Here is a 111,579-nt window from a genome sequence, read left to right as displayed (position 1 = left end):
CAGTGCGCGCGCTCGGCGTCGGTCATCGGCCGGCTGGTGTCGGTGTCGAAGTCGAACAGCACCATGACGACGTCCGCGCGGAGGGCGACCGCGTCGTCCTGCAGCAGCTCCTGGTGGACGGTGAGCGACCGGGTGCCCAGCCGGGTGACCGTGCTGCGCACGCACAGCCGCTCGCCCACCCGGTAGTACAGCTGCCGCAGGTAGTCGACCTCCAGCCGGGCCAGGATGACCCCGCGGTCGCCCTCGGCCATCGCCAGCCGGGCGTCCTCGATCAGGCTCAGCGCCCGCGCGTGGTTGACGTGGCCGAGGGAGTCCGGGTCCGACCAGCGCAGCTGGACGGTGTGCTCGTGCGCGCTCAGGGCAGGTCCGCGGTGTCCTCGGACCGCCGGTGGCCGCCCTGGGCGTCGTCCGGGTCGGGGTGCAGCGTCCGCTCCTCCGACTCGGCCAGGATCAGCTCGGCGGCCCGCTCCTCCAGGCCGGCATCCCGTTCCTCGGGCAGCACCGGGTTGGTCCGCGTCTCGACGTTGTGCCGGGTGACGTTGGCCCGCGCCTCGGGACTGGGCTCCTTGTGCGTCGTCACGTCAGAACCGCTGCTGCTCGGTGCCGATGCCCAGCGCCCGCGCGACGTCCTGCACGTTGGCGAACTGCTGGCCCGACGGCAGCCGGCGCAGGTCGGCCAGCACGCCATCGAGGGCGCCTGCCTCCTGGGCCCGGGCCACGAGGGTGTCCCGGTCGGCCGGCCAGACCTCCTTGCCGAGGGCCTCGGCGATGGCGGCGCGACGGTCGACGTCGCCGGAGGAGGTGCCGGCCGGCGTGCCCGGCTGGTGGGGATCGGTCATGTCGGTCACTGCGCCTTCGGGGTCGAGTCGTCGGTGTAGCGGAGGATCGCCGCCACGGGGATGTCGCCGGGCATCGCCGAGCGGGGGACGACGACCACGCCGGCGTCGCTGGCCACGGCCGCGGCGACCAGCGCCCGGTCGGCGGGCACGGACTGCGCGTCCTGGACGCCGAGGGCCTCCATGTCGCCCTGCCCGGTGCCGAGCAGCAGCGGGTCGGGGCCGACGACCAGCTCCTCGTCGTCCGGCCGGTCGGCGAGCACCAGTGTCTCGACCTGGCTCTTGCGCAGCGCCTCGACGACCGATGGCGTGCCGGTGACCGCCAGCCCGTGCGCGGCCGCGGACTGGATCTTCTCCACCGCGTCGGCCTCGTCGTGCGCCTCGTACTCGGCGACGAGCTCGGCGGCGCGCCGCTGGACCACCTCGCGGTCGGCGCCGGCCGCCCGGCCGCCCTCGTCGGTCGTCACGACCAGGTCGGCCCAGGTGCCCTTCGCCGTGTCGGTCAGGATCTGCCGGGCGCGGACGTCGCCGGCCACCAGCACGAAGCGCAGCGGCAGCCGCCGGGCCAGCGAGGAGAGCTCGTCGCCGACCAGGCCGGCGTTCTCCTCCCACTGGTTCTCGGCGGTGTGCATGTAGGTGTTGTGCGCCCACCCGCCGACCTTGACCTTCCGCATGTGGAAGGTCCGGCCCTCGACCTGCTGCTCGAGCTCGGGGTGCCCGGCCAGGGAGGCCACGGAGACGTCGGCGCCGGCCCGGTCGGTGATGACCACGGCGTGCGGGACGCGACCGGCCAGCTGGCGCAGGACGGGCAGCAGGTGCGGCTGCGCGGCCCACTCGACGACCGGGTCGCGCGGCACGTCGGCGAGCACCTCGTCGAGCACCACGGACCCGTCGGCGGCCACGACCACGGCGCGGCCGCGCAGGGTGCCGGCCTCCCCGCCCTCGTTGCCCTCGAGCAGCCGGTCCCGGACGGCCTGCACGACCGGCTCCGGCGCCCCCTGCCCCTCGAGCTGCTCGGTGATGGCGCGGACCTTCAGCTCCAGCTCGGTGTCGGCGTTCTCGGTGGTGTGCGTGACGTCGGCGCACACCGTGGCGTACGGCCCAGGGGCGGCGAACACCGGCGCCAGGAAGGACACGTCCATGGGGGTGGGAGCACTCCTCGATCGCGGTGGGCTCGTCGGCGCCGGACTCCCGGACGCCGGGTCTCCCCCGCCGCCTACCCACCGGCCGTGCCCTCACACCCGGTGTGATCCGGCGGGCCGGGGGTAGGTGGACCGGCCATGACCGAGCACGACCAACTGCCGCTGCCCGACTACGACCACCTCCCCGTGCAGGGGCTCGCGTCGCGGATCCGCACCCTCGACGCCGCCGGGCTGGAGACGCTGCTGGCGTACGAGCGGGCGCACGCCGACCGGCTGCAGGTGGTGACGATCATGGAGGCCCGGCTGGCGGACCTGCGCGACGGCGCCCAGCCCTCCGGCGGCGACCCGGCCACCCCGGCCGCGGACGACCCGGCGCAGGCAGCCGGCGGCTCGAAGGTGTCCGCGGCGACGTCGGGCCCGCCGGTCAACCCGCCGTCCCACGGCGACCCGACCAACCCCGCCCAGCCCCGCTCCACCGGCTGATCCGGGCCCACCCCCCGTCGCCCCGCACTGCCCGCGGCGTCCCATGCGGGGAGCCGGGCCGGCCGGCGGACAGGGTCGGGGCCCGCCGGCCGGTGGTGCTCAGTTCTGGGTGAGCACCACGTCCCCCTGGTCGCTCTCGCAGACGGTGCGGTCGGCGCCACTGCGGTCCACGGCCGTGCCGAGGACGGCGACCGGCCCGACGTCGACACCGCACACCTGGGCCGCGAGCTGGGCCGCCACCCCGATGCTGACCTCCTCGAGGACCGTCACGTCGCCCACGGCGACGTTGACCAGGCCGTCCTGCTGCTGTGCGGCGGCGGGGGTGGCAGCGGCCACCACGGCGGCGGCGGCGAAGACGGGGACGACGGCCTTGCGTGCCCATGTGTTCATCAGGGGGAGCCTCCTTGCTCGTGTGCCGGCCCGGCGCCTCTGGCCGGAGGGAGTACGGCACCGCACCCGTGAAGACGTCGCCCTCCCGGGCGGATGACGAGCCCGCCCGGGCGGACGACCGGCCCGGCCGGGTCCCTCCTCCCCGTTCCGGTCCGGTGTCGTCGCTGCCCGGACGGGGTCCCCGCGTCCCGGCGCGTCGGCGGGGCCGGCCGACGCGATCCCCGGCCTCCTCGTCATGCGGGGGAGGCGAGGGCGTCCAGGGAGCGGGGTCATCCGGGTCCCCGGGCGTACCGTCTCGCGGGTGGTGTCCGGCGAGCCGGTGGAGAGCGGGGCAGGCGACCGCGGATCTGCGGACGTCGCAGCGCTCATCCCGCTGGTCCGGCGGATCGTCGCGTCCCGCGTCCCCGATCCGGCGACCGCCGACGACCTGGTCCAGGAGACGCTGACCCGGGTCCTCGCCGCCGCCGGCCGCGTGGAGCCGGGGCTGCTGGAGCCCTACGCGATCGTGACGGCGCGCAACACGGTCGCCTCGATGTGGCGGGACCAGGACCGACAGCGACGGCACCAGCACCGCGTCGTCGACCTGCGGCCTCCGCAGGCGCCCGACGAGGACGTCCTCGCCCGCGAGGACCGCACCGCCGTCGCGGAGGCACTGACCCGGCTCTCCGACCGCGAGCGGACGACGCTGCTGGCCCACGAGGTGTCCGGTCAGGACACCCGGTCGCTGGCGGCCGAGCTCGGCTCCACCGCCGGTGCGGTGGCCGCCCAGCTCAACCGCACCCGCGCCCGGTTGCGGGTGGAGTACCTGCTCGTCTCCGAGCGGGCGGAGCCGCCCACGGAGCGCTGCCGTCCGGTGCTGCTCGCCATCTCCGGCGGCGACCGCCGTCGCCAACGGGAGGTCGACGCCGCCCGCCACATGCTGGAGTGCGACCTGTGCGCGCGACTCTCCGAGCCCCTCATGGGACGCGGGCGCTCCCGGGACGACGCGGTGCGCGTCGCCGTGCGCACCGATGCCGACGTCGTGGCCGCCCGGCAGGCCGCCCGGGAGGTGGCGACCCGGCTGGGGTTCTCCGCCACCGACGTCACGCTGATCGCCACGGCGGTGTCGGAGATGACCCGCAACATCGTGCGCTTCGCCGACTCCGGCGAGGTGGTCGTCGCGGAGCTGCAGGAGCCGAGGACGGGGATCTCCATCGTCGCCCGCGACGCGGGCCCCGGGATCCCGGACGTCGAACAGGCGCTGCAGGACGGCTACAGCACCTACCGGGGGCTTGGGCTGGGGCTGCCGGGCGCACGGCGGCTGATGGACGAGTTCGCGGTGGTCTCCGAGATCGGCCGCGGCACGACGGTGACGATGACGAGGTGGCGGGGAGAGGCATGACCAGGTACGAGGACCCGAGCGCGACCGTGGCTCCGACGGGCCCCCCGCGCGCCCTCGACGAGGAGGACCTCCTCCCGCAGCTGGTGGCGCACCTGCGGGAGCACCGCACCCGGCTCCGTCAGGAGTGGGTCGGCCGCATCCGGGAGGCGCACCTCCTGCAGGCGATGACCGCTCAGGAGATGTCCGCCGAGACCACGCTCGTCTACGACAACTACGTCGAGGTCCTGGAGACCGGCAGCGTGGAGGCACTGCAGCACTACGCCCGCGACCTCTCCGAGCGGATCATCCCGCGGGGCGTGGAGACCCACGAGGTCGTCGGCATCGTGCTCCTGCTGCGCGACGTCCTCGCCAGGTCGCTGTTCGAGAAGTACCAGCGCGACTTCGCGTTGCTCAACCGGGTGCTCGACGCCTACGAGCCGGCGGCCAACCGCATCGCCAACACCGTGGCCGTCTCCTTCGTGGAGGAGCGCGAGCGGGTCATCCGGCAGCAGCAGGACTCCATCCGCGAGCTGTCGACCCCGGTGCTGCCGGTCCGTGAGCGGCTGCTGATCCTGCCGATCATCGGGGTGCTCGACCGGGAGCGGGCCCGGCAGCTGACGGTGCAGCTGCTCAGCGGCATCCGGACCCACCGGGCCAAGGTCGTCGTCGTCGACATCACCGGCGTCCCGGACGTCGACGAGTCCGTCGCGAACCACCTGGTGCGGACGGTCGACGCCTCGCGGCTCATGGGTGCCAGCGTGATCATCACCGGGCTGTCCCCGGAGATCGCCCAGACGCTGGTCACCATCGGTGTCGACCTGTCGAAGATGAACACCATCGGCGACCTGCAGGGCGGCCTCGAGGAGGCCGAGCGGCTGCTGGGGTACGCGGTCTCCCGTGAGGACGGGAACGGTGGGCCGTGAACGACGGCCCGCGGCTGTTCTCGATCCTGCGGCAGGGCCCGTACCTGATCGCGTCCGTCCACACCGCCCTGGACGACTCCCAGCTGGTGCGCTTCCAGAACGACCTCGTGGAACGGATCGGCTCCGACCGGGCACGCGGGGTGGTCATCGACGTGGCCGCCCTCGACGTCCTGGACTCCTTCGCCTCCCGGACGCTGCGGGACATGGCCGAGATGGCCCGGCTGCGCGGGGCGGTGACCGTGATCGTCGGGATCCAACCGGACGTCGCGTTCGCCATGGTCCAGCTGGGCATGGACACCGGCCGGGTGGTCACCGCACTGGACCTGGAGGAGGGACTGGCGGAGCTGGACCGGGGCGCGCGTGACCCCACGGCGCAGCGGCCATGAGTGCGGAGGCCGACCTGCGCCGCAACTACCGCGCCGCGTTCCTGCGGTACCTGGCCCGCCCGGGGGAGTCCGCGCTCGCCGCCGGCTGGTCCCTGGGCCGCGGCACCCTGGGCACGGCGCTGAGCCTGCTGGACATCGTCCGCGTGCACCACGACCTGCTCCTCGAGGTGCTGCAGGACTGCCCTGCCGACGAGGTGCCCGAGGTGGCGCGGGCGGCGTCGGACTTCCTCGTCGAGGTCCTGGCCAGTCACGACATGGTCCGTCGTCCGCTGCACCCCTGACCGACGACGTCTCACTGCCCGCCGAAGGCCCCGGCGATGTCGAGGGCGGCCGGGCCGAGCAGCACGATGAACAGCGTCGGCAGGATGCACAGGATCAGCGGGAAGATCACCTTGACCGGGATCTGCATCGCCTTCTCCTCGGCCCGCTGCCGCCGCTTGAGCCGCATCTCGGCCGCCTGCGTGCGCAGCACGTCGGCGATCGAGACGCCGTACGCGTCGGCCTGCACGACCGCGCGGATGAACCGGCGCAGGTCCGGCACCGCGGTCCGGTCGGCCAGCGCCAGGTAGGCCTCCCGGCGGGGCTGGCCGACGGCGATGTCCTGCAGCGTGCGCACCAGCTCCTCGGCGAGCGGGCCGCGGCCGTTGCGCCCGGCACGGGCCATCGCGGCCTCGAAGCCGAGTCCGGCCTCCACCGCGATGGTCATCTGGTCGAGGGTGTCGGCCAGCTCCAGCGCGATCGCCTGCTGCCGCTCCTGCCCGCGGCTGTACAGCAGCAGCTCGGGCACGACGTGGGCCACGGCGGTGACGACGACGGCCATGACCACGGTCAGCGGGCCGGGCCGGGCCGAGACCACCAGCACGCCGAGCGCCGCGGCGACCAGCCCCAGCACCAGCTTGGCGGCGACCAGCCGGGGCAGCGGCCACTCGGCGGGGCGCCCGGCGGCGCCGGCCAGCCGGTTGAGCCGGGCCACGGTGCCGGCCGGGGTGAGCGCGCGGGCCAGCCGGGGCAGCAGCCGGGCCCGGGCCGGGACGGCGACGGCGCCGGGCAGGTCGAGGCCGCGGGTCAGGTTCTCCCGGGTCCGGGCGGCGGCGTCCTGCGGGTGGGCCAGCAGCGCCCAGCCCAGCAGCGGGACGGCGAGGGCGACGGCCAGCGCGGCCGCCAGCACGGGGGCGGGCAGCATCAGAACCGGATCCGCACCGTCGCGCGCAGCCACAGCCCGCCGACGGTGAGCAGCACGACGACGGCCGCGACCATGCCCCAGCCGACCGGGCTCTCGGTGAACCCGGACAGGTAGGCGGGGTTGCTCACCGCGAGGAACGCGACGATGCCGAACGGCAGGCTCATCAGCACGACCGCGGACAGCTTGCCCTCGGCCGACAGCGCCTTGACCTGCCGGCGGATGGCGTTGCGCTCGCGGATGGTGTGCCCGACGGTGTCCAGGACCTCGGCCAGGTTGCCGCCGACCTCGCGGTGGATGCCGATCGCCTGGGCGACCCAGCGGAAGTCGTCGCTGCCCATCCGCTCGGCGACCTCGTCCAGGGCGTCGCCGAGGTCGCGGCCCACCCGCGTCTCGTTGACGATGCGGGCGAACTCCTCCGACGTCGGCGCCGCGGCCTCCTGGGACACCGCGTCCACCGCGCGCAGCAGGCTGTGCCCGGCCCGCAGGCTGGAGGCCATCAGCTGCAGCGAGTCGTCGAGGGCGTCGGCGAAGGCGGCCTGCCGGCGCCCGGTGCGGAACCGGACCACCACCCGCGCGGCCAGCGGGACGGCGACGGCCAGCGGCACGGCCAGCAGCACCCCGCCGAGCAGCAGGCCGAGGACGCCGAGCACGACGGCGGCCAGGCCGGCCAGCAGCACGACGTCCGGCAGCGCCATGGCCACCCCGGCCCGCTCCAGGGCGGCGCTGCCGCGGGCCACCAGCCCGCGGCGGGCCAGCGCGCGCTCCACCGCGGCTCCGGCCGCGGCCGACGCGCCGGCCAGCGGCGACGCCGGCGGCGCGACGGTCGGGTCCAGGCGGGACAGCGGCACCCGGCGCGGACCGGCGGGCACGACGACGAGGGCGACCAGCAGCAGGGCGCCGGCGATGGCGAGCAGCCCGACGGCGAGCAGCATCACGCCCACCCGCGCCGCGCCGCCGGCGTCCCGAAGACCCGCGGGGAGACGGTGATGCCGAGCTCGGCGAAGCGGTCGGTGAACCGCGGCCGCACCCCGGTCGCCACCGGCGCGCCGAGGAAGCGGCCGGCGGCGTCCACCCCGGCGGAGTAGTCGAAGAGGAACGCGTCCTGCAGGGTGACCGTCTCGCCCTCCATGCCCTGCACCTCCGTCACGTGGGTGACCCGGCGGGTGCCGTCGCGCAGCCGGGTCAGCTGGACGACGACGTCGACGGCCGAGGCGATCTGCTCGCGGATGGCCCGCAGCGGCAGGTCCATGCCGGCCATCAGGACGAGGGTCTCCAGCCGAGCGATCGCGTCGCGCGGGGAGTTGGCGTGCACCGTGGACAGCGACCCGTCGTGGCCGGTGTTCATCGCCTGCAGCATGTCCAGCGACTCCCCGCCGCGGCACTCCCCGACCACGATGCGGTCGGGGCGCATCCGCAGCGAGTTGCGGACCAGGTCCCGGATGGTGACCGCGCCCCTGCCCTCGATGTTGGGCGGGCGGGACTCCAGCCGGACGACGTGGTCCTGCTGCAGCTGCAGCTCGACGGCGTCCTCGATGGTGACGATCCGCTCGCCGTCGGGGATGAACGAGGACAGCACGTTGAGCAGCGTCGTCTTCCCGGTGCCGGTGCCGCCGGAGACGATGATGTTCAGCCGGGCCTGCACGCAGGCGCGCAGCAGCTCGGCCATCTCCGGGCTCAGCGTGCCGAAGCCGATCAGGTCGTCGACGCCGAACGGGTCCTTGGCGAACTTGCGGATGGTCAGCGTGGAGCCGCTGAAGGCCAGCGGCGGGATGATCGCGTTGACCCGGGAGCCGTCGGCCAGCCGGGCGTCGACCAGCGGCGAGGACTCGTCGATCCGCCGTCCCACCCGGGAGACGATCCGGTCGATGACCCGGCGCAGGTGCTCCTCGGAGGTGAACCGGGCGGCGGTGCGCACCAGCCGGCCGCTCTGCTCGACGTACACGGCGTCCGGGCCGTTGCACATGATCTCGGTGACGCTCGGGTCGTCGAGCAGCCGCTGCAGCGGGCCGTAGCCGAGGACGTCGTCGGCGAGCTCCGCGGTCAGCCGGGCCCGCTCGTCGGCCGACAGCGGGACCTTCTCCTCCTCGACGACCTCGTCGAGCTCGCCGAGGACGACGGTGCGCAGCGCCTCCTCCGACAGCGACGGGTCGTTCATCCGGTTGCCCATGCGCTCGAACAGCGCCTTGGCGACGCGGTCCTTGAGCCGGGCGAGCGCGTCGGCCGGCGGGACGGCGGCCGCCGCGGGACGGGCCGCAGGCACCGGCCGGGGGGCGGGCAGGACCGCCGGGGCCTCCGGGGCCACGGGGCGGCCCTGCGCGGCGGCCAGCCGGGAGGAGAGGTTCACGAGGCCGCCCGGTGCTTGGCCCGGTAGCGGCCGGGCCGCACGATCGGGGTCGCGGAGAAGCGGGACACCAGCCGGCGCAGCTCCCGGGCCGCCGGGTCGCGGCGGCCGGACGCCAGGATCGGCACGCCCTGGTTGGTCGACGCCGGCACCGCCGCCGAGCGCGGCACCACGACGTCCACGCCGGTGCCGATGGCGGTCTCGACGTCGCGCACCGAGGGCCCGCCCTTGGCGTCGGCGAGGTTCATGACCACGTGCCGGCCGGCCGGGATCATGCACAGCTCGCGCAGCACGTCGAGCTCCTTGCGCAGCCCGCGCACGCCGGGGACGTCCATGCTGGTCACCATCACCACGTCGGTGGCCCGGTCCAGCGCGGCGAGGGTCTGCTCGGACAGGCCGGGCGCGGTGTCGACGACCACGTAGCGGAACTCCCGGGCCAGGGAGGCCAGCAGCCGGGTGACGTCGGCGGCGGTGACGGTGTCGCCGGCGGCCGGGGACTCCGCCCCGCAGACGGCGTAGAGGCCGCTGGGGTGCTGGGTGAGGAAGGTCTTGAGCACCATCGTGTCCTCGGCCGCGGGGCCGTGGGCGACGTCGGGCAGCGCGTACTCCGGCGTGAGGCCGAGCGCGGAGGCGACGTCGCCGAACTGCACGTCGAGGTCGACCAGCACCGTGGACTGGGGCGCGGCCGCGGTCAGCCCGACGGCCAGGTTGGCCGACACGGTCGTCTTGCCGACGCCGCCCTTCGGGGAGGCCACGGTGATGACCCGGCCGGTGTAGCGGGCGGTCTCCTCGACCGGCCGCAGCACCCGCCGCCGCCCGGCCGCGGTGGAGCCGGCGCGCTCCACGGCGGCGCGCAGCTCACCGACGTCGGCGGTGGGCGCCAGCAGGTCGCGGACGCCGGCCCGCATGGCCTCCTGCCACGTCTCCCGGGTCGGCTCGGCGAGCAGCACGACGCTGATGCCCGGGCACTGCACGTCCAGCCGCGCGGCCAGCCCGAACGCCTCCTGCGGCGGCGCCAGCGGGCCGATGAGCAGCACCTCGGGCAGCTCGCCGTCGACCAGCTGCTCGAACAGCCGGGCCGGGTCGGCGGGCAGCCGGCCCGGCGGCAGCACGTGCACGTCGCCGTCGGTCGCCTCCTCGACCCGCAGGACGAGGTCGTCGTCGGCTGCGCCGAGCACCACGTGGCTCATGAGAGGTCCTTCTCGTAGACGTTGCCGGGGGTGAGGACCTCGGTGCCACCGAGGTCGGTGCCGTCGGTCTCCAGGGAGAGCCAGACGGTGCCGTGCTCCATGCCGAAGACGACGGCCTCGGCCTGCTCGGCACGCAGCCCGAGGGTGACCAGCAGGCTGTCGGTCGGGGCCGCGCCGCCGGAGGAGGCGGTGTCGGCCGTGCCGGCGTCCGGTGCCGGCGCCGGGGCGCCCTGCACCTGGGTGACCAGCACGCCGTGCAGGACGGAGTGGGTGGTCCTCCCGTCGGCGAGGGAGACGTGCACGCCGACGGTGTCCCCGGCCGCCAGGCGGCCGCCGACGGCGCGCTGCGGCTCCAGCAGCAGGCTCACCTCGGCGGCGCCGTCCGGCGCGGCGACGGTGCCGGGCGCGGTGAGGTCCTCCGGCGCGGCGAAGCGGGCGGCCAGCAGCTGCTCGCCGGGCTGCAGGTCGGCGGTGGCGACCTGCCCGGCGAGGTCGCCGAGGTCGGTCACCCCGCCGGGGACGGCGGCCTTGGCCGGCACCTGCTCGGTGCGGACGAGGGCGGCCAGCTCCCCGGCGGGTGTCCCCTCGGCGACGGGCCGGTCGACGACCAGGACGTCCACGGTCTGCACCCCCGCCAGCGCGCGGGCGTCGGCGCCGCGGACGTAGGCCAGCAGCACCACGGTGCCGGCGGCGGTGAGCAGCAGCGCCGTGGTGGCGGCGAGCAGTCGGCGTCTCACGAGGGGCCCCTATCGGATCAGTCGGAGGACCCAGGCGCCCATCTGGGGGGCGCCGGCGTCGTAGTCGAAGGCATCGCCGAGGTCGACGAAGCGGGTGAAGTAGCCGGTCACGCACCGTGCGCTGCCGTCGCACGGCCTCGGCGAGGAGCTGAACTGGCCGCCGAGGTGGTAGCCGGTCAGCCGGAAGGCCGCGTAGCCGTAGACCCGGTACCAGGCGTTGCTGCCCGTGCCGCCGGAGTCGTCGAAGATCGGCAGCAGCACCGTGCGGTCGACCCAGGAGGCGAAGTCGGCGGCCGAGCACTCCGCCGGCGGCGTGTTGCCGGTCGAGGAGTAGGACCGTTCCGCGATCGCGCTGGAGGCGCGGCACTCCCCCTCGTCGCTGACGAGGTAGCCGAACCCGCCGGGCACGATGTTCTCCGACGGTCCGGTGCAGTCGGCGGTCTGCGAGGACTTGGTGAGGTAGACGGTGTGCTGCGTCGTGCTCGACGGCAGTCCACCACCGGTCTGCTGGGAGAACTCGCACCAGGAGAAGGCCAGCGGCAGCACGGCGGTGCCCCCGCTCGGCCCGCCCCAGGCCACCGTGGCGGTGGCCGAGACGGCGGTCGAGTCCTGGCCGATGACCGGGGCGAACCAGTGCTCCACCGGCGTGCTGCCGTCGACGGTGACCCGGTTCGGGTTCGTGGCCAGGACGGGCGGGGCGGCGGCCGCGTCGCCGAGGTTGGCGTCGACGAGCTCCTGCGCGGTCGCCTGCATGTCGCCGCAGGCGCCCTTGGCGCAGTCGGCCGCGACGGCCAGCGCCGCGGCGTCGGCCGCCGTCTGCAACCGGGCGCGCTCGGCGTAGAGGGCGCCGACGTCGACGGCGATCGCGGTGAACCCGAGCACCGGCACCATGAGCAGCGCGAGCAGCACCGCCGCCGCGCCGTGCTCGCCACCGCCCCGGGCGCGGTGGTGCGTCACCCGTTGCACCGCATGACCCCCGTCCCGGTCAGGTCGATCTCCGCGCCGAAGAAGCCGGTGAGGAAGGGCATCGGGTAGTCGACGGTCACCCGCACGTTCGCGGTGCCGGTCGCCGGGCAGGCGGCCGGGGCGACGGTGACCTGCGGGTCGGTGACCGCCGGGTCGAGCGTCGGGCTGGCCTCGCGGACGGCGGCGCGTGCCGCGGCCGGGTCGTTCTGCAGGGCCATGACGCGGGCTCCCTCGCGGGCGGCGGCGGACAGGGTGCCCTGCACCTGGAAGGCGTGGCCGAACTCGGCGATGCCGAGCACCAGGACGAGCAGCAGCGGCACGATGAACGCGAACTCGACGGCGCTGGCGCCGTGCTCGTCACGCAGCCTGGTGCGCACTCCCCCACCTCCTCGCGCAGTCGTCGTCGCCGGCATGGGGCGCGGCGCAGCGGCCCCGGGGGACGGGACCGCTGCGCCGTGGGTGGCCGAGGGTCAGAGACCGGTGAGGGTGGTGCCGATGTCGGTGAACAGGCCGGAGAGGGCGTCCTCCATGAGGACGACGGCGGTGATGATCGCGACGGCGATCAGGCCGACCATCAGGCCGTACTCGACGGCGGTCGCGCCCCTCTCCTCGCGCTTCAGACGCTCCCCGGCGAGGGCGTAGAGCGTGACGACGGTGGCCAGCGGGTGGGTGATCAGGTTCAGCACGGAGGACTCCCTGGAGGACGGTGCCGGCCGGTCAGGGTCGGGCGACCCGGCGTCGCGGCACTCCCCAGGGGTGTCGAGCGGCCGGTTCGCCGGCTTGAGCCCCACTCACCCGGACGACGGACGGCTGTCCCTCCCCCGGCTGACCGGCGTCCCCACCGGTCACCGGCTGCGACCGCGATCAGGGCAGCAGCAGCGGTACGGCGATCGCCAGGGCGGCACCGGCCAGCATGGCCGGGCCGAAGGGCAGCTCGCCGCGCAGCCCGATCCGCCGGGTGGCCAGCAGGACCAGCGCGACCAGGGCCTGGACGACGAAGCCGGTGAGCGCGCCGAGCACCACCGCCGCCCAGCCGAGCCAGCCCAGGTACAGGCCGAGGACGGCGGCCAGCTTGACGTCGCCCATGCCCAGTCCGCCCGGCGAGACCAGCGCCAGCGCCAGGTACGCCGTGCACAGGGCGCCCGCGCCGAGCACCGCCCGCAGCAGCGCGCCCCAGGAGCCGTCGGCCAGGGCGGGCAGGACCAGCAGCACCGTCCCCGCGGCGAGGCAGGGCAGCACCACGCGGTTGGGCAGCAGCCGGTGCTGCAGGTCCACGACCGCCAGCAGCACGCCCGCGACGGCGAGCAGCAGGAACGCCGGCAGCTCCCAGGAGAGGCCGAAGCGCAGCGCCGTACCGGCCGCCAGCAGCGCGGTCACGGCCTCGACCAGGGGCGGGCGGACGGCGACCGGCCCGGGTCCGAGCAGCCGGCGGACCCCGGTGCCCGCCGTCCAGGGGAAGCGGCCGGCCGCACGGTTGACCAGCCACCCGGCGACCGCACCGGCGACCAGGGCGAGGGCGGCGACCACGCGGCGACGATGACACGGCCCGGGCCGGGGGCGCGGGACCGCCACCGGGTCGGGGGACGGCGCGTACCGCCGTCCCCGCGGGCCTCAGCCCTCCCGCGCCGCCTGCACGGCCTGCTCGACCAGCGCGGTGGAGGCCGCCTCGTCGAGCGGGGCCGGTGCCGCCGCCTGGCTGGCCGGCTGACCGCCTGGCGGCCCGGCATCAGCGGCGTGGGGCGGCCCGCTCGGCGGCGCGCTCGTCCACGGGCGACGCCGCGGTGCCGGCCGGTCGCCCCGGCAGCCGGAGGCTGACCAGCAGGGCCAGCAGCGGCAGCGGGAGCAGCGCCGCCAGCGCCCACTCCAGGCCGTGCGCGTCGGCGAGCAGCCCGAACAGCGGCGTCGCGGCGCCACCGGCCGACACCGCCAGGCCCAGGGTGACGCCGGAGGCGGTGCCGACCCGGTTGGGCAGCAGTTCCTGCCCCAGCGTGGTCTGCACGGAGAACGGCAGGTAGAGCCCGACCCCCAGCAGCACGGCGGCGGCCACCGCCACCGGCCAGGAGGGGGCCGCGACCAGCAGGGCCAGGCCGGGGAGGGCCACGGCGTAGCCCAGCCGGATCGCGGGCACCCGCCCCCACCGGTCGGCCAGCCACCCGCCGGCCAGGGTGCCCACCGCACCCACGGCGAGGAACGTGGTCAGCGCCGCCGAGCCGGCCGCGGCGGACACGCCGAAGCGGTCGATGACGTGCAGCGCGACGAGCGAGGAGACGCCGAAGTAGAGGACCGAGCGGATCACGACCAGCCCGGTCAGCCAGCCGAACGACCGCCAGTCGTCGGCCCGCGGGGGGGCACCGCCGACGGCGCGGGCCGGGCGCGGGCGGGCGCGGGCCCGGCGGCCCAGCGCCAGCAGGACGGCGGCCGTGACCAGGGCGGGCAGCGCGAGCAGCGGCGTCCCGGCCACCCCGTAGGCCAGCAGCACGGGGGTGACCACCACCGGGCCGAGGGCAAGGCCGGCGTTGCCGCCGACGGCGAACCAGCTCATCCCCTGCGCGGAGGCGCCCGCCGCCGCGCGGGCCGCCCGGGCGGCGGCCGGGTGGTAGGCGGCCACGCCCAGACCGGACAGGGCCACCGCCGCCCAGGTCCACCAGTAGGCGTCGCCGATCCCGGCCAGCCCGATCCCGATCCCGGCGACCAGCAGCCCCGCCGGCGTCAGCCAGGGCAGCGGCCGCCGGTCGACCAGGACGCCGAAGGCCGGCTGCACCACCGACGACAGCACCGTGGCGGCCAGCGTGATGCCGGTCGCGGCCGCGTAGGAGTACCCCCGCTCGAGCACGAGGAAGGGCAGCAGCGCGGGCACCGCGCCCTGGTAGAGGTCGTCGACGACGTGGCTGGCGGTCAGCACGCCGAGCCCGCGACGGTCGACCACGCCCCGGCTGTCGCTCATCCGGGAACCGTGGCCGCCGCGCCCCGGCCCGTCAACCGGCCGGTCAGACCGCGGCGGGGACGGGCTCCTCGGCCTCGGTCAGCTGCCAGGGCCGGACGACGGTGACCAGCACGGTGATCGCCAGCAGCAGGGCGACGAGGATGACCGTGCCCATCGCCGCGGCGTCGTTGCCCAGCAGGCCGACCACCGGCGACACCGCCGCGCCGACGCCGAACTGGACCGCGCCGAGCAGCGCCGCGGCCGCGCCGGCGTTGTCGCCGTGCCGGGACAGCGCCAGCGCCGGCGCGTTGGGCAGCGCCAGGCCGGAGGCGAAGAGCATCGCCCACAGCGGGACGACGACGCCGGGCAGCCCGCCGGTGCCGGTGGCGGCCAGCGCGAGCAGCACCGCGCCGGACACCGCGCCACCGACCGTGCCGGCGACCAGCACCTGCGCCGGCGACCAGCGGCGCAGCGCCACCGGGTTGAGCTGGGTGGCCGCGATCAGCCAGACCGCACCGGCGCCGAACAGCAGCCCGAACTGCTGCTCGTCGAGGCCGAACTGCTCCTGGAAGACGAACGAGGACCCCGACACGTAGCTGAACAGCCCGGCCATGGTGAGCCCGGCGACCAGCACCAGGCCGACCAGCGTGCGGTCGCGCAGCAGCCACCGGTAGGTGCGCAGCGTCTCCCCGACACCGGCGCTGCTGCGGCGGGCGGGCGGCAGCGTCTCGCGCAGCGCGTACCAGCCGACAGCGAGCAGCAGCAGGCCGTACAGCGTGAGGACGGCGAAGATGCCGCGCCAGCTGGTGAACCGCAGCAGCTCCCCGCCGAGGGTGGGCGCCAGGACCGGCGCGGCACCCAGCACGAGGAACAGGCGGGACAGCATGGTGGCCGCCGCCCGGCCGGTGAACAGGTCGCGGACGACGGCCATGGCGACCACCGCCCCGGCCGCGGTGCCCACGCCCTGCAGGAACCGCAGCACGCCGAGGACCTCGATGCCGGGCGCGACGAGGATGAGCGCGGACGCCACCACGTAGAGGGCGGTGCCGGCCAGCAGCGGCGCCCGCCGGCCGAGCGCGTCGGACAGGGGGCCGAGCACCAGCTGGCCGAGCGCCAGGCCGACCAGGGTGCCGGTGAGGGTCAGCTGGACCAGCGCCGGCGTCGTCCCCAGCTCGGTGGCGATGGTCGGCAGCGCCGGCAGGTACATGTCGATGGTCAGCGGGCCGACGGCGACGAAGGCGCCGAGGACGAGGGCGAGCAGCGCCCGGCGGGGTGGGGCGGAGTCGACGGATGACGGGTGCGCCGCGGCGGCGGCGCGGTCCTGCAGGTCGGTCACGGTGGTCCTGTCGTCGTCCGGTCGGTGTGCGGGGCGGCCCACGCTGGCCGACGTGAGGGGCCAAGGCCGCCGGCCGCCCCCGCATTCCGGACGCCGCCGCCGTCCGCCTGCCGTCCACGGGGCCATCGGCGCCCGGGCGGCGACCGTGCGCCGCGGGCGGCCGATCGGCAAGGGCCCTTGCCGATCCAGCAAGAGCGCTCAGGTGCCGCAGAAGGTGCGGTACGGCCCGGAGCCGCCGGGGGCGGGCTCGGTGTACCGCTCGAGACCCGGCCGCTCCTCGAACGGGCGGGTCACCACCTCGACCAGCTGCTGCAGCGGGGCCAGGTCGCCCGCGGTCGCGGCGGTGAGCGCCTCCTCGACGAGGTGGTTGCGGGGGGTGTAGACGGGGTTGACCCGGTCCATGAGGTCGGCGTCCGGGCCCACGGCACGCCAGCGCTCCAGCCAGGCGTCGAGGGCGGCGAGGTCCATGACGAGCAGGCGGGCGGGCTCGGCGTCGCCGCGGGCGGCGGCGCCCAGGCGGCGCAGGAACGAGGTGAGGTCGACGCGGCTCTCCCGCATGAGGCCGAGCAGCTCCTGGACGAGCCCGTCGGCGACCTCGCCGTCCAGCCCCTCGGGCAGGCCGAGCTTGGCGCGCATCCCGGCCGACCAGGCGGCGTTGTAGGCGGTCGCGAACCCGCCCAGGGCCTCGACAGCGAGGGCGATCGCCCGCTCCTGGTCGTCGTCGAGCAGCGGGAGCAGCGTCTCGGCGAACCGCGCCAGGTTCCACTGCGCGACGACCGGCTGGTTGCCGTAGGCGTACCGCCCGCCGTGGTCGATGGAGCTGTAGACCGTGGCCGGGTCGAAGCCGTCGAGGAAGGCGCAGGGCCCGTAGTCGATGGTCTCGCCCGAGATGGTCGTGTTGTCGGTGTTCATGACGCCGTGCACGAAGCCGACCAGCATCCACTGCGCCACGAGCCCGCCCTGTGCGGCGACGACGGCCTCGAACAGCGCCAGGTACGGGTTGTCGGCGTCGGCGGCATGCGGGTGGTGCCGGGCGATGGCGTGGTCGGCCAGCCGGCGCAGCAGGTCGACGTCCCCGGTGGCGCGGGCGTACTGGAAGCTGCCCACCCGCAGGTGGCTGTCGGCGACCCGGGCGAGGACGGCGCCCGGCAGCAGGGTCTCGCGGCGGACCGGGCGGCCGGTCGCGACGACGGCGAGGGAGCGCGTGGTCGGGATGCCGAAGGCGTGCATCGCCTCGCTGATGACGTACTCGCGCAGCATCGGCCCGACCACGGCCAGCCCGTCGGCACCGCCGCGGGCGAACGGGGTGCGGCCGGAGCCCTTGAGGTGCAGGTCGCGCAGCCGGCCGGTGGCGTCGGTGAGCTCGCCGAGCAGCAGCGCCCGACCGTCGCCGAGGCGCGGCGAGTAGCCGCCGAACTGGTGGCCGGCGTAGGCCTGCGCGACCGGGTGGGCGCCCTCGGGGACGACGGTGCCGGTCAGCAGCCCGACGCCGTCGGGGGTGCGCAGCCAGCCCGCGTCGAGGCCGAGCTCGGCGGCCAGCGCCTCGTTGAGCACCAGCAGCTGCGGCCGCGGCGCCTCCTCGGCCTGCCATGAGACCGCCATCTCGGGCAGCTCGCGGGCGAAGCGGTCGTCGAGGTGGACCGTCGAGGCGGGGGCGACACTCACCCCGTTGTCAGCGCGTCGGCGGCCGCTGCTGTTCCCGATCACCCGGTCGGTGCACGCGGAGCTGGTCCGCCGGGCGTCCGCCAGTGACATGAGCCTGCGCGCCTACCTGCGACAGGTGCTGTCCGACCACGTGGCCGTGCCCTCGATGGACGCGTGGTTGCGACGCGTGCGCGACCTCGGCCCGGCCCACGCCGGTGGCCCGACCGGGCCCGAGCTGGTCGCCGCCGCGCGCGCTGAGGACGACGACCTCGTCTGGCGGCTTCTCTGCCGCCGAGCCGTTCCGCGGTGCCGTGGCGGCGCGGACGCCGTGGCGGCGCCGGCCCATCTGGACGCCGAGGTGCTCTCCGCGTTGGGCCGCCTCCACCGGGCCGGGCAGCTGACGCGGCCCGCCGAGCGCGTGGCGGCGCTGGCGTCGTTCCGGGCAAACCGCTGGCCGCTGCGGCCACTGCTGGCGCCGGCCTGGGCTGCCTGGCAGCCGGGCACGCGCGGTGCACGTCACCGCTCCCGCGGCGGCACCACCACGAGCGCGACGCCGAGGGCGGTGACGCCGATGCCGACGAAGGACAGCCCGCTCACCCGCTCGCCGAAGAGCAGGTACGCCTCGACCGCGGTGGCCACCGGGACGAGGTAGTAGAGGCTGGAGACGCCGGAGGCCGTGCCGCGGCGGAGCAGCAGGAGCAGCAGCAGGACGGCGCCGATCGACAGCACCAGCACCAGCCAGACGAACGCCGCGACGAACTCACCGGTCCACCGGATCGCCATGTCCTCGGTCGCCAGCGCGATCGCCAGCAGCACCGCCGCGGCCGCCGCGTACTGCACCGCCGTCCCCCAGACCAGCGGGATCCGGTCGCCGTGCCGCTTCTGGTACACGGTGCCGGCCGTCCCGGAGACGAGGGCCACCAGGCACGCGAGCACCCCGGCCACCGGCAGCGGCTGGGCCGGGCCGGCGGCGGCGATGCCCGGGCCGACGACCAGGACGACGCCGGCGACGCCGAGCGCCAGGCCCAGCCACTGCCGCCCGGTGGGCCGCTCCCCGAGCACCCGCGCGGCGAGGACGGCGGTGAGCACCGGCTGCAGGCTGACGACGACCGCCGACACGCCGGCGGGCACGCCCAGCGAGATGCCGTAGAAGACGCCGCCCAGGTACCCGCCGTGCAGCAGCAGCCCGACGACCGCGGCGTGGCCGTACTGCGGGCGGGCGGCCATGGCGGCCGAGCGCAGCGCGGCGGCGAGGACGCCGAGCAGCGCCGCGGCGACGCCCAGCCGCAGGGCCAGGAAGGTGAAGGGCTCGGCGTAGGGCAGCCCGTACTTGGCGCCGACGAAGCCGGTGCTCCACAGCAGGACGAACAGCGCCGGCCCACCCATCGTCTGGACCCGCGAGCTCGTCCCCGTCACCGGGCCAGTCTGTCGAAGCCGTGCTCGGGGCCCCACGCCGCCCGGCGGGCGACGGACGAGTCGGCCTGTACGCCGGGTTCTGTCCCCGGGTGCCTCGCGGCCTCCCGGTGGGCGGTCATCCATCTAGGCCTGCCGTTGCCGGCCGGCTCCAGCGGTCCACCCGCAGGCTCGGGCGGGCAGCCCTCGAACGCCTGCGCAGGACGGCGGTCGCCCGCCGTCCCTCTCGACCTTGCTCCGGGTGGGGTTTACCGAGCCGCGCCGGTCACCCGGCGCGCTGGTGGTCTCTTACACCACCGTTTCACCCTCACCGACCGCGCCGTCTGCACGGCGCCGCCGGCGGTCTGTTCTCTGTGGCACTGTCCCGCGGGTCGCCCCGGGTCGCCGTTAGCGACCACCCTGCCCTGTGGAGCCCGGACGTTCCTCGGCGGCGGGGTCTCCCCTGCCGACGCGACCGCCCAGCCGACTCGTCCGTCGTGCCCGGGAGTCTAGAGCGGCCTCCGCGACCCCGCCCACGGCCCGCCGGAGCCCGCACCCGTGGAGGTGCCGCGCCGGTCGACCGGCGGCCATGCTGGCCAGGGACGGCGGTGGCCTGTCGACCCGGTGACGACCTCACGAGCGGAGCGACGACGACCATGCGACGGTTCCGACTGAGCCACTACCTGAAGACCAGCCTGTGGCTCGTCCCCCTGCTCTGCGTCCTCGGCGCGATCGTCCTGTCCCTGACCCTGACCGCGGTCGACGACGGCAGCCTGGTCCCGCAGAGCGTCACCGGCGACGCGACGGCGGCACTGCAGATCCTCTACCTCATCGCGTTCGCGATGCTGACCCTGACCGGTCTGGTGCTGTCCCTGCTCGTGGTCGCCGTGCAGCTGGCGATGGGCACGTTCTCCCCGCGGATCGTGCGGCAGATCCTCCAGGACCGGCCCAGTCAGGCCGCGATCGGGCTCTTCGCCGGCACGTTCACGCACGCCCTGCTGTCCATGCGGCACGTCCGGACGACCCCCGAGGGCGGGACGGTGCCCGGCCTGGCCGTCGTCGTGGCCATCGTCCTGGTGCTGGGCTGCATCGGGACGCTGGTCTGGTACCTCAACCACATCGCGCAGTCGCTGCGGACCGCGGCGCTGGTCGGGTGGGTCGCCCGTGACACCGTCACGACGCTCGACCACGTCTACCCCGACCAGGGCACCGATCCGGACACGGGACCGGACCTCGTCCTCGCGCCACGGAGCGGGGTCGTCTTCGAGGTCGGTCACGACCGCCTGGTCGCCCAGGCCCGGGAGGCCGGCTGCTGCCTGGAGCTGCTGTGGGCGGTCGGCGACTTCGTGCCCACCGGGGCACCGCTGGTCCGCGTCGTCGGCGACCCGGCGGGGCTGTCGCCCAAGCGCGTGGCCGGTTCCGTCGTCCTCGGTCCCGAGCGCACGCTGAACCAGGACGTCGCCTACGGCATCAGGATGCTGGTCGACATCGCGGTGCGGTCGCTGTCGTCAGGACCGTTCGACGACCCGACGACCACCGTGCAGGCGATCGACCGGCTGCACGACATCCTGCGCCAGATCGCCCGCCGCCCGCTGCACTCCGGGCGGTACCGCGACGCGGCCGGGATGCTGCGTCTCGTGGCGCCCACCATGCAGTGGGAGGGCTTCGTCCGCCTGGCCTTCGACGAGCTCCGGCAGGCCGGGGCGGGCTCCCCGCAGGTCTCCCGGCGGCTGAGGTCGGCCTTGGACGACCTGCTGGCGGTCGCGCCGCCGGACCGCCGCCCGCCACTGGAGCGCCAGCTGGCACTGCTGGCGGAGCTGGCCGCCGCTGCGGCGCCGAGTGACGCCGACCGAGAGGCCGCCACCGTGCCCGACCCCTCCGGCATCGGCTCGGCCGCGGAACTGGTCACCGCTGGCGTCCCCTCGCCGGCAAGACCGCCGCGTCGGGCGACGGAGGGCCATCCCCGGTAGGGGGCTATCCCCAGTAGAGGCGGAAGCCGACCCGCCGGACGCCGTCCTCGGTGAGGGTCGACATGTCGACGACCTGCCGCGCCTGCTCCTCCACCGGGGCGTCGGACAGCAGCTCGAGGTAGCGGCGGTGCTCGGACAGCGACGCGACCGCGAGCTCGACCGCCGCGCCGACGTCCACCTGGTGCGGCGGGTCGGTCATCTCCCCGACGGCGATGTACTGCACGCCGCCCCACCGGGGCTCGGGGAGGTCGGGGAAGATCCACTCGTTGCCGGCGTCGGCGACGGCGTCGACCACGCTCTGGCCGAGCGCCCGGTGGTCGGCGGAGTTCACGTAGGCCGGCGAGACGCCCGGCGGGGTCCAGGTCGGGCCGAACCAGCCGGTGACGACCATGTCGGGGCGGTGCCGCCGGATGGCCGCGGCCAGGTCGCGCCGCAGCTCCGGCCCGGCCACCAGGACGCCGTCGCGGTGGTCGAGGAACTCGACCTCGGTGACCCCGACGACGGCGGCCGACCGCCGCTCCTCCTCCTCGCGCAGCGGCCCGGCCTCCGCCGGGGGGACGCCGGCCATCCCGGCCTCGCCGCGGGTGGCCAGCAGGTAGTGCACCTCCTTGCCGGCCGCGGTCCACACCGCGACGGCCGCGGCCAGGCCGTACTCGATGTCGTCGGGGTGGGCGGCCACGACGAGCGCGCGCTGCCAGTCGTCGGGCATGGGCAGAGGGGGCATGGCGGGCAGTCTGCTCCCGGGGGACCACGGGCGGCGAGGATGGGCCGCATGGTCGACGACACGGACCGCGCCCACCTGCGCCGGTGCATCGAGCTCGCCCGCGCCGCGCTGGACGCCGGGGACGAGCCGTTCGGGTCGGTGCTGGTGGACGCCGGCGGGCGGGTCCGCTTCGAGGACCACAACCACGTGGCCGGCGGCGACGCCACCCAGCACCCGGAGTTCGCCATCGCCCGCTGGGCCGCCGCCCACCTGGCCCCGGCCGAGCGGGCCGCCGCCACCGTCTACACCTCCGGGGAGCACTGCCCGATGTGCGCCGCCGCGCACGGCTGGGTCGGGCTCGGCCGGATCGTCTACGCCAGCTCCTCGGCCCAGCTCACCGCCTGGCTGGCCGACCTCGGCGTCCCCCCGGCGCCGGTGCGCCCGCTGCCGGTCACCGACGTCGCGCCCGGCGTGCCGGTCGAGGGGCCGGTGCCCGGGCTGGACGAGCAGGTGCACGAGCTGCACCGGCGGCACCGCGGCCGGGCGTGAGGGACCGCCCGGCCCCGACCGGTGTGTGCGCGCAGGCCCGGTTCCCGGCCGCGGACCGGGGCGTGGGCGCACCCGCTCAGCGGCGGTCGGCGGCCGCCAGCAGCACGGCGGCCAGCTCCTCCGGCGCGCTGACCATCGGGTCGTGCCCGGTGGCCAGCCCGACCACCTCCCAGCCGGGCTGGGAGCGCACCAGCCGGCGGGAGGGCTCGATCGTCGGCAGCGCCGGCGCGGTGCAGTCGACGTAGGTGCGCGGGCGGGCCGCCCACCGGCCGGCGTCGAAGTGCAGCGGCTCGGCGAAGGCGCCGGCCGGGTGCGGGGTCTGCCGCCGCTCCACCCACGCCGCGTCGTCCCCGGTCAGCCCGTAGGCCGCAGCCGGCGCCGGCGGGATGTGGCCGTGGGCGGTGATCAGCGCCTCCCGCTGGGCACGGGTGGCCTCCGGGACGGAGTCGGCCCAGCTGCGCCCGGGCAGGGGGACGACGGCGTCGAGGTACACCAGCCTGCCCACCTCGGAACCCAGCCGGTCGGCCGCCCCGGTGACCACCAGCCCGCCGTAGCTGTGCCCGACGAGGACGGCGTCCCGGCACTCCTGGGCGCGCACCGTGGCCACGACGTCCTCCACGTGCGTGCCCAGGCCGACCTCCGCGGACAGCTGGTGGGCCCGCTCTCCCACCCCGGTCAGCGGCACCGGGACGGCGACGTGCCCGGCGCGCCACAGCGCGGGCAGCACCCGCTGCCAGCACCAGGCGCCGTGCCAGGCGCCCGCGACGAGGACGACGGTGCTCACCGGCTCCTCGCCACGCCGAGGGCCACGCCGACCATCGGCGCCTGCAGCACCAGCCGGACGGCGGCGACCGTCAGCGGCACCGGACGCCGAGGCACCACCCGGAGGGTGTGCAGGTGCGCCGGGACGAAGGCGACCAGCAGCCCGGCCGCGGCCCAGCCCCCGGTCCGCCGCGTCGCGGGCACCGCCATGAGCGCGGCGGTGCCGATCTCGGCCACCCCGCTGGCGTACACCCAGGCGCGGGCCTCGCCCAGCTCCGGCGGGACGAGCCACTCGAAGGTCCGCGGCCGGAGCAGGTGCAGCACCCCCGACCCGCCGAGCGCCGCCGCCAGTCCCGTCGCCGTCCGCGTGAGCCGCACAGGGGCACCGTAGGCTCGCCGTCCGTGTCCGCCCTCGACCTGGCCATCGCGGCGGGCGTCGCCCTCCTCGCCGGTGCGATCAACTCCGTGGCCGGCGGCGGATCGCTGATCCTCTTCCCGACCCTCGTCGCCCTCGGGCTCGGCACCGTGGCGGCCAACGTCACGAACTCCGTCGCCCAGTGGCCGGGCTACCTCGGCGGGGTGGTCGGGTTCCGGCGGGAGTACGCCGGGCAGCGGAGCCGGCTGGTGCGCTTCGGCGTCGTGGCGCTGCTCGGCGGCGCCGCGGGCAGCGTGCTGCTGCTCACCACGCCCAGCGAGGCCTTCGACGTCGTCGTCCCGGTCCTCGTGCTGCTGGCCAGCCTGCTGCTCGCCGTCCAGCCGCTGCTCACCCGGCGGCTCCGGAAGGCCGAGGAGGGCGGCGCGCGGCACGACCCGGTGTGGCTGTACCTCGCGCTGTTCCTCGCCACCGTCTACGGCGGCTACTTCGGCGGCGCGCTCGGGGTGATCCTGGTCGGCATCCTCGGCGTGGGCCTGCACCGGCTCAAGCTGGCCAACGCGCTGAAGTCCGCACTGTCGGCGGTCACCGCCACCGTCAGTCTGGTCATCTTCGCGATCTTCGGCCCGGTGGACTGGCTGGTCGTCGCCGTCGCCGCCCCGGCCAGCCTGATCGGCGGCTTCCTCGGCGCCCGCATCGCCACCCGCATCCCGGTGACGCCGCTGCGGGTGTTCATCGTGGTCTTCGGCATCGCGGTCTCGGTGTACCTGTTCACCCGGATCTGAGGCGTCGGGCGGGGCGGGTGTGACGGACGGTCCCGACACGCCACCGGCACTCCCCCGCCGCCCCGGGCGGCGCTGCCTACCGTCGGCACATGGCTGCCTCCCCCAGCGACTGCCCGACCGGGCGGGTCCACCAGCTGCACCTCATCGCCGCGGCCCGCGTGGACGCGCTGCGCCCGACCTCGCCCCAGCAGGTGTCCGACATCGTCCGCGTCACGGTGGACGACGAGGTCGACACCAGCACCTTCCGGGCCATCGTCACCGACCTGTCCGGCGACGCCGCGCACTGATCCGGACGCGGCCCGGACCACCGTGACGCGGCTCCTCACTCCCCGCCGCGGCCGGGCTCGCCGATGGCGATCATCGCCTCCACCGCGCGGCGGGCGCGCGCGGCGGTCGCGGGGTCGACGTCCACCGCCCCCTGGCCGGTGCGCAGCGTCCGCAGCAGCTTGGCCGGGGTGATCATCTTCATGTAGCGGCAGGCGGCGCGGTCGTTCATCGCGATGAACTGCGTGCCGGCGTTCAGTGCCCGCAGCTGGTGCAGGATGCCGACCTCGGTGGCGACCAGCACCTGCGGCGCCCGGGTCGCCGCCGCCTGCTCGACCATGCCGCCGGTCGACAGCACCCGGGTGCGCTCGGCCGGCAGGTCGCCGTGGCTCACCAGGTCCAGCACCGAGGTGGTGCAGCCGCACTCGGGGTGTACCAGGATCTCGGCGTCCGGGTGGGCGGCCACCTGAGCGCGGACGTCGGAGGGGCTGATGCCGGCGTGCACGTGGCACTCCCCGGCCCACACGTGGATGTCCTGCCGCCCGGTCACCCGCCTGACGTGCGCGCCGAGGAACTGGTCGGGGCAGAACAGCACCTCGCGGTCCTCGGGGATCGACCGGATCACGTCGGCGGCGTTGGACGACGTGCAGCAGATGTCGGTCTCGGCCTTGACCGCCGCGGTGGTGTTGACGTAGCTGACGACGACCGCGCCGGGGTGCTCGGCCTTCCACTCGCGCAGCTGCCCGGCGGTGATGGAGTCGGCCAGCGAGCAGCCGGCGTCGTGGTCGGGCAGCAGCACGGTCTTGTCCGGGGAGAGGATCTTCGCCGTCTCGGCCATGAAGTGGACGCCGCAGAAGACGATCTCCCGGGCGTCGGTCTGGGCGGCGACCCGCGACAGGTACAGCGAGTCGCCGGTGACGTGCGCGACGTCCTGGATCTTGGGGACCTGGTAGTTGTGCGCCAGGATCACCGCGCCGCGCTGCTCGGCCAGCCGGCGGACCTCGGCCGCCCAGGCCTCGTACTCGGACGGTGAGAGCGTGCGCTCGTCGCCGCTGACGGCGGGGGTGGCGGGCGCGGTGCTGGCGGTCACGGGCTCTCCAGGTGTTGCGCGGGCGTCGTCGACGTCAACAGCGGGCAGCGGTGCGGGCTTCCCCGCACGCCGCTCAGCGGAGGTGGCCGGTGTCGTTGACCAGGCGGACGGAGGACCGCCCGTCGGTGGACCAGGCCACGGTGCTCAGCGACGCCGCCTCGAGGAACACCCGGTGCACGACCTCGTCGGGCACGTCGAGGCCCGCGGCCAGCAGCAGCTTGATCGGCGTCACGTGCGACACGACGAGCACCGTCCGCCCGGTGTGCCCGCGCAGGATGCGGGCCCGGGCGCGGGCCACCCGGGCGCTGACGTCGGCGACCGACTCCCCGCCCGGGGCGGCCACGGTGACGTCCTCGGCGAACCGGCGGGCGGCCAGCGGGTGCCGCTGCCGGGCCTCCGCGGCGGTGAGCCCCTCGAGGTCGCCGAAGTCCAGCTCGACCAGGTCGTCGTCGAACTCGACCGGCAGGCCGAGGACGGCGGCGACGGCCTCGGCGGTCTCCCGGGTGCGCCGCAGCGGCGAGGCCACGACCACCTCGATGCCCAGCTCGCCGGCCCGCTTCGCCGCGGCCTCGGCCTCCGCCCGGCCGGTGGCCGACAGCGGCAGGTCGTTGCGGCCGCTGTACCGGCGTTCCGGGGTGTGCTCCGTGCGGCCGTGCCGCAGCAGGTGCGTGACCGTGGTGACGGCGGGCGCGCGGGAGGCCACCGGCTGGACGTCGTCCCCCACCGTGGTCGGCTCGGCGGCGAGGTCACGGTGCACCGGCCGGCCGTCCATGGCGCTGTTGGCCAGCGCGTCCGCGGCGCCGTTCTGCGCCCGGGGCACCCACGTGTAGCGGACGCCGCCCAGCTGCCGGGCGAGGGCCTGGGCCTCCCGCGCCAGCTCCTGCATGTCGGGGTGCTTGACCTTCCACCGCCCGGACATCTGCTCGACGACGAGTTTGGAGTCCATCCGGACCTCGACCTCAGCCTGAGGGTCCAGGTCCAGGGCGGCCTGCAGGCCGGCGACCAGGCCGCCGTACTCGGCGACGTTGTTGGTGGCCCGCCCCACCGACGCGGCCCGCTCGGCGAGCACCCGCCCGGTCGCGGCGTCGCGGACCAGCGCGCCGTAGCCGGCCGGGCCCGGGTTGCCCCGCGATCCCCCGTCGGCCTCGACGACCAGGCGGCGCGTCACAGTGCACCCCGTTCGGCTCCGGACTCGATCCGCTCCTCGGTCGCTGGCGCTCCCTGCGATGCTCCCTCGCCCGTCGTCCTCACAGGCCGCTCTCCGCCGTCCGGACCAGCACCCGGCCGCAGTTCTCGCACCGCACCACCTCGTGCGGGTCGGCGTTGCGGACGGCGGCCAGCTCCCGGCCGTTGAGCTCGATGCGGCAGCCCTGGCACTGGCGGGCCTTGAGCACCGCCGCGCCGGTGCCGCCGGTCTGGGCGCGGATCCGCTCGTACAGCGCCAGCAGGTCCGCCGGGATGCGGGAGGCGGCCTCACTGCGGGCGGCCTCGTGGCTCGCCGTCCCGTCCGCGATGTCAGCCACGGCGGCGTCGCGCAGCTCCTCGGCGCGGACCAGCTGCGCCTGCGCCGCCTCGTGGCCCGTGCGCGCCTCGGCGAGCGTCTTCTCCGCGGTCTCCAGCTGCTCCATCAGCTCGAGCTCCTGGTCCTCCAGGTCCGACTGCCGGCGCGCCAGGGACGTCATCTCGTGCTGCAGGTCGGTCATCTGCTTGGCCGAGACGCTGCCGGAGTCCAGCAGGCCCTGATCGCGGGCCACCCGCTTGCGCACCGTCTCCACGTCGGCCTCCAGCCGCGTCACCTCCCGCTGCAGGTCGCGCACCTCGGTCTCGGCGCGGACGACGGCGGCGGACAGCTCCCGCTCGGCGTCGGCGGCGGCCTCGACCGCGGCGTTCTCGGGGAGGGTGCGCCGGCGGTGGGCCAGCTGGCCCAGCGCGACGTCCTCCGCGGCGAGGGCCAGGAGCCTCTGCTGGTCGAAGTGGTCGGCCTTCACCGGCTCAACCTACCGGGGGCCGGCCCGGTACCCGGCCCACGTGCCGTCAGCGGCCGGCGCCGGCGTACGCCGTCCACGGGTCCGTGCGCCACCGGGAGACGGCGACCTCCACCCGCCCGGACAGGTCCCCGCGCAGCACGTCCGCGGCGACCGGCAGCCAGGGCCACTCGGAGGCGAAGTGCGCCACGTCGCACACCGCGGGGCCGCCCGCCTCCAGCACGTCGGTCACCGGGTGGTGGCGCAGGTCGCTGGTGAGCAGGACGTCGGCGCCGGCGGCGGCCGCGGCCGGGAGCAGCGAGCCGCCGCTGCCGCCGCACACGGCGACGGTCCGCACCGGGCGCCCGGGGTCCCCGGCCGCGCGGACGCCGCCGACGGTGTCCGGCAGCGCGCCGGCGGCGAGCCGGGCGAACTCCGCGAGGGTCACCGCCCCGGGCAGCCGGCCGACCCGGCCCAGCCCCGCGCGCCGGTCGGCGGCCGCGGGCTGCAGCGGGCGGGTGTCGGTGAGCCCCAGGACCGCGGCGAGCGCGTCGTTCACCCCGTGGTCCGGGGCGCGGTCGGCGTTGGTGTGCGCGACGAACAGCCCGGCCCCGGCCCGGACCAGCCGGTGCACCAGCCGGCCCCTCGGGTCGTCGGCCGGGACGCCGTGCACGGCGGTGAGGAACAGCGGGTGGTGGGTGACCAGCAGCTGCGCGCCGGTCTCCAGCACCTCGTCGACGACCGCGGTCACCGGGTCGACGGCGAACAGCACCCGCCGCACCGGCTCGGCGGGGTCGCCGCAGACCAGCCCGACGGCGTCCCAGTCCTCGGCCAGCGCCGGGTCGTAGCGCGCGTCGAGGGCGGCGACGACCTCCCCCAGGGTCACGGTCACGCGCGGCAGCCTAGGGAGGGGCCCGGGGGCGGTCAGCCGGGGTCGCGGACGGGACGGACCATCGCGACCCGGCGGCCGTGCCGGCCCAGGTCCCGCTCGACCGCCGACTCGGCGAGGGCCCGCAGGCCCGGCCCGAGGTCGTCGGTCACCCGCCAGCCGTGCCGGGCGTACCAGGGCGCGTTCCACGGCACGTCGGCGTAGGTCAGCAGCGAGACCCGCCGGGCACCGACGGCCCAGGCCAGCGACACCGACGCCCGCAGCAGCGCCGCCCCGATGCCCTGCCGCATGGCCGCGGGGTGCACCGACAGCTGCTCCAGGTGCGCGTCGCCGTCCACCCGCTCCAGGACGGCGAACCCCTGCACCGGCCGCCCGGCGACGAGCACCCGCCACGCCTCGGCGCGCGCGGCGGCGGGGGCCGCGGGCGGCAGGTCCCGGACGCCGCGGTCGCGGAACAGCCGGTCGGCGGCCTCCTCGACGGCGGGGACCGCCAGCAGGTCCCCGGCCGAGGCCACTCGGACCACGATCGACTCCGCCACGCCCGGAGGGTCCCCCACGAACCCGGTGGTGGGAAGCTCGGTCACCGTGGCGGAGCGGGGGGTGCGGGCGCCGGCCTGGCTCGAGGAGCTGGTCCGGACGACGCCTTCCCCCGTGCCCTGGCGGGACGTCGCCCGCTTCGCCGTGACCGTGCCCGCGCCGCTGGCCGTGGCGGTCGCCGTCGTAGGCGGGATCGAGCCCGGCCCGGTGCTCGGCGCGGGGGTCTTCGCCACGACCGGCGCGCTGGCCGCCGTGCTGGCCCCGCAGGGCGGCCCGCTGCGCGACCGGGTGCGCCGCACCGCCGCGGCGGCCGGCTTCGGCGGCCTCGGGCTGGTCGTGGGGCAGTTCGCCGCCGGGGGCGGCTGGCTGCCCGTGGTCGTGGTGGCGCTCGCGGCGGCCCTGGCGGCGTTCGTCAGCGCGGTCAACGCGGCGCTGTCCCTGGGCGCCCTGCAGCTGCTGGTCTGCACCGCGCTGGCCTCGGGGCTGGTCACCCCGCTGTCCCCGGCCGCCGAGGTCGGCTGGTTCGCCGTCGGCGCGGCCTGGGCCACGCTGACCATGCTGGTCGCCTACGCCACCGAGCCCGCCGACCCGGACCGGACGGCGGTCGCGGCGGTCTTCACCCGCCTGGGCGAGCTGCTGGCCGCGGCCGGGACAGCGCAGGCCGAGGACGCGCGCCGGGAGCTGACCGCCGCCCTCAACGACGCCTACGACCGGGTGATCCGCTCGCGCAGCCACCTCGCCGGCCGCAGCCGGGAGCTCGCCGAGCTGGCCGGCGTCCTCAACGCCGCGGCACCCCTGGTCGAGGGCGCGGTCGCCACCGCCCGCGCCGGGGTGCCCGCCGACCCGCAGGACGTGAACGGGGTGCACGCGCTGGCCGCCGCGGTCGCCGGCCGCCACGAGCTGCCCGCGGAGCGCCCGGCGCACCTGGAGGAGGGCGAGCCGACCCGCCGCGCGGTGCGGCACGGGCTGCGGCTGGCGTGGAACGTCGTCGGCGACCCGCAGGAGCGGGCCGGCGCCGCGGTCCCCCCGCCCCGGCCGGACCGGCGCACCCGGCTGCGCGAGCTCGGCGACCGCACCCTCGCCAGCGCCGACACCCGCGACTTCGCCGTCCGCCTGGTGCTGTGCATGACCGTCGCGGAGGTCGCCCGCCAGTACCTGCCCATCGAGCGGCCGTACTGGGTGCTGCTCACCGTGGCGATCGTGCTCAAGCCGGACTTCGGCTCGGTCTTCACCCGGGCGGTGCAGCGCGGCGCCGGCACGCTGGTCGGCGTCCTCATCGGCTCGCTGCTGCTGTCGGTGCTGCCGCGCAACGCCTGGGTGCTGGTCGCGATGGCCGCCGCCGCGGCGCTCATGCCCTGGGGGCGGGCGGCCAACTTCGGCCTGTTCTCGGTCTTCCAGACCCCGCTGATCATCCTGCTGCTCGACATCGCCCTGGCCGGCGAGCCCGGCCTGGTCGGCGCGCGGCTGCTGGACACCCTCATCGGCTGCGCGATCGTGCTGGTCTTCGGCTACCTGCTGTGGCCGCGGACCTGGCGGGCGCCGCTGGACGAGGCCCTGCGCGAGGCCGCGCACGCGCTCGACGAGTTCGTCGGGGCGGCCTTCACCGGCAGCCCCACCGAGCGGCGGCGCGCCCGCCGCGCCAGCTACCGGGCGCTCACCGAACTGCACACCCAGCTGCAGCGCCGGCTGGCCGAGCCGCCGCCGGTGAGCACCCGCGCGGCCGCCCTGTGGCCGGTGATCGTGCAGCTGGAACGGACGTCGGACGCCGTCACCGAGGCCGTCATCGCCACCCGGCACGGGGCGCCCGAGCCCGACCCGGCCCAGGTGGCCGTGCTGCGCCGGGCGATCCGGGAGCTGGAGGACGACATCCGCGCGCACCGGGTGCCCGACGACGCGGAGATCGACGCCGAGGGCGTCCTCGCCCCGGTCGCCCGCGAGGTCGACGCCGCCCGCCGGCTGGTCCGCGACGCCGCCCCCGGCCGCCGGCCCGGCACCGCCGTCGCCGACGGGTAGGCCGGCGGGTCGGCACCGGGCGCCCGGGTGAGGATGGCCCGGTGAGCACCCGCGAGCTGACCGTCCGCACCGACGACGGCATCGACCTGCACGTGGAGACCGACGGCGACGGGGTGGGCGGGGACAGGACGGCACCGACCGTCGTCCTCAGCCACGGCTTCACCGCCCGGCTGGGCGAGTGGGACCTGCAGCGGCAGGCGCTGCGGTCCCGCGCCCGGCTGGTGCTGTGGGACCAGCGCGGGCACGGCCGCTCCGGCTGGACGCCGCTGGCCCGCGCCACCATCGACCGCACCGGCCGCGACCTCGGCCGGGTGCTGGACGCGGTCGTCCCCGACGGGCCGGTGGTGCTGGCCGGGCACTCGATGGGCGGGATGAGCGTCATGGCGCTGGCCCGCCAGCGCCCCGAGCTGTTCGGCAGCCGCGTCGTCGGCGTCTTCCTGCTCGCCACCTCCGCCGGCGGCCTGGCCACCCACGGCGTCGTCGGCCTGTCGCTGCGGGTGCTGCGCCGGCTGCACCTGCTGCGCCCCTACCTGTTCCTGCTGCAGGTGCTGGCCCCGGGCCTGGAGCGGCACCGCCGGCGCGGCACCCGGGCCGGCCGCTGGTACGTGCGCCGCTACCTGTTCGGCCGCGACGACGCCGACCCCGAGCTGGTGCGCCAGGTGCAGGAGCTGCTGGAGGAGACCCCGCTGCCGGTCACCATGGCCTTCTACGCGACCCTGCTGGAGCACGACGAGTCCGCGGCGCTGCCGGTGCTCGCCCGGGTGCCGGTCACCGTCGTCGCCGCCACCCACGACCGGCTCACCCCGGTCGACCACGGCCGGCGGCTGGCCGCGGATCTCGGCCCGTCGGCCGAGCTGGTCGTCGTCGACGGCGCCGGGCACAGCGTCAACCTGACCCGGACGGCGGTCGTCGACGCGGCGTTCCTGCGGCTGCTGGACCGCGTGGAGGACGCCGCCCGCGCGGCCTGACCGCCGGCTGGACGTGACCCCGGTCACGTGGTCGGGTAGGAGCGGCCGGGAGGCACCGAGGGGGGAGCGCACCGTGGACCGCATGAGTCCGACCGACGCCGGGTTCTACTACGCCGAGAGCGAGGACACCCCTCTGCACGTGGGGTCGGTGGCCGTCTTCGAGGGGCCGGCCCCCTCCTACGGCGACGTCGTGCGGCTGCTGATGGGCAAGCTGCCGCTGGTGCCCCGCTACCGCCAGCGGGTGCGGCGGGTGCCGCTGGACCTGGGCCGGCCGCTGTGGGTCGACGACCCGCACTTCCAGGTCCTCTACCACGTGCGGCACACCGCGGTGCCCAGCCCGGGCGGGGAGGAGCAGCTGCGCAACCTGGCCGGCCGCGTGCTGGGCCAACGGCTGGACCTGGCCAAGCCGCTGTGGGAGCTGTGGCTGGTCGAGGGCCTGGCGGACGGCCGGTGGGCGCTGATCTCCAAGGTCCACCACTGCATGGTCGACGGCGTCGCCGGCACCGACCTGATGCAGCTGCTGTTCGACCTGACCCCCGACGCCGTCCACGCCGAGCCGCAGGACTGGACGCCGCAGCGCGGCCCGTCGTCCCTCGGCGTGGCCGCCGGCGCGGTGCAGGACGCCCTCACCCACCCGCTGCGCGAGCTCACCCGGCTGTCCGGGGCCGGCGGGGTCCGCGGCGCCGGGCGCAGCGCGGTCGCGGCCGGCCGGTCGCTGGCGGCCACCGTGCCGGCCGTGACCCGCCAGCTGGCCACGCCGACCGCCCGCTCGCTCAACGGCCCGATCGGCCCGCACCGGCGGTGGGCCTGGGCCGACGCGGACCTCGAGGACCTCCGCGCGGTCCGGACGGCGCTCGGCGGCACCGTCAACGACGTCGTGCTCGCCGCCATCACCCGCGGCTTCCGCGACCTGCTGGACGGCCGCGGGTCGCTGCGTGACGGCCTGGTCGTGCGCTCGATGGTGCCGGTGTCGGTGCGCCAGGCCGACCAGCGCGGGCAGCTGGACAACCAGGTGTCGGCGGTCTTCGTCGACCTGCCGGTGGCCGAGCGGGACCCGGTCGCCCGGCTGGACTCCGTCCGCCGGCAGATGGACGAGCACAAGCGGCTGATGCAGGCCGTCGACGCCCGGTCGATCATCGCGATGGGCGACTTCGTGGCCCCGACGCTGCTCTCCCTCGGCGTCCGCGCCGCGATGGCCGCCGGCCAGGTGTGGTACCAGGCGGTGACGACCAACGTGCCCGGGCCGCGGGTGCCGCTGTACGTGCTCGGCCGCCGGATGTGCTCCGCGCACGCCTACGTGCCGATCGCCGGCGGCACCCGCGTGTCGATCGGCATCTTCTCCTACCTGAGCTCGATGACCTTCGGGATCAACGCCGACTTCGACGCCTTCCCCGACATCGACGTCCTGTCCCGCGGCATCTGCGCCGGGCTGGCCGAGCTGCTGGCGGCCGCGCAGGCCACCCCCGCCGCCGCGGCGACCTGAGAGAGGGCCCCGTCCTCCCCACCCTTCGCAGGCTCAGGACGGGCCCCGGGACGGGGCCGCCCGGTTCGTCGCGGGGCCGGCCGGGTAGCCGGTCGGCGTGGCCGACCCCGAGACCGACCTGACCGTCGCCGTCACCGGCCCCACGGGGACCTTCGGCGCGGGGCTGGTCCCGCTGCTGCAGGCCGACGACCGGGTCGCGCGGATCGTGGGCATCGCCCGCCGCCCGTTCGACCCGGCCGCGCGCGGCTGGACGAAGATGGTCTACCGGCGCGGCGACGTCCGCGACCCCGGCGCCCTGCGGGAGGCCTTCGCCGGCGCCGACGTCGTCGTCCACCTGGCCTTCCTCATCACCGGCAACGCCCCCCGGGACACGATCCGCGCGGTCAACGTCGACGGGACGCTCGAGGTCTTCCGCGCCGCCGCGGCGGCCGGGGCCCGCCGCTTCGTGTACGCGTCCTCGGTGGCCGCCTACGGCTGGCACCGGGACAACCCCGACCGGATCGACGAGGACTGGCCGGTGCGCCCGGCCGCCCGGCTGTTCTACGGCCGCGAGAAGGCCGAGATCGAGCGGCTGCTGGACGCCGAGGCCGCCACCTCGCCGGGCCTGGCGCAGTACCGGCTGCGCCCGCCGCTGGTCGTCGGCCCGGACGCGGTCGGCGCCAAGGACGTCCTGCCCGGCCCGCTGGCCCCGCTGGGCCGGTGGCTGTTCGGCCGGCCGCGGCGGCTGCCGGTGCCGCTGCCCGTGCTCGCCCCCGGGCTGCGCTTCCAGGTGGTGCACCACGACGACGTCGGCCGCGCGTTGCAGTTGTGCGTCGTGGGCGCCGGACCGGCGGGCGCCTACAACGTCGCCGGGGACGGCGTGCTGACCGCCGCCGACCTGCTCCGCGAGGTCGGCGCCACGCCGGTGCCGGTGCCGGCCGCGCCGGCCGAGCTCGCCGCCCGCGCGGTGTCCCGGCTGCCGCTGCTCCCGCCGGCCGCCGAGTGGGTGGAGGCGCTCAGCCGGCCGCTGCTCGTGGACACCGCCAAGGCCAAGATGCAGCTGGGCTGGCGGCCGCGGTACACCGCGTGGGAGGCGCTGCGGTCCACCCTGCGCGACGGCTAGGGCGTCCGCGCCACCGAGGGCAGCCAGGCGAGCACGTGCCCGGCGAGCAGCTCCGGGCACTGCAGCTGGGGCACGTGCCCGACCCCGGGCAGCTCCACGTAGCGCCAGTCCGGGTGCCGCCGGGCCGCGTCGCGGGCCACCGACACCGGCACCAGGCGGTCGCGGTCGCCGTGGACCAGCAGCACCGGGACCCGCACGCCGGCCATCGCCCGGCGGGCCAGCCGCGGGTCGGCCAGCAGCAGGAGCAGCGAGCGGGCCGCGGTGAGGAAGGCGCGGTCCATGCCGGCCGGGTCGCTGCGCTCCTCGATCAGCGCCACCGAGCGGTCGACCAGCTCCGCGGGGACGGCGTCGGGGTCGACGCCGCACAGCTCCAGCATCTCCCGGACCCTGGCCCGCGCGGCGAGCCGCTGCCGCCGGCCGGCCAGGTAGCGCTCGCCCGCACCGGGCAGGGCGTACAGCGCGAAGGCCGCCGCCACCCGGGGGTCCGGGCGCCCGCGCGGGACGGGCAGGGCCGGGTCGACCAGCACGAGGCCGCGCACCCGCGCCGGCGCCCGCTCCGCCTCCAGCAGCGACACCATCCCGCCCATCGAGTTGCCGACCAGCACCACCGGGCCGCCGGCCACCTCGCGGACGAAGCGGTCGAGCACCACCACGTTGTCCCGCACGCTCGCCGTCCGCCGTCCCGGCTCGCTGCGGCCGAAGCCGGGCAGGTCGAGGGCGTGCACCCGGGCGTGCGGGGTGAGCAGCGGCGCGAACAGGTCCCAGTTGAGGTGCGAGCCGCCCAGCCCGTGCACCAGGACCACGACCGGCCCGTCCGCGGCCCCGCCGAAGTCGACGTGGTGGACCGGCCCGTCGATGTCCAGGGTGCGGCTGCGCCCCGGCCCGCTCCCCGCGTCGACGTCCATGCCCTGACCGTGCCACGGCCGCCCGGGCACCCCCTCGTCCGGGTGCCGCCGCGGTGACCGCGGTCACACGGCGGGCCCACACTGCCGATGGGGACCTCACAGCCGCCCGGTGTGTCGCGGGCGGGCCCCGGTGGTACCAGCGGGCGGGGCCGCCTCGACCGGCGGCCGACGAGGAGGACGACGTGACGCGAGGCGACGGACCGGCTCTGCCGCTGTACCTGAGCGAGCCCGGGCGGGCGGTGGCCGACTACGGCCTCTACCTCGCCGCCCGGCCGCTGCTGCCGCGGCTGCCGCAGGGCGACGGTCACCCGGTGCTCGTCCTGCCGGGCTTCATGGCGGACGACGCCTCCACGCGGGTGCTGCGCGCGACGCTGCGCCGGCTGGGCTACCGCGTCCACGGCTGGCGGCTGGGCCGCAACATCGGCCCCACCCCGGCGTGCGTGGCGGGCATGCGCGACCGGATCGCCGACCTCAGCGACCGCTACGACCGGCCGCTGTCCCTGGTCGGCTGGAGCCTGGGCGGCATCTTCGCCCGCGACCTGGCCCGCCGGACGCCGGAGTCGGTGCGCCAGGTGATCACCCTGGGCAGCCCGTTCCGGCTCACCCGGTCCAGTCAGAGCCGCGCCTCGCGGGTCTTCGACCGGTACTCCCACCTGCACGTGCAGGACCGCTCGCTGCCGCTGGAGCCCGACGGCGAGCCGCTGCCGGTGCCGACCACGTCGATCTACTCGCACTTCGACGGCATCGTGCACTGGGAGACCTGCCTGGAGACCCCCGGCGAGCGGTGCGAGAACATCGCCGTCCACGCCAGCCACCTCGGCCTGGGCCACCACCCGGCCGCCATCTGGGCCATCGCCGACCGGCTGGCCCAGCCCGAGGGCACCTGGGCGCCGTTCCGCGCGCCGGTGTTCCTGCGCCCGGCCTTCCCGCGGCCCGACGTCCCCCGCTCGGGGCCGGCCGCCGCCTGAGGTCGTGCGCGGCCGTCCACCGGTGCCGAGCTGGTGTGGGCGCGGCAGGGATCGAACCTGCGACCGCTCGCTTGTAAGGCGAGAGCTCTCCCGCTGAGCTACGCGCCCCGCCCGCCCAGCCTAAGGACCCCAGCGTCGACGGTGTGCGCGGGTGCGCGGCCCCCTGCAGGGGCCCGCCGCGAGCCTGCGAGCGGTGGGGGGCAGGGGGTCCTTCATCAGGCGGCGAGCTGCGCCACGGCGTCCTTCCAGCCGGACTGCTGGCGCACGTCGCCGGGGCCGTTGACCTCGGTGAACGCGATGCGGCCCTCGGCGTCGACGAGGAAGGTGCCGCGCACGGCCATGCCCGCCTTGTCGTGGAAGACGCCGTAGGCCTGCGCCACCGTGCCGTGCGGCCAGAAGTCCGACAGCAGCGGGAAGTCGAAGCCCTCCTGCTCGCGCCACGCCTTCAGCGCGGGCGCCGGGTCGGTGCTGACCGCCAGCACCCGCACGCCGGCGTCGGTGTAGGCGGCCAGCTCGTCGCGCAGCTGGCACAGCTCGCCGGTGCAGATGCCGGAGAAGGCGAACGGGTAGAAGACCAGCAGGACCGGCGTCCCGCGCAGGCCGGCCAGCGAGACGACCTGCCGGTCCTGGTCGGGCAGGCTGAAGTCGGGCGCGACGTCACCGACGGAGAGGCTCATGCGCCCGATGGTGCCGCATCCCTCACCGGCGGGTGCGGGCCGCCTTGGGGGTGACCAGGCGGATGCCGGACCAGTCCTTGGCCGCGGAGATGCTGCTCGTCTGGGACAGGCCGGCGGTCGGGGCGACCTCGGTGACGTCGCCGGGCTCGACGTGGCCCGGGCGCCCGGACTTGGGCACCAGCAGCCACACGACGCCGTCGTCGGCCAGGGACGTGATCGCGTCGGTGAGCGCGTCGAACAGGTCGCCGTCGTCCTCGCGCCACCACAGCAGGACGACGTCGGCCACCTCGTCGGTGTCCTCGTCGACCATCTCGCTCCCGGCGACCTCGACGATGGAGTCCCGCAGGTCCTCGTCGGCGTCCTCGTCCCAGCCGAGCTCCTGCACGACCATGCCCGGCTTGATCCCCAGCCGGGCCGCCATGCCGGCGCTGCCCGAGTCGACGCTCATCCCTGCTGTTCCTCCATGGGTTCCGAAGCTGCTGACCGGGCGGCAGGTGCGTGCCCGCGCCGGTGGGGTGTCGTGGGGGTGGGGCGCGCGGCCTGGCACGCGGGGGGCCGGGGACGGCGGTGCGTGGCACGACCAGCGGGAGCGCTCCCCCGCAGCCCGGCCATGTCACCCTCCCCGCCCGCACCGGTCCGCGCGCCCCGGTGATCCGGGGCGTCATCCAGCGGTGGCCGGCGTTGGCGGAAGCGTAGGGCATGCCTGGTCAGGTGCAAGCGGTCGAAATGGGAGCGCCCGGCGGCCCCGCCGTCCCGACAGGTGGGCGGGACCGGGTGACGCGCACCCCACCCTGGGGGACGATGTGCCCATGAGCGCTCCGCAGCAGTCCGGCGGCGACCCCGCCCGCGACGCCGGCACCGAGACCGGACGAGCCCGCGCGGTCATCACCGACGGGCTCCCCAGCCAACTGGTCGACACCGATCCCGACGAGACCTCCGAGTGGCTCGAGTCGCTGGACGCCGTGGTCGACCACGCCGGCCGCGGCCGGGCCCGTTACCTCATGCTCCGCATGCTGGAGCGCAGCCGCGAGCAGCAGGTCGGCGTCCCGGGGCTGCGGAGCACCGACTACATCAACACGATCCCGCCGGAGCGGGAGCCGTGGTTCCCGGGCGACGAGCACGTCGAGCGCCGCATCCGCTCCTACATCCGGTGGAACGCCGCGATCATGGTGCACCGCGCGCAGCGGCCGGGCATCGCCGTCGGCGGGCACATCTCCTCCTACGCCTCGTCGGCGTCCCTGTACGAGGTGGGCTTCAACCACTTCTTCCGCGGCAAGGACCACCCCGGCGGTGGCGACCAGATCTGGTTCCAGGGGCACGCCTCCCCCGGCATCTACGCCCGCGCGTTCCTCGAGGGCCGGCTCACCGAGCAGCAGCTGGACGGCTTCCGCCAGGAGGTCAGCCACCCCGGCGGCGGGCTGTCGAGCTACCCGCACCCCCGGCTCATGTCCGACTTCTGGGAGTTCCCCACCGTCTCCATGGGCCTGGGCCCGATCAACGCGATCTACCAGGCGCGGTTCAACCGCTACCTGCACTCCCGCGGCATCAAGGACACCTCCGACCAGCACGTCTGGGCGTTCCTGGGCGACGGCGAGATGGACGAGCCGGAGTCGCTGGGCCCGATCGGCGTGGCCGCCCGCGAGGAGCTGGACAACCTCACCTTCGTCGTCAACTGCAACCTGCAGCGCCTCGACGGCCCGGTGCGCGGCAACGGCAAGGTCATCCAGGAGCTGGAGTCCTTCTTCCGCGGGGCCGGCTGGAACGTCATCAAGGTGATCTGGGGCCGCAACTGGGACCCGCTGCTGGCCGCCGACCGCGACGGCGCCCTGGTCAACCTGATGAACACCACGCCGGACGGTGACTACCAGACCTACAAGGCCGAGGACGGCGCCTACGTGCGCGAGCACTTCTTCGGCCGCGACCCGCGCACCCGCAAGCTCGTCGAGGACATGAGCGACAAGGAGGTCTGGGACCTCTCCCGCGGGGGGCACGACTACCGCAAGGTGTACGCGGCGTTCAAGGCCGCGGTGGAGCACAAGGGCCAGCCCACGGTCATCCTCGCCAAGACCATCAAGGGCTGGACGCTCGGCAACCACTTCGAGGGCCGCAACTCCACCCACCAGATGAAGAAGCTGACCGCCGAGGACCTCGCCGGGTTCCGCGACCGGCTGTACCTCGACATCCCCGACGAGGCGCTGGACAAGACCCTGCCGCCCTACTACAAGCCCGACCCCGACTCCGACGAGATGCAGTACATGGCCGAGCGGCGCCGGCAGCTGGGCGGGGTGATGCCGCGGCGCCGGGCGGAGTTCAAGACGCTCAAGGCCCCCGAGGACAAGGCCCTCGACGTGCTGCGCCGCGGCTCCGGCAAGCAGGAGGTGGCCACGACGATGGCCTTCGTCCGGCTGCTCAAGGAGCTGCTCAAGGACAAGGAGCTCGGCCCGCGGTTCGTGCCGGTCATCCCCGACGAGGCCCGCACCTTCGGGATGGACTCGCTGTTCCCGACGCAGAAGATCTACTCGCCGCACGGGCAGCGCTACACCTCGGTCGACCGCGAGCTGATGCTGGCCTACAAGGAGTCCGAGCAGGGCCAGATCCTGCACGAGGGCATCAACGAGGCCGGCTCCGCGGCGTCGTTCACCGCCGTCGGGACCTCCTACGCCACGCACGGCGAGCCGATGATCCCGATCTACATCTTCTACTCGATGTTCGGGTTCCAGCGGACCGGCGACGCCTTCTGGGCGGCGGCCGACCAGATGACCCGCGGGTTCCTGCTGGGCGCCACCGCCGGGCGGACGACGCTCAACGGCGAGGGGCTGCAGCACGAGGACGGGCACTCGCTGCTGCTCGCCCTCACCAACCCCGGGGTGGTCTCCTACGACCCGGCGTTCTCCTACGAGGTCGGCCACATCACCAAGGACGCGCTCGTCCGCATGTACGGCGACGACCCGGGTGCCCCGCTCGGCGGGCACCGCTCGCCGGACGTCATGTACTACCTGACGGTCTACAACGAGCCGTTCCACCAGCCGGCCGAGCCCGAGGGCCTGGACCTGCAGGGCCTGCTGGCCGGCATGTACCGCTACGCGGAGGGCCCCGGCGACGGCCGCAAGGCGCAGGTGCTGGCGTCGGGTGTCGCCGTGCCGTGGGCGCTGCGCGCGCAGGAGCTGCTGGCGAACGACTGGGGCGTGTCGGCCGACGTGTGGTCGGTGACCTCGTGGACCGAGCTGCGCCGGCAGGCCGACCAGGTCACCGAGCACAACCTGCTGCACCCGGAGGAGGAGCCGCAGACGCCGTTCGTCACCGCGAAGCTGGCCGACGCCGAGGGCCCGGTCGTGGCGGTGTCGGACTGGATGCGCGCGGTGCCCGACCTGATCGCGCCGTACGTCCCCGGCGGGATGGCGACGCTGGGCACCGACGGGTTCGGCCTGTCCGACACCCGCCCGGCGCTGCGCCGGTACTTCCACGTGGACGCCGAGTCCGTCACCGTCCGGGTGCTGGCCTCGCTGGCCGACCGCGGCGAGGTCGAGCGCGACGTCGTCCGGCAGGCGGTGGAGAAGTACCAGGTGCGCGACGTGCAGGCCGCGCCGGAGGACACCACGACCGACCCGGACCAGCAGCCGGAGGCATGACAGAGGACCCCCCTGCCCCCCGCCCCTCGCAGGCTCGCGGCGGGACCCTGCAGGGGGGCCGCCCCGCCGACGACGGCCACCGCGAGGTGGCCGTCGTCGGCGGCGGCGTGGTCGGGCTGACCTGCGCGCTGCTGCTCGCCCGGGCCGGGCACCGGGTGCGCGTGCACACCGCCGACCCCGTGGAGGCGACCACCTCGGCGGTGGCCGCTGCCATCTGAGGAAGGACCCTCCTGCCCCCCACCGCTCGCACGCTCGCGGCGGGCCCCTGCAGGAGGGCCACCTGACCGGGCTGGCCGCCGACCCCGGGCTCACCGGCTGGGTGCTGGACGACGACGACCCGGCCGGGCCCACCCACGTCGTCCCGCGCGGTCGCGACGTGGTCTGTGGCGGCACCGCCGTCGAGGGGGCCACCGGCACCGAGCCCGACCCGCAGGTCGAGGCCGCCGTCCTCGCCCGGGCCTGCGCCCTGGTGCCCGCGCTGCGCGGGCAGCCGGTGCTGTCCCGGGCCGTCGGGCTGCGGCCGGGCCGGCCGACGGTAGGGCTGGAGCGGCTGGACCTCGACGGCCGGCCGGTGGCCGCCTGCTACGGGCACGGCGGCGCCGGGGTCACCCTCTCCTGGGGCTGCGCCGCCGAGGTGGCCGGCCTGGTCCAGCGGCGCTCAGCCCAGGGCGTCCAGCGCCATCGCGGCGTACAGCGCCGCCCCCGCCGGTAGCACCGCCTCGTCGAAGACCACGAGGTTGGAGTGGTTGCCGGCCGCGGTCGCCGGGTCGGCGCCCGGCGGGCAGGCGCCCAGGAACGCCATCGCGCCGGGCACCTGCTGCAGCACGTAGGAGAAGTCCTCGGCGCCCATCAGGGGCTCGGTGGCGGTCTCGGTACACCCGCGCCCGAACAGCTCGCCCGCCGTCCCGAGCACCCGCGCCGCCACGCCGGGGTCGTTGACGGTGACCGGGTAGCCCTCCTGGTGCACGAACTCGACCGCCATGTCGTGCGCGGCGGCCACGTGGGTCGCCACCCGGCGCACGGCGGCCACGACGTCGGCCCGCCGCTCCGGCGACAGGGTGCGGATGGTGCCCTGCAGGAACGCGGTGTCGGGGATGACGTTGTCCGTGGCGCCCGCGGTCAGCTGGGCGACGGTCACCACCGCGGGGTCGAACACCGGTACCCGGCGGGTGAGCATCGACTGCAGCGCCAGCACCACCTCCGCGGCGACCGGCACCGGGTCGGCGGCGGTGTGCGGCATGGAGGCGTGCCCGCCGCGGCCGCGCACGGTGAGCTCCCAGTGGTCGGCCGCGGCCATCATCGGGCCCGGCCGCACGCTCACCACCCCGCTGGGCTGGGTGGCGAACACGTGCAGCGCGAACGCCCCGGCCACCGGCGCCTCCGGGACGGCGTCCAGCAGGCCCTCCTCGAGCATGTACCGGGCCCCGTGGAAGCCCTCCTCCCCCGGCTGCAGCATCAGCACCACCTGCCCGGTGAACTCCTCGCGCCGGGCGGCCAGCAGCCGGGCGGCCGACAGCAGCATCGCGGTGTGCAGGTCGTGCCCGCAGGCGTGCATCGCGCCGGGGACCTCGGAGGCGAAGGGCAGGCCGGTGTCCTCCTGCACCGGCAGCGCGTCCATGTCGGCGCGCAGCAGGTGGGTGGGACCCGGGCGGGCGCCGCGCAGCACGCCCACCACCGAGGTGGTCGAGCTGCCGGTGGCCACCTCCACCGGGAGGTCGGCGAGCTCGGCCAGCACCGTCGCCTGGGTCCGCGGGAGGTGCAGCCCGATCTCCGGGTGCCGGTGCAGCCGCCGGCGCAGGTCCACGGTGCGGTCGGCGTCGGCGCGGGCGGCGGCCAGCAGGTCGGCGGCGGGGATCGGCATGCGCCCCACTCTCCCCCAGACCAGGCCGGCCCGGTCGTCCGCCCGCCGTCCCGACGATCATGGGGAGCGGGGAGCGACGCACCAGTGCCGGACGGCGTGTCGCCTCCCGATGTCCGTGATCGTCGCGGGCTCAGGCGTCGGCCCAGGCGGGGCGCGTGGCGTCCAGCTGCCACACCAGGACGGTCGCGGGCCCGAGGACCTCGCCGCCGTCCTGCCGCCGCACCCGGGTGCCGTCGGGGCCGGCGAGCACCAGCAGCCCGGGGGGCACCGCCGCGGTCGCCCCCGCGGGCACCGCCGCGGTCCACAGCCGGGCGTCGGGGCGGTGCAGCGGCACCCAGCCGGCCGGGGCGCGGTGCACCTCGTGGGTGGCCGGCCCGGCCGGGCGGGCGCTGCGCAGGTAGGTCTGCAGCACGTGTGCGCCGTCGTCCCCGGCCACCTCGTCGTGCTCCAGCCCGGTGCCGGCCCGCAGGACGGCGACGTCGCCGGCGCGCAGCACCGGCCGCGCCCCCCAGGCGTGCCGCAGCGAGCCGGCCAGCACGACGGCGACGACGTCGACGGCGCGGTGCGGGTGCCGCCCGTAGCCGGTGCCCGGCGCCAGGCGGTCGTCGGCGATCCGCAGCAGCGGCCCGGCCGAGCCGTCGTCCGGCTCGACCAGGACGTCCGAGGCCGGGGTCACCGGCCCTCCCGCGGCGGGAGCGCGCCGCGGCCGCCGGGCAGCGCGTCGTATGCCATCGCCACCAGCAGCGTCCAGGCCACGCCCAGCGCCCACCCGCCGACGACGTCGGAGAGGAAGTGCACGCCCAGCCACATCCGGGTCACCCCGACCAGGACGGCGAGGGCCAGCCCCCCGGCGAGGGCCAGGCGGCGCCGCGCCGGGGACAGCCGCGGCCAGGCGAGGACGAGGCCGAGGGTGACCAGCGTGGCGATGCCCGAGGAGTGCCCGCTGGGGAAGCTCAGGGTGTCGTAGGAGGCGCCGCCGTCCTCGAAGGCCGGGCGCACCCGGCCCACCGCCTCCTTGAGCAGCGTGGTGAGCGGGGCCACCAGCACGTTGGCGGTCACCACCCAGCCCGCCGTCCGCCACGCCCGCCGGGCCCCCAGCCAGAACAGCACCGGCAGGCAGACCACCACCCGGAACCAGGTGACGCCCGGGGTGGTCAGCACCTCCAGCAGGGCGTCGTGCAGGGCGGAGCGGTCGTCGCCGGCGTACAGCGCGCTGCTCAGCGCGTCGTCCAGCCGGACCTGCGGCGCCCAGCCGGCCAGCACGCCGGCGCCGAGGGCGAGCAGCACGGCCACCGCCGCACCGGCTGCCGCGGCGGCGCCCCGCCGGACGGTCACCCGCCCGGGGGTCTGCTGCAGCACGTCCACTCCCCCACTCTCCCCGAACCGGCCGGCCGTGCCACGCTGGCCGCTGTGTCCTCCGCGACCCGCCGGCACCCGCCCTCCGCCGCCACGCTGCGGCGGCTGGAGCGGGCGTCGGGGTCGCTGGCCACCCGCGCCGTCGCGCGGATGGACGAGGTGCTGCCCTGGTTCCGGACGATGCCCGCCGACCAGCGCTCGTGGGTGATGCTCGTGGCGCAGGCCGGCCTGGCCTCCTTCGTCGAGTGGTGCCGCACCCTCGACCGCCCGCCGCGGCTCACCGGTGAGGTGTTCGGCGCCGCGCCGCGGGAGCTGGCCCGGGTGGTGCCGCTCAAGCACACCGTCGACCTGGTCCGGGTCACCGTCGAGGTGATGGACGACTTCGTCGGGACGGTCGCCGAGCCGGGGGACGCCGACGTGCTGCGGCTCGCGGTGCTGCAGTACAGCCGCGAGGTGGCGTTCGCCACCGCGCACGTCTACGCCTCCTTCGCCGAGAGCCGCGGCGCCTGGGACGCCCGCCTGGAGGCGCTGCTGGTCGACGCCCTCGTACGCGGCGAGCAGGTGTCCGAGCTGTCCGGCCGGGCCTCGGCGCTGGGCTGGGCGGCGATGAGCCCGGTCACCGTGCTGGTCGGGGCGGCCCCGCCGGACGGCGACGTGCACGGCGCCACCCGGCGGGCCGCCCGGCAGGTGCGCGGGGAGGTGCTCGTCGGGGTGCACGCCGACCAGCTCGTCGTCGTCCTGGGCGGGTCGCCGGACCTGCAGTCGGCGGCCGAGCGGCTCAGCGACGAGTTCGGCCCCGGCCCGGTGGTGGTGGGCCCGGCGGTGGACAGCCTCGGGCGGGCCGGGGACTCCGCGACCGCGGCGCTCGCCGGGCTGGGCGCCGCCCGCGCCTGGCCGGCCGCACCCCGGCCGGTGGCGGCCGACGCGCTGCTGCCCGAGCGGGCCCTGGACGGCGACCCGACCGCCCGCGCGACGCTGCAGGAGCGGGTGGCGCTGCCCCTGCAGGCCGCCGGCGGGGAGCTGCTGGAGACGGTGCGCGCGGTGCTCGCCAGCGGCGGCAACCTGGAGGCCAGCGCCCGGGCGCTGTTCGTGCACCCGAACACCGTCCGCTACCGGCTGCGGCGGGCCATCGAGGTCACCGGGGTGTCGGTCACCGACCCGCGCGGCGGCTGGACCGTCCAGGTCGCCCTCGCCCTCGCCGCCCTCGACCAGGACCGCTCCCTCTGGCACTGACACCCCGGCACAGTGCGGTTCCCACCACACGGACCCCGGCGACACCCCGCGTGAACCCGGTCCTGTTGTGGAGACCCTCCAAAGAGGCGGGGGGCGGTTTCGTGCCGTTCGCCACCACGTCACCTGCCGTTGTCTGAGACGGTGATCTGGTGCTCGCCGTCCTCGCCCCTGGACAGGGTGCCCAGAAGCCCGGGATGCTGACCGACTGGCTCGAGCTCCCCGGGGCCGAGTCGTTCTTCCGCTGGGCCGGCGCGATCGCCGACGCGGACCTGCTCACCCTGGGCACCACCGGCGACGCCGAGGCGATCAAGGACACCGCGGTCACCCAGCCGCTCGTGGTCGCGATGAGCCTGTTCGTGGCCCGCGAGCTCGGTGGCCTGCCCGGCCCGGTCGCGCACAGCCCGCAGGCCGGCCGCGACGTCGTCATCGCCGGGCACAGCGTCGGCGAGCTCACCGCGGCCGCGCTGGCGGGGGTGCTCAGCGTCGAGGCGGCGATCGCGCTGACCGCCGTCCGCGGCCGGGCGATGGCCGCCGCCTGCGCGCAGACGCCGACCGGCATGTCCGCCGTCCTGGGCGGTGACCCCGACGAGCTGGCCGCCGCCCTGGAGCAGCGCGGGCTGACCCCGGCCAACGTGAACGGTGCCGGCCAGGTCGTGGCCGCCGGGCCGGTCGACGCGCTGGCCGAGCTGCGCGCCGCGCCCCCGGCCGGGGCGCGGGTCGTACCGCTGCCGGTGGCCGGCGCGTTCCACACCTCCTACATGGCCCCCGCCCGCGAGCGGCTCGAGGGCCTGGTCGGGGGGCTGCGGCCGGCCGACCCCAGCCGGCTGCTGCTGTCCAACGCCGACGGCGCCGCGGTGACCACCGGGACGGAGGCGCTGTCCCGGCTGGTCAGCCAGGTCACCAGCCCGGTGCGCTTCGACGCCTGCCTGGCCACGATGCGCGAGCTCGGCGTCACCGCCGCCATCGAGCTGCCCCCCGCCGGCGCCCTGTCCGGGCTGGCCAAGCGGGAGTGGAAGGGCGCCGACGTCGAGGTGCTGGCGATCGCCAAGCCGGCCGACCTGGACCGGGCCCGCGAGCTCATCGAGGCCGAGCGGGGCCGCCCCGAGCCCGACCACCTGCCCGACTGGCGGGTCGTCGTGTCCCCCGTGCGCGGCACGGTGCGCCCGGCCACGATCGCCGAGGGCACGCGCCTGCCCGCCGGCACGCCGCTGGGGCGGATCAGCAGCCGCCGCCAGGAGGCCGACGTGTCGGCCGGCTACGCCGGCGTGCTGGCCGAGTGGCTGGTGGCCGAGGGTGACCTCGTGGACGCCGGTGACCCGATCGCCCGCCTGTACCCGGAGGTGCCGTCATGACCGGACTCCAGCTGCCCGCCGGCGCCCCCGGCGCGCGCATCCTCGGCTTCGGCAGCTACCGGCCCCGCCGCCGGGTCACCAACGACGAGCTCGCCGAGACCATGGACACCAACGACGAGTGGATCCAGGCGCGGGTGGGCATCGCCGAGCGCCGCTGGGCGGAGCCGGACGAGACGCTGCTGGAGATGAGCGTCGCCGCCGGCGGCAAGGCCCTGGCCGCCAGCGGCCTGGACGCCTCCGAGCTGGACCTCGTGCTGCTCGCCTCGGCCAGCCTGCCCCGGCCCATCCCCGGGCTGGCGCCAGAGATCGCGCACAAGCTCGGCGCCCAGCGGCCCGGTGCCTTCGACGTCAACGCCGGGTGCGCGGGCTGGTGCTACGCGCTGAGCGCGGCCGCCGACGCCATCCGCAGCGGGTCGGCCCGCAACGCCCTGGTGATCGGCGGCGAGCGGCTCACCGACTACACCGACCTGACCGACCGGTCGACCGCGGTGATCTTCGCCGACGGCGCCGGCGCGGCCGTGCTGGGCCCGTCGGACACCCCCGGGGTGGGCCCGGTCGTGTGGGGCAGCGACGGCGACCAGGCCGAGGCGATCGCCATCCCCCAGGGCGAGGCGGCGATGAGCATGGCCGGGCAGGCGGTCTACCGCTGGGCCACCACCCGGCTCACCGCCACCCTGCTCACCGCGATGGACCTCGCCGGCGTGGGCCCCGACGACATCGACGTGTTCGCGCCGCACCAGGCCAACCTGCGGATCATCGAGCTGATGGCCAAGCGGCTGGAGCTGCCCGCGCGCACCGTCATCGCCCGCGACGTCGTCCGGTCGGGCAACACCTCCTCGGCCTCGGTGCCGCTGGCGCTGTCCGCGCTGCTGGAGAGCGGGGAGGCCCGGAGCGGCGACGTCGCCCTGCTGCTCGGCTACGGCGCCGGCCTCACCTTCGCCGGCCAGGTCGTCATCCTGCCCTGAGCGGCCCCACTGACCCCCGGGCCGACCGGCCCGACGGCGGGACCCCCGCCCCACCCGAGAGAGAGGACCTGCACGTGAGCGAGCCCGCGAACGCGGACATCCAGACCGGTCTGGCCGAGATCCTGGAGGAGGTCGCGGGCGTCGCCCCCGCAGACGCCACCCCCGAGAAGTCGTTCACCGAGGACCTCGACGTCGACTCCCTGTCGATGGTCGAGATCGCCACCGCGGTCGAGGACAAGTTCGGCGTCGCCATCCCCGACGACGAGCTGGCCAACATCAAGACCGTCGGCGACGCCATGGACTACATCCAGAAGAACCGCGCCTAGGAAGAGGCGCCCCCGGCCCCCGCCCGCCCGCCCCAGGAGGAACCCGTCATGAGCACGTCCATCGGTGACGTCGTCGTCACCGGACTCGGCGCCACCACGCCGCTCGGGAGCGACGTCGCCAGCACGTGGGACGCACTGCTGGCCGGGCGGTCGGGGGTCAGCCGGCTCACCGACGAGTGGGCCCGGGACTTCCCCGCCCAGCTCGTCGCCCGGCTGGCCACCGAGCCGTCCACCCAGATCGACCGCGTCCGCGCCCGCCGGCTCGACCGCAGCCAGCAGGTGGCCGTGGTCGCCGCCGAGGAGGCCTGGCGGCACTCCGGGGCGGCCGACGCCGGGGTCGACCCCCTGCGGGTCGCCGTCGTCTTCGGCACCGGCATCGGCGGGGCGCTGACCCTGCTCGGCCAGGACGACATCCTGGAGGAGAAGGGCCCCAAGCGGGTCTCCCCGTTCACCATCCCGATGCTCATGCCGAACGGCCCGGCCGCCGCGGTGGGGCTGGCGGTCGGCGCCAAGGGCGGCGTGCACGCCCCGGTGAGCGCCTGCGCCTCGGGTGCGGAGGCCATCCGCTGGGGGCTGGACCTGCTGCGGCTGGACCGCGCCGACGTGGTGCTGGTCGGCGGCGCGGAGGCCTGCGTGCACCCGCTGCCGATGGCCGGCTTCGCCTCGATGCGCGCCATGAGCACCCGCAACGACGAGCCCGAGCGCGCCTCCCGGCCGTTCGACAAGGCCCGCGACGGCTTCGTGCTCGGCGAGGGCGCGGCCGCGCTGGTGCTCGAGCGCGGCGACGCCGCGCGCGCCCGCGGCGCCCGCGTGCACGCCCGCCTCGCCGGGGCCGCCGGCACCGCCGACGGCTACGACCTGGTCGCGCCGCACCCCGAGGGCGAGGGCGCCGGCCGGGCCATCGCCGCGGCGCTGCGCGACGCCGGGCTGACCGCCGCCGACATCGGCCACGTCAACGCGCACGCCACGTCCACGCCGGTGGGCGACACCGCGGAGGCCGCCGCCATCCGGGACACCGTCGGCGAGCACGCCCTCGTGACGGCCACCAAGAGCCAGACCGGGCACCTGCTGGGCGCCGCGGGCGCGCTGGAGTCGGTGTTCACCATCCTCGCGCTGCGCGAGCAGCTGGTGCCGGCCACCGCGAACCTCGACGACCCGGACGACGACGCCGCCGTCCAGGCCCTCGACATCGTGCGCCGCGAGCCGCGGAAGGCCCGGCTCGAGGCCGCGGTCAACGACTCCTTCGGTTTCGGCGGCCACAACATCGCCCTGGTCTTCACCACCGCCTGACGAGTCCGATGACCACGCTGCACGCCGCTCCCCCGACCACCACCGACCCGCGCGACCCCGGCGACCGCCTGGCCCGCCTGCTCGACCCCGGCTCGCTGTCCCTGCTCGGCCCGCGCGACTCCTCGGGCGTCGTCGCGGCCCGGGGCACCGTCGCGGGCACCCCGGCGGTCGCCTACTGCACCGACGCCACCGTCATGGGCGGGGCGATGGGCGTGGACGGCTGCCGGCACGTCGTGGACGCCATCGACACCGCGGTGCGCGAGCGGGTGCCGGTCGTCGGCTTCTGGCACTCCGGCGGCGCGCGGCTGGCCGAGGGCGTCGGCGCGCTGCACGCGGTGGGCGAGGTCTTCGCGGCGATGGTGCGCGCCTCCGGGCGGGTGCCGCAGGTCTCCGTCGTCCTCGGGCCGGCCGCCGGCGGCGCCGCCTACGGCCCGGCGCTGACCGACCTGGTGGTCATGGGCCCGGCCGGGCGGGTGTTCGTCACCGGGCCGGACGTCGTCCGCTCGGTCACCGGCGAGGACGTCGACATGGAGAGCCTGGGCGGCCCGGACACCCACGGCCGGCGCAGCGGCGTCGTCCACGTGGTCACCGCCTCGGAGGAGGCGGCGCTGGGGGCGGCGCGGCAGGCCGTCGACCTGCTGGCCGCCCAGGGCGTCCTCGACCCGGCGGGCAGCGGGCCGGACGTCGACCTGCGCGCGCTGCTGCCCGAGCAGGCCAACCGGGCCTACGACGTCAAGCCGCTGGTGTCCGCCGTCCTCGACGGCCCGCCGCTGGAGCTGCACGCGCGCTGGGCACCCAACGTCGTCACCGCCCTGGGCCGGCTGGCCGGCCGCACCGTCGGGGTGGTCGCCAACAACCCGCTGCGGCTGGGTGGCTGCCTGGATTCCGCGTCGGCGGAGAAGGCGGCCCGCTTCGTGCGGATGTGCGACGCGTTCGGCGTCCCGCTGGTGGTAGTCGTCGACGTCCCCGGTTACCTGCCCGGCGTCGGCCAGGAGTGGGACGGCGTGGTGCGCCGCGGCGCGAAGCTGCTGCACGCCTTCGCCGAGGCGGTGGTGCCCCGGGTGACGCTGGTGACCCGCAAGGCCTACGGCGGGGCCTACATCGCGATGAACGCCCGCTCGCTCGGCGCGACGACGGTGCTCGCCTGGCCCGGCGCCGAGGTCGCGGTGATGGGCGCCAAGGCCGCCGTCGGCATCCTGCACCGCAAGCGGCTGGCCGCCGTCCCCTCCGGGGAGCGGGAGGCGCTGCACGCCCGGCTGGCCGCCGAGCACGAACGGATCGCCGGCGGGGTCGACCGGGCCGTGCAGCTCGGCGTCGTCGACGAGGTGGTCGACCCGTCGCGCACCCGGCGGCGGCTCGTGGCGGCGCTGGCGGCGGCACCGGCCGGCCGCGGGGCGCACGGCAACATCCCGCTCTGAGCGCGCGGCAGCACAGCGGCCCGGCAGCTCCCCGCGAGCTGCCGGGCCCACCTGCGTGGAGCAGGGTCATGGTCGTCCGGACGCCGCTTCCCCGTCGACGTCCGGACGACCGGTCTGAGCCTACGACGAGAGGGCCGCAGCCGCTCCCCCGTCGTGGTCGGATCGTGATGAACCGGGACGTCGGAGGCTAGACGACCTGGTGCAGCCAGGTGACCGGGCTGCCGTCGCCGGCGTGCCGGTAGACCTCCAGGTCGGCGTCCCAGGCGGCGCCGAGCAGCTCGTCCACCCCGTGCCGGAATGCCTCGATCGAGGTGGCGTTGGCCGCCAGGTTGCGCAGCTGCTGCTCGCTCACCACGAGGTCGCCGTTGGCGCTCGTGGGGGCGCGGAAGACGCCGTGGCCGGGCACGTAGGACATGCGCTCGCCGTCGTTGCCGTAGCTGGCCTCCTCGGTGACCTCGAAGCGCAGCATCGGCCACGCGCGCAGCGCGGCGACCAGCTTCGCGCCCGTCCCGGGGGCGCCGGTCCAGGCGACCTCGGCACGGTAGGAACCGTGCGCCGCGGGCTGGTCGGCCCACGACAGGGAGACCGGCGCGCCGATGACGCGCTCGAGCGCCCACTCGACGTGCTGGCAGAGCGCCTTCGGGCACGCGTGCACGAAGACGACACCCTGGGTAGACCGTCGCTGCACGGGGCACCTCCATCGACTCGATCGGTCTCGTCTTCCCCAACGGACGATCGATTCGGTGACGCGCTGTGTTCGGCGATCTCGGACCAGGAGTCCCGGAGACAGTGTGCACGATGGTCGCCCCATCGCGCCAGTGCGGACGGTGCAGATGGGTCGGCTGTGACGCAACCGTTCCGGCCGCCGGTCCTCCGTGCTGGTCAGCGCGCTACCACGGGTCGGGGGCCGCCGTCCACGGGTGTACCGCGAGCCCACAGGAGGTCCACAGGATCTCCCCACGGACCGCACGGCCGGCTCCCCGGCGCGCGGCCCGGTTGCGGAACCCGCTCACCGAGCGTAGTGGTCGGCCTGCACCGGTGCGGGCGCGACCCGCCGCCGGCCAGGACCGGGCCGGTCACACCGCCAGCTCGGTGACCCGGTTGCCGCCGGCGGACTCGGCCCGGTACACCGCCTGGTCGGCCCGCCCGAGCAGCTCGCCCGCCTCGTCGCCGGCGCGCACCTCGGTCACGCCGACGCCGGCGGTCACCCCGCGGTCCGCGCCGGCGCCGGCCGCGGCGGCGTCCAGCCGGTCGAGCCACTCCCACGGGTCGAGGCAGCCGGGGAGCGGGTCGGTGGCCGCGAGCACCTCGGAGGTGCGCAGCAGCAGGCGGTCCTGCGCCTCCCCCTGTGGGCCGAGGCCATCGCGCACGGCACCGTGCAGGTGGCCGTGACCCGCGCCACGGAGGTGGGGGACGGCGCGCAGCACCGCCAGGGGGCCCGGGACGACGCCGCGGGGTCTGCCGCGTCGGTCGTCGTCCGGCCCGTCCTCCACGGAGGGGACATCGGTCCCCGGGACGCCGCACCTCGACCGGCCTCACCCGCGCGGGGTGCCGCCGGCCGGGGCGGGGTACCCGGCGGGGGTGGGCGACCCCGGGGACGGCGTGCGGCGGCGAGGCATGGCGGCGGCCGGGCGCGGCGTGGTCGGCCCGATGGTGCTCGGCGCGTGGGACGCCTTCCTCGGGCAGGCCGCCGCCGTCGACCTGCACCGGCCCACCCGGCTGCCCGGCTGGCGGGCCCAGGAGGTGTGCGTGCACCTGGGCTGCTGGGCCGACCACGCCGCCCTGGCCGACCTGGTCGCCTCGGCGCGGGCGGGCGGCGCCGGCGTCCCCCCGGACGTGGACGCCACGAACGCGCGGGTGACCGCGGCGCACCGCGACGCCACCCGCGAGGAGGTGCTGGCCGCGCTGGCGCGCAACCGGGCGGCCACCGCGCGCTACCTGGCCGAGGAGCCGGAGGAGCTGGACACCGCACCCGCGGTGTCCGTGGCCGGCCGGTTGCCGCTGCTGGGCGTCGTGCTGGCGCAGTCCTACGAGCTGGCGGTGCACGGGCTGGACCTGGCCGCCTGCGGCGCGCCGCGGCCGCCGTCCGGGGTGCTGCAGGCGGGGCTGGCCGCGCTGGCCGACGTGACCGGTGCCGTGGCGGCCCGCGAGGGGATCACCGGCGGGGCGTCCCTGCGGACGCCGGAGGGTGGCTGGGTGTTCGCCGCCGACCCCGGCGGCTGGACGGTGCGCCGGGTGCCGGCCGGGGAGGTCGCCGGGACCACGGTGGAGGCGCCGGCCGATGTGCTGCTGGAGGCGGCGTCGGGGCGGGCCGACCCGGTGGCGGCGCTGGCCCGGCGGCGGCTGCGGGTGCACGGGCCGGCCGGCCTGCTGGCCCTCGCGCCGATCGTGCACGCCGCGCCCGGCATCCCCGGCGGGCCGGTGCTGCAGTTCGCCGCGCAGGCCCTGGGCGGTGTCGGCGGCCTGCTCGGCCGGCTGCGCGGGCGGCGCTGACCGCCCGCGAGGCTCAGCCGGTCAGCAGGCCCCGCCGAGGGAGATGCCGTGCGCCTGCAGCCACGGCATCGGGTCCACCCGGCTGGCGTAGAGGCCGCCCCGGTGCACCTCGAAGTGCAGGTGCGGGCCGGTGGACTGGCCCTTGTTGCCCACGTCGGCGATGTGCTCGCCGGCGGAGACGACCTGCCCGGCGCTGACGAAGAACTGGTCGACGTGCCCGTAGAGGGTGATCTGGCCGTCACCGTGCCGGACGTAGACCGCCTGGCCGAAACCGCTGGCCGGGCCGGCCTGCAGCACCACGCCGCCCTCGGGCACGTAGATGGGCGTGCCGATCGGGGCGGCGATGTCGATGCCCTGGTGCATGGTGCCCCAGCGGGGGCCGTAGCAGGAGGTCACCCGGCCGGCCGTCGGCATGCCGGCGGAGGAGCCGGACGCCACGGCGAGGGTCTGCTGCTGCTGCGCCTGGCGGGCGCCCCAGGCGGCCGCGGCGTCGGCGGCGCCCTGCGCCGCCAGCAGCCGCTCGCCGGCCCGGCGCAACTCCTCCTCCAGGCGGGCCTTCTCCGCCGCGCGGGCGTCGTAGTCGGCCTGCGCCTGGGCGAGGTGCGCGTTGGCGGCCTGCTCGGCCTCCGCCGCGGTGCGGGCCAGCTCGTCGAGCCGGGCGACGGCCGCCTGGGCGGCCTTGTCGGCCTGCTCCAGCCGCGCCGCGACGGTGAGGAACTCCTGCAGCCGCGCCGCGCGGTGGTCGCCGATGACCTCCATGGTGGCGGCCTGCTGGAGCAGCTCGGTGGGGCTGTCCGCGTCCAGCAGCATCTCCAGGTCGCCGTAGCGGTCGTCGGCCCCCATGTAGGCCTCGCGGCCGAGGTCGGCGATGTCGGCCTCGGCGGCGGCGACGTCGGCCTGCGCGACGGCGAGCTCCGCCGCCGTCCGCTCGGCCTCGGTCTGGCCGGCGGCGAGCTGGGCGCGGGCGACGAGGGCGGCGTCGGCCGCGGCCTCGGCCTCCACGGTCATCCGCTGCAGCTGCTCCTCGGCGGCGCGGACCTGCTCCTCGATCCCGGCGACCTGCTCCTCGAGGGAGGCCTGCTCCTCGGCGGGGGCGGGTGCGGCGCCGGCGACGACGGGGGTGGCGGCCAGGAGGCCGGCCACCGCCGCGGCGACGACGGCGGCCCGGCGGGGCGCGCGCAGGGGGCTGCGGGGTGACGTGGCGCAGCGGACCACGGTGTGCAGGCGGTGCAGGGTCGCCAAGGCGACGGGTCTCCCATCCTCGTGACCGCCTACCGAGTTAGCTGACGGGTTCGGGCCGGACGGCGCCCTACCTCCCTGCACTCCCCCAGCGCAGGCAGGACTCACCCCAGAGGTTCGGTGGGTCCCCGGTCCGCGTCGGCCCCGGGGGGCCTCGGCGGTTCGGCGGTGGCCGTGCCGAGGCCCTCGGTTCCCGAGGAGCTGAGCCCGGCAGGGCCGTCGGGCAACCTACACGGGACCCGACCGGTAGGTCACGGTCGGGTAACGGGACCGGGGCGCCTGCGTGCCGCCGAGGCGTGGAACCACTACGCCGCGTCAGCGCCCGCATGCGCTGCGGTGACCACCGGGACAGCTGGGACGCCGGCGGAGCCCCGCAACGGCGACGTTTTCCCAGGAGACGGCCGGTCACGCCCGGTCGCCGGTGTGATCTCGCGCACGGAGGGCCCCGACCGGGTGACCTGGGGACGGCGGTCGGCGTCGTCCACAGGGGGTGCCGGGCAGTCTGGCAGGCTGGTACGCGGGGCGGTAGCTCAGCCGGTCAGAGCATGGGACTCATAATCCCTGGGTCGTGGGTTCGAGCCCCACCCGCCCCACCGGCTCCACCGCACGGGGTGCGACCCGGGTCCGGGCGTCGCCCCCGAGCCGGCGGGAAGCGACTCCCGTCTCCTTCCTTGACTCGGTCAAGAAGACGCTGCACGATCCGGTCGTGCCCGACGACATGGACCTCCATCAGGTCCCGGACCCCGAGCACACCCTCCAGGCCGCGGGTCTGCGGGTCACCCGGCCCCGCCTGGCCGTGCTGGACGCCGTCCGCGCCCAGCCGCACCTGGACACCAAGGCGCTGATCGCCGCCGCGCGCGCCCGCCTGGGGGCGGTCTCGCACCAGGCGGTGTACGACGTCCTGCGCGCCCTCGTCGACGCCGGCCTCGTGCGGCGCATCGAGCCCGAGGGCCTCGACGCCCGCTTCGAGGCACGGGTCGGCGACAACCACCACCACGTGGTCTGCCGCGCCTGCGGGGCCATCGCCGACGTCGACTGCGTCCCCGGCGTCGCGCCGTGCCTGACCCCGTCGGCCGACGAGGGGTTCCTCGTCGACGAGGCCGAGGTCCTCTTCTGGGGGCGCTGTCCGTCCTGCGCGGCCGCCGTCCCCCCGTCCCCGTCCCCCGCCCGACCGCACTGAGAGGACCGTCGTGACCGACGAGATCGACAAGAACCACAGCAAGAGCACCAGCGAGAGCGAGAACCCGGCGATCCCCGCGCCGACGCAGGTCACCAGCGGTCGCCCGCGCAGCGTGCAGGACTGGTGGCCCAACCAGGTCGACCTCGGCGTGCTCAACAAGCCCTCGCGGGACTCCGACCCGCTCGGTGCGGACTTCGACTACCGGGCGGCCTTCGCCACCCTGGACGTCGAGGAGCTCAAGGGCGACCTGGTCCAGGTCATGCGCACCTCGCAGGACTGGTGGCCGGCCGACTGGGGCCACTACGGCCCGCTGTTCATCCGGATGTCCTGGCACGCGGCCGGCACCTACCGGATCGCCGACGGCCGCGGTGGCGGCGGCGACGGCGCCCAGCGGTTCGCGCCGCTGAACAGCTGGCCGGACAACGCCAACCTGGACAAGGCCCGCCGCCTGCTGCTGCCGATCAAGCAGAAGTACGGCCGGAAGGTCTCCTGGGCCGACCTGCTGGTGCTGGCCGGCAACGTCGCCCACGACGACATGGGCCTGCCGACCTTCGGGTTCGCCTTCGGCCGCGAGGACGTCTGGCAGCCCGAGGAGGTCTTCTGGGGCCCCGAGGACACCTGGCTGGGCGACGAGCGCTACGCCGGGGACACCCCGCTCGACCTCGAGGAGGGCGAGCTCGCGGCGGTCACCATGGGCCTGATCTACGTCAACCCCGAGGGCCCGCAGGGCCGGCCGGACCCGGCCGCCTCCGCCCACGACATCCGGGTGACGTTCAGCCGGATGGGCATGAACGACGTGGAGACCGTCGCGCTCATCGCCGGCGGGCACACCTTCGGCAAGACGCACGGCGCCGGCGACCCCGAGCTCGTCGGCCCGGAGCCCGAGGGCTGCCCGGTGCACGGCAACGGCCTGGGCTGGACCAGCCAGCACGGCACCGGGAAGGGTGCGGACACCATCACCAGCGGCCTCGAGGGCGCCTGGACCCCGACGCCCACGCAGTGGGACAACACCTACTTCGAGATGCTGTTCAGCTACGACTGGGAGCTCACCGAGAGCCCGGCCGGCGCCAAGCAGTGGCAGCCCCGGGACCCCGAGGCGCAGGAGCTCGTCCCCGACGCCCACATCGAGGGCAAGAAGAACCCGCCGATGATGGCGACGACCGACCTGGCGCTGCTCGCCGACCCGGAGTTCCGCCGGATCTCCGAGCGGTTCCACGCCGACCCGGAGTACTTCGCCGACCAGTACGCCCGCGCCTGGTTCAAGCTGCTGCACCGCGACATGGGCCCCAGGAGCCGCTACCTCGGCCCGGACGTGCCGGCCGAGGAGCTCATCTGGCAGGACCCCGTGCCGGCTGTCGACCACGAGCTGGTGGGCGAGGCCGAGGTCGCCGACCTCAAGGCGCGGCTGCTCGCCTCCGGGCTGACCGTCCCGCAGCTGGTGCACACCGCCTGGTCTGCGGCGGCGTCCTACCGCGGCACCGACCAGCGCGGCGGGGCCAACGGCGCCCGGCTGCGCCTGGAGCCGCAGATCGGCTGGGCGGTCAACGAGGGCGTCCGCGACGTCCTCCCGGTCCTGGAGCGGGTCAAGGCGGAGTTCGAGTCCGGGACCGGCAGGCGGGTCTCCCTGGCCGACCTCATCGTGCTCGGCGGCAGCGCGGCGGTGGAGCAGGCCGCCGCCGACGCCGGCGTGCCGGTGACCGTGCCGTTCTCCCCCGGCCGCACCGACGCCACCCAGGAGCAGACCGACGTCGACAACTCCCGCTGGCTCGAGCCGCGGGCCGACGGCTTCCGCAACTGGATCCGGCCGGGCAGCAAGCTCGCCCCGGAGACGCTGCTGGTCGACCGGGCCTACATGCTCGAGCTCACCCCGCGGGAGATGACCGTCCTGGTCGGCGGGCTCCGCGTGCTCGGCGCGAACACCGGCGGCACGCGGCACGGCGTGTTCACCGACCGGCCGGGCGTGCTGTCGCAGGACTTCTTCCGCACCCTGCTCGACCTGGGCGTCCAGTGGCGCACCTCGGTCGACACCGAGGGCGTCTACGAGGGCCTGGACGCCGACGGCACCGTCGTCCGCACCGCGACCGCCGCCGACCTGGTGTTCAACTCGAACTCCGTCCTGCGCGGCATCGTCGAGGTCTACTCCGCCGACGACGCCCACGAGCAGTTCGTGCGGCACTTCGTCTCGGCGTGGGTCAAGGTCATGGAGCTCGACCGCTTCGACCTGCGGTAGAGGTCCCCCGTCCGGACGCCCGGCCCGCTCCCGCGGGCCGGGCGTCCGGACGCCGGGCCCAGTAGCCGGCCAGCAGCGACCCGAACAAGTTGTGCCAGACGGAGAAGACCGCCGCCGGCAGCGCGGCCGCCGGGCCGAAGTGCACCGTGGCCAGCCCCGCCGCGAGGCCGGAGTTCTGCATGCCGACCTCGATGCTGATCGCCCGCCGGGCGGCGACGTCCATGCCGGACAGCCGGCCGACCGCGTAGCCGAGCGCCAGCCCGAGCCCGTTGTGCAGCACGACGGCGAGGACGACGACGAGGCCCACGCTCGCGATCGTCCCGGCGCTGCCGGCGACGACGATCATGACGACCGCGGTGATGCCGGCGACGGACACCAGCGGGAGGGCGGGCAGCACGCGCTCGACCAGCCGCGGGACGACCAGCCGCAGCACCAGCCCGAGCAGCACCGGCACCAGCACGATCCGCACGATCGAGGTGAACAGCCCGCCGGCGTCGACGGGCAGGTACTCCCCCGCCAGCCACAGCACCAGCAGCGGGGTGAACAGCGGGGCCAGCAGCGTCGACACCGACGTCATGGCCACGGACAGGGCGGTGTCGCCCCTCGCCAGGTACACCATGACGTTGGACGCCGTCCCGCCCGGCGCGGCCCCGACGAGCACGACCCCGGCGGCGACGGCGGCCGGGAGGTCCAGCGCCTGCGTGAGCAGCCACGCCACCCCGGGCATCACCACGTACTGCGCCGCGACCCCGAGCAGCAACGCCCACGGCCGGCGGGCCACGACGGCGAAGTCGGCCGGCCGCAGGGTCATCCCCATCCCGAGCATGATCACCATCAGCAGGTACGGGACCAGGACGCCGCCACCGGCGAAGGTGCCCGGCGTGGCCAGCGCGGCCGCCCCGGCCGCCACGACGATGAGCGCGAACCAGCGCCCGACGAACGCGCTCACCGCGGCGATGCCGTCCACGAGGCCCCCTCCCGTCACGGTGCCCGACGGGGCCACCGTCACAGCACGGGGCGCCGCCCACAACCGGGGCCGGTCAGCGGCGGGCGCCGCCGGGCTGCCGCCACTGGTTCGCCCGCCGCCCCTCGGCGGCCTCCGCGACGATCGTGGCCACCCGCGCGGCCCGCAGGTCGTCGGGCTCGGTGAGGTCCTCGACGGCGTCCGGGGCGGTCCAGGCACCGCTGACCTCCGCCGCCGCCACCACGGCCTCCCCGGCCGGGGTCATCAGGCCGGTCGCGCGCAGCCGGGCGACCCGCTCCCTGTTCTCGCGCGACCAGTTGCTGCGCGGGCGGCGCGGCGCGACGTCGAGCACCGCGCGGGCGTCGTCGAGGCTGCCGGGCCGGCTGTCCACCCAGCCGGAGCACAGCGCCTCCTCGACGACGTCGTCGTAGCCGAGCCGCCGTCCCGGCCCCTTGTCGTAGACCAGCCACACGCCGCCGGAGGTGGCGGCGTCGTCCGCCAGCCAGGACCGCCACGCCGACCGGTCCGCCGCGTGGACCCGGCCGGCGCCCGGGCCACCAGCTCGCCCCTGGCCCACGGTCGGGACGGTGGCGCCGACCCGGTCGGGCGGACCAGCCCGCCGGGCGCCGCCGGGCCCGGCGGAGGATGATGTGGCGTGCCCATCGACCACACCGCCACGTTCCCGGCCGGTCCGGACGACGTCCTCGCCGTCCTCACCGACGAGGCGTTCCTCCGCGACTACGCGCGGACCCTGGGGGCGCGGCTGGAGTCGGTGGACAGCACCCCGGCCGACGGCGGCCCGCGCACCGCCGTGCGCCTCGTCGTCCCGACGCTCGGCATCCCGGCGGTGTTCACCCGCTTCGTCGGCCGCGAGGTCGACGTCTCCGACCGGCGCAGCTGGGCGGCCGACGGCGACGGCGGGCACCGCGGCGTGCTGCTGGTGGAGACCCGCATCTTCGGCCGGACGGCGGCGGTGCGCGGGGAGCGCCGGCTGCGCCCGGTCGCCGGGGGCACCCGCTCGACGGTCACCGGGGAGGCGGAGGTCGACGCGCCGGTCGTCGGGCGGCAGGCGGAGGCCGCGGTGCGCGAGCTGGCCGTGGTGGTGCTGCGCCGGGAGGACGACGTGCTGCGCCGCTGGCTGGGCTCCCCGGACTGAGCCGGCCGGCGTCAGGAGACGGCGCTGCGGCCGCGCCGGGCGGGCTGGCGGTGCAGCCACCGCTGCCGGTGGGCCTCCGGGGAGTGCACGACGGTGACCGCGCAGGTCGCGTGCAGCACGCACTGCAGGCCCACCGAGCCCAGCAGCACGCTGGAGAACCCGCCGTGCCCCCGGCTGCCCACGACCAGCAGGTCCGCGCCGGCGGACTCCCGCACCAGCACGTCGGCCGCCGTCCCGAGCACCGCGCGCACCGCCACCTCCGCGGGCGGCCGGGGCACCGCGGGCAGCACCTCGTCGAGGAGCGCCTGCGCCCGCTCGCGCGCGGTCCGCTCGATCGGGTCGACGTCGACGTCGCGGACCACGTAGAAGTCCAGCCACTCCTCCGGCGGCCGGTAGGCGGCGACCACCTCCAGCGGGACGCCGCGGCGGGCGGCGTCCTCCAGGGCGAAGCGCAGCGCCGCCCGCGCCCCGGACGACCCGTCCACCCCGACGACGACGCGCGGCCGGCCCGTACCGGTCTGCTGGGTCACGACGGCCTCCTCACCGGGCCGGCCGCCGGGGCCCCGGCGCCCGCGGACGGCCGGCGTGCCCCGATGGTGCTCCGGGACGGCCGCGACCGACAGGGACCTCCGTCACCGCGCGCGCTCGGAGACGCAACGCCCCCGCCCGGGCGTACCGTCCGGCCCATGACCGCGGATCCGGCGTCCGCCGAACGCCTGCTCGCCGGGCGCTACGCGCTGCGCGAGATCGTCGGCCGGGGCGGCATGGGCGTCGTCTGGATGGCCACCGACCTGCGCCTGGAGCGACCGGTGGCGGTCAAGGAGGTCACCTTCGCGCTGCACCTGTCCGAGGAGGAGCGCCGGGTGCTGCGGGAGCGCACCATGCGCGAGGCCCGCACCGCCGCCCGGCTGGACCACCCCTCGGTCACCTCCGTCTACGACGTCGTCGAGGAGGACGGCCGGCCCTGGCTGGTGCTGGAGCTGGTGGAGTCCTGCAGCCTGCAGGAGGTCGTCGACGGCCAGGGCCCGCTGCCGTGGCCCGCGGTGGCCCGCATCGGGCTGGACGTGCTGGCCGGGCTGACCGCCGCGCACACGGCCGGCATCGTGCACCGCGACGTCAAGCCGGCCAACGTGCTCATCGCCTCCGACGGGCGGGCCTGCCTCACCGACTTCGGCATCGCCACCGCCGCCGGCGACCCGGCGATCACGACGACCGGCGCGATCATCGGCTCGCCGGCCTACATGGCGCCCGAGCGGGCCCACGGAGAGCCGCCCGGACCCGCCGTGGACCTGTGGTCGCTCGGAGCCACCCTGTACACCGCGGTGGAGGGGGAGCAGGCCTTCGGCCGCGGCGAGCCCATGGCCACGCTCATGGCCGTCGTGTCCGAGGAGCCCGCGCCGCCCACCCGCGCCGGCCCGCTGGAGCCGGTGCTGCGCGGCCTGCTGGTCAAGGACCCGGCCCAGCGGATGACCGCCGAGCAGGCCCGCACCGCGCTGCAGGCGGTCCTCGACGGGTCGCCGCAGGAGCCCTGGTCACCGCCCCCGCCCGCGCCCGGGCCGCGCCCGGGCGTGCTCGAGGCCGACCGGGTGGAGCGGATCGACGCCGCGGACCTGCGCCGGCTGGCCGCCGTCTCGGCCACCGTGATCGGTGCGGTGGCCCGCGACGCCCGCGACCAGGCCCGCCACCTCGCCGAGCGCCGGCGGGAGCGGCGCGCGCAGGACCGGGAGCGCCAGGCGCCGGACGGCGCGGCGCCCGCCCCCCGGCAGGCCACGGCGCCGGGCCGGTCCGACCGGGCCGGCGGGCGGACCCGCAAGCACCGGTTCAAACGCCGCTGGGTCGTCGTCCCGGTGCTCGTGGTGGTGCTGGCGCTGCTCGCCGTGGCCGTCGGCCTGGTCGTCCTCGCCGGTCAGCTGCTCGGCTGGTCCTAGGCACCGGGCACCGCCGTGCGGCAGGCTCGCCGGTGTGACCACACCGTCCGAGCAGCCGCCGTCCGAGCAGACCCCGCAGCCGCGCGACATCGCCCTGGAGCTGCCCACACCCGGGCAGACCGCCGACCTGGAGGCGCAGAGCGACCCGGACGACGCCGACCGCGACTAGCGGCCGCCGGCCAGCCGGGCGGCCTCGATCCGCCTCGACGCGACGTAGTACAGCGTGGCGCCCTCGGGCACCGGGGTGTCCCAGCCGGGGCTGACCACCAGCCGGTCGGTGCGCAGCGCGATGACCGTGGCGCCGAAGGTGCGCCCGAACCACGTCTGGCAGTCGCCGAAGGTGCGCTGGGCGAAGCCGGTCGGCACGCGCGCCGAGTAGGTGTTGCCGTGCCCGCCGCTGGTCATCAGGTCGCTGTAGACCTGCGCGATGCCGGGGTCGGTGGCCTCCTCGGTGAGCAGGTAGGGCATGTGCCACTGCACGCCCTGGACCTCCGGGTGCACGTAGCGCAGCGTGTCCAGCCGGCCGAGGTCGCGCAGCGCGGCGACCAGGTGCACGTCCGGGTTGGCGTGGGTGACGGCCAGGGCGACCGCGAGGGCCTCGTTGTCGTCGCCGACGTCGATCACCGCCGTCCGGGCGCGGGCCACGTCGGCGCGGCCGATGACGTCCGGTGAGGTGAGGTCGCCGCGGACGAAGTGCACGTCCAGCCGCTCGGGCAGCGGGTCCTCGGGGACGTCGTCCGACGCGCAGAGCACCACCTGCGCGCGCCCCTCGGCGGTCAGCTCCGCCACGATGCGCGCCGTCCGGCCCGGCGTGTAGCCGAACAGGACGACGTGGTCGGCGAGGTCCAGGTCGACCAGCCCCCTCAGTCTCTTGCCCCTCACCGACTGCAGCGCGGCGGACAGCTGCGTGAAGAGCAGGGTGAGCGTGACGATGCCGCCGACGATGACGTAGGCGCCGACGAGGCGGCCCGCGGTGGACTCCGGGAAGACGTCCCCGTAGCCGACGGTGGCCGCGGTGACCACGAAGTACCACCAGTAGGTGCCCGGCGTGGCGATCCCGGTCCCGGCCGGCTCGACCAGCGCCATCGCCGCCCAGCTGGTCAGGAAGACGACGACCGCCACGGCCAGCGGCAGCCGCCAGCCCTCCAGCCGCACGCGCACCAGGCGCGCGAGGCGGGCGACCAGGAACGGCACCTGTGACCTCCCGACGACGACCCGGCGAACGTAACCGACCTGATCACCGATCGGCGGGCGCCGGACGGCCGGGTCACCCTCGCGGGCGGGGGCGCCTGACCCGGCGGCCGGGACCGTCTGGTCGTAACGTCGGTCCATGAACGAGCTGAGCACGGACTTCTACGGCCTGGAGGAACTCCTCGAGCCCGAGGAGATCGAGATCCGCGACCGGGTGCGGGCCTTCGGTGAGAAGGAGGTCCTCCCGCGGATCAACGACTACTGGGAACGTGCGGAGTTCCCCTTCGAGCTGGTGCCCAAGCTCGCCGAGATCGGCATCGCCGGCGGCACGATCGAGGGCTACGGCTGCCCGGGGATGAGCAACGTGGCCGCCGGGCTGGTCGCCGCGGAGTTCGCCCGCGCCGACGGCAGCGTGGGCACCTTCAACGGCGTGCACAGCTTCCTGGCGATGCAGTCGATCGCCATGCTCGGCGACGAGGAGCAGCGGGAGCGGTTCCTGCCCCCGATGGCCCGGCTGGAGAAGATCGGCGCGTTCGGCCTCACCGAGCCCGCGCACGGCTCGGACGCCGTCGGCCTGGAGACCTCCGCCCGCCGGGACGGCGACTCCTACGTGCTCAACGGCCAGAAGAAGTGGATCGGCAACGGCAGCATCGCCGACCACGTGATCATCTGGGCCCGCGGCGAGGACGGCGCGGTCGGCGGCTACATCGTCGACAAGGGCACTCCCGGCTACGAGGCCCGCGTCATGACCGGCAAGACGGCGCTGCGCGCGGTGTGGCAGGCCGAGATCACGCTGTCCGACGTCCGGGTGCCCGCGGAGAACCGGCTGGCCAACTGCCGGTCGTTCAAGGACGTCTCCACGGTGCTGGACCGCACCCGGTACACCGTCGCCTGGCGGTCCCTGGGGACGGCCACCGCCGCCTACGAGCTGGCGCTGCAGCACGCGCTGCGCCGCGAGCAGTTCGGCCAGCCGATCGCCGGCTACCAGCTGGTGCAGGACAAGCTGGCCCGGATGCTCGCCGAGATCACCACCATGCAGCTGATGTGCTGGCGGCTGTCCAAGCTGGCCGACGCCGGCCGGATGACCGCGGCGATGGCGTCGCTGGCCAAGATGAACTGCGCGGCCAAGGCCCGCGCGATCGTCGCCACCTCCCGCGACGTGCTGGGCGGCGACGGCATCCTGCTGGAGCACCACGTCGCGCGGCACCACGCCGACATGGAGGCCATCTACACCTTCGAGGGCACCGACTCGGTGCAGGCGCTCATCGTGGGCCGGGAGATCACCGGGCTGTCGGCCATCAGCGGACGGCGGGCCGAGCGCCGCTGACCGGGGCGGACGGCGGGGGCCCGCTCAGCGCACCCGGCTGAGCGGGCGCTGCACCGCCGTCCGCGCGCGGCACTCCGCGCACGCGGTCCGGCCGGCGCCGACGCGCTGCCAGTCCTGCGCCCCCCACACCTGCACGATGGCGCCGCAGACGGCCAGCTCGACCTCGCCGTCGAGCTCGCTCGGCGGGCGGTGCGCCTCGACGGCGTGCCACGGCGTGGCCTGCTCGGCCGGCCGCTCCCGCGACCAGCGGTCGGGGCGGGCGAACCCCACGGCGTAGGACTCCACGTCGTGATCGTGCCCCGTCCCACACCGCGGGAAACGCACCGGGGCCGTCTCGCCGGGCCGCGGCCGGGCGTGTGCGGACGCCCGCCGCGGGGAACTCCCGGACCCCACCCCACACCCCCGGAGCCCGCCGTGACCCAGACCGACAGCCAGCGCGACGTCGTCGACCTGCTCAGCGCCGACCACCGCGAGTTCGACCGCATCTTCACCCAGCTGGAGGGCATGTTCGGGCTGACGACGCCGGACGTGCTGCGCCGCAAGCGGGAGCTGGTCGACGAGGTGACCATCGGCCTGGTCAAGCACTCCGTCGCCGAGGAGACCCGCGTCTACCCCCGCGTCGAGGAGCAGGTGGACCGCGAGGAGGCCGAGCACTCCAAGCACGAGCACGCCGAGGCCGAGGAGACGATGAAGCGCCTCGAGCGGATGGACCCCGGCGACCCGCAGTTCGACACCGAGGTGGCCACCCTGATCCGGGAGATCCGGCACCACGTCGAGCACGAGGAGCGCCGGATGTTCACCGAGCTGCGGGCCACCTTCCCCCGCGAGCAGCTGGTGGAGATGGCGCAGGAGGTCGAGCGGGTCAAGGCGCTGGCGCCCACCCGGCCGCACCCGATGACCCCCAACGAGGGCGTCGTGCGCACGGTGGCCGGCCCCGTGGCGAGCCTGCTCGACCACCTCCGCGACGCCGTCACCGGCCGGGGGAAGACCTCCGGCTGAGGCGGTCGGCGCGCTACCGTCGGGGGGCCCGCGACCACAGAGGAGCACGCCGGTGGACCCTGTCAGCATGCTGGTCGGCGCGGCGCTGCTCGCGGTCGGCGTGGTCACCGGCCGGCTCGGCCGCCGCCGGGCCACGCCCCCGCCGGCGCCCCCGACGCCGCTGTGCGGGTGCGGGCACGTGCTCAGCCAGCACGACACCGAGACCAACACCTGCTACGCCGAGCTGCGCCGGGACACCTACGACAAGCGGGGCCGCTGGTCCGGGCACCAGTGGGTGCCGTGCACCTGCCGGCAGTACGTGGGTCCGCGCCCGATCGACGAGGTGTTCGTGCCGCGCCTGCTGCCGCCCACCGCCGACTGAGGCCCGCCCGGCCGGTGGCCGCCGGTCAGCCCCCGGACTCCACGGCGGCGATGAGCTCGTCGTCCGTGGGGTTGCGCAGCACCCGCCCGCCGCGCCAGACGACGACCGGCAGGTCGGCCTCGACCACGTCGAGGTCGGCCAGCAGCGCGGCGCCGTCGTCGTCGCCGTCCAGGTCGACGAAGACCGCGTCGAGCCGCCGGCCGCGGGCCAGGTCCTGCAGCCGGGCGCTGTCCGGTGAGCCGGCCCGGCCGACGATCCGCAGGTCCGCGGCGAGCTGCAGCAGCAGCGAGCGGCGGACCAGGAAGGCGCGCAGCACCAGCTCCTTGAGGTCGTGGTCGGCGGTGAAGACCTCGCGCATCCGGCTGTCGGGAACGGTCACCACCTCGCCGGGGCGGATGACCAGCGCGGTGAGCGACACCGGGGCGGGGTCGAACAGGTCCAGCTCGCCGAGGAAGCGCCGCTCCCCGTGCACGGAGATCACCCGCTGGCCCACCCGGCCGAGGTCCTCGACGACCGCCACCGCCCCGGACAGCACCACCTGGAAGTCGTAGCCGGGGTCGCCCTCGCGGAACAGGGTGTCGCCGGGCTCGACCCGCCGGCGGGCCCCGAAGCGCTGCAGCAGGGCGAGCTGGGCGTCGGTCAGCCGCGGGAAGGCGCCGTCGCGGTCCGGCGTCTCGGGCAGGTCGGCGGGCACGGTCGCCGTCCCGTCGACCGCGGAGCCCCGGTCCCCGCCGCGGCGCGGGCCGATCAGCGGCAGCGTCGGCCCGGGTGTCCCGCCGCCCGCCCGGGTCGCCCCGCTGGCCACCGGCAGGCCGTCCTCCCCGGCGGCGGCGAGCAGCGCGGCGGCCAGGCTGTCGGTGTCGTGCGGGCCGGTGTGCCGCCGTCCGCCGACGAAGAACGTCGGCGTGCCCTCGACGCCGCTGGCCTCGGCGGACTCGACGTCCTCCTCGACCCGGCGGCCGTGGCGGCCGGACCCCAGCTCGCGGGCGAAGCGCTGCACGTCCAGGGCCAGCGCCGCGGCGTGGTCGAGCAGGTCGCTCACCGTCAGCCGGTCCTGGTGGGCGAACAGCCGGTCGTGCATCTCCCAGAACCGGCCCTGGGCCGCCGCGGCCTCCGCGGCCTCGGCGGCCAGCTGGGCGTGCGCGTGGACGTCGACCAGCGGCACGTGCCGGAAGACGTAGCGCAGCCGGTCGCCGAAGCGCTCCCGCAGCTCCTCGACGGTGCCGGTGGCCCGGCCGCAGAACGGGCACTCGAAGTCGCCGTACTCGACCAGGGTCAGCGGCGCGTCGGCCGGCCCGCGGACGTGGTCGCGCGCGGCGTCGACCGGCGGGTCGAGCAGCACCGGCCGGGTGCCGGCCCCGGCGGGACGGCGCCGGTCGGCCAGCCGGAACAGCCCCCAGCCGAGCAGCGCGGCCAGCAGCGACGCGGCCAGGACGCCGACCCGCGCCTGGTCGGCCCGGACCTCGTCGTCGAAGGCCAGGTCGACGATGAACAGCGAGATGGTGAAGCCGATGCCCGACAGCGCGGCCCCGCCGGCCAGCTGCAGGCCGGTGAGGCCGGGGGCGAGCTCGCCGAGCCGCAACCGCACGGCCAGCCCGGTGCCCACCAGGATGCCGGCCAGCTTGCCCGCCACCAGGCCGGCGACCACGCCGAGGGTGACCGGCGAGGTGGCCGCGGCGCGCAGCGTCCCGGCGTCCAGCGGGACGCCGGCGTTGGCCAGCGCGAACACCGGGACGATGAGGAAGCTGGTCCACGGCTGCCACAGCGTCTGCAGCCGCTCGCTGGCCGACACCGACCGGTCGATCGACAGCCGCGCCGCCCGGGCGTACTCCGGGTTCGGCGACTGCTGGTAGGCCCGCGCGCGCCGGGCGGCGTCCTCCACCTCCGCCCGCCGGGCCGGGTAGGCGGGGGTGAACAGCGCGATGACCACCCCGGCCAGGGTGGGGTGCACGCCGGAGAGGTACATGGCCACCCACACCCCGGTGCCGAGCACCAGGTAGCCGGGGCCGCGCCACACGTTGAGGTAGCGCAGAGCCACCATGAGCGCCAGCCCGACGACGGCCGCGGCCAGCGGGCCGAGCGCGAGGTCCTCGGTGTAGAACAGCGCGATCACGGTGAGGGCGCCGACGTCGTCGGCGATGGCCAGGGTGAGCAGGAACAGCCGCAGCTGCCCGGGGCAGGACGGCCCGACCAGCGCGAGCACCCCGAGCAGGAACGCGGTGTCGGTGGAGATCACCACGCCCCAGGCGGAGGCGGCCTCGTCGCCCAGGGTGAACGCGACGTAGACCAGCGCCGGCACGACCAGGCCGGTGACCGCGGCCAGTGCGGGCACCGCGGCCCGGCGCCGGTCGGTGAGCTCGCCCATCACCAGCTCGCGCTTGATCTCCAGCCCGACGACGAAGAAGAAGAACACCATCAGGCCGTCGTTGACCCAGTGCTGGAGGTCCAGCGACAGCTCGGCGCCGCCCACCCGGACGGCGAACTCGGTGTGCCAGAAGGTGTCGTAGCTGTCGCCGAACGGGGAGTTGGCCCACACCAGCGCCACCACGGTGGCCAACAGCAGCAGGCCGGCACTGCCCGCCTCGGTGCGCAGCCGCCGGCGCAGCGGGGCCACCCGCGCGAGCAGCCCGCCCCCGAGCGAGGACTGCTGGGCCGGCGCGGCGGTCACCGCCGCGCCTCCCCCGCCCCGGACACCGGCTCCCGGGGGTGCACCTGCGGCCCGCTGACCCCGCAGTGCGCGCACTCCTCGATCGGCAGCCGCCGCGGCGCGGGCTCGGCCCGGCCCAGCGGACGGCGGACCAGCAGCGCGGCCACCAGGGCGCCGGCGACCAGCAGCCCGGCGCAGACCAGCATCGCCGTCCGGAAGCCGGCGCCGAACACCGCCGGGTCGGTGTAGTCGGTGCCGCCGATCCCCGCGACGACCGGCACCACCGCGACGGCGAGCAGCCCGGCGGCGCGGGCGACGGCGTTGTTGACCCCCGAGGCGACGCCGGCGAAGCGGTCGGGCGCGGAGTCCAGCACCGTCGCGGTCAGCGGCGCCACCAGCAGCGTGAGGCCGGCGCCGAACGCGACGGCCGCGGGCAGCACGTCGACCACCCAGGAGGCGTCCTCGCCGATCCGGGCCATGAGCAGCACCCCGCCCGCGGCCACCAGCGGGCCGGCGGTCAGCAGGGGGCGCGGGCCGATCCGCTGGGCCAGCGCGCCGGCGCGCGCGGAGAACAGCAGCATCAGCGCGGTCACCGGCAGCAGGGCGGTGCCCGCCGCCAGCGGCGCGAAGCCGGCGACCACCTGCAGGTGCAGCACGAGCAGCACGAACACCACGCCGAGCGGCGCGTACACCAGCAGCGTGACGGCGTTGGCGGCGGTGAACTGCCGGGAGGCGAACAGCGCCGGGGGCACCAGCGGGGCCGGCGAGCGGCGCTGGACGGCGGCGAAGGCGGCCAGCCCGACCAGGCCGGCCGCGATCCAGGCCCACACCGCCGGGCTCGCGCCGCCCTCCCCGGCGGCGGTCAGCCCGTAGGTGAGCGCGCCCAGGCCGGCGACGACGAGCGCCGTCCCGGCCAGGTCGAGGTGGTGAGCGGCCTGCGGGTCGCGCGACTCGGGCACGTGCCGCAGCGTCACGACCACGATGACGGCGGCCAGCGGGAGGTTGAGCAGGAAGACCAGGCGCCAGTCGATGCCCACCAGCCAGCCGCCGAGGAAGGGCCCGACCGCCCCGGCCACCCCGCCCAGCCCCGACCACGCGCCCACGGCGGCGGCCCGGTCGGGCCCGGAGAAGGACGCCGAGATGATGGCCAGGCTGCCCGGGGTGAGCAGCGCCCCGCCGACCCCCTGCAGCGCCCGGGCGACCACGAGGGTCTCCACGTCGGGGGCCAGGCCGCACAGCAGGGACGCCGCGGCGAACCAGACGGTGCCGACGAGGAACACCCGCCGCCGGCCGAGGCGGTCGCCGAGCGAGCCGCCGAGGAGGATCAGCGAGGCGAGGGTGAGGGTGTAGGCGTTGACGGTCCACTGCAGGCCGGAGAAGCCGGCGTCGAGGTCGGTGCCGATCCGCTGCAGCGCCACGTTGACCACGGTCGCGTCGAGCATGGCCAGGCTGGAGCCGAGCACCGTCGCGAGCAGCACCCACCGGCCCTGGGGCGTGCCCATCCGCAGCCCGCCGTCCGGGGTGACCGTCGACCGGGCCATGGCCCCTCCAGGGCTCGCGCGAGTGCCGGCCCACGGCGGTGGGCCGGCCGGTGCGCCCCGGGGGTGTCCTGCGGGACGCTCCCCGGCGAACCGTCGGAGGCGCCCAGAGCTTCCCGGCGCCCCCGGCCGTTGTCCAATGTCCCGCGTCATGCCGCGTGCGCATGACGCACGGCGTCCGGCACGGAGCGGCCGTGGGGGCTCTACGCAGTGATCGGCCTCGGTGCAGGGGCCCGCGCCGAGCCTGCGAGGCGTGGGGGGCACCGAGGTCCTTCCGGGCACGTGGTCGCGGTGTCGTCCGGGCGGACGACGGTGACTCAGCCGTACCGGGCGACGAAGTTGGCCAGCAGCCGGCTGGGGGCGCTGACCTCGGCGCGGCTGATCCGGCCGATCAGGTCCTCCATCTCGGCGGGCGGGAAGTAGCCGGCGTGCTGGTACACCCGCACCCGGGTGACCACGCCGGGGACGTCGAGCTCGGGGTGGAACTGGGTGGCGTACACGTTGCGGCCGACGCGGAACATCTGCACCGGGCAGGCGGGCGACGTGGCCAGCAGCACCGCCGAGGAGGGCAGCACCCGGCAGGCCTCCTTGTGCCCGACCAGGGCGTCGAACACCTCCGGCACCCCGTCGAGCAGCGGGTCGGCCCGCCCGGCCCCGGTCAGGCTCACCGGCACGCAGGAGATCGGCTCGCCGTGGGTGCGGTCGACCACGCCGCCCTGGTGCACGCCGAGGGTGCCGATGCCGTAGCAGGCGCCGAGGAAGGGCAGGTCCCGGGCGACGACCTCGTCGAGCAGCGCCGACAGCTCCGCCTCGACCCGGCGCTGGACGGCGGACTTGGCCTCCGCCGGGTCACTGGAGTTGAACGGCCCGCCGCCGAGGAACACCCCGGCGTGGGCGCCGAGGTCCAGCGGCGGCATCGGCCCGGCCTCCAGCCGGACCCGCCGCAGCTGCGGCTCGTCCAGCCCGGTGGCCCGCAGGAAGGCGGCGTACTCGTCGTCCGCGGCCTCGTCCTCGGGGCGGGAGGCGAGCAGGAGGAAGGGCCGCACGGCCGCCGATGCTAGGCCGCGGGCGGCCCCGGCCCGCCACTCGCCGCCCACCCGCCCCGGACGTCACACGCTTGGCGGGATCTGCCATCCGCCCCTCACCACTTCGTGGGACCTGCTGCACAGGGACCGGCCGGGATGCGCCGATGGTGGCGGCATGGCACGCCGCCTCTCCGTCGCGAGCACCCAGCCCCAGCACCGGGTCGCGCCCGCGCCCTCGCCCGCGCCCTCGCCCTGGTGGCGCGACGCGGTCGTGTACCAGGTCTACCTGCGCTCGTTCGCCGACAGCGACGGCGACGGGATCGGCGACCTGCGCGGCCTGCGGCAGCGGCTGCCCTACCTGGCCTGGCTCGGCGTCGACGCGGTGTGGATCAACCCGCACTACCCGTCGGGCGGTGCCGACGGCGGCTACGACGTCGTCGACTACCGCGCGGTGGACCCCGACTACGGCGACGTGTCCGACCTCGAGGCCCTGGTCGACGACGCCCGCCGGCTCGGGCTCAAGGTCGTGCTCGACGTCGTCCCCAACCACTCCTCCGACCGGCACCCGTGGTTCCAGGCGGCGCTGGCCGACCCGGACTGCCCCGAGGCCGGGCGCTACCACTTCGCCCCGCCGTCGGAGGAGCCGCCGAACAACTGGCGGTCGCTGTTCGGCGGCCCGGCGTGGTCGCGCACCCCGGACGGCCGGTGGTACCTGCACCTGTTCGCCCCCGAGCAGCCCGACCTCAACTGGCGCGACCCGGCCGTGGCCGAGGACTTCGAGCGCACCCTGCGCTTCTGGCTGGACCGCGGCGTGGCCGGCTTCCGGGTCGACGTCGCCTACGGGCTGTACAAGGACGCCGGGCTGCGGGACAACCCGGGCAGCTACTCCCCCACGCTGTTCGGCCACGGCCCCGAGCAGGCCATGACCTGGAACCAGCCCGAGGTGCACGACGTGTGGCGCCGCTGGCGGGAGATCTGCGACGGGTACCCCGGCACCATGCTGGTCGGCGAGGTGTGCCTGGCCGACCTCGACCAGGTCGCCCTGTACTCCCGGCCCGACGAGATGCACCAGGCACTGTCCTTCCGGCTGCTCAAGTCGCCGTGGGGCGCCGCGCCGTTCGCCGAGGCCATCGCCGGCGCCCTGGACGCCTACGGCCGGGTCGGCGCGCCGGTGTCCTGGGTGCTGGGCAACCACGACAAGGAGCGGCAGGTGACCCGCTTCGGCGGGGGCGAGCTGGGCACCGCCCGCGCCCGCGCCGCCGCGCTGCTCACCCTGGCGCTGCCCGGCTCGGCCTACCTCTACGCCGGCGACGAGCTGGGCCTGCCGCAGGCCGACGTGCCCGACGAGGCCAAGCGGGACCCGATCTTCCACCGCAGCGGCGGCGCCCGCGCCGGCCGCGACGGCTGCCGGGTGCCCATGCCGTGGAACACCACGCCCGGTGTCGGCTTCTCCCCCGAGGGCGCGGCCCCGCCGTGGCTGCCGGTGCCGGCCGACTGGGCGCGGCACGCCGTCTCGGTGCAGAGCGGGCAGGGTGGCTCCACGCTGACCCTGCACCGGCGGGCCCTGGCGCTGCGCCGGGCGCACCCCGCGTTCGGGTCGGGCTCGCCGACGGTCACCACCCGCGGCGACGTGCTGACCGTCCGCTCGGTCGGCAGCGGGGAGGCGGTGCGCTGCGTGGTCAACATGGGCAGCGAGACGGTGCTCGCCGGCTGCCCCGGCCAGGTGCTGCTCGCCTCGACCGCGCAGGTGCGCCGCTCCGGCGGCACGGTGGCCCTGCCGCCGGACAGCGCGGTCTGGGTGCTCGAGGACTAGCCGGGCCCCGGCGTCCGGGCTCACTGCCGGCGCTGAGCCGGGACCGGCAACGACCGGCTCCCCTGGTCATCGAGGGGCGGACACGGACCGCCGGGTGCAGGATCGCGACCGTGACCCTGCACCCGCAGGCCGCCGCGTTCCTCGACCGGCTGCACCACGAGGGGGTCCGGCCGGACGACGAGCTGACCGTCGCGCAGGTCCGTGCCGCGGCCGACCGGCCCGCACCGGCTCCGGTCGAGCCGGTCGCCGAGGTGGTCGACGAGGTGGTCGACGAGGTGGTGGCCGGTCCGGGCGCCGACGTCCCGGTGCGGGTGTACCGGCCGGCCGCGCCGCCGGTCGGGGTCGTGCTGTACCTGCACGGCGGCGGTCACGTGACCGGCACGCTGGACAGCTACGACGGCCTCACCCGCCGGCTGGCCAACCGGGTGCCGGCCGTCGTGGTCGCCGTCGGCTACCGGCGGGCCCCGGAGCACCGCTGCCCGGCCGCCGTCGACGACGCGGAGGCCGCCTACCGCTGGGTCCTGCGGCACGCCGCGGCGCTCGCCGGTGAGGGCGTGGGCGGCGTCGTCGTCGCCGGGGACAGCGCCGGGGGCGACGACGCCGCCGTGCTGGCCCGCCGGCTGTGCGACGACGGGTCGCCGCCGCCGGCCCTCCAGGTGCTGCTCCACCCGACGCTCGACGCGGTGGCCTACCGCGACGGCACGGTCCACCCCAGCCACCGGGACTTCGCCACCGGCTACGGGCTCACCTACGACGACGGCCTCTGGTACTGGGACCACCACCTCGGCCCCGACGGCGACCCCGCCTCGCCGGACGCCTCCCCGCTGCGCGCCCCGTCGGTCGCCGGTCTTGCCCCGGCCCACGTGGTCACCGTGGGGTACGACGTGCTGCGCGACGAGGGCGCCGCCTACGCCGCCCGGCTGCGTGCCGCCGGCGTCCCGGTCGAGCACCGCCACTGGCCGGGGCACCTGCACGGCTTCCTCGGCGACCCGCACACCTACGACGACGCGGACCCGGCCCTCGACGAGGTCGCCGCGGCGATCCGGCGGGCGCTGACCGGCTGAGCCCCGGCGACCCGGTGGTGGCGCCGGGCGCTCCCGTGTGGTGGTCTGCCGCCGTGACCAGCACCCCGGCGGGCCTCGACGCCGCCGTCGTCGGTGCCGGTCCGGCCGGGCTGTCGGCCGCGGCCGCCTGTGCCGCCGCCGGGCTGCGGACGGCGCTGGTGGCGCCGGTGCTGCGGCCCTGGCCGGTCACCTACTGCCTGTGGGACGACGAGCTGGCCGCCGCCGCGCCGGCGCTCGGCCTGGACCCCGCCGCCGTCGCGGCGACCGGCTCCCCGACCGTGGTCCGCACCGCCGCGGGCGGCGAGCGACGGCTGACCCGGGGGTACGCGCGGCTGCGCAACGACGTCCTGCACGCCGCCCTGCTGGACCGGTTCCGCGGCCACGGCGGCGAGCTGGTGCCCGGCCGGGTGCGCGGGCTGCGCGCCGACGGCGGCCGGGAGGTGGCCGAGCTCGACGACGGCAGCGAGGTGCGGGCCGGGGTCGTGCTCGACGCCCGCGGCGGCGGGCCGGGCACCGCGGCGCAGCGGGCGTGGGGCGAGGTCGTGCCCGGGCCGGCCGACGCGCTGGTCCCGGCCGGGGGCGCGCTGCTCATGGACTGGGCCGCCCTGGCCGACCCCGGCGCGCCCCCGGCGTTCCTCTACGGGCTGCACCTCGACGACGGCACCGTGCTGCTGGAGGCCACCTCGCTGGCCGCCCGGCCGCCGGTGCCGCTGGCCGGCCTGCGCGCCCGCCTGGACCGGGTGCTGGCCGCGCACGGCCTGCGCCCGGTCGGCGACCCCGAGCGGGTGACCATCCCGCTGGGGGCGGCCGGCCGCGCCGGCGGCGCGGGCACGCCGCTGGGCGCCGCGGCCGGGCTGGTGCACCCGGCGACCGGCTACAGCGTCGCCTCCTCGCTGCGGCTGGGCCCGCGGGTGGCCGGCGCCCTGGTCGCCGGCGGCGACGGCCGCGCGGTGCGCCGGGTGCTGCGCGCGGCCCGCCCCCCGGCGACGGCGGCGCTGCTCGGGCTCGGCCTGGAGGTGCTGCTGTCCCTCGACGGGCCGGGCACCGACGCGTTCTTCGCCGCCTTCTTCACGCTGCCCGAGCGCTCCTGGGCGGCCTACCTCGACGTCGGCTCCCCGCCGTCGGCCGTGGCCGCCACCATGGCGCGCACCTTCGCCGCCCTGCCCCCGCCGCAGCGCGCGCACCTGCTGCGCACCGTCGCCCGCAGCACCGGCACCGCCGTCGCCGCGCGGGGCGCCGGCCGGCTCCGGCGGGGGGTCGCGCGCCGCGGGGTGTAGAAGGGAGACCGCGCACCGGGTGCGGTCACCCGGGGCACGGACGAGGGAGCGGGCGATGACTCAGGTACAGGATGCGGTGGGCGAGCTGACCGGGGCGCTGCGCCGCGCGGGTGTGGGCGACGTCGACGACTCCGGCCTGGCCCGGGCCCTCTACTCCACCGACGCCTCGCTGTACCGGGTGCTCCCGCGGGCCGTCGTCCGCCCCCGGCACCCCGACGAGATCGAGGCGACCCTCGCCGTCTGCCGCGAGCTCGGCGTGCCGCTGACCGCCCGCGGCGCCGGCACCTCGATCGCCGGCAACGCGGTGGGCACCGGCGTCGTCGTCGACACCAGCCGGTACCTGTCCCGGGTGCACCGGATCGACGCCGAGAGCCGGACGGCGACCGTCGACCCCGGCGTGGTGCAGTCGGCGCTGCAGGTCGCGGCCCGGCCGCACGGGCTGCGCTTCGGCCCGGACCCGAGCACGCACAACCGCTGCACGATCGGCGGGATGATCGGCAACAACGCCTGCGGGTCGCGCGCGCTGGGCTACGGCCGGACGTCGGACAACGTGGTCGGCCTCGACGTCGTCACCGGCGCCGGCGAGCGGCTCACGCTCGGGCCGGACGGCGCGTCGACGGGCGGGGTGCTCGACCGGCTGCGCGAGCTGGTGGACGGCGAGCTGGCGACGCTGCGCACCGAGTTCGGCCGGTTCGGCCGGCAGGCGTCGGGCTACGCGCTGGAGCACCTGCTGCCCGAGCACGGCTTCTCCGTCGCCCGCGCGCTCGTGGGCAGCGAGGGCACGCTGGCCGTGGTGCTCGGCGCCACCGTGCGGCTGGTCGCCGACGCCCCGCACCGCGGCCTGGTGGTGCTCGGCTACCCGTCGATGGCCGAGGCCGCCGACGCCACACCGGGGCTGCTGCCGCACGGGCCGACCGCCGTCGAGGGCCTCGACGAGCGGATCGTGCAGCGGCTGCGCGACGTCCCGGCCGCCGTGGTGCCCGACCTGCCCCGGGGCGACGGCTGGCTGATCGTCGAGCTGACCGGCGACAGCGCCGCCGAGGTGCAGGCCAAGGCGCGCGGCGTGCTGGCCGACGCCGGCGCGCTGGACTCCCGGGTGGTCACCGACCCCGCCGAGGCGGCGGCGATCTGGCGGATCCGGGAGGACGGCGCCGGCCTGGCCGCGCGGACCTCCGACGGGCGCCCGGCGCACGCCGGGTGGGAGGACGCCGCGGTGCCGGTCGAGGCCCTCGGCGCCTACCTGCGCGAGTTCGACGCGCTGCTGGACTCCCACGGCCTGCAGTGCGTCCCCTACGGGCACTTCGGCGACGGCTGCGTGCACGGCCGGGTCGACTTCCCGTTCGGCCGCGAGCCCGACCGCGGGCGGCGCGCCTACCGCGACTTCGTGACCGACGCCGCCGCGCTGGTGGCCCGCTACGGCGGCTCGGTGTCCGGCGAGCACGGCGACGGGCGGGCCCGCAGCGAGCTGCTGCCGGCCATGTTCCCGCCGCACGCGCTGGAGCTCTTCGAGCGGGTCAAGGGCCTGTTCGACCCCGCCGACGTGCTCAACCCCGGCGTGCTGGTGCGCCCGGCGCGGGTGGACGACGACATCCGGATGGCCGCCGCGCCGCGCGTGACGAGGACCACCCTGCCCACCCTGGCGCTGGCCTACCGGCACGACGGCGGGGACCTGTCCGCCGCGGTGCACCGCTGCACCGGCGTCGGCAAGTGCCGGGCCGACCTGCAGGCCACCGGGGCGGTCATGTGCCCGTCGTGGCCGGCGACGCGGGAGGAGAAGGACAACACCCGCGGCCGGGCCCGGGTGCTGCAGGAGCTGCTCGCCCCCGGCGGGCCGGTCACGGACTGGCGCGCGCCGGAGGTGCACGCGGCGCTGGACCTGTGCCTGTCGTGCAAGGGCTGCGCCCGCGACTGCCCCACCGGCGTGGACATGGCCTCCTACAAGGCCGAGGTGCTGCACCAGGGCTACCGGCGGCGGCTGCGCCCGCGCGCGCACTACACGCTGGGCTGGCTGCCGCGGTGGGCCGACGTCGCCGCCCGCGCGCCGCGGCTGGCCAACGCGGTCACGGGCTCGCGGCTGGGCGGGCGGCTGGCGAAGTGGGGCGCCGGCGTGGACCAGCGCCGCCCGCTGCCCGCCTTCTCCGAGCGCACCTTCCGGCAGCGGTGGCAGGACCGGCCCGCGGTCGACGGGGGCCATGGGGTGGGCGGGCGGGCGGTCGCGCTGTGGGTGGACTCGTTCACCGACCACTTCGCCCCCGAGGTCGCCCTCGCCACCGCCGCGGTGCTCGAGCACGCCGGGTACCGGGTGCAGGTGCCGCCGGCCGAGGCGTGCTGCGGGCTGACCTGGATCACCACCGGCCAGCTGGACTCCGCCCGCCGCACCCTGGGCCGCACCGTGGAGCTGCTCGCCCCGCTGGCCGACGCCGGGGTGCCGATCGTCGGCGTCGAGCCGTCCTGCACCGCGGTGCTGCGGCACGAGGCCCTGGAGCTGGTCGGCGGGCCGGCCGCCGAGCGGGTCGCCGCGGGCACCCGGACCCTCGCCGAGCTGCTGCAGCAGACGCCGGGCTGGACGCCGCCGTCGCTGGCCGGGGTGGAGGTCGTCGCCCAGCCGCACTGCCACCACCACGCCGTCCTCGGCTGGACCGCCGACGCCCGGCTGCTGCGCGAGGCCGGCGCGACGGTCACCCGGGTGGGCGGCTGCTGCGGGCTGGCCGGCAACTGGGGTGTGGAGCGCGGCCACCACGAGGTGTCGGTGGCCATCGCCGAGCAGCAGCTGCTGCCCGCCGTCCGCGCCGCCGGCCCGGACGCCGTCGTGCTGGCCGACGGGTTCTCCTGCCGGACCCAGCTCGACCAGCTCGCCGGCCGTGACAGCCTGCACCTGGCCCAGCTGCTGGCCCGGGCCGCCGGTGTCTGACCCGTTCGGCGACCTGACGGTCGCGGAGCTGCGCCGCCGCGGCGGGCTGAAGTGGACGCTGTACCCCGACGCCATCGGGATGTTCGTCGCGGAGTCCGATCTCGGCACCGCCCCCGCGGTCACCGAGGCGCTGCACGCGGCGGTGGCCGGCGGCGCCCTCGGCTACCTGCCGCCGGGGCTGCTGACCGGCATGGCCGAGGCGTACGCGGGCTGGTCGGCCGACCGGTACGGCTGGGAGGTGCCGCCCGAGCGGGTGCGCCCGGTGGCCGACGTGCTGGCCGGCCTGGCCGCGGCGGTCGAGCACTTCTCCCGGCCGGGCAGCGCGGTCGTCCTGCCGACGCCGGCGTACATGCCGTTCCTCACGCTGCCCGCGGTGCTGGGCCGCGAGGCCATCGAGGTGCCGATGGCCCGCGACGGCGACCGGTACGTGTACGACCTCGACGCGCTGGACGCCGCCTTCCGCGCCGGCGGGCACCTGCTGGTGCTGTGCAACCCGCACAACCCGATCGGCCGGGTGCTGGAGCCGGCGGAGATGACCGCGGTCGCCGAGGTGGTCGACCGGCACGGCGGGCGGGTGTTCTCCGACGAGATCCACGCCCCGCTGGTGTTCCCGGGGTCGCGGCACGTGCCCTACGCCTCGCTCGGCGACGTCCCGGCCGGGCACGCGGTCACCGCCACGTCGGCGTCCAAGGCGTGGAACCTGCCCGGTCTCAAGTGCGCGCAGCTGGTGCTGTCCGACGCCGCCGACGCCGGGCTGTGGGCGCGGGTGGGGCTGCACGCCGAGCACGGCGCGTCCACCCTGGGCGTGGTCGCCAACACCGCCGCCTACACCGGCGGCGCCGGCTGGCTGGACGACGTCCTCGGGTACCTGGACGGCAACCGCCGACTGCTGGCCGACCTCGTCGCCACCCACCTGCCCGGCGCCCGGTACACCCCGCCCGAGGGCACCTACCTGGCCTGGCTGGACTGCCGCGACCTGGGCCTGGCCGACCCGGCCGCCTTCTTCCTCGACCGGGCCGGGGTGGCGCTGACCGACGGCACGCTGTGCGGCGCGGCCGGCTCGGCGTTCGTCCGGCTGAACGTCGCCACCCCGCGGCCGGTGCTGACCCGGGCCGTGGAGCAGATGGGTGCCGCGCTGGCCGCCCGCTGAGCGCCGGCCCGGACGCTCAGCCGAGCGTGCCGGTGGCCGCCGGCGTGGCCTGCTCGGCGTACCGGCGCCGGGCGTCCTCCAGCGCTGCCTCGGCGTCCTTGCGGCCCTCCCAGCCGCCGCCGCGGGTCTCGGCCGACTTGCCCGGCTCCAGGGCCTCGTAGATCTCGAAGAAGTGCCAGATCTCGGCGACCTGGTGCATCGGGACGTCCTCGAGCCGCTGCAGGTGGGTGTGCCGCGGGTCCTCGGCCGGCACGCACAGCAGCTTGCCGTCGCGGCCCTCGGTGTCGTGCATCCAGAACACGCCGATGACCCGGGCGGTGACCAGGCAGCCGGGGAAGGTCGGCTCGTCGAGCAGCAGCAGGGCGTCGATGGGGTCGCCGTCCTCGGCCAGGGTGTCCGGCACGAAGCCGTAGTCCCCCGGGTAGCCGGTCGCGGTGAACAGCATCCGCTGCAGCCGGATCCGTCCGACCCCGTGGTCGTACTCGTACTTGTTCCGCGACCCCTTGGGGATCTCGACGATCACGTCGGCTCGCACGGGCAGTACCTCCTCGGCGGTCGGCCGTCCGGCGCTGGACCCGTCCGCGTCAGGCGACCCTGGCCCGCCGCCCGGCACGCGTCAACCCGCCACCCCGGTACGGGCCGGCCGCGCCCTCCGGGGTCAGCGGCGCAGGGCCCGCACCAGCCGGCGGCCGCCGGTCCAGGCCACCGCCGCGCCGGCCACCCACGGCCCGGCGACGACGACCGGGTCGAGCAGCTGGTGCCGGGCGTCGGAGCGCCCGCGCCGGGAGTGCGGCCCGCTCCGGGTGGCCTCGGTGCGCAGGCCGGTGGCCGGCACGTCGGGGCGGGCGGAGGCGAACGAGCGCAGGTGGGCACCCCAGGCGTCGAGGCGGTCACCGGCGACCAGCAGCAGCCAGTGCGCCAGCCGGCCCTCGCTGAACCGCCGGTAGGCGTACCGGCGCACCGCTCCGGACACGCCGTGCAGCGGCTGGGCGGTGCCGAAGACCGGGGTGACGAAGGCGTGCTCGACCGACCGCTCCCTGCCCTCGTGGCCGGGCTGCCGCTCGGGGAAGTCCCAGTGCGCCCCGGTGGCCCCCGGGTCGTAGCGCAGCCGCGGGTACGACGGCCGGTCGGCGGGGTCGAGGTCGGCGCCCCACCCGGGGATGCGGGCCCGCAGCTGCTCGCGGGTCTCGCGGGGGGTGCGCTTGTCCCGGACGTAGGCGCTGGGGACGTCGGGGTCGGTCACGGTGGCGCTCCCCTCAGGCCGCGTCGGGCAGGATCAGCGGCTTGATGCAGCCGTCGAGCTTGGCGGAGAACACGTGGTAGGCCTCCGCGACGTGCTCCAGCGGGAACCGGTGGGTGACCATCGCCCGCGGCGTGAGGTGGCCGTTGCGCACGTGCTCGAACATCCGCGGCCACTGCCGCTTCACCGGCGTCTGGTTCATCCGCAGGGTGAGGCCCTTGTTGAGGGCGTCGCCGAACTTCACCGCGTTGGGGATCGGCCCGTAGGCGCCGACGACGGCGACCGTGCCGCCCTTGCGCACGCCGTCGATCGCCCAGTTCAGCGCCACCGGCGAGCCGCCCTGCAGCTTGAGCTTGGTGCCGGCGACCTGCTGCAGCAGGTTGCCGTCGGCCTCCGCACCCGCCGCCTCGATGACGACGTCGGCGCCGAGGAAGTCGGTCTGCTTCTTGAGCTCGACCACGACGTCGGCGTGCTCGTCGTAGTCGAGCACCTCGGCGTGCGCCATGGTGCGCGCCTTGTCCAGCCGCTCCTGCAGGTGGTCGACCACGATGACCCGGCCGGCGCCCATCAGCCACGCGGACTGCGCGGCCACCAGCCCCACCGGCCCGGCGCCGAGGACGACGACCGTGTCGCCCTCGGCGATGTCGCCGAGCTGGGCGCCGAAGTACCCGGTCGCGGCGGCGTCGGTGAGCAGGACGGCGTCCTCGTCGTGCATCCAGTCGGGGATGCGCACCGGCCCGACGTCGGCGAACGGGACGCGGACGTACTGCGCCTGCCCGCCGTCGTAGCCGCCCGTGGTGTGCGAGTAGCCGTAGATGCCGCCGACCGCCGTGGCGTTGGGGTTGACGTTGTGGCAGTTGGAGTACAGGCCGCGGACGCAGAACCAGCAGCTGCCGCAGGAGATGTTGAACGGCACCATCACCCGGTCGCCCACCTGCAGGCTCCGCACCGAGGAGCCGACCTGCTCGACGACGCCGATGAACTCGTGGCCGAACGTGTGCCCGACCCGGGTGTCCGGCATCATCCCGTGGTAGAGGTGCAGGTCGGAACCGCAGATGGCGGCCAGCGTCACCCGCACGACCGCGTCGTTGGGGTGCTCGATCCGCGGGACGTCCTTGTCCTCGACCCGCACCTTGTACGGCCCCCGGTAGACCATGGCTCGCATCGCTGGGCTCCTCGGCTCGGAGGGGCGCGGGCACCCCCGCCCGCCGGCCGGGGACGGCTTCCCGGCACCCCCGCACCCTCACCCACCGGCCGGCCGGCGGCCAGTCGGGCCGACCCCTGCGGCACCCCCGGACGGATGACCCGCCCCGGCGTGCGCTGGACGACCATCGCCGCGCGGTCGAAGACAGCCGCATGACCCGAGCACTGCCCCAGCGGCTCGCGACGGCCCTCCCCGAGGGCCGGCACCTCCCCGAGGAGGTGTGGCAGCGGCGACACCGCGCCGTCCTGCTGGTCGCCGCCACCCAGGCGGGGGGCCTCGGCCTCATGACGCTGCTGCTCGGCCGCTCGCCGCTCGCCGCCGGCCTGGTCACGCTCGCCGTCGCCTGCCCCCTGCTGCTCACGGTGCTGCCCGGGGCCGGCCGAGGGCTGCGCTCAGCGGCAGCCACGGCCAGCCTGCTCACGGCCTCTGTGGTCCTCGTCTGGTCGACGGAGGGCCTCACGGAGGCCCACTGCCACTTCTTCGTCATGGTCGGGCTGGCCGCGCTCTACCAGGACTGGCTGCCCTTCGGGATGGCGCTGGCCGTCGTCCTGGCGCACCACGGCGTCGTGGGCACGCTGTTCCCGCACGCGGTGTTCGGGCCCGACGCCGCGCCGCACTCGCCCTGGACATGGGCCCTCGTGCACGGGGCGTTCGTGCTGGCCGCGAGCCTGGCCCACCTGGCCGCGTGGCGGCTCAACGAGCAGCAGGGGCTGCGCGACCCGCTCACCGGCCTGGCCAACCGCACGCTGCTGCTGGAGACCACCGCCCGGATGCTGGCGCGGTGCTCGAGCCCGACCAGCGTGCTGTTCCTCGACCTCGACGACTTCAAGGACGTCAACGACTCCCGCGGGCACGCCGTCGGCGACCAGCTGTTGACGACCGTCAGCCGGCGGATCGCAGACTGCGTGCGCTCGGTCGACCAGGTGGCCCGGCTCGGGGGCGACGAGTTCGCCGTCGTCGTGGCCGGCTCCGCTCGCACGGCCGCGGGCATCGGCGAGCGGGTGCTCGGCGCCCTGGCCGACCCGGTGGTCATCGAGGGCCGGGCCATCAGCGTGCGGGTGAGCATCGGCGTCGCTGACTCCACCTCGGCCGGCGAGCGCTCCGCGGGCACGCTGCTGCGCAACGCCGACCTGGCGATGTACCTGGCGAAGTCGTCCGGCAAGAACCGGGTGGTCGTCTACGCGGAGGGCATGGAGCAGGCCGCCCAGACGAAGGCCGAGCTGATCACCGACCTGGAGTCCGCCATCGCCGACGGCCAGCTCGCGGTCCACTACCAGCCGACCGTCGACCTGAGCGACGGGGTGACCACCGGCTACGAGGCGCTGCTGCGCTGGGAGCACCCCACCCGTGGGCCGGTGCCCCCGATGGACTTCATCCCGCTGGCCGAGGAGAGCGGCGCCATCGTCGAGATCGGCCGCTGGGTGCTCGCCGAGGCGACCGGCCAGGCGGCCCGGTGGTCGTGGGAGGCCGGCCGGCCGATCGACATCGCGGTCAACCTCTCCCCGCGGCAGCTGCTGGACGACGACGTGGTGTCCACCGTGCGCGCGGTGCTGGCCGACAGCGGGCTGCCCGCGGGGCAGGTGACCCTCGAGGTGACCGAAGGCGTGCTCATCCATGACGTCGAGGCGGTGGTCGACGTCCTCCGGGCGCTGCGCCGCCTGGGCGTCCGCATCGCCATCGACGACTTCGGCACCGGCTACTCGAGCCTGTCCTACCTGCGCCGACTGCCCGCGGACGTGGTGAAGATCGACCGCAGCTTCGTGCAGGACCTGGGCTCCGGTGGTCGGTCGACCACCCTGGTGGCCTCGATCATCGAACTGGCCCGCAGCCTGGAGCTCGGGGTGGTGGCCGAGGGCGTCGAGACCGAGGAGCAGCACGCGGTCCTCGGCCGGCTGTCCTGCTCGCACGCGCAGGGGTACCTCTTCGGCCGGCCCAGGCCCGCCGCCGTGCAGGGCCCCACCGCCCTCGCCGGGGTCCCGTCGCCCCGTCCGGGGACGGTGCTCGCCGCCCGGCCCTGACCGCCGTCAGGACGGCCGGTCGCTGACGACGACCGGCCGGTCCGGGTCGGCGCTGTACTGCGACCACGAGCCCGGGTACAGCCGCCCGGCGGGCAGGCCCGCGACCTCCAGGGCCAGCAGGTCGTGGCAGGCGGTGACCCCCGAGCCGCAGTAGACGACCACGTCGCCGTCCCCGGTCACGCCGGCCTCGGCGTAGCGGCGGCGCAGCTCGGCGGCCGGCAGGAAGCGCCCGTCGCCGTCCAGGTTGCCCCGGCAGGGCACGTTGACCGCCCCCGGCACGTGCCCGGCCCGCGGGTCGACCGGCTCCCGGTCGCCGCGGTACCGCGCGGGCTCGCGGGCGTCGAGGACCACCCCCGACGGGTCGAGCACGTCCTCCACGCCGGCCAGGCGCTCGACCGGCCAGGGACGCGGGGTGAACACGGCCGGTGCGCGGTCGGGTGCCGCCTGCTCCAGCGGCCCGTCCCACGCCCGCACCCCGCCGTCGAGCAGGGCCGCTGCGTGCCCGGTCACCCGCAGCATCCACACCAGGCGCGCGGCGACGACCCCGCCGGCGTCGTCGTAGGCGACCACGGTGTCGTCGTCGCCGATGCCGAGGGCGGCCATGCCCTCGGCGAAGACGGCGGGGTCGGGCAGCGGGTGCCGGCCGCCGGCCGGGGAGGGCGGCCCGGCCAGCCACCGGTCGAGGTCCACGAACACCGCGCCGGGCAGGTGCCCGGCGTCGTAGGCCGCGCGGCCGGACCGGCCGTCGAGGTACCAGCGGACGTCGGCGACCACCACCCCGCCCCCGTGCACGCGCAGCCAGGCCGGGTCCACGACGGGGGGCAGCATGCCGGCGACCCTACGACCGCGCCCGCCGGGCCGGGCCACCAGACAGCGCCCCGACGACGACCACGGCGGCCCCGCACGCCTCCACGACCGCGATGAGGGCACCGAGGGCTGCGACCAGCGGCGCCTCCACGGCCGTGCCCCACCCGGGCCGGCCCGGCCCGCCCCGCGGCGGCGGGCCACACTGCGTGCATGGGGACGACGAGCCGGCCGCCCGCACGTCCCGGGGTCCTGCGCTGGCTGGGCTACGCCATGGGCGGCGGCCTGCCGGCCCGGTACTCCCCGTGGGTCCTGCACGACACGACGACCCGCACCTGGGGGCTGCGGCACCTGGCCCGCGCGCTGGTGCAGATGGCCGTGCCCATCGTGCTGATCGTCGCGCTGGTCCCCGCGCCGGCGTGGATCCGGCTGATGACCGCCCTCGGCGGGCTGCTGCTCGGGCTGGTCTTCTCGCTGGCCTACATGGCCGAGACGACCGAGAACCGGGTCAAGAAGGCCGGCTACCCGCCCGGGACGGCGACGGCCGCCCGCGAGCGGGCCGCGCGGGTCCGGGAGCAGCAGGAGCGGGAACGCCGCCGGGCGGCCGCGGCGCGCCGGGCGGCCCGCCGGCGGGCCCGTCGGTGAGATCCCCGCCGGGGCTCAGGCCGCGGCCCGGCCGAGCACGACGTCGGCCAGGGTGAGCCGGTCGGCCCGCGGCCGGTCCACGACGGTCACCGGGTCCGGCCCCGCACCGCCGTCCGGCCCGGTCACCGACCGCAGCAGGTCCTCCCAGCGGGCGGCGTGCCGGCGCATCGACCTCGCCGGGATCGCCCGGCCCCGCGCGGCCTGCCCGCTCTCGGCGACCTCCCGCGGGGCGTCCAGCAGCACCAGCCGGACCGAGCGGCCGGCGCGCCGCGCCGTGCCCAGCACGACGGCGCGCCACCACGGGCGGGTCCACGGGTCGGTGAGCACGACGGCCGGGGCGGACCCGGCGACGGCGCACAGCACCCGCACCCGGTGCCAGCCGTGCACCAGCGGGCGGACCAGCCGGTAGGGGACGCCCGGAGCCCGCACCCGGGCGGCGACGTCCTCGGAGTCCAGGCCGACGACCCCGGGCACCCGCTCGGCCATCAGCCGGCGCAGCAGCGTCGTCTTCCCGCTCCCGGGCAGCCCCCCGACCACGACGAGCACGCCGCCCGGTGCCCGACGCCCGCAGGCCCGCCGGTCCCCCGTGGCGGCCGGTCCGGTCGCTACGACCACGTGCGGCCACCTCCTCCCTCTCCGGGACCCATGGTCCCCGCCGTGGCTCGGAGGTGGTCGCGCGCCGGCTGTGAGATCACCGGGACATCACCCGTCCGGGGCGCTCGGCAGCCCGCTGACCTGCACGTCAGGCAAGCCTCAGCTTCGTGGCGGGGCCCGTGCGGCTGTGCCAACCTGGGTCCATGACCTCTCTCCAGGACATGCCCCAGGTCCAGACCTGCGCCGTGAGCAGCTGCTCGTACAACGCCGAGTCCAGTTGCCACGCCGGCGCGATCACGGTGGGTGGCGACCACGCCCACTGCGGCACCTTCGTGGAGATCAGCTTCCGCGGCGGGCTGGACCGCACCGGGCTGGTCGGGGCCTGCCACCGGGCGGACTGCGTGCACAACGACAAGCTGGAGTGCCACGCGCCGAGCGTGCGCGTCGGCCCGGGCGCCGACGCGGCCGACTGCCTGACCTACGAGGCGCGGTAGTCAGGCCCAGTAGTCAGGCCCGGTACTCAGACCAGGTGGTCCGGGTCCCCCACCCGCTCGGCCGACAGGCCGCCGGCCGGGTCGGCCCGCAGCGCGCCGTCCGCGACGGCGAGCGCGGCCACCGGGTCGTCGTCGTCCACGAGCACCGCCCGGCCGCCCGTGGCGACCGGGCGCAGCGCCGCGAGCACCGCGCGCCGGTCCGGGGCGGTCAGGCCGTCGGTGAGCCGGTCGACGAGCACGATGGTGGCGCCGAGTTCGCGGGCCGCCTCGATGGCCGCGATGCGCCGGTGCACGTCGTCACCGGCCGAGGCGGCGACGCGGTGCACCCGCACGGCGGCGTGCCCGGAGGCGCAGCGGCCGCTGTCGTCGTCGAGCGCGGCCATCACCCGGTGCCGGGCCGCGGCCGGGCCCAGCAGCACGGTCACGTCTCCGACCGGCAGTCGCAGCCCCACGGGACCTCCATCGCGTCGTGCCCCGGGCCCTGCGACCGGGTTAGGCGAGGCTAACCTCCGCTCGCCGCGACGTCCAGCCCGGGACAGGCAGAACGGCGCCGCCCCGGCCGGGGCGGCGCCGTTCCGGTGCTGCAGGGGTCAGTCGTCGTCGCGGTCGGGGCCACCCCAGCCGCGGCCGCCGCCCCAGGGACGGTCCTCGCGGGTCGAGTTGACCCACTCGGTGACCTTCTCCTCCAGGCCGGCCAGCCGCTCGTCGGCGACCTCCTGCGGCATGCCGCCTTCCTCGACGGCCTCGGCGATGCCCTCCTGCTGGGCGGTGACCAGCGCGTCGACGAGCGCGTCGACCTCGACGCCCTGCCCCTCGGCGACCTTGGCCAGCGTGGCGTCCTCGGCCTGCAGCGCGGTCCGCAGCTCGTCCTCGGTCATGCCCAGCGTCTCGGCCGCGGTGTCCAGGCCGCGCCAGCCGCCGCCGTGGTGGCCGCCGTGCCAGCCGGGGCCGGCCTCGCTGAGCGTGGTGGCGACCTCGTCGGCCTGCTCCTGGGTGATGGACCCGTCGTCGACCAGGCCGGTGAGCGCGTCCTTGATGCGGTCCACGACCGTCGACGACGTGCCGGCGGTCTCGTCGGTGGCGGCCACGGCCGGGACGGCCACGGCCAGCCCGGTGAGCGTCAGGGCGCCGGCTACCGCGCCGACGACCAACTTCCTGCGCATGGTGGTCTCCTCGTTCCGCGGCCGGTGTGTCCAGCCGTCCACACGAGGATCGGTCCGGAACCTGTGACGGACCTGTCAGTGGCCCGTGGCCTCTCTGGACATCAGCGGGACCGCTGTTCACCCGGTCCTCCCGGTCCGTGCACCCGGGCGTCGTCCGGGGGTCCGCCGGGCGCAGCAGCGTGGTCCGGGTCCCCAGCCCCTCCGAGGACGGAGCCGCCCGTGTCCCCCTCCCCTGACCGTCGTCCCCCGGCCGCCCGCGGCCTGTCCCGCCGGCACCTGCTGCAGGGCGCCGTGGTCCTCGGCGCCGGGGCCGGCCTGGGCGCCCTGGGCGGCACCGCGCCGGCCGCGCTGGGCGCCCCGGCACTGCTGCGGTCCCGCCCCGAGGCGCGCTGGGGTGTGCAGAGCGGGGACGTCCGGGCGCGCTCGGCGGTGGTCTGGTCCAAGGCCGACCGCCCGGCCCGGATGCTGGTGGAGGTGGCCGCGACGGAGGACTTCCGGCGACCCCGCGGGCACTGGTCGGTGGACGTCGGCCCGGACACCGACCACACCGGGCAGGTGCGCCTCGAGGGCCTGCCGGCCGGGACGGAGCTGTTCTACCGGGTGCGGTTCGACGACGGCGGGCGGCTCGGGGAGGCGCTGGTCGGCCGGCTGCGCACGGCGCCGCGCGACCGGCGGGACGTCAGCTTCGCCTGGTCCGGGGACGTGGCCGGCCAGGGGTGAGGCATCAACCCCGGCACCGGCGGGATGACCGGCTTCGAGGCGGTGCGCCGGCTGCAGCCGGACTTCTTCATCCACTCCGGCGACAACGTGTACGCCGACGGGCCGCTGGAGGAGACCGTCGAGCTGCCCGACGGCTCGCTGTGGCGCAACCTCGTCACGCCGGAGAAGAGCAAGGTCGCCGAGACCCTCGACGAGTTCCGCGGCCAGTACCGCTACAACCTGATGGACGCCAACGTGCGCGCCATGGCCGCCGAGGTGCCGCTGGTGGTCCAGTGGGACGACCACGAGATCACCAACAACTGGTACCCGGGCGAGGTGCTCACCGACGAGCGGTACACGGTCCGGGACGTCGACACGCTGGCCGCCCGCGCCCGGCAGGCGTTCCGCGAGTACACGCCGATCGCCGGCGACCGGGTCGAGCGGGTGCTCCCGCACGGCCCCCTGGTGGACGTCGTCGCGCTCGACCTGCGCACCCACCGCGGGCCGAACACCGCCAACCTGGCCACCGAGGGGCCCGAGACGCGGATCCTCGGCGAGGAGCAGCTGGCCCGCGTGGCCCGCCGGCTGCGGACGTCGAAGGCGCTGTGGAAGGTGGTCGCCTCCGACATGCCGCTGGGCCTGGTGGTGCCCGACGGCGAGGTGGCGCAGGAGGGCATCGCCAACCGCGACCCCGGCCGTCCGCTGGGCCGGGAGACCGAGGTCGCCCGGCTGCTGTCGGACCTCAAGCGGCACGGCGTCCGGAACGTGGTGTGGCTGACCGCCGACGTCCACTACACCGCCGCCCACCACCACTCGCCCGAGCGCGCCGCGTTCACCGACTTCGACCCGTTCTGGGAGTTCGTCACCGGCCCGCTGCACGCCGGCACCTTCGGGCCCAACGACCTGGACGCGACCTTCGGGCCGAAGGTGGTGTTCTCGCGGACCGCCGAGGCCCCCAACGAGGTGCCGAGCGACACCTCGCAGTTCCTCGGGCACGTGCGCATCGACGGCGACAGCGGCGTGATGACCGTGGAGCTGCGGGACGTCGGCGGGCGGGTGCTGCACACGACCGACCTGACGCCGGCCTGAGGGCTACCCCCGCCCGGTGTCCCGGTCGTACCGCCGCCGCACCCACGCGCGGCCGGCCAGCCCCGCGCCGGTGAACACGACGGCGTTGACCACCGCCCAGGTCCAGCCGCCGACCAGCAGGCCGAAGGCGAAGCCGAGCGCGCCCCAGGCGAGCTGCCTGACGAGGAAGGAGCCGAACGGCTCGCTGAGGTGGTGCTCCATCCAGGCGCGCTCCTCGGCCCGGTGGCGCTGCCGCCCCCGCCCGACGGCCCGTCCGTAGCGGCTGCGCGGCCGCGGGTCCGACTCGTCCACCCGTCCCTCTCCTCGTCCCGGCGGCCCCCCGCCGGCAGGACGTTCCGGCACCGGGCGACCGGGCGCAACGCGGGCCACCCGTCCGTGAGCAGCGCGGACGCCGGTCCCGCCGCTGGCGTGCTGCCCGTGCGCGGCGGGGCGGGCAGGACGACCGGCGTCAGCCGATCTCCCGGCCTACCCCGGCCCGGCCGGAGCGGGACGCGCTGCGCGCGCTGCTGCACGACTGCGCCCGGCACGGCTGGGCCGGGCAGACCCGCGGGCACGACCCGGCGACCTTCCGGGACCACGTCCTGGGCCGGGTCGCCTGGGCCGCCTCGCTCGACCCGGTGCTCGGCGCGCGGCTGCACGCGCTGGCCGCGCGCATCGACTGGGGGTGAGCGGCGGTCAGAGCTCGACGGCGAGGGTCCCGTCGGCGGCGCCGGCCACGGGCCGGAACCCGCACCGGCGGTAGAGGTGCACCGCGGGGTTGCCCGCCTCGACGCTCAGGCTCACGCGCCGCAGCCCGCGCCCGTGCGCCTCCGCGAGCACCCTGTGGACGAGGTCCGAGCCGATGCCGGCGCCGCGGTGGCCGGGCCGCACCCACACGCTCAGCTCCGGGACGCCGTCGGCGACGAAGCCGTAGCCGGGGTCGCCGGCGTCCAGGAACAGCAGCCACGCGACGCCCACGACGAGCCCGCCCCGTTCGGAGACGAACCCGAGGTCGCCGCGCTCGGGCCGGAGGTCGGTGTAGTGGCGGAAGGCGGGGGTCTCGTCGACGTCCCGCTGGGTGAACCGCTGCCCGCCCGCCCAGTCGAGGTTGGCGAGGGTCGCCGTCCGGAGCAGCTCGCGGTCGTCCCCGGTGAGGGCGCGGACGGTCGGCTCGCTCGGCACGGGCTGACTGTCACACCCCGCCGACCGGTCAGTAGGGCGGGGGGTCGGTGACGGCGGTCAGGCCGGTGGGCGTGGTGACGGTGAGGGTGCCGTCCGGGCCCAGGGTGTGGGTCCAGCCGGGGGCCTGGTGCTTGCCGCGGTGGTCGGTGGTGCAGAAGCCGGCGAGGTCGGCCGCGGCGGTGGGCCCGTCGGGCCAGCGGCGGAGGTGCTCCAGCTCGCCGCCGGTGGGGATGCGGCGGCGGCAGCCGGGGAACCGGCAGCGCCGGTCGCGGGCGCGCACCCACCGGTACAGGTCGGCGCCGGGGCGGTAGCCGCCGGTGGGGCCGGGGGCGCCCAGGCCGGGGCGGCCGGTGAGGTCGTGGCCGCAGGCGTGCGGGCGGCGGTGACAGGCGGGGCGGGCGCAGTGCCCGGCGCGGCGCAGCCCGGGCAGGTCGGTGAGTGCGCGCAGCGCCCCGCTGACCGCGTCGGTGACCGCGATCCGGGGCCGGTCGGCCAGCCCGCCCCGCCGGTGGCGGCCAGCAGCGCGGCCAGCTCCCCGCGCTGGGCGTCGGCGGCCGCGGCCAGCGCGGCGAGCGCGTCGTCGGCCGCGGTCACCCGCCCGGCCGGACCGGCGGCCCAGGTGGTCTCGGTGGCGGCGTCGGCGCGCTGGGCGGTGCGCACCACCCGCCCGGCGTGCCCGAGGGCCAGCCCGGCGGCGTGCACCGCCGCCCCGGCGTCCTGCACCGCCCGGTCCGCGGCCGACCACCAGCCGTCACCGGACGGCGGGGGCAGGTCCTCATCCAGGGTCGGCGCCGGGCGATCACCCCCGCCGTCCCACCCGCCGGGATCCGGCGGGGTACCGGGTGACCAGCCCGGGTCACCGGCGGTCGGCGCGTCGCCGAACGCCTCGCGGACCAGCTCGTCCAGCCACCGGTCGAAGTCCGCGGCATCCAGCTGGTCCGCCGCCCGGTCGATCGGACCACCGGCCCGGTCCCCCGACAACCGGAGCGTCCGGGCTGTCGCCGGTGTCCGCGCTGTCGGTGCCCACGCTGTCGGTGCCCACGCTGGGGATGTCCGCGCTGGGGGTGTCCGGGCCAGCGGTTCCAGCGCCGGCGGTGTCCGAGCTGGGGGTGTCCGCGCCAGGGGTGTCCGCGCCGGGCGGGTGCGCGCTGTCAGGGTCCGCGGCGACGGGGTCCAGGCCGGCGAAGGCCCGGGCCAGCCGGCGCACCATCTCCGCGGGCACCGGCTCACCGTCCACCTCACCGGGGGCGTCCCCACCCAGCAGGGTGGCCACCGAGGCGACCACGGTCAGCAGCACCCGCACCGGCGGCAGGTCCGTCTCCCCCGGGCGCAGCACCAGGTCCAGCAGCGCATCGACCGCCGTCCCCCCGCGGGTGCGCGGCGGTCCGTCGGGGTCGTCGGCCAGCGCGTCGGCACAGGCCAGCAGCGCGGCGTGCAACGCCCGCGCCTCCGGCATGGTGCACACCACCGTGAGCGCGGCCATCCCCGCCGCCCGCTCCGGGCGCAGGAACACCCCGCGCCCGCGCAGCGCGGTCGCCAGCCGGCGCGCGTGGGCGGCGGCGTCCCGGCGGGCCACCACCACCCGCGCCTTCGCGCTCAGCTGCGCCGGCGTGGTGACCCGCTGCCGGCGGCCCACCCAGGCGAGCAGCTCGGCCTCCGCCTGCGCGCGCGCACCCCGTCCTCGGCGATCGGGGCGACCTTGTCCAGCAGGTGCCACAGGTGCCCGCGGTGCACCACCCCGGCCTCCAGGGCGGCCAGCGTGCCCGGCAGCCGGTGCACCAGCATCAACGACTCGACCAGCAACGCCTCCGCCGCCGGCCGGTCAGGTTCAGCGCAACAGCCAGCTCCGGGGTCGCCCACTCCGACACCGGCTGCAGCACCTCGGACCGGGCCGCCCATCGCTCCGCCGACATCGCCCCGGGCGCACCCGGCGCCCGGTCGGCCGACGCCGGCCGGGACGCCGCGAACGCGGCCACCGCCCGCGCCCGCACCGCCAGCTGGCGGGCCATCTCCCGGTCGGCGGCCTGCACCGCGCCCAGCGGACCCGACGCCCACCCCACACCGGGCGCCACCACACCCGAAGCGGCTGCGAGGACGGCGTCGGACACGTGTCGATCATGCGTTCGACCAGTGACGGTGGCAAGAGAAAGGCGCAGGTCGAGCGTAGACGGGATGGGCTCGCGGTGGACCGGCACTGCACGACGCGGGCCCGGGTGGGCACGGACGACGGCGGGCGCCGCCGGTCACGAGGACCGGCGACGCCCGCCGCGGTGGTGCCGGCGTCAGCCGGCGACGGTGATCCGGTCCGTGGCCGGCGGGGCGACCGGCTCAGCAGACAGGTACGCGATCAGCGCGTCGACGTCGAAGCCGGGCTGGTTGACCGCGTTCGTCCCCTCGGTCAGCACGGTGAACCCGTCACCGCCCCCGGCCAGGAAGTTGTTCACCGTGATCCGGTAGGTCGCGGCGGTGTCGACCGCCGTCCCGCCGATGGTGAGCGAGCCGGGCACCACGGCACTGCCGTCCGCGGCGACGGTGTAGCGCACCGAGTCCGACGGGGCCAGCACCCGGCCGACGGCGAACTGCTGGTCCAGCAGCGCGTACAGCTGCGCACCGGTGAGGTCCAGCGTGGTGAGCAGGTTGTTGAACGGCTGCACCTCGAACGCCTCGCCGAAGGTGACCACCCCCTCGCCCTCGCCGGCGTCGGAGGACGCCTGGAGCAGGTCCGCGCGCACGCCGCCGGGGTTCATGAACGCCGCGACCGCGCCGGCCTCGTCGTCGGTGGCCGCGAGCTGGGCGTCGGCGATCAGGTTGCCCAGCGGGGACTCCCCGTTCAGGTCGCCGACCAGCGGCTCCTGGGCCCGCACGACGTCCGCGGTGACCGCCCCGACCGGCTCGTCGGCGATCGGCTCGGCCAGCGCGGCGTACCGGTCGACCAGCGCCTGGGCCTCCGCGTCGGGCGTGACGTCCCGGCTGACGACGACGTTCTCGGCCGCCTTGGACACGACGTCGCCGGTCCGCCGGTCGACCTGCAGGTCCACGTCGGTGATCAGCCGGCCGTTGGACAGCGCCTGGGTGACCAGCTTGCCGTCGACCTCGTCCTCGCCCTGGCACACGTAGCCGTTGTGGTAGTGGCCGGTCAGGACGACGTCGACGGCGTCGGTGACGCGCTCGGCGATGTCGAAGGCCGGGCCGGTCGGCTCCTCGCAGGCGTTGGGGCCGCCGCCGGCCTCCCCGCCCTCGTGCAGCGACACGACGATCGCCTCGACGCCGTCGGCCTGCAGCTCGGCGGTGTAGCGGTTGATGGTGGCGACCTCGTCGAGGAACTCGTTGTCGGCGATGCCCTCGGCGGAGACGATCGACGGCGTCTCGTCCAGGGTCAGCCCGATGACGCCGACCTCGACGCCGTCGAAGCGGTGGACGACGTACGGCGGGAGGATCGGCTCGCCGGTGTCGCGGACCACCACGTTGGCGGCCAGCCAGGTGGCGTCCGACCCGTCGTAGCCGTCGCCGTCCAGGCAGCCGTCCTCCGGGTGGCAGGCGCCGCCGTCGACGATCCGCTGGAGCTCGTCGACGCCCTCGTCGAACTCGTGGTTGCCCACGGTCGCGATGTCGAGGCCGAGGGCGTCCATGGCGTCCACGGTGGGCTCGTCGCGGAACAGCGCGGACAGGAACGGGCTGCCGCCGATCATGTCGCCGTTGCTGACGGTGAGGCTGTGCTCGGCCTCCGCCTCCAACTGGCGCAGGTGCGTGGCGAAGGAGGCCAGGCCGCCGGCGTCGACGGTGCTGCCGTCGGCCATCGTCACCCGCCCGCCGGAGCCGGACGGCGGCTGCAGCGCGCCGTGGAAGTCGTTGAAGGCCAGCAGTTGGACGTCGACCGGCGGGGGGCCGGCCTCGTGCGTCGGCGCGGCGGCCGCGGGGGCGGCGGTGGCGAGGGCGAGGACGGCCAGGCACGCGGGTGCGGTCGCGGCCGTCAGGGGACGGGGCCTCATCGGGTTCTCCTCCGTCGACGACGAGTCAGAGCGTCCGCACGCTATGTCGCCAGCATGGCCGTGTGGAACCCGGCCGGGTGAACAGCGAGGGTCAGGGCTCCACCGTGCCCAACCCGCCGGGGCCACGCCCGAGGAAGTAGGCACCCAGCGCGCCGGCCAGCGTGGCGAAGACGGCGACCGAGTAGACGGCCAGCACGACCTCGACCACGCGGGCCAACCCACCCTCGGCAGCCAGCGGCTCGCCGGTGATCGTGGCCAGCGCCGTCTGGTGCAGCGCCGTCGCGTAGGCGTCGTAGTCGCCGGTGACGTAGAGCAGCTGGCTCACCGCCAGGACGACGACGCCGGTGACCCCGACGAGCCAGCCGATCCGCCCGGTCAGCAGCCGGCCGGCCGACCGCGAGCCCCGGACGGCGGCGGACAGGATCCCGCCGAGCCGCGCCACCCGCAGCACCGACAGCGCGCGGACGAACCGCAGGAACGGGACGGCGAGGAACACCAGCTGCCACCAGTTGCGCGCCCAGAACCGCCGCCGGTCGGGCGCCCGGTACGCGCGCAGGGAGAACTCCACGACGAACACCGCCCACAGCACCCAGCCGGCGACCGTCAGCGTGGTGACCAGCCAGGCCTCACGGGCCAACGACTGCCCGAGGACGACGAGCACGAACACCAGCCCGAGCACGCTCATCGGCCGGTCCAGCTGACGGGCCAGGCCCTCGGCCTCCCGCCGGTGTGGCCGCGACCCCGCTGGTGTGCTCGCATCCATGCGCACGGGCCTACCCGCTGCCGCGGTCGCACACTGGGCCGGTGACCCCGGAGAGCGCCGACGACCCCGCCAACCGGCGCGGCGTCGTGCGCCTGCTGAACACCACCGGCGGGCGGCTGCTGTGCCTGGCCGGCGCCGTCGACGCCGCCGCCGTCGACGCCTTCTGGCGGCGTTACGGCCGGGAGCCGGCGCGCGTCGACCGGATCGACGCCCGCTCGGTGACCGCCCTGTCCGCGCCCGGGGCGGAACTGCTGCTCGACCACGTGGAGGCCGCCGAACGCGCCGGCCGCCCGGTCGAGCTGCGCCCCTCCCCGGCGGTCACCCGGGTGCTGACCGGCCGCGAGCGGGGCTGACGGTCAGCTCCCGGACGCCGGCGGCCACGTCCTGGCCACCATGGTGAGCACGTCGTAGGTCGCGACCGGCCGCCCGTCGGTGTCGACGACGACGGCGTCCCAGCGGACCTCGCCGTGGTCGGCGCCGCCGCGCGGGGTGATCTGCTTGCAGGTGAGCGTGACGGTCAGCTCCTCCCCCGGCTTGACCGGGGTGAGGAAGCGCAGGTCGTCGACGCCGTAGTTGGCCAGCACCGGGCCGGGGTCCGGGTCGACGAACAACCCGGCGGCCCACGAGACGATCAGGTAGCCGTGCGCCACCCGGCCGCCGAAGAGCGGGTTCGCGGCGGCGGCCCGCTCGTCCATGTGGGCGTAGAAGGTGTCGCCGGTGAACTCGGCGAAGTGCTCGATGTCCTCCAGCGTCACCGCCCGCGGGCCGGCGGTGACCGAGTCGCCGATGCGCAGCTCGGCCAGCGACTTGCGGAACGGGTGCACGCCGTCGTCGTGCCGCTCCGCCCCGCGGACCCAGCGGCCGCCGACCGCGGTGAGCACGTCCGGCGAGGCCTGCACGGCGGTGCGCTGCATGTGGTGCAGCACGCCGCGGATGCCCCCGAGCTCCTCGCCGCCTCCGGCGCGGCCGGGACCACCGTGCACGAGCACCGGCAGCGGGGAGCCGTGGCCGGTGCTCTCGCCGGCGTCGTCCCGGTCGAGCACCAGGACGCGGCCGTGGGCGTGCGCGGCGCCGAGCACGAAATCCCGGGCGAACTCCCGGTCGTGCGTCACCACCGAGCCGACCAGGCTGCCCTGACCGCGGGCGGCGAGCTCCACGGCCTGCGCCGCGCCACCCGCGCCGGTGACCTCGTAGGGCAGCACCGTGCTGACCGGGCCGAACGCCTCGACGTCGTGCGGCTCGGCGGCGGCCGGGTCGTCGCAGCGCAGCAGCAGCGGCGGCAGGAAGGCACCGCGGTCGCGGTCGGCCCCGACGACCGCGAAGTGCTCGGGGTCCCCGGCGACCAGCTCGGCCACGCCGCGCAGCGCCTTGACCGAGCGCAGCACCTCCTCGCGCTGGTCCAGGCTGGCCAGGGCGCCCATGGTCACGCCCTCGGCCCCCGGCGCGCCGACGACGACGTCCGCCAGCCGCTCCCGGGTGGCCCCGACCATGTCGTCGACCAGGTGGCGCGGGACGAGCGCCCGGCGGATGGCCGTGCACCGCTGGCCGGCCTTGACCGTCATCTCGGTGACCAGCTGGTCGACGAACAGGTCGAACTCGGGGGTGCCCGGGCCGGCGTCGGGCCCGAGCACCGAGCAGTTGAGCGAGTCGGCCTCGGCGTTGAACCGCACCGAGCCGGCCACGACGGCGGGGTGGCTGCGCAGCTTGCGCGCGGTCGCGGCCGACCCGGTGAAGGACACCAGGTCCTGGCCGCTCAGCCCGTCCAGCAGGCCTGCCGGGCTGCCCGCGAGCAGCTGCACGGAGCCCTCCGGCAGCAGGCCGCTGCCGACGACCTCCCGCACGACCGCCTCGGTGAGGTAGGCGGTCTGGCTCGCCGGCTTGACGATCGTCGGCACGCCGGCGAGGAAGGCCGGGGCCAGCTTCTCCAGGAAGCCCCACACCGGGAAGTTGAACGCGTTGACCTGCACCGCCACCCCCCGCAGCGGGGTGTACAGGTGCTGGCCGAGGAACGTGCCACCCCGGCCGAGCGGCTCGACCGGGCCGTCGAGCACGGTCGTGTCGTCGGGCAGCTCGCGGCGGGCCCTCGACGCGTAGGACAGCAGCGTGCCGAAGCCGCCGTCGACGTCGACCGCGCTGTCCGCGTCGGTGGCGCCGGTGCGGCGGGACAGGGCATGGAAGGCGTCCTTGCCGGCCACCAGCCGCAGGCCCAGCTGCTTGAGCAGCCCGGCCCGCTGGTGGAAGGTCAGCTCGCGCAGCGCCGGCCCGCCGACGGTGCGGGCGTGGTGCAGCATCGCGGCGACGTCCAGGCCGGTGCTGCTGACCCGGGCGACGGTCTCCCCGGTCACGGCGTCGGCGATCGGCGTCCCCTCGTCCGGCGCGGCGTACCAGCGGCCGGCGGCGTAGCTCTCGAGCAGGGGTGCGGTCATCGGGGCTCCTCGGCGGCGGGAGGGGTCAGGACGGGCGGGTGCGCAGGCCGCAGAACGTCGTGGTGACGAGCGCGTCGGCGAGGTCGTCGGCGGACAGCCCGCCGTCCGGGCGGTACCACTCGACGAGGGAGTTGACGGTGCCGAACAGCAGCCGGCTGGTGACGGCGGGGTCGACGTCGGGACGCACGTCCCCCTGCTCCTCCGCGGCGCGCACCAGGTCGGTGACCACCCGGTCGAACCGGCGGCGCCGCTCCAGCGCCGCCTGCTCGACCGGGGAGTTGCCGCGCACCCGCAGCAGCAGGGTGACCGACGGCAGCTCGGCGGCGAGCACGCGCACCGACCCGCGGACCACGTGCTCCAGGCGGTCGATGGCCGGCCCGGTGGTGGCGGCCGGCTCCTCGGTGACGGCGAACAGCGCGTCGAGGGCCCGGTCCAGCGCCAGCCGGAGCAGCTCGACCTTGCCGGACACGTGGTGGTAGATCGCCGACTTGGTGACCCCGAGCCGGACGGCGAGCTCCTCCATGCTCGTGGCGTCGTAGCCGCGCTCGTTGAAGACCGCGACCGCGACGTCGAGCAGCGAGTCCAGCGAGTGCCCGGGGCGGCCCCGCCGTCCGGTCGTGGCGCCCGCCGCGGTCACGCGCGCTCGCGGTGGTCGTAGAGCCGCTTGAGCTTGCCCATCGACCGGGCCAGGGTCTCCGGGTCCACGACGAGCACCTCGATGCTGGTGCCGACGGTGTCCTTCACCGCCCGGGCGACCTCGGCGGCGGCGGCCGGCCGGCGCTCGGGCGGGCAGTCCGGACGGGCCTCGACCCGGGCGGTGAGGTGGTCCAGCCGGCCGCGGGTGGTCAGCTCCAGGGTGAAGTGCGGGGACAGCCCCGGCGTCCGCAGCACGATCTCCTCGACCTGGGTCGGGAAGAGGTTGACCCCGCGCAGGATGATCATGTCGTCGGTGCGGCCGGTGACCTTCTCCATGCGGCGCATGGCCGGCCGGGCGGTGCCCGGCAGCAGGCGGGTGAGGTCGCGGGTGCGGTACCGGACGACCGGCATCGCCTCCTTGGTCAGCGAGGTGAAGACCAGCTCCCCCCGCTCGCCCTCGGGCAGCACCTCGCCGGTGACCGGGTCGATGACCTCGGGGTAGAAGTGGTCCTCCCAGACGTGCAGGCCGTCCTTGGTCTCGACGCACTCCTGCGCGACGCCGGGGCCCATGACCTCGGACAGGCCGTAGATGTCGACGGCGTGGATGCCCGCGCGCTCCTCCATCTCCCGGCGCATCTGCTCGGTCCACGGCTCGGCCCCGAAGATGCCGATCTCCAGCGAGCTGGCCCGCGGGTCCAGGCCCTGCTTCTCGAACTCGTCGATGACGGTGAGCATGTAGGAGGGCGTCACCATGATCACCCGCGGCTCGAAGTCGGTGATCAGCTGGACCTGCCGCGGCGTCATGCCGCCGGAGACCGGGATGACCGTGCAGCCGAGCTTCTCCGCGCCGTAGTGCGCACCGAGCCCGCCGGTGAACAGCCCGTAGCCGTAGGCGTTGTGCAGCCGGTCGCCGGCCCGGCCGCCGGCCGCGCGGATGGAGCGGGCCATGACCGTGGCCCAGGTGTCGATGTCGCGCCCGGTGTAGCCGACGACGGTCGGGCGGCCGGTGGTGCCGGAGGACGCGTGCACCCGGCGCACCTGCTCCTGCGGGACGGCGAACATGCCGAACGGGTAGTTGTCGCGCAGGTCGGCCTTGCTCGTCGTCGGGAACCGCGCGAGGTCGGCGAGCTCCCGGCAGTCGTCGGGGTGCACGCCGGCCGCGTCGAAGGCCCGCCGGTGGTGCGGCACGTGGTCGTAGGCGTGCCGCAGGGTCCACCGCAGCCGCTCCAGCTGCAGGGCGCGCAGCTCGTCGGCGGACATCCGTTCCGCCGGGTCGAGCACCGCCGGGTCGGGGGGCGCGCCCAGGCGCCGGGTCGGATCGCTGGTCACAGCCGTCATGGCGGGGGCCTCCGGGTCCTACAGCGTCGTCGCCGGGCGGTCGGGGGCCTGACGCCGGAATACCGACCGGATGGTCAGGTAATCAACTCCCTCCCGCGGGGCTCTGTCAAGGCCCCGCGGGACGCCGCGCACCGGGCTTGCGCGGCGGGGTGGCGTCGGGCACACTCAATACCGACCAACTGGTCAGTAATTGGCTCGAGTCGCACCCCCGAGGGGACGAGATGTCGGCACCCACCCTGGAACGGCCCGCCCCGGACGAGACGGCGCTGCAGCGGCAGTTCGACGCCACGATCGCCGCCGACCACCGCATCGAGCCCCGCGACTGGATGCCCGAGGGCTACCGCCGGACCCTCATCCGGCAGGTCGCCCAGCACGCCCACTCGGAGATCGTCGGGATGCAGCCGGAGGGTGACTGGCTGCTGGCCGCGCCCAGCCTGCGCCGCAAGTCGGTGCTGCTGGCCAAGGTCCAGGACGAGGCCGGCCACGGCCTGTACCTGTACTCCGCGGCGGAGACCCTCGGCGCGGACCGGGCCGACCTGACCGACAAGCTCATCGAGGGCAAGCAGAAGTACAGCTCCATCTTCAACTACCCGACGCTCACCTACGCCGACGTCGGCGTCATCGGCTGGCTGGTCGACGGCGCGGCGATCTGCAACCAGGTGCCGCTGTGCCGCTCCTCCTACGGGCCCTACGCGCGGGCGATGATCCGGGTCTGCAAGGAGGAGTCCTTCCACCAGCGGCAGGGCTACGAGCTGCTGATGACCATGATGCGCGGGACGCCCGAGCAGCGGGCGATGGTGCAGGACGCCGTCGACCGCTGGTGGTGGCCCTCGCTGATGATGTTCGGCCCGCCGGACGACGCCAGCCCCAACTCCGCGCAGTCGATGGCGTGGGGCATCAAGCGGCACACCAACGACGAGCTGCGCCAGCGGTACGTGGACATGAGCGTCCCCCAGGCGCAGGCCCTGGGCGTCACCCTGCCCGACCCGGACCTGACCTGGGACGAGGCGAGCGGCCACTGGCGCACCGGCCCGATCGACTGGGACGAGTTCACCCGCGTCATCAGCGGCAGCGGCCCGATGAACGCCGTCCGCATCGCCCGCCGGCGCGCCGCCCGCGACGACAACGCCTGGGTCACCGAGGCGGCCACGGCGTACGCGGAGAAGCACGGTGCCTGACGTCACCGCGGAGGGCGGGCACGGTGCCGTCCCGACCGGCCCCGAGGTGCCGGTGGAGCCCCGGCGCCGGGCGGTGCGCCGCGACTGGCCGCTGTACGAGGTGTTCGTCCGCGGCAAGCGGGGCCTCAACCACGTGCACGTCGGCTCGCTGCACGCCCCCGACGACGAGATGGCCATCGACGCCGCCCGCGACCTCTACACCCGGCGCAACGAGGGCGTGAGCATCTGGGTGGTCAAGGCCGTCGACATCACCGCGTCCAGCCCCGACGAGAAGGACCCGCTGTTCGCCCCGAGCGGCGACAAGGTCTACCGGCACCCGACGTTCTACGAGATCCCCGAGGGCGTCCCCCACATGTGAAGGACCCCCTCCCTCCCCCGCACCTCGTTCCTCGGCTCGGGGACCCCTGCGAGGGGGCCCTTCCAGCACGTCACCAGGAGTCACCATGCACGAGGAGACCGTGTACGAGGCGCTGGCCAACGCGCAGGACGACGGGCACTGGGCGTTCGGCACCGGCTTCGACGAGCCGCTCGCCGGGGTCGACACCACCGTGCCCGACGGCGTGGACCCCACCGACCTGGGCGCCTACTGCCTGATGCTCGGCGACGACGCCCTGGTGCTCGCGCAGCGGCTGACCCAGTGGATGACCAACGCGCCGGAGCTCGAGGAGGAGGTGGCGATCGGCAACGTCGCCCTCGACCTGCTCGGCCAGGCCCGGTTGCTGCTGGCCCGCGCCGGCTCGGTCGGCGTGCTCGGCCGCTCCCGCGAGCTGGCCACCGACTCGGTCCCCGACGAGGACGCGCTGGCCTACTTCCGCGCCCCCGGCGAGTTCCGCAACACCGCCCTGGTCGCGGCCGAGAACGGCGACTTCGCCCGCACGATGGTCCGGCTGCTCGCCGCCGCCACGGTCCGGCTGGCCGTCCTCGCCCGGCTGCGAGACTCCCGGGACCCGGTGCTCGCCGCCATCGCCGCCAAGGGCGTCAAGGAGGTCGCCTACCACCGCGACCACGCCGCCCGCTGGGTGCTGCGACTGGGCGACGGCACCGGCGAGTCCCACCGCCGCGCCCAGGACGGCGTCGACGCGGTGTGGCCGCTGCTGGCCGACCTGTCCACCGCGACCGACGTGGAGACCCGGCTGGCCGCCGCCGGCGTCGCCGTCGACCCGGCCGACGTCCTCGACGAGGTGCGCGGCGTGCTCACCCAGGTGCTCGACCAGGCGACGCTCCGGGTACCGGAGTGGCCCCCCGCCGCCGCCCCCCGGGGCCGGGTGGGCGAGCACGGGCCGGAGCTGGCCGAGCTGCTCGGCACCCTGCAGGGTCTGGCCCGCCAGCACCCGGCGGCGACGTGGTGAGCGCCGTGCAGACCGACCCGCGGGCGGTGGCCGCGACGGTCACCGACCCCGAGCTGCCGATGCTGACCCTCGCCGACCTCGGCGTGCTGCGCGACGTGCGCACCACCGACGACGGCACCGTCGTCGTCGAGATCACCCCGACCTACTCCGGCTGCCCCGCCATGGGCGTCATGCGGGCCGACCTGCTGCACGCGCTGCACGCGGCCGGCTTCCGCGACGTCGAGGTCCGCACGGTGCTGTCCCCGGCGTGGACCACCGACTGGATCTCCGAGGCGGGCCGTGGCGCGCTCGCCGCCGCCGGCATCGCCCCGCCGGGCCGGGCGCCGGTCCGCTCCCCCGGGCCGATCCCGCTGCAGCTCGGCCCCGCCCGCCGCACCGCCGCCTGCCCCCAGTGCGGCTCGCCGGACACCGTGGAGCAGAGCGAGTTCAGCGGCACCGCCTGCAAGGCCCTGCGCCGCTGCCGCGCCTGCGGGGAGCCGTTCGAGCATGTCAAGGAGATCTGAGTGAGCGCACCGCCCCGCCGGCCGCGGTTCCACCCGCTGCGCGTGGCCGGCGTCGAGCGGCTGACCGACGACGCGGTCGCGGTCACCTTCGACGTCCCCGACGAGCTGGCCGACGACTACCGGTTCCGGCCCGGCCAGGCGCTCACCCTGCGCCGGGTCGTGGGCGACCGCGACGAGCGCCGCTCGTACTCCATCTGCGCGCCGGTGGGGGCCGCGCCGCGGGTCGGCGTCCGCGAGGTGCCCGGCGGGTTCTTCTCCTCCTGGCTGGTGCACGAGGTGGCGCCCGGCGACGAGATCGAGGTGCTGCCGCCGTCGGGCACGTTCACCGCCGACCTGACCCGCCCCGCCGACCACGTCTTCGTCGTCGCCGGCTCCGGCATCACCCCGGCGCTGTCGCTGGCCGCCACCGTGCTGCGCGACGGCGAGTCGACGGTCACCGTCTTCTACGGCAACCGGCGCACCAACACGGTGATGTTCGCCGACGAGCTGGCCGACCTCAAGGACCGCCACGGCCCGCGGCTGCAGCTGGTGCACGTGCTCTCCCGCGAGCCGCGGGACGCCGAGCTGACCAGCGGCCGGCTCGACGGTGCCCGGCTGCGCACCCTGGTCGAGAACCTGGTCGACGCCGAGCACGTCGACCACTGGTGGCTGTGCGGCCCGCACGGCATGGTCAGCGACGCGCGCGAGCTCCTCACCGGGCTCGGCGTCCCCGGCGAGCGGGTGCACCAGGAGCTGTTCTACGTCGACGACGTCCCGCCGGAGCCCGTCCGCGGCGACGAGGAGACGGTGACCGGTCCCAGCAGCCAGGTCACCGTGGTCCTCGACGGCCGCTCGACCACCCTGGCCCTGCCCCGGGACGAGCCGGTGCTCGACTCCGCCCAGCGGGTGCGCTCCGACCTGCCGTTCGCCTGCAAGGGCGGGGTGTGCGGCACCTGCCGGGCGCGGGTCACCGACGGCGAGGTGCAGATGCGCCGCAACTACGCCCTCGAGCCCGAGGAGGTCCAGGCCGGCTACGTGCTGACCTGCCAGACGCTGCCGGTCTCCGAGGCCGTGACCGTCGACTACGACGCCTGAGGGCCCCGTGGTCGCCGTCCCCGTCGGTGCCGCGGCGGAGCTGGTGGTCGTGGTGACCCAGGAGATGACCGTGCACTTCGACGAGCTGGGTCCGGTGCACCCGGTGTACGCGACGTACACCATGGCCAAGCACTTCGAGGAGGCCGGGCGCAAGCTCCTGCTCCGCCACCTGGCCCCCGGCGAGGCCGGCATCGGGCGGTCGGTCTCGGTGGACCACCTCGGCCCCAGCTGGGTGGGTGACACCGTCCGGGTGACCGCGCGCTGCGTCGAGGCGCGCGGCAACCGGCTGACCTGCGCGTGTGTCGCCACCGACGCCGCGGGCCGGGAGCTGGGCCGCGGCAGCACCGTCCAGGTGGTCCTCCCCGAGGCGGAGCTGGCCGCCCGGATCGGGGAGGGCGCCCGCCGCCGCGGACCGTAGCCACCAGCGGCGCCCGGTCAGTGCCGGCCGTCGGAGGCGTCGGTGGCCTCGGCGCTGACGCCCCCGCCGAGGAAGGCCGCGGTGACGCGCGGGTCGGTGGCGAGCGTCGCGGCGTCCCCGTGCAGGACCACCCGGCCGCGGTCCATGACGGAGACGGAGTCGGCGACGGCGAAGGCGGCGCGGGCGTTCTGCTCGACCGCGACGAGGGTCAGCCCGTCGTCCCGGAGCCGGCCCAGGGCGGTGAATATCTCCCCGACCAGCCGGGGTGCGAGCCCGACGCTGGGCTCGTCCAGGACCAGCACCCGCGGCTGGGCCATCAGGCCGCGGGCGATGGCCAGCATCTGCTGCTCACCGCCGGACAGCGTCCCGGCGGCCTGCTGCAGCCGCGGCTGCAGCCGCGGGAACAGCGCCAGCGCCCGGTCGCGCACCCGGGTGCGCTCGGCGGCCGGCTGCCGGCGGCGGGTGTAGGCGCCGAGCACCAGGTTGTCCTCGACGGTCAGGGTCGGGAACACCAGCCGGTTCTCCGGCACGTGCGCCAGCCCGGCCCGGGCCAGCCGCTCGGGCCCGGAGCCGGTCACGTCGACGCCGGCGAGCCGCACCGTGCCGGCGGTGGCCGGGACCAGCCCGGACAGCGCCCGCAGCAGCGTGGTCTTCCCGGCGCCGTTGGCGCCGATGACGGCGACCAGCTGACCCTCCCCGGCGTCCAGGTCGACGCCGTGCAGCACCTCCAGCCGGCCGTAGCCCGCCGCCAGCCCCCGGACCTCCAGGCTCACCGCGCCTCCCCCGGCCCGGCCTCGGCCACGGCGACCGCGGTGCTGTCCTCCGGGTCGACGCCGAGGTAGGCGGCGATGACGGCGGGGTCGTGCCGGACCTGGTCCGGCGTGCCCAGGGCGATGCGGACGCCGTCCTCGAGCACGGCCACCCGGTCGGCGAGGGCGAGCACGGCCTCGACGTCGTGCTCCACCAGCACGATGGCCATGCCGCCGGCGCGCAGCCGGCGCAGCAGCCGGGCCAGGTCCCGCCGCTCCGCGCCGGACAGGCCGGCCATCGGCTCGTCGAGCAGCAGCAGGTCCGGTTCCAGCGCCAGCGCGCGGGCCACCTCGACCAGCCGCTGGCGGCCGAAGGGCAGGTCGACGGCGAGCCGGTCGGCGTCGGGCCCCAGGCCCAGCAGGTCGAGCAGCTCGCGCGCCGAGGCCTCCACGGCGCGCTCCTCGCGCCGGGCGGGGAGCACCAGGGCCGCCCCGACCAGGCCGGCGCGGCTGCGCAGGTGCCGGCCGACCATGACGTTGCCCAGCACCGTGGCCGACCCGAAGATCTGCAGGTTCTGGAAGGTGCGGGTCGCACCGGCGCGGGCGGCCACGTGCGGCTTGCGCCCCTCCACCCGGGTGCCGGCCACCGTCACCGTGCCCGCGGTGGGTACCACCGCACCGCTGACCATGTTGAACGCGGTCGTCTTCCCCGCGCCGTTCGGCCCGATCAGCGCCACGATCTCCCCGGCGTGCACGGTGAGGTCCAGGTCGTCGACCGCGGTGACGCCGCCGAAGCGCTTGGTCAGCCCCTGCACCTCCAGCAGCGGCGTGCCGGCGGGGGCCCGGCTCTCGCGGGCGAGCAGTGGGCCGTCGTCGGGGGCGGGGGCGGGCCCGCCGTCGGGCGGGGCGCCGCCGGCGGCCAGGTCCGACCCGGACAGCCGCCGGCGGGCCGTGGTCCACAGCTGGTGCAGCCCACCGGGCAGGAAGATCATGATGACGGTGAGCAGGATGCCGAAGCCGATCAGCTGCACCTCGCCGACCGCACCGGGCACCAGCTCGGGGATCAGCCGGCGCAGCCCGTCGTCCAGCCCCTCGACGGCGAACGCGCCGACCACCGCGCCGTAGACCGTGCCCACCCCGCCGAGCACCGCCATCAGCAGGAAGGACACCGACAGGGGGAAGTTCGCCGCGTTGGGGTTGATCACCCCGAGCCAGTGGGCGAACGCCGTGCCGGCCACGCTGGCGAACGCCGCCGACAGCACGAACACCTGCACCCGCAGCCGGAAGGTGTCCACCCCCAGGGACTCCGCGGCGACCTCGGAGTCGTTGACCGCGCCGAGCGCCCGGCCGATCCGGCTCTCCACCACGTTGCGCGCCAGCAGCAGGCCCAGCAGCACGACGGGGACCAGCAGCAGGAAGTACTCGGTGGTGGAGTCGTAGGTGCGGGCGTTGAACTGCGGCTTGGGCACGCCGAAGATGCCCGAGGTGGCCCCGAGGAACTCCGACTCGGTGGCCAGGACGGTGACGATGATGCCGAAGCCGAGCGTCGCCAGGGCCAGGTAGTGCCCCCGCAGCCGCAGCAGCGGCAGCCCGACCAGCAGCGCCACCGTCATGGTCACCGTGACCGCGGCCACCGAGGCGAGCACCGGGTTGGTCTCGTAGCGGGTCACCAGCACGGCCTGGGTGTAGGCGCCGATGGCGAAGAAGCCGGCCTGCCCGAGGCTCACCTGCCCGGCCAGGCCCATCAGCAGGGACAGCCCCAGCGCCGCCAGGGCGTAGATCAGCGCGTACACCCCGACGTTGGTCACGCTGGGCGGGGCGAGGAACGGGAACGCCACCAGCAGCACCGTGAGCACGGACATCCCGACGACGTCGCCGCGGCGGGAGCGGCGGCCGTGCGCCCCGGTCAGGGGCAGCGCGCGGCGGGCCACGGCGTCAGACCCGCGCTTCCGCGTGCCGCCCGAAGACCCCCGAGGGCCGGGCGACCAGCACGATGATGAGCAGCAGGAACGCCACCGCGTCCCGCAGGCCGGTGCTCACGTACCCGGCGGTCAGGTTCTCCAGCACGCCGAGCAGCAGCCCGCCCAGCACCGCACCGCGCACGGAGACCAGCCCGCCGAGCGTGGCGGCGACGAAGCCCTTGAGCCCCAGGGTGAGGCCGGACTCCCAGGAGGTGAAGTAGACGGGGCTGGCCAGCACCCCGGCGACCGCACCCACGCAGCCGGCGATGAGGAAGGCGGTGAGCGAGGCCCGGCCCAGCGAGATGCCCACCAGCCGGGCGGCCACCGGCTGCTCGGCGCAGGCCCGCAGCGCCTTGCCCGCCAGGGTGCGCTCGTAGAACCAGTACACGGCCAGCGCGACCAGCCCGGCGACGGCGAGGATCCACAGCTCCTGGTACCGGATGCTCACCCCGCCCACGGTGACGCCGCCGGGCGTGATCGGCGTGAGGCCCTCGGCGTTCGGCCCGTACACGAGCAGCATCAGCGCCTTGAGGCCGGTGGAGACGCCGAGGGTGAGGATGAGCGACACCAGCGTCGTCATCCGCTTGACCGGGGCGATGGCCAGCCGCTCCATGAGGACGGCGACGACGGCGACGCTGGCCACCGCCACGACCGCCGCGGCCGGCAGCGGGAGCCCGCTGCCGGCCGCGGAGATCGCCACCAGCCCGGCGAGGGCGGCGAACTCGCCCTGCGCCAGGTTGATGACCCCGCTGACGGTGAAGACCGCGACGAAGCCGATGGCGATGAGCGCGTAGACCGCGCCCTGGCTCAGCCCGGCGAAGACCAGCTGCAGCAGGTCGACCACCGGACTGTCAGGCGCCCTGGTCCGGGAGCAGCGTCCAGTCCCCGTCCTGCACGCCGACCAGCACCAGCGCGTCCTTGGACAGCCCCGAGTGGTCCTCCGGGGTCATGGTGAACGTGCCGCTGATCCCGACGAAGTCCTGGACGCCCTCCAGGTGGTCGCGGATCGCCTGCGGGTCGGTGCCCACCTCGCGCAGCGCGTCGATCGCCAGCTGCCAGGCGTCGTAGGCGTGCCCGGCGAAGGTGGACGGCTCCTCGCCGTACTCGGCGGTGTAGTCCTCGATGAAGGAGGTGATGACTTCCCGCTGCGGGTCGTCCTCGGGCAGCTGGTCGGCGACGACCAGCCGGCCCAGCGGTGCGACCAGCCCGTTGGCGGCCTCCCCGGCGGTGTCCAGGAACACCTGGTTGCCGATGCCGTGGCTCTGCATGACCGGGGTGGTGATGCCCAGCTGCGCGTACGCCCGCTGGGCCAGCCCCGCCGCCGGCGGGATGCCCCAGATGACGTTGACGTCGGCCGCGGCGTCGCGCAGGTTGACCATCTGCGCGGTGAAGTCCGTGGCGTCGGGGGCGAACCGCTCGACGGCGACCACCGAGATGCCGGCCTCCGACCCGACCTCGTCGAAGATCTCCTGCACGCCCTCGCCGAAACCCGAGGCGTCGCGGGCCAGGCCGATGGTGGTCCAGCCCTGGTCGGCCATGTACTCGACCATGCGCTCGATGACCACCCGGTCGTTCTGGGCGCTCTTGAACACCCACTCCGACCCCTCGACGATGGCCGCGTTGGCGGCCAGGGAGATCATCGGGATCTGGCTGGCCTCGGCGATGGGGCGCATCGCCAGGCTGGGGCCGGTGCGGCTGGCGCCGAGCACGACGTCCACCTGGTCCTGGCTGACCAGCTTGTTCATCGCCTGGGCGGCGGCGTCCTCGGTGGACTGGTTGTCCTCGATGATCAGCTCGACCTCGCGGCCGTCGATGCCCCCCTCGGCCTCCAGCTGCCCGGCGAGCAGCTCCAGGGCCTGGCGCTCGGGCACGCCGAGCGAGGCGCCGGCCCCGGTGATGTCCAGGACGGCGCCGATCCTGATCGGCCCGGACTCGTCCGTGGCCGCTGCGTCGCCCCCGCTGTCCGCCGACTCGGCGCAACCGGCGAGGCCCAGGGTCAGCGCGGCGGCGCAGGCGGCGACGCGCGCGCGGGTGGTCCGTCGACTCACGAGTTCCTCCGGGTGCCGCTCGGTAATCGGACAGTCTGTTCGAAGCCGGTGCAGACTAGCAGGAGTGTGGCACGGCTCACAGGCTCCCGGCACGTGACCGCCGGGACCGCGACCGTCTTGTGTCCTGCGGCACACCGCCGTAGACTCCGACCGGTAAGCGGGCAAGGTGTTCGTCTATCGGACGATGACGTCGACAGGAGCCCCCATGGCAGCCAGGCCCTTCGCGTCCTCCGCGGACCTCGGCGTCAAGGAGCAGACCCTCGAGGTCCTCGCCGACGGCGTGTACGCGCTCACGGCGGAGGGGGACCCCAACGTCGGCGCGATCGAGGGCGAGGACTTCCTCGTCTGCTTCGAGGCGCTGGCCACCCCGGTCGCCGCCCGCCGCTGGCTGGCCCGGCTGCGCGAGCACACCGACAAGCCGGTCCGCTACCTGGTGCTCAGCCACTACCACGCCGTCCGCGTGCTCGGCGCCAGCGCGTTCGACGCCGAGGTCGTCGTCAGCTCCGAGCAGACCAGGCACCTGATCGCCGAGCGCGGCCAGCAGGACTGGGAGAGCGAGTACGGCCGGATGCCGCGGCTGTTCGAGGAGCCGGAGTCCATCCCCGGGCTCACCTGGCCCACCATGACCTTCCGCGACCGGCTGACCATCTCCCTCGGCGGGGACCGCGGCGAGCTGGTGCTGGCGTTCCTCGGCCGCGGGCACACCGAGGGCGACGTCGTGGCCTGGCTGCCGGAGCAGCAGGTCCTGTTCGCCGGTGACCTGGTCGAGTCCCAGGCCGCCCTCTACACCGGCGACGCCTTCCACACCGACTGGGCCACCGGCACACTCGACCGGGTCAAGGCCCTCGGCGCGCAGCAGCTGGTCGGCGGCCGCGGCCGGATCGCGCGCGGCCGCGAGGAGGTCGACGCGGCCATCGAGCAGACCCGCGACTTCCTGCTCACCATGCAGCGCACCGTCGGCGACGTGCACCGCGCCGGCGGCACCCTCACGCAGGCCTTCGAGGCCACCCACGCCGCGCTGGCCCCGCAGTACGGCGCCTGGCCGATCTTCGAGCACTGCCTGCCCTTCGACGTGCAGCGGCTGTGGGACGAGCTCTCCGGCATCGAGCGGCCGGTCATCTGGACCGCCGAGCGCGACCGGCAGGTCTGGGACGAGCTGCAGGGATGAGCGCCCCGACCGACCGGGACCTGCCCGTGCTCGTCGTGGGCGCCGGGCCGGTCGGGCAGACCGCTGCGCTGCTGCTGGCCCGCTGGGGGCTGCGGGTCGTCGTGCTCGACGGCCGCCGCGAGCGGGACGCGGTCGGCAGCAAGGCGATCTGCCAGCAGCGCGACGTCCTCGACGTGTGGGACGCCGTCGGCGTCGGCGCGGAGGTCGCCCGCCGCGGGGTCACCTGGACCACCGCGCGCACCTTCCACCGCGACCTCGAGCTGTTCAGCGTCCGCTTCGCCGACCGCGGGCGGTCCCCCTTCCCGCCGTTCGTCAACATCTCGCAGTGCGAGACCGAGCGGCTGCTCGACGAGCGGATCGCCGCCGAGCCGCTGGTCGAGGTCCGCTGGGGGCACCGGGTCACCGGCGTCGAGCAGGACGACGGCGGCGTGACCCTCACCTGCGACGACGGGACCACCGTCCGCGGCTCGTACGCCGTCGCCTGCGCGGGCCCCCGCAGCGACGTGCTGCGCTCGGCCCTCGGGCTGACCTTCGCCGGCGAGACCTTCGACGACTCCTTCCTCATCTGCGACGTCCGCACCGACCTGCCCGGCTGGGAGACCGAGCGCCGGTTCTACTTCGACCCGGCGTGGAACCCCGGCCGCCAGGTGCTCATCCACCCCTGCCCGGACTCCACCTTCCGCATCGACTGGCAGGTGCCGCCGGACTTCGACCTGGCCGCCGAGGAGGCCTCCGGCGGCCTGGACCGGCGGGTCCGCCAGGTCATCGGCGACCGCCCCCACGAGGTCGTGTGGCGGTCGGTCTACCGGTTCTCCTCCCGCGTCGTCGACCGCATGCGGGTCGGCCGGGTGCTGGTCGCCGGCGACGCCGCGCACCTGGTGTCCCCGTTCGGCGCCCGGGGCCTGAACTCCGGCGTCCTGGACGCCGAGAACGCCGCGTGGAAGATCGCGTTCGTGCTGCGCGGCTGGGCACCGGAGTCGCTGCTGGACAGCTACCACGACGAGCGGCACGCCGCGGCCCTGGAGAACATCGAGGTCACCGGCGCCACCATGCGGTTCCTGGTGCCCGGCACCGACGCCGACGCCCGCCACCGCCTCGACGTGCTGGAGCGCGCGGCGACCGACCCCGCGGCCCGGGCGCAGGTCGACTCCGGCCGGCTCGCCGAACCGTTCTGGTACGTCGACTCCCCGCTCACCACGCCCGACGAGCGGCGTCCCTTCCCCGGGCGGCCGGCGCGCGGCGCCGTCCCGGTCCCGGCGCCGGGCGTGCTGGTGCCCGACTGCCCGGTGACCGCGCCCGGCCGGCCGGACGTCGCCCGGCTGCGCCAGCTGGCCCGCGAGGGGGTGACCGTCCTGCTCGGGGACGACGCGCAGGCCCCCGCCCCCGACGCGCCCGGCGGCCCGCCGGTGTCGGTGCACCGGATGACCGCGCTCGACGGCACCGGCCTGCTCCGCGAGGCGCTCGGCGCCCGGCCCGACGAGACCTGGGTGCTGCGCCCGGACGGCCACGTGGCCGCGGTCCTCACCGACGCCGCCGACGTCGGCCCCGCGGTGGCCCGGCTGCTCGCCCGCCCCCTGCCCAGTCCCGTCGCGGCCTGAAGGAGGACGGTGGTGCCGGATGGCGTTCTACCGGCAGGTGGGTGAGGTCCCGCGCAAGCGGCACACCCAGTTCCGCCGTCCCGACGGCGGGCTGTACTGCGAGGAGCTGGTGG

General features: G+C 76.2%; 116 protein-coding genes, 2 tRNA genes, 1 other RNA gene and 1 riboswitch (1 of these 120 only partly in view). Of the genes, 52 read left to right on the top strand and 67 right to left on the bottom strand.

Annotation, left to right across the window (positions count from 1 at the left end):
• The 4 genes in view from CHB98_RS09745 to CHB98_RS09730 are tightly spaced (at most 23 nt apart) and all read right to left on the bottom strand, a layout consistent with a single transcriptional unit that may run on beyond the window.
• Positions 1-332, bottom strand: the 5' portion of a protein-coding gene (locus CHB98_RS09745; protein ID WP_281251858.1) for an acyl-CoA thioesterase. Its footprint begins 22 nt before the window's first position; 332 of the gene's 354 nt are visible here — the first part of the coding sequence; it begins with the start codon at positions 330-332; its stop codon lies beyond the left edge, outside the window.
• A gap of 23 nt (positions 333-355) precedes the next feature.
• Positions 356-580, bottom strand: a complete 225-nt coding sequence (locus tag CHB98_RS09740; RefSeq protein WP_089305407.1) for a hypothetical protein — start codon at positions 578-580, stop codon at positions 356-358.
• A 1-nt stretch (position 581) separates the two neighbouring features.
• On the bottom strand, positions 582-839 hold the full coding sequence (locus CHB98_RS09735) for a DUF2795 domain-containing protein (RefSeq protein WP_089305691.1): 258 nt from the start codon (positions 837-839) through the stop codon (positions 582-584).
• A gap of 5 nt (positions 840-844) precedes the next feature.
• Positions 845-1,978 (bottom strand): baeRF2 domain-containing protein, encoded by a 1,134-nt coding sequence (locus CHB98_RS09730; protein WP_089305406.1) that lies wholly within the window; start codon positions 1,976-1,978, stop codon positions 845-847.
• A gap of 138 nt (positions 1,979-2,116) precedes the next feature.
• Between CHB98_RS09730 and CHB98_RS09725 the strand changes: the two genes are divergently transcribed.
• Positions 2,117-2,461, top strand: coding sequence for a DUF8129 domain-containing protein (locus CHB98_RS09725; protein ID WP_089305405.1), 345 nt, complete (start codon positions 2,117-2,119; stop codon positions 2,459-2,461).
• 99 nt (positions 2,462-2,560) lie between these two features.
• Here the strand turns inward: CHB98_RS09725 and CHB98_RS09720 are convergent, their stop codons facing one another.
• On the bottom strand, positions 2,561-2,851 hold the full coding sequence (locus CHB98_RS09720) for a hypothetical protein (protein WP_089305404.1): 291 nt from the start codon (positions 2,849-2,851) through the stop codon (positions 2,561-2,563).
• Between the two features lie 301 nt (positions 2,852-3,152).
• Here CHB98_RS09720 and CHB98_RS09715 point away from each other — a divergent pair, with 301 nt between their 5' ends.
• The 4 genes from CHB98_RS09715 to CHB98_RS09700 are packed head-to-tail and all read left to right on the top strand — an operon-like array spanning position 3,153 to position 5,801.
• Positions 3,153-4,232: a sigma-70 family RNA polymerase sigma factor gene (locus tag CHB98_RS09715; protein WP_245821045.1), complete on the top strand. Its 1,080-nt coding sequence runs from the start codon at positions 3,153-3,155 to the stop codon at positions 4,230-4,232.
• Positions 4,229-5,134 carry an STAS domain-containing protein gene (locus CHB98_RS09710; RefSeq protein WP_089305402.1) on the top strand — a complete coding sequence of 302 codons (906 nt, stop codon included), beginning with the start codon at positions 4,229-4,231 and terminating at the stop codon, positions 5,132-5,134. Before CHB98_RS09715 ends, CHB98_RS09710 begins: the two co-directional genes overlap by 4 nt.
• Positions 5,131-5,520 (top strand): STAS domain-containing protein, encoded by a 390-nt coding sequence (locus CHB98_RS09705; protein ID WP_089305401.1) that lies wholly within the window; start codon positions 5,131-5,133, stop codon positions 5,518-5,520. The genes CHB98_RS09710 and CHB98_RS09705 overlap by 4 nt, the downstream gene beginning before the upstream one ends.
• Positions 5,517-5,801: a phosphatase RsbU N-terminal domain-containing protein gene (locus CHB98_RS09700; RefSeq protein ID WP_089305400.1), complete on the top strand. Its 285-nt coding sequence runs from the start codon at positions 5,517-5,519 to the stop codon at positions 5,799-5,801. Before CHB98_RS09705 ends, CHB98_RS09700 begins: the two co-directional genes overlap by 4 nt.
• Before the next feature lie 11 nt (positions 5,802-5,812).
• Here the strand turns inward: CHB98_RS09700 and CHB98_RS09695 are convergent, their stop codons facing one another.
• From CHB98_RS09695 to rnpB, 14 genes are all read right to left on the bottom strand, one after another.
• On the bottom strand, positions 5,813-6,703 hold the full coding sequence (locus CHB98_RS09695; protein WP_089305399.1) for a type II secretion system F family protein: 891 nt from the start codon (positions 6,701-6,703) through the stop codon (positions 5,813-5,815).
• The gene (locus CHB98_RS09690) at positions 6,703-7,635 is read right to left on the bottom strand and encodes a type II secretion system F family protein (protein ID WP_089305690.1); all 933 of its coding nucleotides are present in this window, start codon (positions 7,633-7,635) and stop codon (positions 6,703-6,705) included. The genes CHB98_RS09695 and CHB98_RS09690 overlap by 1 nt, the downstream gene beginning before the upstream one ends.
• Positions 7,635-9,047 carry a TadA family conjugal transfer-associated ATPase gene (locus CHB98_RS09685; RefSeq protein WP_089305398.1) on the bottom strand — a complete coding sequence of 471 codons (1,413 nt, stop codon included), beginning with the start codon at positions 9,045-9,047 and terminating at the stop codon, positions 7,635-7,637. Before CHB98_RS09685 ends, CHB98_RS09690 begins: the two co-directional genes overlap by 1 nt.
• Positions 9,044-10,234 (bottom strand): CpaE/TadZ family protein, encoded by a 1,191-nt coding sequence (locus CHB98_RS09680; RefSeq protein ID WP_089305397.1) that lies wholly within the window; start codon positions 10,232-10,234, stop codon positions 9,044-9,046. The genes CHB98_RS09685 and CHB98_RS09680 overlap by 4 nt, the downstream gene beginning before the upstream one ends.
• Entirely contained in the window at positions 10,231-10,971 is a 741-nt protein-coding gene (gene cpaB, locus CHB98_RS09675) for a Flp pilus assembly protein CpaB (protein WP_089305396.1), read from the bottom strand. Before cpaB ends, CHB98_RS09680 begins: the two co-directional genes overlap by 4 nt.
• A 9-nt stretch (positions 10,972-10,980) precedes the next feature.
• Positions 10,981-11,928, bottom strand: a complete 948-nt coding sequence (locus tag CHB98_RS09670) for a pilus assembly protein TadG-related protein (RefSeq protein WP_245821044.1) — start codon at positions 11,926-11,928, stop codon at positions 10,981-10,983.
• Positions 11,925-12,314 carry a TadE/TadG family type IV pilus assembly protein gene (locus CHB98_RS09665; protein ID WP_089305395.1) on the bottom strand — a complete coding sequence of 130 codons (390 nt, stop codon included), beginning with the start codon at positions 12,312-12,314 and terminating at the stop codon, positions 11,925-11,927. The genes CHB98_RS09670 and CHB98_RS09665 overlap by 4 nt, the downstream gene beginning before the upstream one ends.
• A 93-nt stretch (positions 12,315-12,407) precedes the next feature.
• On the bottom strand, positions 12,408-12,623 hold the full coding sequence (locus CHB98_RS09660; protein ID WP_089305688.1) for a Flp family type IVb pilin: 216 nt from the start codon (positions 12,621-12,623) through the stop codon (positions 12,408-12,410).
• A 178-nt stretch (positions 12,624-12,801) separates the two neighbouring features.
• Positions 12,802-13,464 (bottom strand): prepilin peptidase, encoded by a 663-nt coding sequence (locus CHB98_RS09655; RefSeq protein ID WP_089305394.1) that lies wholly within the window; start codon positions 13,462-13,464, stop codon positions 12,802-12,804.
• Positions 13,465-13,663: 199 nt separating this feature from the next.
• Positions 13,664-14,881 (bottom strand): MFS transporter, encoded by a 1,218-nt coding sequence (locus CHB98_RS09650; protein WP_245821043.1) that lies wholly within the window; start codon positions 14,879-14,881, stop codon positions 13,664-13,666.
• A 43-nt stretch (positions 14,882-14,924) separates the two neighbouring features.
• The gene (locus CHB98_RS09645; RefSeq protein ID WP_245821042.1) at positions 14,925-16,196 is read right to left on the bottom strand and encodes a multidrug effflux MFS transporter; all 1,272 of its coding nucleotides are present in this window, start codon (positions 16,194-16,196) and stop codon (positions 14,925-14,927) included.
• 198 nt (positions 16,197-16,394) lie between these two features.
• Entirely contained in the window at positions 16,395-17,861 is a 1,467-nt protein-coding gene (locus CHB98_RS09640) for a protein adenylyltransferase SelO (RefSeq protein ID WP_089305392.1), read from the bottom strand.
• 495 nt (positions 17,862-18,356) lie between these two features.
• A complete protein-coding gene (locus CHB98_RS09630; protein ID WP_089305391.1) occupies positions 18,357-19,256 on the bottom strand; it encodes a DMT family transporter in 900 nt (299 codons plus the stop codon).
• A 52-nt stretch (positions 19,257-19,308) separates the two neighbouring features.
• Positions 19,309-19,723, bottom strand: an RNA gene (gene rnpB, locus CHB98_RS09625) — RNase P RNA component class A.
• A gap of 165 nt (positions 19,724-19,888) precedes the next feature.
• Between rnpB and CHB98_RS09620 the strand changes: the two genes are divergently transcribed.
• A complete protein-coding gene (locus tag CHB98_RS09620; RefSeq protein WP_089305390.1) occupies positions 19,889-21,202 on the top strand; it encodes a DUF2254 domain-containing protein in 1,314 nt (437 codons plus the stop codon).
• Positions 21,203-21,206: 4 nt separating this feature from the next.
• Here CHB98_RS09620 and CHB98_RS09615 read toward each other — a convergent pair whose 3' ends face one another.
• A complete protein-coding gene (locus CHB98_RS09615) occupies positions 21,207-21,926 on the bottom strand; it encodes a PIG-L deacetylase family protein (RefSeq protein ID WP_089305389.1) in 720 nt (239 codons plus the stop codon).
• Positions 21,927-21,974: 48 nt separating this feature from the next.
• Between CHB98_RS09615 and CHB98_RS09610 the strand changes: the two genes are divergently transcribed.
• Positions 21,975-22,454: a nucleoside deaminase gene (locus tag CHB98_RS09610; protein WP_089305388.1), complete on the top strand. Its 480-nt coding sequence runs from the start codon at positions 21,975-21,977 to the stop codon at positions 22,452-22,454.
• Between the two features lie 76 nt (positions 22,455-22,530).
• Here the strand turns inward: CHB98_RS09610 and CHB98_RS09605 are convergent, their stop codons facing one another.
• Positions 22,531-23,238 (bottom strand): alpha/beta fold hydrolase, encoded by a 708-nt coding sequence (locus tag CHB98_RS09605; protein WP_089305387.1) that lies wholly within the window; start codon positions 23,236-23,238, stop codon positions 22,531-22,533.
• Complete coding sequence (locus tag CHB98_RS09600) at positions 23,235-23,594, bottom strand: DoxX family protein (protein ID WP_089305386.1); 360 nt, start codon at positions 23,592-23,594, stop codon at positions 23,235-23,237. The genes CHB98_RS09605 and CHB98_RS09600 overlap by 4 nt, the downstream gene beginning before the upstream one ends.
• 24 nt (positions 23,595-23,618) lie before the next feature.
• Here CHB98_RS09600 and CHB98_RS09595 point away from each other — a divergent pair, with 24 nt between their 5' ends.
• Positions 23,619-24,374 carry a sulfite exporter TauE/SafE family protein gene (locus CHB98_RS09595; RefSeq protein ID WP_089305385.1) on the top strand — a complete coding sequence of 252 codons (756 nt, stop codon included), beginning with the start codon at positions 23,619-23,621 and terminating at the stop codon, positions 24,372-24,374.
• Between the two features lie 89 nt (positions 24,375-24,463).
• Complete coding sequence (locus tag CHB98_RS09590) at positions 24,464-24,661, top strand: hypothetical protein (RefSeq protein WP_089305384.1); 198 nt, start codon at positions 24,464-24,466, stop codon at positions 24,659-24,661.
• 35 nt (positions 24,662-24,696) lie between these two features.
• Here CHB98_RS09590 and nadA read toward each other — a convergent pair whose 3' ends face one another.
• From nadA to CHB98_RS09565, 5 genes are all read right to left on the bottom strand, one after another.
• On the bottom strand, positions 24,697-25,728 hold the full coding sequence (gene nadA / locus CHB98_RS09585; protein WP_089305383.1) for a quinolinate synthase NadA: 1,032 nt from the start codon (positions 25,726-25,728) through the stop codon (positions 24,697-24,699).
• A 73-nt stretch (positions 25,729-25,801) separates the two neighbouring features.
• Positions 25,802-26,896, bottom strand: a complete 1,095-nt coding sequence (locus tag CHB98_RS09580; RefSeq protein ID WP_089305382.1) for a bifunctional RNase H/acid phosphatase — start codon at positions 26,894-26,896, stop codon at positions 25,802-25,804.
• A gap of 79 nt (positions 26,897-26,975) precedes the next feature.
• Positions 26,976-27,716: a zinc ribbon domain-containing protein gene (locus CHB98_RS09575; protein WP_089305381.1), complete on the bottom strand. Its 741-nt coding sequence runs from the start codon at positions 27,714-27,716 to the stop codon at positions 26,976-26,978.
• Positions 27,717-27,762: 46 nt separating this feature from the next.
• Complete coding sequence (locus CHB98_RS09570; RefSeq protein WP_089305380.1) at positions 27,763-28,584, bottom strand: Nif3-like dinuclear metal center hexameric protein; 822 nt, start codon at positions 28,582-28,584, stop codon at positions 27,763-27,765.
• Positions 28,585-28,616: 32 nt separating this feature from the next.
• The gene (locus CHB98_RS09565) at positions 28,617-29,120 is read right to left on the bottom strand and encodes a GNAT family N-acetyltransferase (protein WP_179224385.1); all 504 of its coding nucleotides are present in this window, start codon (positions 29,118-29,120) and stop codon (positions 28,617-28,619) included.
• A 46-nt stretch (positions 29,121-29,166) separates the two neighbouring features.
• On the opposite strand from CHB98_RS09565, the gene CHB98_RS09560 reads away from it, so the two are divergent.
• From CHB98_RS09560 to CHB98_RS09545, 4 genes are all read left to right on the top strand, one after another.
• Positions 29,167-31,131 (top strand): FUSC family protein, encoded by a 1,965-nt coding sequence (locus CHB98_RS09560; RefSeq protein ID WP_245821041.1) that lies wholly within the window; start codon positions 29,167-29,169, stop codon positions 31,129-31,131.
• 41 nt (positions 31,132-31,172) lie between these two features.
• A complete protein-coding gene (locus tag CHB98_RS09555) occupies positions 31,173-32,099 on the top strand; it encodes an alpha/beta fold hydrolase (RefSeq protein ID WP_089305379.1) in 927 nt (308 codons plus the stop codon).
• An 82-nt stretch (positions 32,100-32,181) separates the two neighbouring features.
• A complete protein-coding gene (locus CHB98_RS09550; RefSeq protein ID WP_245821040.1) occupies positions 32,182-33,582 on the top strand; it encodes a WS/DGAT/MGAT family O-acyltransferase in 1,401 nt (466 codons plus the stop codon).
• A gap of 97 nt (positions 33,583-33,679) precedes the next feature.
• Positions 33,680-34,684, top strand: coding sequence for an NAD-dependent epimerase/dehydratase family protein (locus CHB98_RS09545; RefSeq protein ID WP_089305377.1), 1,005 nt, complete (start codon positions 33,680-33,682; stop codon positions 34,682-34,684).
• Here CHB98_RS09545 and CHB98_RS09540 read toward each other — a convergent pair.
• A complete protein-coding gene (locus tag CHB98_RS09540; protein WP_089305376.1) occupies positions 34,681-35,589 on the bottom strand; it encodes an alpha/beta fold hydrolase in 909 nt (302 codons plus the stop codon). The genes CHB98_RS09545 and CHB98_RS09540 overlap by 4 nt on opposite strands.
• 182 nt (positions 35,590-35,771) lie before the next feature.
• On the opposite strand from CHB98_RS09540, the gene CHB98_RS09535 reads away from it, so the two are divergent.
• Entirely contained in the window at positions 35,772-36,557 is a 786-nt protein-coding gene (locus tag CHB98_RS09535) for an esterase/lipase family protein (RefSeq protein WP_179224383.1), read from the top strand.
• A gap of 36 nt (positions 36,558-36,593) precedes the next feature.
• On the opposite strand, the gene CHB98_RS09530 is transcribed toward CHB98_RS09535, so the two are convergent.
• The 3 genes from CHB98_RS09530 to CHB98_RS09520 all read right to left on the bottom strand — a co-directional run bounded on the left by CHB98_RS09530 (position 36,594) and on the right by CHB98_RS09520 (position 37,682).
• A tRNA-Val gene (locus CHB98_RS09530) sits at positions 36,594-36,665 on the bottom strand.
• A gap of 107 nt (positions 36,666-36,772) precedes the next feature.
• Complete coding sequence (locus tag CHB98_RS09525) at positions 36,773-37,234, bottom strand: peroxiredoxin (RefSeq protein ID WP_089305375.1); 462 nt, start codon at positions 37,232-37,234, stop codon at positions 36,773-36,775.
• Between the two features lie 22 nt (positions 37,235-37,256).
• The gene (locus CHB98_RS09520; protein ID WP_089305374.1) at positions 37,257-37,682 is read right to left on the bottom strand and encodes a DUF3052 domain-containing protein; all 426 of its coding nucleotides are present in this window, start codon (positions 37,680-37,682) and stop codon (positions 37,257-37,259) included.
• A 361-nt stretch (positions 37,683-38,043) separates the two neighbouring features.
• On the opposite strand from CHB98_RS09520, the gene aceE reads away from it, so the two are divergent.
• The 3 genes from aceE to CHB98_RS22025 all read left to right on the top strand — a co-directional run bounded on the left by aceE (position 38,044) and on the right by CHB98_RS22025 (position 41,575).
• Positions 38,044-40,863, top strand: coding sequence for a pyruvate dehydrogenase (acetyl-transferring), homodimeric type (gene aceE / locus CHB98_RS09515; RefSeq protein ID WP_089305373.1), 2,820 nt, complete (start codon positions 38,044-38,046; stop codon positions 40,861-40,863).
• Entirely contained in the window at positions 40,860-41,081 is a 222-nt protein-coding gene (locus CHB98_RS22030) for an FAD-dependent oxidoreductase (RefSeq protein WP_089305372.1), read from the top strand. The genes aceE and CHB98_RS22030 overlap by 4 nt, the downstream gene beginning before the upstream one ends.
• A gap of 101 nt (positions 41,082-41,182) precedes the next feature.
• Positions 41,183-41,575, top strand: a complete 393-nt coding sequence (locus CHB98_RS22025; protein ID WP_218822316.1) for an FAD-dependent oxidoreductase — start codon at positions 41,183-41,185, stop codon at positions 41,573-41,575.
• Here CHB98_RS22025 and CHB98_RS09500 read toward each other — a convergent pair.
• From CHB98_RS09500 to CHB98_RS09490, 3 genes are all read right to left on the bottom strand, one after another.
• Positions 41,522-42,724 carry a M20 metallopeptidase family protein gene (locus CHB98_RS09500; protein WP_089305370.1) on the bottom strand — a complete coding sequence of 401 codons (1,203 nt, stop codon included), beginning with the start codon at positions 42,722-42,724 and terminating at the stop codon, positions 41,522-41,524. The genes CHB98_RS22025 and CHB98_RS09500 overlap by 54 nt on opposite strands.
• A 130-nt stretch (positions 42,725-42,854) precedes the next feature.
• Positions 42,855-43,400 carry a pirin family protein gene (locus CHB98_RS09495; RefSeq protein ID WP_089305369.1) on the bottom strand — a complete coding sequence of 182 codons (546 nt, stop codon included), beginning with the start codon at positions 43,398-43,400 and terminating at the stop codon, positions 42,855-42,857.
• Entirely contained in the window at positions 43,397-44,083 is a 687-nt protein-coding gene (locus CHB98_RS09490) for a phosphatase PAP2 family protein (RefSeq protein ID WP_245821039.1), read from the bottom strand. The genes CHB98_RS09495 and CHB98_RS09490 overlap by 4 nt, the downstream gene beginning before the upstream one ends.
• Before the next feature lie 51 nt (positions 44,084-44,134).
• Here CHB98_RS09490 and CHB98_RS09485 point away from each other — a divergent pair, with 51 nt between their 5' ends.
• The 6 genes from CHB98_RS09485 (at position 44,135) to CHB98_RS09460 (ending at position 50,664) form a co-directional block, all read left to right on the top strand.
• Positions 44,135-45,313 (top strand): PucR family transcriptional regulator, encoded by a 1,179-nt coding sequence (locus tag CHB98_RS09485; protein WP_089305368.1) that lies wholly within the window; start codon positions 44,135-44,137, stop codon positions 45,311-45,313.
• 149 nt (positions 45,314-45,462) lie between these two features.
• On the top strand, positions 45,463-46,665 hold the full coding sequence (locus CHB98_RS09480) for an acyltransferase domain-containing protein (RefSeq protein ID WP_089305367.1): 1,203 nt from the start codon (positions 45,463-45,465) through the stop codon (positions 46,663-46,665).
• A complete protein-coding gene (locus CHB98_RS09475; RefSeq protein WP_089305366.1) occupies positions 46,662-47,630 on the top strand; it encodes a beta-ketoacyl-ACP synthase III in 969 nt (322 codons plus the stop codon). Before CHB98_RS09480 ends, CHB98_RS09475 begins: the two co-directional genes overlap by 4 nt.
• A gap of 74 nt (positions 47,631-47,704) precedes the next feature.
• Positions 47,705-47,956 (top strand): acyl carrier protein, encoded by a 252-nt coding sequence (locus CHB98_RS09470; protein ID WP_089305365.1) that lies wholly within the window; start codon positions 47,705-47,707, stop codon positions 47,954-47,956.
• Between the two features lie 48 nt (positions 47,957-48,004).
• Positions 48,005-49,246, top strand: coding sequence for a beta-ketoacyl-[acyl-carrier-protein] synthase family protein (locus CHB98_RS09465; protein ID WP_089305364.1), 1,242 nt, complete (start codon positions 48,005-48,007; stop codon positions 49,244-49,246).
• Positions 49,247-49,254: 8 nt separating this feature from the next.
• Complete coding sequence (locus tag CHB98_RS09460) at positions 49,255-50,664, top strand: acyl-CoA carboxylase subunit beta (protein WP_089305363.1); 1,410 nt, start codon at positions 49,255-49,257, stop codon at positions 50,662-50,664.
• A 187-nt stretch (positions 50,665-50,851) separates the two neighbouring features.
• On the opposite strand, the gene CHB98_RS09455 is transcribed toward CHB98_RS09460, so the two are convergent.
• Together CHB98_RS09455 and CHB98_RS09450 are read right to left on the bottom strand one after the other, a co-directional pair.
• Positions 50,852-51,352, bottom strand: coding sequence for a DUF3145 domain-containing protein (locus tag CHB98_RS09455; protein WP_089305362.1), 501 nt, complete (start codon positions 51,350-51,352; stop codon positions 50,852-50,854).
• Between the two features lie 388 nt (positions 51,353-51,740).
• Entirely contained in the window at positions 51,741-52,034 is a 294-nt protein-coding gene (locus CHB98_RS09450; protein ID WP_143425049.1) for a hypothetical protein, read from the bottom strand.
• 211 nt (positions 52,035-52,245) lie between these two features.
• Between CHB98_RS09450 and CHB98_RS09445 the strand changes: the two genes are divergently transcribed.
• Complete coding sequence (locus CHB98_RS09445) at positions 52,246-53,157, top strand: maleylpyruvate isomerase family mycothiol-dependent enzyme (protein ID WP_245821038.1); 912 nt, start codon at positions 52,246-52,248, stop codon at positions 53,155-53,157.
• A gap of 21 nt (positions 53,158-53,178) precedes the next feature.
• Here CHB98_RS09445 and CHB98_RS09440 read toward each other — a convergent pair whose 3' ends face one another.
• Complete coding sequence (locus CHB98_RS09440; RefSeq protein WP_089305360.1) at positions 53,179-54,399, bottom strand: M23 family metallopeptidase; 1,221 nt, start codon at positions 54,397-54,399, stop codon at positions 53,179-53,181.
• Between the two features lie 11 nt (positions 54,400-54,410).
• Positions 54,411-54,574: riboswitch (cyclic di-AMP (ydaO/yuaA leader) on the bottom strand.
• 341 nt (positions 54,575-54,915) lie between these two features.
• Here CHB98_RS09440 and CHB98_RS09435 point away from each other — a divergent pair.
• From CHB98_RS09435 to katG, 3 genes are all read left to right on the top strand, one after another.
• Positions 54,916-54,989 (top strand) — tRNA-Ile (locus tag CHB98_RS09435).
• 113 nt (positions 54,990-55,102) lie between these two features.
• Positions 55,103-55,576 carry a Fur family transcriptional regulator gene (locus tag CHB98_RS09430; protein ID WP_089305359.1) on the top strand — a complete coding sequence of 158 codons (474 nt, stop codon included), beginning with the start codon at positions 55,103-55,105 and terminating at the stop codon, positions 55,574-55,576.
• Positions 55,577-55,586: 10 nt separating this feature from the next.
• A complete protein-coding gene (gene katG, locus CHB98_RS09425; RefSeq protein WP_089305358.1) occupies positions 55,587-57,806 on the top strand; it encodes a catalase/peroxidase HPI in 2,220 nt (739 codons plus the stop codon).
• On the opposite strand, the gene CHB98_RS09420 is transcribed toward katG, so the two are convergent.
• Both CHB98_RS09420 and CHB98_RS09415 read right to left on the bottom strand, forming a co-directional pair.
• A complete protein-coding gene (locus tag CHB98_RS09420) occupies positions 57,775-58,773 on the bottom strand; it encodes a bile acid:sodium symporter family protein (RefSeq protein ID WP_089305357.1) in 999 nt (332 codons plus the stop codon). The genes katG and CHB98_RS09420 overlap by 32 nt on opposite strands.
• A gap of 73 nt (positions 58,774-58,846) precedes the next feature.
• Positions 58,847-59,347 carry a YdeI/OmpD-associated family protein gene (locus CHB98_RS09415; RefSeq protein ID WP_218822315.1) on the bottom strand — a complete coding sequence of 167 codons (501 nt, stop codon included), beginning with the start codon at positions 59,345-59,347 and terminating at the stop codon, positions 58,847-58,849.
• A 78-nt stretch (positions 59,348-59,425) separates the two neighbouring features.
• Here CHB98_RS09415 and CHB98_RS09410 point away from each other — a divergent pair, with 78 nt between their 5' ends.
• Positions 59,426-59,926: a DUF2505 domain-containing protein gene (locus tag CHB98_RS09410; protein ID WP_089305356.1), complete on the top strand. Its 501-nt coding sequence runs from the start codon at positions 59,426-59,428 to the stop codon at positions 59,924-59,926.
• Positions 59,927-59,937: 11 nt separating this feature from the next.
• On the opposite strand, the gene CHB98_RS09405 is transcribed toward CHB98_RS09410, so the two are convergent.
• Complete coding sequence (locus CHB98_RS09405) at positions 59,938-60,456, bottom strand: universal stress protein (protein WP_089305355.1); 519 nt, start codon at positions 60,454-60,456, stop codon at positions 59,938-59,940.
• A 156-nt stretch (positions 60,457-60,612) separates the two neighbouring features.
• On the opposite strand from CHB98_RS09405, the gene CHB98_RS09400 reads away from it, so the two are divergent.
• Both CHB98_RS09400 and CHB98_RS22710 read left to right on the top strand, forming a co-directional pair.
• Positions 60,613-61,854, top strand: coding sequence for a serine/threonine-protein kinase (locus CHB98_RS09400; RefSeq protein ID WP_089305354.1), 1,242 nt, complete (start codon positions 60,613-60,615; stop codon positions 61,852-61,854).
• Between the two features lie 34 nt (positions 61,855-61,888).
• The gene (locus CHB98_RS22710; protein ID WP_281251848.1) at positions 61,889-62,023 is read left to right on the top strand and encodes a hypothetical protein; all 135 of its coding nucleotides are present in this window, start codon (positions 61,889-61,891) and stop codon (positions 62,021-62,023) included.
• On the opposite strand, the gene CHB98_RS09395 is transcribed toward CHB98_RS22710, so the two are convergent.
• Positions 62,020-63,048 (bottom strand): NAD-binding protein, encoded by a 1,029-nt coding sequence (locus CHB98_RS09395; protein ID WP_089305353.1) that lies wholly within the window; start codon positions 63,046-63,048, stop codon positions 62,020-62,022. The genes CHB98_RS22710 and CHB98_RS09395 overlap by 4 nt on opposite strands.
• 136 nt (positions 63,049-63,184) lie before the next feature.
• Here CHB98_RS09395 and CHB98_RS09390 point away from each other — a divergent pair, with 136 nt between their 5' ends.
• Positions 63,185-64,372 (top strand): acyl-CoA dehydrogenase family protein, encoded by a 1,188-nt coding sequence (locus tag CHB98_RS09390; RefSeq protein WP_089305352.1) that lies wholly within the window; start codon positions 63,185-63,187, stop codon positions 64,370-64,372.
• Between the two features lie 24 nt (positions 64,373-64,396).
• Here the strand turns inward: CHB98_RS09390 and CHB98_RS09385 are convergent, their stop codons facing one another.
• Positions 64,397-64,657, bottom strand: a complete 261-nt coding sequence (locus CHB98_RS09385) for a hypothetical protein (protein ID WP_089305351.1) — start codon at positions 64,655-64,657, stop codon at positions 64,397-64,399.
• Positions 64,658-64,786: 129 nt separating this feature from the next.
• Here CHB98_RS09385 and CHB98_RS09380 point away from each other — a divergent pair, with 129 nt between their 5' ends.
• Both CHB98_RS09380 and CHB98_RS09375 read left to right on the top strand, forming a co-directional pair.
• Entirely contained in the window at positions 64,787-65,371 is a 585-nt protein-coding gene (locus CHB98_RS09380; RefSeq protein ID WP_179224381.1) for a hemerythrin domain-containing protein, read from the top strand.
• Positions 65,372-65,423: 52 nt separating this feature from the next.
• A complete protein-coding gene (locus CHB98_RS09375) occupies positions 65,424-65,732 on the top strand; it encodes a hypothetical protein (protein WP_179224379.1) in 309 nt (102 codons plus the stop codon).
• Between the two features lie 25 nt (positions 65,733-65,757).
• Here the strand turns inward: CHB98_RS09375 and nhaA are convergent, their stop codons facing one another.
• The 3 genes from nhaA to CHB98_RS09360 form a co-directional block, all read right to left on the bottom strand.
• Entirely contained in the window at positions 65,758-68,400 is a 2,643-nt protein-coding gene (gene nhaA / locus CHB98_RS09370) for a Na+/H+ antiporter NhaA (protein WP_179224377.1), read from the bottom strand.
• On the bottom strand, positions 68,397-69,920 hold the full coding sequence (locus CHB98_RS09365) for an MFS transporter (protein ID WP_089305349.1): 1,524 nt from the start codon (positions 69,918-69,920) through the stop codon (positions 68,397-68,399). The genes nhaA and CHB98_RS09365 overlap by 4 nt, the downstream gene beginning before the upstream one ends.
• 314 nt (positions 69,921-70,234) lie before the next feature.
• A complete protein-coding gene (locus tag CHB98_RS09360; RefSeq protein WP_089305679.1) occupies positions 70,235-70,963 on the bottom strand; it encodes a glutamine amidotransferase in 729 nt (242 codons plus the stop codon).
• 154 nt (positions 70,964-71,117) lie between these two features.
• On the opposite strand from CHB98_RS09360, the gene CHB98_RS09355 reads away from it, so the two are divergent.
• The 5 genes from CHB98_RS09355 to CHB98_RS09335 all read left to right on the top strand — a co-directional run bounded on the left by CHB98_RS09355 (position 71,118) and on the right by CHB98_RS09335 (position 79,157).
• Positions 71,118-72,755 carry a glycoside hydrolase family 13 protein gene (locus CHB98_RS09355; RefSeq protein ID WP_089305348.1) on the top strand — a complete coding sequence of 546 codons (1,638 nt, stop codon included), beginning with the start codon at positions 71,118-71,120 and terminating at the stop codon, positions 72,753-72,755.
• Positions 72,756-72,865: 110 nt separating this feature from the next.
• Positions 72,866-73,819: an alpha/beta hydrolase gene (locus tag CHB98_RS09350; RefSeq protein WP_179224375.1), complete on the top strand. Its 954-nt coding sequence runs from the start codon at positions 72,866-72,868 to the stop codon at positions 73,817-73,819.
• Positions 73,820-73,872: 53 nt separating this feature from the next.
• Entirely contained in the window at positions 73,873-75,096 is a 1,224-nt protein-coding gene (locus CHB98_RS09345; protein ID WP_179224373.1) for a lycopene cyclase family protein, read from the top strand.
• A 55-nt stretch (positions 75,097-75,151) separates the two neighbouring features.
• The gene (locus CHB98_RS09340) at positions 75,152-78,007 is read left to right on the top strand and encodes an FAD-binding and (Fe-S)-binding domain-containing protein (RefSeq protein WP_089305345.1); all 2,856 of its coding nucleotides are present in this window, start codon (positions 75,152-75,154) and stop codon (positions 78,005-78,007) included.
• Positions 78,000-79,157, top strand: coding sequence for a MalY/PatB family protein (locus tag CHB98_RS09335; RefSeq protein ID WP_089305678.1), 1,158 nt, complete (start codon positions 78,000-78,002; stop codon positions 79,155-79,157). The genes CHB98_RS09340 and CHB98_RS09335 overlap by 8 nt, the downstream gene beginning before the upstream one ends.
• 16 nt (positions 79,158-79,173) lie before the next feature.
• Here the strand turns inward: CHB98_RS09335 and CHB98_RS09330 are convergent, their stop codons facing one another.
• The 3 genes from CHB98_RS09330 to CHB98_RS09320 form a co-directional block, all read right to left on the bottom strand.
• Complete coding sequence (locus tag CHB98_RS09330; protein WP_089305344.1) at positions 79,174-79,692, bottom strand: inorganic diphosphatase; 519 nt, start codon at positions 79,690-79,692, stop codon at positions 79,174-79,176.
• A gap of 123 nt (positions 79,693-79,815) precedes the next feature.
• Positions 79,816-80,400 carry a hypothetical protein gene (locus tag CHB98_RS09325; protein ID WP_089305343.1) on the bottom strand — a complete coding sequence of 195 codons (585 nt, stop codon included), beginning with the start codon at positions 80,398-80,400 and terminating at the stop codon, positions 79,816-79,818.
• 13 nt (positions 80,401-80,413) lie between these two features.
• Positions 80,414-81,562 carry a zinc-dependent alcohol dehydrogenase gene (locus CHB98_RS09320; RefSeq protein ID WP_089305342.1) on the bottom strand — a complete coding sequence of 383 codons (1,149 nt, stop codon included), beginning with the start codon at positions 81,560-81,562 and terminating at the stop codon, positions 80,414-80,416.
• Positions 81,563-81,753: 191 nt separating this feature from the next.
• Between CHB98_RS09320 and CHB98_RS09315 the strand changes: the two genes are divergently transcribed.
• Positions 81,754-83,619 (top strand): putative bifunctional diguanylate cyclase/phosphodiesterase, encoded by a 1,866-nt coding sequence (locus CHB98_RS09315; RefSeq protein ID WP_089305341.1) that lies wholly within the window; start codon positions 81,754-81,756, stop codon positions 83,617-83,619.
• A gap of 6 nt (positions 83,620-83,625) precedes the next feature.
• Here the strand turns inward: CHB98_RS09315 and CHB98_RS09310 are convergent, their stop codons facing one another.
• Entirely contained in the window at positions 83,626-84,447 is an 822-nt protein-coding gene (locus CHB98_RS09310) for a sulfurtransferase (RefSeq protein WP_089305340.1), read from the bottom strand.
• Positions 84,448-84,636: 189 nt separating this feature from the next.
• On the opposite strand from CHB98_RS09310, the gene CHB98_RS09305 reads away from it, so the two are divergent.
• Positions 84,637-85,068: a DUF5313 family protein gene (locus CHB98_RS09305; RefSeq protein ID WP_089305339.1), complete on the top strand. Its 432-nt coding sequence runs from the start codon at positions 84,637-84,639 to the stop codon at positions 85,066-85,068.
• A gap of 15 nt (positions 85,069-85,083) precedes the next feature.
• On the opposite strand, the gene CHB98_RS09300 is transcribed toward CHB98_RS09305, so the two are convergent.
• Positions 85,084-85,683: an AAA family ATPase gene (locus CHB98_RS09300; RefSeq protein ID WP_218822313.1), complete on the bottom strand. Its 600-nt coding sequence runs from the start codon at positions 85,681-85,683 to the stop codon at positions 85,084-85,086.
• Positions 85,684-85,865: 182 nt separating this feature from the next.
• On the opposite strand from CHB98_RS09300, the gene CHB98_RS09295 reads away from it, so the two are divergent.
• On the top strand, positions 85,866-86,156 hold the full coding sequence (locus tag CHB98_RS09295; RefSeq protein ID WP_089305337.1) for a DUF1540 domain-containing protein: 291 nt from the start codon (positions 85,866-85,868) through the stop codon (positions 86,154-86,156).
• A gap of 26 nt (positions 86,157-86,182) precedes the next feature.
• On the opposite strand, the gene CHB98_RS09290 is transcribed toward CHB98_RS09295, so the two are convergent.
• Together CHB98_RS09290 and CHB98_RS09285 are read right to left on the bottom strand one after the other, a co-directional pair.
• Complete coding sequence (locus CHB98_RS09290) at positions 86,183-86,608, bottom strand: hypothetical protein (RefSeq protein ID WP_089305336.1); 426 nt, start codon at positions 86,606-86,608, stop codon at positions 86,183-86,185.
• 138 nt (positions 86,609-86,746) lie between these two features.
• Entirely contained in the window at positions 86,747-87,319 is a 573-nt protein-coding gene (locus tag CHB98_RS09285; protein WP_143425045.1) for a hypothetical protein, read from the bottom strand.
• A 219-nt stretch (positions 87,320-87,538) separates the two neighbouring features.
• Between CHB98_RS09285 and CHB98_RS22020 the strand changes: the two genes are divergently transcribed.
• Both CHB98_RS22020 and CHB98_RS09280 read left to right on the top strand, forming a co-directional pair.
• A complete protein-coding gene (locus tag CHB98_RS22020; protein ID WP_218822312.1) occupies positions 87,539-88,039 on the top strand; it encodes a PhoD-like phosphatase N-terminal domain-containing protein in 501 nt (166 codons plus the stop codon).
• Between the two features lie 24 nt (positions 88,040-88,063).
• Positions 88,064-89,107: an alkaline phosphatase D family protein gene (locus CHB98_RS09280; RefSeq protein WP_218822311.1), complete on the top strand. Its 1,044-nt coding sequence runs from the start codon at positions 88,064-88,066 to the stop codon at positions 89,105-89,107.
• A gap of 3 nt (positions 89,108-89,110) precedes the next feature.
• Here CHB98_RS09280 and CHB98_RS09275 read toward each other — a convergent pair whose 3' ends face one another.
• The 8 genes from CHB98_RS09275 to CHB98_RS09235 form a co-directional block, all read right to left on the bottom strand.
• On the bottom strand, positions 89,111-89,398 hold the full coding sequence (locus tag CHB98_RS09275; RefSeq protein ID WP_089305334.1) for a hypothetical protein: 288 nt from the start codon (positions 89,396-89,398) through the stop codon (positions 89,111-89,113).
• A 384-nt stretch (positions 89,399-89,782) separates the two neighbouring features.
• Positions 89,783-90,268: a GNAT family N-acetyltransferase gene (locus tag CHB98_RS09265; RefSeq protein WP_089305333.1), complete on the bottom strand. Its 486-nt coding sequence runs from the start codon at positions 90,266-90,268 to the stop codon at positions 89,783-89,785.
• Positions 90,269-90,296: 28 nt separating this feature from the next.
• Positions 90,297-90,548 carry a hypothetical protein gene (locus CHB98_RS09260; protein WP_089305332.1) on the bottom strand — a complete coding sequence of 84 codons (252 nt, stop codon included), beginning with the start codon at positions 90,546-90,548 and terminating at the stop codon, positions 90,297-90,299.
• A gap of 576 nt (positions 90,549-91,124) precedes the next feature.
• A complete protein-coding gene (locus tag CHB98_RS09255; protein WP_089305331.1) occupies positions 91,125-91,904 on the bottom strand; it encodes a DUF222 domain-containing protein in 780 nt (259 codons plus the stop codon).
• Entirely contained in the window at positions 91,865-92,053 is a 189-nt protein-coding gene (locus CHB98_RS09250; RefSeq protein WP_089305330.1) for a hypothetical protein, read from the bottom strand. The genes CHB98_RS09255 and CHB98_RS09250 overlap by 40 nt, the downstream gene beginning before the upstream one ends.
• Positions 92,053-92,376 carry a hypothetical protein gene (locus CHB98_RS09245; protein ID WP_089305329.1) on the bottom strand — a complete coding sequence of 108 codons (324 nt, stop codon included), beginning with the start codon at positions 92,374-92,376 and terminating at the stop codon, positions 92,053-92,055. Before CHB98_RS09245 ends, CHB98_RS09250 begins: the two co-directional genes overlap by 1 nt.
• A gap of 174 nt (positions 92,377-92,550) precedes the next feature.
• Entirely contained in the window at positions 92,551-94,257 is a 1,707-nt protein-coding gene (locus CHB98_RS09240) for a bifunctional metallophosphatase/5'-nucleotidase (protein WP_089305328.1), read from the bottom strand.
• A 91-nt stretch (positions 94,258-94,348) separates the two neighbouring features.
• Entirely contained in the window at positions 94,349-94,942 is a 594-nt protein-coding gene (locus CHB98_RS09235; RefSeq protein WP_245821037.1) for a hypothetical protein, read from the bottom strand.
• 119 nt (positions 94,943-95,061) lie between these two features.
• Here CHB98_RS09235 and CHB98_RS09230 point away from each other — a divergent pair, with 119 nt between their 5' ends.
• On the top strand, positions 95,062-95,373 hold the full coding sequence (locus tag CHB98_RS09230; RefSeq protein WP_089305326.1) for an STAS domain-containing protein: 312 nt from the start codon (positions 95,062-95,064) through the stop codon (positions 95,371-95,373).
• Positions 95,374-95,376: 3 nt separating this feature from the next.
• Here CHB98_RS09230 and paaZ read toward each other — a convergent pair whose 3' ends face one another.
• From paaZ to paaK, 3 genes are read right to left on the bottom strand one after another with little or no spacing between them, the layout of a single operon-like run.
• On the bottom strand, positions 95,377-97,446 hold the full coding sequence (gene paaZ, locus CHB98_RS09225; protein WP_089305325.1) for a phenylacetic acid degradation bifunctional protein PaaZ: 2,070 nt from the start codon (positions 97,444-97,446) through the stop codon (positions 95,377-95,379).
• A gap of 25 nt (positions 97,447-97,471) precedes the next feature.
• Complete coding sequence (locus CHB98_RS09220; protein WP_089305324.1) at positions 97,472-98,083, bottom strand: TetR/AcrR family transcriptional regulator; 612 nt, start codon at positions 98,081-98,083, stop codon at positions 97,472-97,474.
• A complete protein-coding gene (gene paaK, locus CHB98_RS09215) occupies positions 98,080-99,420 on the bottom strand; it encodes a phenylacetate--CoA ligase PaaK (RefSeq protein ID WP_089305323.1) in 1,341 nt (446 codons plus the stop codon). Before paaK ends, CHB98_RS09220 begins: the two co-directional genes overlap by 4 nt.
• Positions 99,421-99,641: 221 nt before the next feature.
• Here paaK and paaA point away from each other — a divergent pair, with 221 nt between their 5' ends.
• From paaA to CHB98_RS09185, 6 genes are all read left to right on the top strand, one after another.
• On the top strand, positions 99,642-100,598 hold the full coding sequence (gene paaA, locus CHB98_RS09210; protein WP_089305322.1) for a 1,2-phenylacetyl-CoA epoxidase subunit PaaA: 957 nt from the start codon (positions 99,642-99,644) through the stop codon (positions 100,596-100,598).
• Positions 100,591-100,956: a 1,2-phenylacetyl-CoA epoxidase subunit PaaB gene (gene paaB / locus CHB98_RS09205; protein ID WP_089305321.1), complete on the top strand. Its 366-nt coding sequence runs from the start codon at positions 100,591-100,593 to the stop codon at positions 100,954-100,956. Before paaA ends, paaB begins: the two co-directional genes overlap by 8 nt.
• Before the next feature lie 85 nt (positions 100,957-101,041).
• Complete coding sequence (paaC, locus tag CHB98_RS09200; protein WP_089305320.1) at positions 101,042-101,947, top strand: 1,2-phenylacetyl-CoA epoxidase subunit PaaC; 906 nt, start codon at positions 101,042-101,044, stop codon at positions 101,945-101,947.
• 5 nt (positions 101,948-101,952) lie between these two features.
• On the top strand, positions 101,953-102,450 hold the full coding sequence (gene paaD / locus CHB98_RS09195; protein ID WP_245821036.1) for a 1,2-phenylacetyl-CoA epoxidase subunit PaaD: 498 nt from the start codon (positions 101,953-101,955) through the stop codon (positions 102,448-102,450).
• On the top strand, positions 102,451-103,524 hold the full coding sequence (paaE, locus tag CHB98_RS09190) for a 1,2-phenylacetyl-CoA epoxidase subunit PaaE (RefSeq protein ID WP_089305318.1): 1,074 nt from the start codon (positions 102,451-102,453) through the stop codon (positions 103,522-103,524).
• A gap of 7 nt (positions 103,525-103,531) precedes the next feature.
• The gene (locus CHB98_RS09185) at positions 103,532-103,942 is read left to right on the top strand and encodes a thioesterase family protein (protein WP_089305317.1); all 411 of its coding nucleotides are present in this window, start codon (positions 103,532-103,534) and stop codon (positions 103,940-103,942) included.
• A 17-nt stretch (positions 103,943-103,959) separates the two neighbouring features.
• On the opposite strand, the gene CHB98_RS09180 is transcribed toward CHB98_RS09185, so the two are convergent.
• Genes CHB98_RS09180 through CHB98_RS09165 form a run of 4 tightly spaced genes read right to left on the bottom strand, consistent with a single transcriptional unit; the run spans position 103,960 to position 108,700 of the window.
• Positions 103,960-104,715 carry an ABC transporter ATP-binding protein gene (locus tag CHB98_RS09180; RefSeq protein WP_218822310.1) on the bottom strand — a complete coding sequence of 252 codons (756 nt, stop codon included), beginning with the start codon at positions 104,713-104,715 and terminating at the stop codon, positions 103,960-103,962.
• Positions 104,712-106,622, bottom strand: a complete 1,911-nt coding sequence (locus CHB98_RS09175; protein WP_089305316.1) for a branched-chain amino acid ABC transporter ATP-binding protein/permease — start codon at positions 106,620-106,622, stop codon at positions 104,712-104,714. The genes CHB98_RS09180 and CHB98_RS09175 overlap by 4 nt, the downstream gene beginning before the upstream one ends.
• A 4-nt stretch (positions 106,623-106,626) precedes the next feature.
• Complete coding sequence (locus tag CHB98_RS09170) at positions 106,627-107,496, bottom strand: branched-chain amino acid ABC transporter permease (RefSeq protein WP_089305315.1); 870 nt, start codon at positions 107,494-107,496, stop codon at positions 106,627-106,629.
• Positions 107,497-107,503: 7 nt separating this feature from the next.
• A complete protein-coding gene (locus tag CHB98_RS09165; RefSeq protein WP_179224371.1) occupies positions 107,504-108,700 on the bottom strand; it encodes an ABC transporter substrate-binding protein in 1,197 nt (398 codons plus the stop codon).
• A 205-nt stretch (positions 108,701-108,905) separates the two neighbouring features.
• On the opposite strand from CHB98_RS09165, the gene CHB98_RS09160 reads away from it, so the two are divergent.
• On the top strand, positions 108,906-109,868 hold the full coding sequence (locus tag CHB98_RS09160; RefSeq protein ID WP_089305313.1) for an MBL fold metallo-hydrolase: 963 nt from the start codon (positions 108,906-108,908) through the stop codon (positions 109,866-109,868).
• Positions 109,865-111,466 carry an FAD-dependent monooxygenase gene (locus CHB98_RS09155; protein ID WP_089305312.1) on the top strand — a complete coding sequence of 534 codons (1,602 nt, stop codon included), beginning with the start codon at positions 109,865-109,867 and terminating at the stop codon, positions 111,464-111,466. The genes CHB98_RS09160 and CHB98_RS09155 overlap by 4 nt, the downstream gene beginning before the upstream one ends.
• The last annotated feature ends 113 nt before the right edge of the window (positions 111,467-111,579 follow it).

This window comes from Geodermatophilus pulveris, assembly GCF_900188375.1.
In the GTDB taxonomy this organism is placed as follows: Bacteria; Actinomycetota; Actinomycetes; order Mycobacteriales; family Geodermatophilaceae; genus Geodermatophilus; species Geodermatophilus pulveris.
This window is presented reverse-complemented; position numbering and strand designations above follow the sequence as displayed.

Coding starts and splice junctions, on each gene's coding strand:
- CHB98_RS09735 (WP_089305691.1), bottom strand. CDS start 839: ATGACCGATCCCCACCAGCCGGGCACGCCGGCCGGCACCTCCTCCGGC.
- CHB98_RS09730 (WP_089305406.1), bottom strand. CDS start 1,978: ATGGACGTGTCCTTCCTGGCGCCGGTGTTCGCCGCCCCTGGGCCGTAC.
- CHB98_RS09725 (WP_089305405.1), top strand. CDS start 2,117: ATGACCGAGCACGACCAACTGCCGCTGCCCGACTACGACCACCTCCCC.
- CHB98_RS09720 (WP_089305404.1), bottom strand. CDS start 2,851: ATGAACACATGGGCACGCAAGGCCGTCGTCCCCGTCTTCGCCGCCGCC.
- CHB98_RS09710 (WP_089305402.1), top strand. CDS start 4,229: ATGACCAGGTACGAGGACCCGAGCGCGACCGTGGCTCCGACGGGCCCC.
- CHB98_RS09700 (WP_089305400.1), top strand. CDS start 5,517: ATGAGTGCGGAGGCCGACCTGCGCCGCAACTACCGCGCCGCGTTCCTG.
- CHB98_RS09695 (WP_089305399.1), bottom strand. CDS start 6,703: ATGCTGCCCGCCCCCGTGCTGGCGGCCGCGCTGGCCGTCGCCCTCGCC.
- CHB98_RS09690 (WP_089305690.1), bottom strand. CDS start 7,635: ATGCTGCTCGCCGTCGGGCTGCTCGCCATCGCCGGCGCCCTGCTGCTG.
- CHB98_RS09680 (WP_089305397.1), bottom strand. CDS start 10,234: ATGAGCCACGTGGTGCTCGGCGCAGCCGACGACGACCTCGTCCTGCGG.
- CHB98_RS09650 (WP_245821043.1), bottom strand. CDS start 14,881: ATGAGCGACAGCCGGGGCGTGGTCGACCGTCGCGGGCTCGGCGTGCTG.
- CHB98_RS09620 (WP_089305390.1), top strand. CDS start 19,889: ATGCGACGGTTCCGACTGAGCCACTACCTGAAGACCAGCCTGTGGCTC.
- CHB98_RS09615 (WP_089305389.1), bottom strand. CDS start 21,926: ATGCCCCCTCTGCCCATGCCCGACGACTGGCAGCGCGCGCTCGTCGTG.
- CHB98_RS09610 (WP_089305388.1), top strand. CDS start 21,975: ATGGTCGACGACACGGACCGCGCCCACCTGCGCCGGTGCATCGAGCTC.
- CHB98_RS09590 (WP_089305384.1), top strand. CDS start 24,464: ATGGCTGCCTCCCCCAGCGACTGCCCGACCGGGCGGGTCCACCAGCTG.
- CHB98_RS09550 (WP_245821040.1), top strand. CDS start 32,182: ATGAGTCCGACCGACGCCGGGTTCTACTACGCCGAGAGCGAGGACACC.
- CHB98_RS09540 (WP_089305376.1), bottom strand. CDS start 35,589: ATGGACGTCGACGCGGGGAGCGGGCCGGGGCGCAGCCGCACCCTGGAC.
- CHB98_RS09525 (WP_089305375.1), bottom strand. CDS start 37,234: ATGAGCCTCTCCGTCGGTGACGTCGCGCCCGACTTCAGCCTGCCCGAC.
- CHB98_RS09520 (WP_089305374.1), bottom strand. CDS start 37,682: ATGAGCGTCGACTCGGGCAGCGCCGGCATGGCGGCCCGGCTGGGGATC.
- aceE (WP_089305373.1), top strand. CDS start 38,044: ATGAGCGCTCCGCAGCAGTCCGGCGGCGACCCCGCCCGCGACGCCGGC.
- CHB98_RS22030 (WP_089305372.1), top strand. CDS start 40,860: ATGACAGAGGACCCCCCTGCCCCCCGCCCCTCGCAGGCTCGCGGCGGG.
- CHB98_RS09500 (WP_089305370.1), bottom strand. CDS start 42,724: ATGCCGATCCCCGCCGCCGACCTGCTGGCCGCCGCCCGCGCCGACGCC.
- CHB98_RS09475 (WP_089305366.1), top strand. CDS start 46,662: ATGACCGGACTCCAGCTGCCCGCCGGCGCCCCCGGCGCGCGCATCCTC.
- CHB98_RS09465 (WP_089305364.1), top strand. CDS start 48,005: ATGAGCACGTCCATCGGTGACGTCGTCGTCACCGGACTCGGCGCCACC.
- CHB98_RS09460 (WP_089305363.1), top strand. CDS start 49,255: ATGACCACGCTGCACGCCGCTCCCCCGACCACCACCGACCCGCGCGAC.
- CHB98_RS09400 (WP_089305354.1), top strand. CDS start 60,613: ATGACCGCGGATCCGGCGTCCGCCGAACGCCTGCTCGCCGGGCGCTAC.
- CHB98_RS09390 (WP_089305352.1), top strand. CDS start 63,185: ATGAACGAGCTGAGCACGGACTTCTACGGCCTGGAGGAACTCCTCGAG.
- CHB98_RS09365 (WP_089305349.1), bottom strand. CDS start 69,920: ATGGCCCGGTCGACGGTCACCCCGGACGGCGGGCTGCGGATGGGCACG.
- CHB98_RS09355 (WP_089305348.1), top strand. CDS start 71,118: ATGGCACGCCGCCTCTCCGTCGCGAGCACCCAGCCCCAGCACCGGGTC.
- CHB98_RS09340 (WP_089305345.1), top strand. CDS start 75,152: ATGACTCAGGTACAGGATGCGGTGGGCGAGCTGACCGGGGCGCTGCGC.
- CHB98_RS09320 (WP_089305342.1), bottom strand. CDS start 81,562: ATGCGAGCCATGGTCTACCGGGGGCCGTACAAGGTGCGGGTCGAGGAC.
- CHB98_RS09315 (WP_089305341.1), top strand. CDS start 81,754: ATGACCCGAGCACTGCCCCAGCGGCTCGCGACGGCCCTCCCCGAGGGC.
- CHB98_RS09310 (WP_089305340.1), bottom strand. CDS start 84,447: ATGCTGCCCCCCGTCGTGGACCCGGCCTGGCTGCGCGTGCACGGGGGC.
- CHB98_RS09305 (WP_089305339.1), top strand. CDS start 84,637: ATGGGGACGACGAGCCGGCCGCCCGCACGTCCCGGGGTCCTGCGCTGG.
- CHB98_RS09295 (WP_089305337.1), top strand. CDS start 85,866: ATGACCTCTCTCCAGGACATGCCCCAGGTCCAGACCTGCGCCGTGAGC.
- CHB98_RS09285 (WP_143425045.1), bottom strand. CDS start 87,319: ATGCGCAGGAAGTTGGTCGTCGGCGCGGTAGCCGGCGCCCTGACGCTC.
- CHB98_RS09280 (WP_218822311.1), top strand. CDS start 88,064: ATGACCGGCTTCGAGGCGGTGCGCCGGCTGCAGCCGGACTTCTTCATC.
- CHB98_RS09250 (WP_089305330.1), bottom strand. CDS start 92,053: ATGCTGGTGCACCGGCTGCCGGGCACGCTGGCCGCCCTGGAGGCCGGG.
- CHB98_RS09240 (WP_089305328.1), bottom strand. CDS start 94,257: ATGAGGCCCCGTCCCCTGACGGCCGCGACCGCACCCGCGTGCCTGGCC.
- CHB98_RS09235 (WP_245821037.1), bottom strand. CDS start 94,942: ATGAGCGTGCTCGGGCTGGTGTTCGTGCTCGTCGTCCTCGGGCAGTCG.
- paaZ (WP_089305325.1), bottom strand. CDS start 97,446: ATGACCGCACCCCTGCTCGAGAGCTACGCCGCCGGCCGCTGGTACGCC.
- paaK (WP_089305323.1), bottom strand. CDS start 99,420: ATGACGGCTGTGACCAGCGATCCGACCCGGCGCCTGGGCGCGCCCCCC.
- paaA (WP_089305322.1), top strand. CDS start 99,642: ATGTCGGCACCCACCCTGGAACGGCCCGCCCCGGACGAGACGGCGCTG.
- paaC (WP_089305320.1), top strand. CDS start 101,042: ATGCACGAGGAGACCGTGTACGAGGCGCTGGCCAACGCGCAGGACGAC.
- CHB98_RS09160 (WP_089305313.1), top strand. CDS start 108,906: ATGGCAGCCAGGCCCTTCGCGTCCTCCGCGGACCTCGGCGTCAAGGAG.
- CHB98_RS09155 (WP_089305312.1), top strand. CDS start 109,865: ATGAGCGCCCCGACCGACCGGGACCTGCCCGTGCTCGTCGTGGGCGCC.